Annotated in this window: 96 protein-coding genes and 5 pseudogenes (1 of these 101 running past the window's edge); 62 read left to right on the forward strand and 39 right to left on the reverse strand. The window is 70.7% G+C overall.

Annotated features, from left to right (window positions below; genetic code table 11):
- Positions 1 to 572: 572 nt before the first annotated feature.
- The 5 genes and pseudogenes from OG866_RS41515 to OG866_RS41535 all read right to left on the reverse strand — a co-directional run bounded on the left by OG866_RS41515 (position 573) and on the right by OG866_RS41535 (position 5,741).
- Entirely contained in the window at positions 573 to 1,775 is a 1,203-nt protein-coding gene (locus tag OG866_RS41515) for an RNA polymerase sigma factor (RefSeq protein ID WP_329342902.1), read from the reverse strand.
- Positions 1,772 to 2,191, reverse strand: coding sequence for a YciI family protein (locus OG866_RS41520; protein ID WP_329342903.1), 420 nt, complete (start codon positions 2,189 to 2,191; stop codon positions 1,772 to 1,774). The genes OG866_RS41515 and OG866_RS41520 overlap by 4 nt, the downstream gene beginning before the upstream one ends.
- 302 nt (positions 2,192 to 2,493) lie before the next feature.
- Entirely contained in the window at positions 2,494 to 3,690 is a 1,197-nt protein-coding gene (fahA, locus tag OG866_RS41525) for a fumarylacetoacetase (RefSeq protein ID WP_329342904.1), read from the reverse strand.
- A complete protein-coding gene (locus tag OG866_RS41530; RefSeq protein ID WP_329342905.1) occupies positions 3,687 to 4,565 on the reverse strand; it encodes a hypothetical protein in 879 nt (292 codons plus the stop codon). Before OG866_RS41530 ends, fahA begins: the two co-directional genes overlap by 4 nt.
- Positions 4,562 to 5,741, reverse strand: a pseudogene (locus tag OG866_RS41535) (homogentisate 1,2-dioxygenase). The gene OG866_RS41530 and the pseudogene OG866_RS41535 overlap by 4 nt, the downstream one beginning before the upstream one ends.
- A gap of 177 nt (positions 5,742 to 5,918) precedes the next feature.
- Here OG866_RS41535 and OG866_RS41540 point away from each other — a divergent pair.
- The 4 genes from OG866_RS41540 (at position 5,919) to OG866_RS41555 (ending at position 10,271) form a co-directional block, all read left to right on the forward strand.
- Positions 5,919 to 6,590 carry an IclR family transcriptional regulator gene (locus OG866_RS41540; protein ID WP_329342906.1) on the forward strand — a complete coding sequence of 224 codons (672 nt, stop codon included), beginning with the start codon at positions 5,919 to 5,921 and terminating at the stop codon, positions 6,588 to 6,590.
- Positions 6,591 to 6,752: 162 nt separating this feature from the next.
- Positions 6,753 to 7,958, forward strand: coding sequence for a 4-hydroxyphenylpyruvate dioxygenase (hppD, locus tag OG866_RS41545; RefSeq protein WP_329342907.1), 1,206 nt, complete (start codon positions 6,753 to 6,755; stop codon positions 7,956 to 7,958).
- 160 nt (positions 7,959 to 8,118) lie between these two features.
- Positions 8,119 to 9,147 (forward strand): LacI family DNA-binding transcriptional regulator, encoded by a 1,029-nt coding sequence (locus OG866_RS41550; protein ID WP_329342908.1) that lies wholly within the window; start codon positions 8,119 to 8,121, stop codon positions 9,145 to 9,147.
- Between the two features lie 152 nt (positions 9,148 to 9,299).
- Positions 9,300 to 10,271 carry an aldo/keto reductase gene (locus OG866_RS41555; RefSeq protein WP_329344534.1) on the forward strand — a complete coding sequence of 324 codons (972 nt, stop codon included), beginning with the start codon at positions 9,300 to 9,302 and terminating at the stop codon, positions 10,269 to 10,271.
- Here OG866_RS41555 and OG866_RS41560 read toward each other — a convergent pair.
- Positions 10,262 to 11,824, reverse strand: coding sequence for a glycoside hydrolase family 43 protein (locus OG866_RS41560; protein ID WP_329342909.1), 1,563 nt, complete (start codon positions 11,822 to 11,824; stop codon positions 10,262 to 10,264). The genes OG866_RS41555 and OG866_RS41560 overlap by 10 nt on opposite strands.
- Positions 11,825 to 11,942: 118 nt before the next feature.
- On the opposite strand from OG866_RS41560, the gene OG866_RS41565 reads away from it, so the two are divergent.
- Positions 11,943 to 13,361, forward strand: a complete 1,419-nt coding sequence (locus OG866_RS41565; RefSeq protein WP_329342911.1) for a GH1 family beta-glucosidase — start codon at positions 11,943 to 11,945, stop codon at positions 13,359 to 13,361.
- 30 nt (positions 13,362 to 13,391) lie between these two features.
- Here OG866_RS41565 and OG866_RS41570 read toward each other — a convergent pair whose 3' ends face one another.
- The 4 genes from OG866_RS41570 to OG866_RS41585 form a co-directional block, all read right to left on the reverse strand.
- Positions 13,392 to 14,195, reverse strand: a complete 804-nt coding sequence (locus OG866_RS41570) for a hypothetical protein (RefSeq protein ID WP_329342912.1) — start codon at positions 14,193 to 14,195, stop codon at positions 13,392 to 13,394.
- Between the two features lie 213 nt (positions 14,196 to 14,408).
- Positions 14,409 to 15,284: a geranyl diphosphate 2-C-methyltransferase gene (locus OG866_RS41575; RefSeq protein ID WP_329342913.1), complete on the reverse strand. Its 876-nt coding sequence runs from the start codon at positions 15,282 to 15,284 to the stop codon at positions 14,409 to 14,411.
- A gap of 15 nt (positions 15,285 to 15,299) precedes the next feature.
- Entirely contained in the window at positions 15,300 to 16,772 is a 1,473-nt protein-coding gene (locus OG866_RS41580; protein WP_329342914.1) for a family 2 encapsulin nanocompartment cargo protein terpene cyclase, read from the reverse strand.
- Between the two features lie 14 nt (positions 16,773 to 16,786).
- Entirely contained in the window at positions 16,787 to 18,202 is a 1,416-nt protein-coding gene (locus tag OG866_RS41585; protein WP_329342915.1) for a family 2B encapsulin nanocompartment shell protein, read from the reverse strand.
- A gap of 322 nt (positions 18,203 to 18,524) precedes the next feature.
- Here OG866_RS41585 and OG866_RS41590 point away from each other — a divergent pair, with 322 nt between their 5' ends.
- Complete coding sequence (locus tag OG866_RS41590) at positions 18,525 to 20,438, forward strand: ABC transporter ATP-binding protein (RefSeq protein WP_329342916.1); 1,914 nt, start codon at positions 18,525 to 18,527, stop codon at positions 20,436 to 20,438.
- Positions 20,439 to 20,495: 57 nt separating this feature from the next.
- Here OG866_RS41590 and OG866_RS41595 read toward each other — a convergent pair whose 3' ends face one another.
- A complete protein-coding gene (locus tag OG866_RS41595; protein WP_329342918.1) occupies positions 20,496 to 21,245 on the reverse strand; it encodes a M23 family metallopeptidase in 750 nt (249 codons plus the stop codon).
- Between the two features lie 201 nt (positions 21,246 to 21,446).
- Here OG866_RS41595 and OG866_RS41600 point away from each other — a divergent pair, with 201 nt between their 5' ends.
- On the forward strand, positions 21,447 to 22,526 hold the full coding sequence (locus OG866_RS41600) for a bile acid:sodium symporter family protein (protein WP_329342919.1): 1,080 nt from the start codon (positions 21,447 to 21,449) through the stop codon (positions 22,524 to 22,526).
- Positions 22,527 to 22,664: 138 nt separating this feature from the next.
- Here the strand turns inward: OG866_RS41600 and OG866_RS41605 are convergent, their stop codons facing one another.
- Positions 22,665 to 22,949 (reverse strand): hypothetical protein, encoded by a 285-nt coding sequence (locus OG866_RS41605; protein WP_329342920.1) that lies wholly within the window; start codon positions 22,947 to 22,949, stop codon positions 22,665 to 22,667.
- A gap of 135 nt (positions 22,950 to 23,084) precedes the next feature.
- Between OG866_RS41605 and rpmG the strand changes: the two are divergent.
- The 3 genes and pseudogenes from rpmG to ykgO form a co-directional block, all read left to right on the forward strand.
- Positions 23,085 to 23,183, forward strand: a pseudogene (gene rpmG, locus OG866_RS41610) (50S ribosomal protein L33); the annotation flags it as partial.
- Positions 23,184 to 23,229: 46 nt separating this feature from the next.
- Entirely contained in the window at positions 23,230 to 23,490 is a 261-nt protein-coding gene (locus tag OG866_RS41615) for a type B 50S ribosomal protein L31 (protein WP_329342922.1), read from the forward strand.
- Positions 23,491 to 23,529: 39 nt separating this feature from the next.
- A complete protein-coding gene (gene ykgO, locus OG866_RS41620; RefSeq protein ID WP_026084623.1) occupies positions 23,530 to 23,652 on the forward strand; it encodes a type B 50S ribosomal protein L36 in 123 nt (40 codons plus the stop codon).
- A gap of 76 nt (positions 23,653 to 23,728) precedes the next feature.
- Here ykgO and OG866_RS41625 read toward each other — a convergent pair whose 3' ends face one another.
- A complete protein-coding gene (locus OG866_RS41625; RefSeq protein WP_329342925.1) occupies positions 23,729 to 24,418 on the reverse strand; it encodes an MBL fold metallo-hydrolase in 690 nt (229 codons plus the stop codon).
- A 244-nt stretch (positions 24,419 to 24,662) separates the two neighbouring features.
- On the opposite strand from OG866_RS41625, the gene OG866_RS41630 reads away from it, so the two are divergent.
- From OG866_RS41630 to OG866_RS41655, 6 genes are all read left to right on the forward strand, one after another.
- Positions 24,663 to 26,201 carry a CYTH and CHAD domain-containing protein gene (locus OG866_RS41630; protein WP_329342927.1) on the forward strand — a complete coding sequence of 513 codons (1,539 nt, stop codon included), beginning with the start codon at positions 24,663 to 24,665 and terminating at the stop codon, positions 26,199 to 26,201.
- A 128-nt stretch (positions 26,202 to 26,329) separates the two neighbouring features.
- Entirely contained in the window at positions 26,330 to 27,112 is a 783-nt protein-coding gene (locus OG866_RS41635; protein WP_329342929.1) for a VOC family protein, read from the forward strand.
- 286 nt (positions 27,113 to 27,398) lie between these two features.
- Complete coding sequence (locus OG866_RS41640) at positions 27,399 to 27,836, forward strand: NfeD family protein (RefSeq protein WP_329342931.1); 438 nt, start codon at positions 27,399 to 27,401, stop codon at positions 27,834 to 27,836.
- 29 nt (positions 27,837 to 27,865) lie between these two features.
- Positions 27,866 to 28,960 carry an SPFH domain-containing protein gene (locus OG866_RS41645; protein ID WP_329342933.1) on the forward strand — a complete coding sequence of 365 codons (1,095 nt, stop codon included), beginning with the start codon at positions 27,866 to 27,868 and terminating at the stop codon, positions 28,958 to 28,960.
- A gap of 94 nt (positions 28,961 to 29,054) precedes the next feature.
- Positions 29,055 to 30,140, forward strand: coding sequence for a DUF4037 domain-containing protein (locus tag OG866_RS41650; protein ID WP_329342934.1), 1,086 nt, complete (start codon positions 29,055 to 29,057; stop codon positions 30,138 to 30,140).
- Positions 30,141 to 30,244: 104 nt separating this feature from the next.
- A complete protein-coding gene (locus OG866_RS41655) occupies positions 30,245 to 31,159 on the forward strand; it encodes a PfkB family carbohydrate kinase (RefSeq protein WP_329342935.1) in 915 nt (304 codons plus the stop codon).
- Positions 31,160 to 31,230: 71 nt separating this feature from the next.
- On the opposite strand, the gene OG866_RS41660 is transcribed toward OG866_RS41655, so the two are convergent.
- Together OG866_RS41660 and OG866_RS41665 are read right to left on the reverse strand one after the other, a co-directional pair.
- Positions 31,231 to 33,093, reverse strand: coding sequence for a rhamnogalacturonan lyase family protein (locus tag OG866_RS41660; protein WP_329342937.1), 1,863 nt, complete (start codon positions 33,091 to 33,093; stop codon positions 31,231 to 31,233).
- A gap of 280 nt (positions 33,094 to 33,373) precedes the next feature.
- Positions 33,374 to 34,414, reverse strand: a complete 1,041-nt coding sequence (locus OG866_RS41665) for a LacI family DNA-binding transcriptional regulator (protein WP_329342938.1) — start codon at positions 34,412 to 34,414, stop codon at positions 33,374 to 33,376.
- A gap of 334 nt (positions 34,415 to 34,748) precedes the next feature.
- On the opposite strand from OG866_RS41665, the gene OG866_RS41670 reads away from it, so the two are divergent.
- From OG866_RS41670 to OG866_RS41700, 7 genes and pseudogenes are all read left to right on the forward strand, one after another.
- Positions 34,749 to 35,696: a carbohydrate ABC transporter permease gene (locus tag OG866_RS41670; protein WP_329342939.1), complete on the forward strand. Its 948-nt coding sequence runs from the start codon at positions 34,749 to 34,751 to the stop codon at positions 35,694 to 35,696.
- Positions 35,693 to 36,514, forward strand: coding sequence for a carbohydrate ABC transporter permease (locus tag OG866_RS41675; RefSeq protein ID WP_329342940.1), 822 nt, complete (start codon positions 35,693 to 35,695; stop codon positions 36,512 to 36,514). Before OG866_RS41670 ends, OG866_RS41675 begins: the two co-directional genes overlap by 4 nt.
- 43 nt (positions 36,515 to 36,557) lie before the next feature.
- A complete protein-coding gene (locus tag OG866_RS41680) occupies positions 36,558 to 37,823 on the forward strand; it encodes an ABC transporter substrate-binding protein (RefSeq protein WP_329342942.1) in 1,266 nt (421 codons plus the stop codon).
- Between the two features lie 136 nt (positions 37,824 to 37,959).
- On the forward strand, positions 37,960 to 40,989 hold the full coding sequence (locus OG866_RS41685) for a family 78 glycoside hydrolase catalytic domain (protein ID WP_329344536.1): 3,030 nt from the start codon (positions 37,960 to 37,962) through the stop codon (positions 40,987 to 40,989).
- A gap of 82 nt (positions 40,990 to 41,071) precedes the next feature.
- Positions 41,072 to 44,266, forward strand: coding sequence for a family 78 glycoside hydrolase catalytic domain (locus OG866_RS41690; RefSeq protein WP_329342943.1), 3,195 nt, complete (start codon positions 41,072 to 41,074; stop codon positions 44,264 to 44,266).
- A 65-nt stretch (positions 44,267 to 44,331) separates the two neighbouring features.
- Positions 44,332 to 44,772: pseudogene (locus OG866_RS41695) on the forward strand (SDR family NAD(P)-dependent oxidoreductase); the annotation flags it as partial.
- 17 nt (positions 44,773 to 44,789) lie between these two features.
- On the forward strand, positions 44,790 to 45,341 hold the full coding sequence (locus OG866_RS41700; protein WP_329342944.1) for a cyclophilin-like fold protein: 552 nt from the start codon (positions 44,790 to 44,792) through the stop codon (positions 45,339 to 45,341).
- A 129-nt stretch (positions 45,342 to 45,470) separates the two neighbouring features.
- Here OG866_RS41700 and OG866_RS41705 read toward each other — a convergent pair whose 3' ends face one another.
- From OG866_RS41705 to OG866_RS41720, 4 genes are all read right to left on the reverse strand, one after another.
- Complete coding sequence (locus OG866_RS41705; protein WP_329342945.1) at positions 45,471 to 46,148, reverse strand: SDR family NAD(P)-dependent oxidoreductase; 678 nt, start codon at positions 46,146 to 46,148, stop codon at positions 45,471 to 45,473.
- A gap of 125 nt (positions 46,149 to 46,273) precedes the next feature.
- Positions 46,274 to 47,911, reverse strand: coding sequence for a carboxylesterase/lipase family protein (locus OG866_RS41710; RefSeq protein WP_329342946.1), 1,638 nt, complete (start codon positions 47,909 to 47,911; stop codon positions 46,274 to 46,276).
- Between the two features lie 277 nt (positions 47,912 to 48,188).
- Positions 48,189 to 49,055, reverse strand: coding sequence for a DUF3592 domain-containing protein (locus OG866_RS41715; RefSeq protein WP_329342947.1), 867 nt, complete (start codon positions 49,053 to 49,055; stop codon positions 48,189 to 48,191).
- 23 nt (positions 49,056 to 49,078) lie between these two features.
- Complete coding sequence (locus OG866_RS41720) at positions 49,079 to 50,164, reverse strand: hypothetical protein (RefSeq protein ID WP_329342948.1); 1,086 nt, start codon at positions 50,162 to 50,164, stop codon at positions 49,079 to 49,081.
- Positions 50,165 to 50,353: 189 nt separating this feature from the next.
- On the opposite strand from OG866_RS41720, the gene OG866_RS41725 reads away from it, so the two are divergent.
- The 15 genes from OG866_RS41725 (at position 50,354) to OG866_RS41795 (ending at position 68,769) form a co-directional block, all read left to right on the forward strand.
- Entirely contained in the window at positions 50,354 to 51,535 is a 1,182-nt protein-coding gene (locus OG866_RS41725) for an ROK family transcriptional regulator (protein WP_329342949.1), read from the forward strand.
- Positions 51,536 to 51,973: 438 nt separating this feature from the next.
- Positions 51,974 to 53,497, forward strand: coding sequence for a sugar ABC transporter ATP-binding protein (locus OG866_RS41730; protein WP_329342952.1), 1,524 nt, complete (start codon positions 51,974 to 51,976; stop codon positions 53,495 to 53,497).
- Entirely contained in the window at positions 53,494 to 54,522 is a 1,029-nt protein-coding gene (locus OG866_RS41735; protein WP_329342954.1) for an ABC transporter permease, read from the forward strand. Before OG866_RS41730 ends, OG866_RS41735 begins: the two co-directional genes overlap by 4 nt.
- Positions 54,523 to 54,608: 86 nt before the next feature.
- Positions 54,609 to 55,655 carry a substrate-binding domain-containing protein gene (locus OG866_RS41740; protein WP_329342956.1) on the forward strand — a complete coding sequence of 349 codons (1,047 nt, stop codon included), beginning with the start codon at positions 54,609 to 54,611 and terminating at the stop codon, positions 55,653 to 55,655.
- Positions 55,656 to 55,723: 68 nt separating this feature from the next.
- Positions 55,724 to 56,920 (forward strand): Gfo/Idh/MocA family protein, encoded by a 1,197-nt coding sequence (locus OG866_RS41745; protein WP_329342959.1) that lies wholly within the window; start codon positions 55,724 to 55,726, stop codon positions 56,918 to 56,920.
- 14 nt (positions 56,921 to 56,934) lie between these two features.
- Positions 56,935 to 57,942 (forward strand): sugar phosphate isomerase/epimerase family protein, encoded by a 1,008-nt coding sequence (locus OG866_RS41750; protein WP_329342960.1) that lies wholly within the window; start codon positions 56,935 to 56,937, stop codon positions 57,940 to 57,942.
- A gap of 436 nt (positions 57,943 to 58,378) precedes the next feature.
- Entirely contained in the window at positions 58,379 to 59,530 is a 1,152-nt protein-coding gene (locus OG866_RS41755) for an inositol-3-phosphate synthase (protein WP_329342961.1), read from the forward strand.
- Positions 59,527 to 60,492: an SCO3242 family prenyltransferase gene (locus tag OG866_RS41760; protein WP_443063619.1), complete on the forward strand. Its 966-nt coding sequence runs from the start codon at positions 59,527 to 59,529 to the stop codon at positions 60,490 to 60,492. The genes OG866_RS41755 and OG866_RS41760 overlap by 4 nt, the downstream gene beginning before the upstream one ends.
- Positions 60,489 to 61,367 (forward strand): sugar phosphate isomerase/epimerase family protein, encoded by an 879-nt coding sequence (locus OG866_RS41765; RefSeq protein ID WP_329342962.1) that lies wholly within the window; start codon positions 60,489 to 60,491, stop codon positions 61,365 to 61,367. The genes OG866_RS41760 and OG866_RS41765 overlap by 4 nt, the downstream gene beginning before the upstream one ends.
- A complete protein-coding gene (locus OG866_RS41770; RefSeq protein ID WP_329342963.1) occupies positions 61,364 to 61,990 on the forward strand; it encodes an EboA domain-containing protein in 627 nt (208 codons plus the stop codon). Before OG866_RS41765 ends, OG866_RS41770 begins: the two co-directional genes overlap by 4 nt.
- Positions 61,990 to 62,838, forward strand: coding sequence for a TatD family hydrolase (locus tag OG866_RS41775; RefSeq protein ID WP_329342964.1), 849 nt, complete (start codon positions 61,990 to 61,992; stop codon positions 62,836 to 62,838). The genes OG866_RS41770 and OG866_RS41775 overlap by 1 nt, the downstream gene beginning before the upstream one ends.
- A gap of 3 nt (positions 62,839 to 62,841) precedes the next feature.
- A complete protein-coding gene (gene eboE / locus OG866_RS41780) occupies positions 62,842 to 64,011 on the forward strand; it encodes a metabolite traffic protein EboE (protein WP_329342965.1) in 1,170 nt (389 codons plus the stop codon).
- Positions 64,008 to 65,390 carry a nucleotide pyrophosphatase/phosphodiesterase family protein gene (locus OG866_RS41785; protein ID WP_329342966.1) on the forward strand — a complete coding sequence of 461 codons (1,383 nt, stop codon included), beginning with the start codon at positions 64,008 to 64,010 and terminating at the stop codon, positions 65,388 to 65,390. Before eboE ends, OG866_RS41785 begins: the two co-directional genes overlap by 4 nt.
- 56 nt (positions 65,391 to 65,446) lie before the next feature.
- Positions 65,447 to 66,610: a sugar phosphate isomerase/epimerase family protein gene (locus OG866_RS41790; protein ID WP_329342967.1), complete on the forward strand. Its 1,164-nt coding sequence runs from the start codon at positions 65,447 to 65,449 to the stop codon at positions 66,608 to 66,610.
- A gap of 38 nt (positions 66,611 to 66,648) precedes the next feature.
- A complete protein-coding gene (locus OG866_RS41795; RefSeq protein ID WP_329342969.1) occupies positions 66,649 to 68,769 on the forward strand; it encodes a PQQ-dependent sugar dehydrogenase in 2,121 nt (706 codons plus the stop codon).
- A gap of 340 nt (positions 68,770 to 69,109) precedes the next feature.
- On the opposite strand, the gene OG866_RS41800 is transcribed toward OG866_RS41795, so the two are convergent.
- Entirely contained in the window at positions 69,110 to 71,416 is a 2,307-nt protein-coding gene (locus OG866_RS41800; RefSeq protein ID WP_329342971.1) for an FdhF/YdeP family oxidoreductase, read from the reverse strand.
- 156 nt (positions 71,417 to 71,572) lie between these two features.
- Between OG866_RS41800 and OG866_RS41805 the strand changes: the two genes are divergently transcribed.
- The gene (locus OG866_RS41805) at positions 71,573 to 72,493 is read left to right on the forward strand and encodes a LysR family transcriptional regulator (RefSeq protein ID WP_329344538.1); all 921 of its coding nucleotides are present in this window, start codon (positions 71,573 to 71,575) and stop codon (positions 72,491 to 72,493) included.
- Between the two features lie 226 nt (positions 72,494 to 72,719).
- A complete protein-coding gene (locus OG866_RS41810; RefSeq protein WP_329344539.1) occupies positions 72,720 to 73,082 on the forward strand; it encodes a hypothetical protein in 363 nt (120 codons plus the stop codon).
- A gap of 275 nt (positions 73,083 to 73,357) precedes the next feature.
- Here OG866_RS41810 and OG866_RS41815 read toward each other — a convergent pair whose 3' ends face one another.
- Entirely contained in the window at positions 73,358 to 74,359 is a 1,002-nt protein-coding gene (locus OG866_RS41815) for a helix-turn-helix transcriptional regulator (RefSeq protein ID WP_329342973.1), read from the reverse strand.
- 108 nt (positions 74,360 to 74,467) lie between these two features.
- Between OG866_RS41815 and OG866_RS41820 the strand changes: the two genes are divergently transcribed.
- The 4 genes from OG866_RS41820 to OG866_RS41835 all read left to right on the forward strand — a co-directional run bounded on the left by OG866_RS41820 (position 74,468) and on the right by OG866_RS41835 (position 77,130).
- Entirely contained in the window at positions 74,468 to 74,866 is a 399-nt protein-coding gene (locus OG866_RS41820; protein WP_329344540.1) for a VOC family protein, read from the forward strand.
- Between the two features lie 132 nt (positions 74,867 to 74,998).
- Complete coding sequence (locus OG866_RS41825) at positions 74,999 to 75,361, forward strand: hypothetical protein (protein ID WP_329342974.1); 363 nt, start codon at positions 74,999 to 75,001, stop codon at positions 75,359 to 75,361.
- Between the two features lie 256 nt (positions 75,362 to 75,617).
- Complete coding sequence (locus tag OG866_RS41830) at positions 75,618 to 76,277, forward strand: MSMEG_1061 family FMN-dependent PPOX-type flavoprotein (RefSeq protein WP_329342976.1); 660 nt, start codon at positions 75,618 to 75,620, stop codon at positions 76,275 to 76,277.
- Positions 76,278 to 76,380: 103 nt separating this feature from the next.
- A complete protein-coding gene (locus OG866_RS41835; RefSeq protein WP_329342977.1) occupies positions 76,381 to 77,130 on the forward strand; it encodes a DUF2625 family protein in 750 nt (249 codons plus the stop codon).
- 25 nt (positions 77,131 to 77,155) lie between these two features.
- Here OG866_RS41835 and OG866_RS41840 read toward each other — a convergent pair whose 3' ends face one another.
- Genes OG866_RS41840 through modA form a run of 3 tightly spaced genes read right to left on the reverse strand, consistent with a single transcriptional unit; the run spans position 77,156 to position 79,931 of the window.
- Complete coding sequence (locus OG866_RS41840) at positions 77,156 to 78,247, reverse strand: ABC transporter ATP-binding protein (protein ID WP_329342979.1); 1,092 nt, start codon at positions 78,245 to 78,247, stop codon at positions 77,156 to 77,158.
- Positions 78,244 to 79,110: a molybdate ABC transporter permease subunit gene (gene modB, locus OG866_RS41845; protein WP_329342981.1), complete on the reverse strand. Its 867-nt coding sequence runs from the start codon at positions 79,108 to 79,110 to the stop codon at positions 78,244 to 78,246. The genes OG866_RS41840 and modB overlap by 4 nt, the downstream gene beginning before the upstream one ends.
- Positions 79,107 to 79,931: a molybdate ABC transporter substrate-binding protein gene (gene modA, locus OG866_RS41850; protein WP_329342983.1), complete on the reverse strand. Its 825-nt coding sequence runs from the start codon at positions 79,929 to 79,931 to the stop codon at positions 79,107 to 79,109. Before modA ends, modB begins: the two co-directional genes overlap by 4 nt.
- 220 nt (positions 79,932 to 80,151) lie before the next feature.
- Between modA and OG866_RS41855 the strand changes: the two genes are divergently transcribed.
- A complete protein-coding gene (locus tag OG866_RS41855; protein WP_329342984.1) occupies positions 80,152 to 80,556 on the forward strand; it encodes a hypothetical protein in 405 nt (134 codons plus the stop codon).
- A gap of 102 nt (positions 80,557 to 80,658) precedes the next feature.
- Here OG866_RS41855 and OG866_RS41860 read toward each other — a convergent pair whose 3' ends face one another.
- On the reverse strand, positions 80,659 to 81,054 hold the full coding sequence (locus tag OG866_RS41860) for a TOBE domain-containing protein (protein ID WP_329342986.1): 396 nt from the start codon (positions 81,052 to 81,054) through the stop codon (positions 80,659 to 80,661).
- Positions 81,055 to 81,163: 109 nt separating this feature from the next.
- Entirely contained in the window at positions 81,164 to 82,813 is a 1,650-nt protein-coding gene (locus tag OG866_RS41865; RefSeq protein WP_329342988.1) for an allantoin permease, read from the reverse strand.
- Between the two features lie 794 nt (positions 82,814 to 83,607).
- Between OG866_RS41865 and OG866_RS41870 the strand changes: the two genes are divergently transcribed.
- Entirely contained in the window at positions 83,608 to 84,051 is a 444-nt protein-coding gene (locus OG866_RS41870; RefSeq protein WP_329342990.1) for an NUDIX hydrolase, read from the forward strand.
- Positions 84,052 to 84,153: 102 nt separating this feature from the next.
- On the opposite strand, the gene OG866_RS41875 is transcribed toward OG866_RS41870, so the two are convergent.
- Positions 84,154 to 84,909 (reverse strand): helix-turn-helix domain-containing protein, encoded by a 756-nt coding sequence (locus OG866_RS41875; protein WP_329344541.1) that lies wholly within the window; start codon positions 84,907 to 84,909, stop codon positions 84,154 to 84,156.
- 86 nt (positions 84,910 to 84,995) lie between these two features.
- On the opposite strand from OG866_RS41875, the gene OG866_RS41880 reads away from it, so the two are divergent.
- Both OG866_RS41880 and OG866_RS41885 read left to right on the forward strand, forming a co-directional pair.
- Entirely contained in the window at positions 84,996 to 85,991 is a 996-nt protein-coding gene (locus OG866_RS41880) for an LLM class flavin-dependent oxidoreductase (protein ID WP_329342992.1), read from the forward strand.
- Positions 85,984 to 86,892 carry an aminoglycoside phosphotransferase family protein gene (locus OG866_RS41885; RefSeq protein ID WP_329342993.1) on the forward strand — a complete coding sequence of 303 codons (909 nt, stop codon included), beginning with the start codon at positions 85,984 to 85,986 and terminating at the stop codon, positions 86,890 to 86,892. The genes OG866_RS41880 and OG866_RS41885 overlap by 8 nt, the downstream gene beginning before the upstream one ends.
- Before the next feature lie 138 nt (positions 86,893 to 87,030).
- On the opposite strand, the gene OG866_RS41890 is transcribed toward OG866_RS41885, so the two are convergent.
- The 9 genes from OG866_RS41890 to OG866_RS41930 all read right to left on the reverse strand — a co-directional run bounded on the left by OG866_RS41890 (position 87,031) and on the right by OG866_RS41930 (position 97,560).
- Positions 87,031 to 87,840, reverse strand: a complete 810-nt coding sequence (locus OG866_RS41890) for a hypothetical protein (RefSeq protein ID WP_329342994.1) — start codon at positions 87,838 to 87,840, stop codon at positions 87,031 to 87,033.
- An 86-nt stretch (positions 87,841 to 87,926) separates the two neighbouring features.
- On the reverse strand, positions 87,927 to 90,236 hold the full coding sequence (locus OG866_RS41895; protein ID WP_329342996.1) for a hypothetical protein: 2,310 nt from the start codon (positions 90,234 to 90,236) through the stop codon (positions 87,927 to 87,929).
- 470 nt (positions 90,237 to 90,706) lie between these two features.
- Complete coding sequence (locus OG866_RS41900) at positions 90,707 to 91,897, reverse strand: cytochrome P450 (RefSeq protein ID WP_329342998.1); 1,191 nt, start codon at positions 91,895 to 91,897, stop codon at positions 90,707 to 90,709.
- Between the two features lie 122 nt (positions 91,898 to 92,019).
- The gene (locus OG866_RS41905) at positions 92,020 to 93,243 is read right to left on the reverse strand and encodes a metallophosphoesterase (RefSeq protein WP_329342999.1); all 1,224 of its coding nucleotides are present in this window, start codon (positions 93,241 to 93,243) and stop codon (positions 92,020 to 92,022) included.
- A 200-nt stretch (positions 93,244 to 93,443) separates the two neighbouring features.
- Positions 93,444 to 95,105 carry an FAD-dependent oxidoreductase gene (locus tag OG866_RS41910; RefSeq protein ID WP_329343000.1) on the reverse strand — a complete coding sequence of 554 codons (1,662 nt, stop codon included), beginning with the start codon at positions 95,103 to 95,105 and terminating at the stop codon, positions 93,444 to 93,446.
- 37 nt (positions 95,106 to 95,142) lie between these two features.
- Positions 95,143 to 96,057, reverse strand: coding sequence for an AurF N-oxygenase family protein (locus OG866_RS41915; RefSeq protein WP_329343002.1), 915 nt, complete (start codon positions 96,055 to 96,057; stop codon positions 95,143 to 95,145).
- 205 nt (positions 96,058 to 96,262) lie between these two features.
- Positions 96,263 to 96,769: an SRPBCC family protein gene (locus OG866_RS41920; protein ID WP_329343003.1), complete on the reverse strand. Its 507-nt coding sequence runs from the start codon at positions 96,767 to 96,769 to the stop codon at positions 96,263 to 96,265.
- A 127-nt stretch (positions 96,770 to 96,896) separates the two neighbouring features.
- A complete protein-coding gene (locus OG866_RS41925) occupies positions 96,897 to 97,319 on the reverse strand; it encodes a DUF6003 family protein (protein ID WP_329343004.1) in 423 nt (140 codons plus the stop codon).
- A 64-nt stretch (positions 97,320 to 97,383) separates the two neighbouring features.
- The gene (locus OG866_RS41930; protein WP_329343006.1) at positions 97,384 to 97,560 is read right to left on the reverse strand and encodes a hypothetical protein; all 177 of its coding nucleotides are present in this window, start codon (positions 97,558 to 97,560) and stop codon (positions 97,384 to 97,386) included.
- Positions 97,561 to 98,112: 552 nt separating this feature from the next.
- On the opposite strand from OG866_RS41930, the gene OG866_RS41935 reads away from it, so the two are divergent.
- From OG866_RS41935 to OG866_RS41945, 3 genes are all read left to right on the forward strand, one after another.
- Positions 98,113 to 99,111 carry a mechanosensitive ion channel family protein gene (locus OG866_RS41935; protein WP_329343007.1) on the forward strand — a complete coding sequence of 333 codons (999 nt, stop codon included), beginning with the start codon at positions 98,113 to 98,115 and terminating at the stop codon, positions 99,109 to 99,111.
- A 59-nt stretch (positions 99,112 to 99,170) separates the two neighbouring features.
- A complete protein-coding gene (locus tag OG866_RS41940) occupies positions 99,171 to 99,392 on the forward strand; it encodes a hypothetical protein (protein ID WP_443063620.1) in 222 nt (73 codons plus the stop codon).
- 176 nt (positions 99,393 to 99,568) lie between these two features.
- Entirely contained in the window at positions 99,569 to 100,423 is an 855-nt protein-coding gene (locus tag OG866_RS41945) for a calcium-binding protein (protein ID WP_329343009.1), read from the forward strand.
- A 26-nt stretch (positions 100,424 to 100,449) separates the two neighbouring features.
- Here the strand turns inward: OG866_RS41945 and OG866_RS41950 are convergent, their stop codons facing one another.
- Entirely contained in the window at positions 100,450 to 100,977 is a 528-nt protein-coding gene (locus OG866_RS41950) for a MarR family winged helix-turn-helix transcriptional regulator (RefSeq protein WP_329343011.1), read from the reverse strand.
- Positions 100,978 to 101,144: 167 nt separating this feature from the next.
- Here OG866_RS41950 and OG866_RS41955 point away from each other — a divergent pair, with 167 nt between their 5' ends.
- The gene (locus OG866_RS41955; protein ID WP_329343012.1) at positions 101,145 to 102,575 is read left to right on the forward strand and encodes a DHA2 family efflux MFS transporter permease subunit; all 1,431 of its coding nucleotides are present in this window, start codon (positions 101,145 to 101,147) and stop codon (positions 102,573 to 102,575) included.
- Between the two features lie 131 nt (positions 102,576 to 102,706).
- On the opposite strand, the gene OG866_RS41960 is transcribed toward OG866_RS41955, so the two are convergent.
- Positions 102,707 to 103,165 carry a MarR family winged helix-turn-helix transcriptional regulator gene (locus OG866_RS41960; RefSeq protein WP_329343013.1) on the reverse strand — a complete coding sequence of 153 codons (459 nt, stop codon included), beginning with the start codon at positions 103,163 to 103,165 and terminating at the stop codon, positions 102,707 to 102,709.
- Between the two features lie 63 nt (positions 103,166 to 103,228).
- On the opposite strand from OG866_RS41960, the gene OG866_RS41965 reads away from it, so the two are divergent.
- The 3 genes from OG866_RS41965 to OG866_RS41975 are packed head-to-tail and all read left to right on the forward strand — an operon-like array spanning position 103,229 to position 107,792.
- Positions 103,229 to 103,597 carry a VOC family protein gene (locus tag OG866_RS41965; protein WP_329343014.1) on the forward strand — a complete coding sequence of 123 codons (369 nt, stop codon included), beginning with the start codon at positions 103,229 to 103,231 and terminating at the stop codon, positions 103,595 to 103,597.
- A 48-nt stretch (positions 103,598 to 103,645) separates the two neighbouring features.
- Complete coding sequence (locus OG866_RS41970) at positions 103,646 to 105,175, forward strand: toll/interleukin-1 receptor domain-containing protein (protein WP_329343016.1); 1,530 nt, start codon at positions 103,646 to 103,648, stop codon at positions 105,173 to 105,175.
- Positions 105,168 to 107,792: a hypothetical protein gene (locus OG866_RS41975; RefSeq protein ID WP_329343018.1), complete on the forward strand. Its 2,625-nt coding sequence runs from the start codon at positions 105,168 to 105,170 to the stop codon at positions 107,790 to 107,792. The genes OG866_RS41970 and OG866_RS41975 overlap by 8 nt, the downstream gene beginning before the upstream one ends.
- Before the next feature lie 76 nt (positions 107,793 to 107,868).
- Here OG866_RS41975 and OG866_RS41980 read toward each other — a convergent pair.
- A pseudogene (locus OG866_RS41980) lies at positions 107,869 to 108,713 on the reverse strand (helix-turn-helix transcriptional regulator).
- A gap of 62 nt (positions 108,714 to 108,775) precedes the next feature.
- On the opposite strand from OG866_RS41980, the pseudogene OG866_RS41985 reads away from it, so the two are divergent.
- From OG866_RS41985 to OG866_RS42015, 7 genes and pseudogenes are all read left to right on the forward strand, one after another.
- Positions 108,776 to 109,396: pseudogene (locus OG866_RS41985) on the forward strand (zinc-binding dehydrogenase); the annotation flags it as partial.
- A 487-nt stretch (positions 109,397 to 109,883) separates the two neighbouring features.
- Positions 109,884 to 110,168 carry an NAD(P)-dependent oxidoreductase gene (locus OG866_RS41990; protein ID WP_329344543.1) on the forward strand — a complete coding sequence of 95 codons (285 nt, stop codon included), beginning with the start codon at positions 109,884 to 109,886 and terminating at the stop codon, positions 110,166 to 110,168.
- 326 nt (positions 110,169 to 110,494) lie between these two features.
- The gene (locus tag OG866_RS41995; RefSeq protein WP_329343020.1) at positions 110,495 to 111,349 is read left to right on the forward strand and encodes an ABC transporter permease; all 855 of its coding nucleotides are present in this window, start codon (positions 110,495 to 110,497) and stop codon (positions 111,347 to 111,349) included.
- On the forward strand, positions 111,346 to 112,233 hold the full coding sequence (locus tag OG866_RS42000; RefSeq protein WP_329343022.1) for a carbohydrate ABC transporter permease: 888 nt from the start codon (positions 111,346 to 111,348) through the stop codon (positions 112,231 to 112,233). The genes OG866_RS41995 and OG866_RS42000 overlap by 4 nt, the downstream gene beginning before the upstream one ends.
- A gap of 98 nt (positions 112,234 to 112,331) precedes the next feature.
- Positions 112,332 to 113,981, forward strand: coding sequence for an extracellular solute-binding protein (locus tag OG866_RS42005; RefSeq protein WP_329343024.1), 1,650 nt, complete (start codon positions 112,332 to 112,334; stop codon positions 113,979 to 113,981).
- Between the two features lie 56 nt (positions 113,982 to 114,037).
- On the forward strand, positions 114,038 to 115,096 hold the full coding sequence (locus OG866_RS42010; RefSeq protein WP_329343026.1) for a LacI family DNA-binding transcriptional regulator: 1,059 nt from the start codon (positions 114,038 to 114,040) through the stop codon (positions 115,094 to 115,096).
- A protein-coding gene (locus tag OG866_RS42015; protein WP_329343027.1) for a DUF2264 domain-containing protein crosses the window boundary here: on the forward strand, positions 115,093 to 115,343 show its start. The gene runs 1,741 nt beyond the window's last position; 251 of the gene's 1,992 nt are visible here — the first part of the coding sequence; the start codon lies at positions 115,093 to 115,095; its stop codon lies off the right edge, out of view. Before OG866_RS42010 ends, OG866_RS42015 begins: the two co-directional genes overlap by 4 nt.

Here is a 115,343-nt window from a genome sequence, read left to right on the forward strand (position 1 = left end):
ACGCATCGCGTCCCGTTCTCCCACTCCCCGTGCGTCACGGCTGCCCAACGGGCTCGTCGTGCGCCAGGTCGCGCGCTGGGCCTGCGGATCACACCCTGGGCCGAGCCTTAGAACTCCCGTGCAAACAGGCCGCCCACGTATGCGTATCGCGGTCTGGGCATACCGATGGCCGTTCGCGAAGGTCCGGGAACGGCGTGTGGGAGAGCGGGAGACCGGGAGATCGGACGGGTCAGGGAGAGCGGGCGGGCGAACTGTGGATACGTATCTTGCGGCTGTACGTATGTCGCTGGCGGACGCCTCAGGGCATTCTCGATACGAAGAACCGGCAACAGCCGAGTCGCTGCCGCCGGTTGCGTGGAGAACCGCTCTCGCGGCGGCGGGTCCTCCCCCGGGCCCGCCGCCTCTTCGGGACGCGGTGCGAGTCGGTGCGCACCCGCAGCCCCCGCTTCGCCTGCCGGACACCGAGCCGGCAGGCGAAGCCCCAGGGCCTCGCGCCCGTCCGTCGTCACAGCGGGCGGCTGGCAGGGCCCGTGCCCCGGAGCCTCACACCGGGCCGTCGTCACGGACACCGGCTATCGAGGGCGTCCGTGGGGCGAGGACCGGTCGGTGCCCTCCACGTCATCCGTGGCTCGGCGACCCAGACAGGTGTTGAGGCGGGCCGCCTGGCGGGTGAGGTGGTCGCGTTCGGCGAGGCTGGGGGCCGTGTGGGCCGCCTGGGCGTACAGCCGGGCCGCCGTGGTCAGGTCACCGTCGCGTTCATGGAGGTAGGCCGCCACCGCGGTGTGACGCGGCAGTGCGGCGTCGAGTTCGGCGAGCGCGGCCAGACCGGCGCGCGGACCGTCGGCCTGGCCGACGGCGACGGCCCGGTTGAGCCGGACCACGGGACTGTCGGTCAGGCGGCTGAGCTCGTCGTACCACTCGACGATCTGCACCCAGTCCGTCTCCTCGGCGCGGGGCGCGTCCGCGTGGAGGGCGGCGATGGCGGCCTGGGCCTGGAACTCGCCCAGCCGGTCACGGGCGAGGGCCGCCTGGAGGATCCCGATGCCCTCGGCGATCAGTGCGGTGTCCCACCGGCCGCGGTCCTGCTCGGCGAGCGGGACGAGGCTGGCGTCGGGCGTGGTCCGCGCGGCGCGCCGGGCATGGTGGAGCAGCATGAGGGCGAGCAGCCCCGCCACCTCGGGATGGTCGATCGCGGCGGCGAGCTGCCGGGTGAGGCGGATGGCCTCGGCGGCGAGGTCGACGTCGCCGGAGTAGCCCTCGTTGAAGACGAGGTAGAGGACGCGCAGCACGGTGGCGACGTCACCGGGCTGGTCGAAGCGCACCCCGGACACCGTGCGCTTGGCCCGGCTGATGCGCTGCGCCATCGTCGCCTCGGGCACGAGGTAGGCCTGGGCGATCTGGCGGGTGGTCAGCCCGCCGACCGCACGCAGGGTGAGTGCGACCGCGGACGACGCACTCAGCGACGGGTGGGCGCACAGGAAGTAGAGCTGGAGGGTGTCGTCCACCGCGGGCGCGGGCCCGGGCGCCGGTTCCTCCTCGACCCGGTCCTCACGCCGGCGACGCGCGGTGTCGGCGCGGGTCGCGTCGAGGAACTTGCGCCAGGCCACCGTGACCAGCCAGCCCTTGGCGTCCCGCGGCGGATCGGCCGGCCAGACGCGCAGCGCCTCGATCAGCGCTTCCTGTACGGCGTCCTCGGCCGCCGCGAAGTCGGCTCCGCGGCGGACGAGAACGGTGAGCACGCCCGGGGTGAGGCTGCGCAGCAGGGCTTCGTTCATCGATGCGGGCAGTCCGTGACGGCGGGGTTCTCGGCCAGGAACGGGCGCAGCTCCAGCCACTCGTGGATCGGCCTCCCGCCCGCCCCCGGGGCCGCCGACAGCTCCCCGGCCAGCTCGACGGCCCGCTCGTGACTGTCGACGTCGATGATCATCCAGCCCGCGATGAGGTCCTTGGTCTCGGCGAACGGTCCGTCGGTGACCGGCGGGCGCCCCTCACCGTCGTAGCGGACCCACTCGCCCTCGGGGGCGAGCGCCTGACCGCCGACGAACTCGCCGCTCTCCTCCAGCCGGGCCGCGAAGTCGTTCATGTACCGCACATGCGCCGTGATCTCCTCGGGCGTCCACTTCTCCATCGGCACGTCGTTCACCGCGGCCGGGGCGCCGCGGTAGTGCTTCAGCAGCAGGTACTTGGCCATCGTGGTTCTCCTCGGTACGGGTGCGGCCCATTGTGGTCGCGTTCACCCCGGGGACGGAGCCGGACGCGGCTTCTCGACATCGGCGGCCGACCTTTTTCCGCGTGACCGTCGTGGGAAGGGCCCGGAGGCTCACCCGACCGGCCGGTCCTGGCCGAACGCGCTGATCAGACCATGGGCAGAGGTGTCGCCGAAGAGAAGCTCACGGAGCCGCGAGCCGTCGGCGGCGGCCTCGGCGCCGCGCGGCAACATGGCCCGCGGGCGTGCAGAACGCGGGGCTGCCGGAGCCGCCCGCCCGCAGCCGCTCACGCCTCCCGGCGCTTGCTGCCGATGATCCGGCCGCGGGCCTCGCCGAAACCGATCCGGGTTCCGTCGGCGCCGGGGGCCGTCGCGGTGAGGATGATCTCGTCACCGTCCTCCAGGAACGTGCGCTCCTGGCCGTTGACCGTGACGGGCTCCTTGCCGCCCCAGGTCAGTTCGATGAAGGCGCCGCGCTGCTCCTTCTCCGGGCCCGAGATCGTGCCCGACGCGAACAGGTCCCCGGTGCGCGAGGGGGCGCCGTTGACGGTCTGGTGGGCCAGCATCTGGGCGGGGGACCAGTACATCGCGGCGTACGGCGGCCGGGAGACGACCTGGCCGTTCCAGGCGACCGTGAGGTCGACGTCGAGGCCCCACGGCTGCCGCATCCGCAGATACGGCAGTACGGCGGGCTCCTGGACCGGGGCCGGGACCCGGGCCGCGTCCAGGGCGAGCAGCGGCACCACCCACGGGGAGATGGTGGAGGCGAACGACTTGCCCAGGTTGGGGCCGAGCGGGACGTACTCCCAGGCCTGGATGTCGCGTGCGGACCAGTCGTTGAAGAGCACGACCCCGAAGATGTGCCGCTCCGCGTCCTCGGCGCCGATGGACTCGCCCATGGCGCTTCCGGTGCCGAGGACGAAGCCGAGCTCGGCCTCGATGTCGAGGCGGGTCGACGGTCCGAAGACCGGCGCCGGGTCCTGGGGGCCCTTGCGCTGGCCGGAGGGGCGGATGATGTCCGTGCCGGAGACCACGACGGAGGCCGCCCGGCCGTGGTAGCCGACCGGAAGGTGCTTCCAGTTCGGCATCAGCGGGTCCGGGTTGTCGGGCCTGAAGAGCCTGCCCAGGTTCGAGGCGTGGTGCTCGCAGGCGTAGAAGTCGACGTAGTCGGCGACCTCGAAGGGCAGGTGCAGGGTCACCGAGCGCAGGTCGTGGACCGCCTCCGCGGGGACCTGGCCCTGGAGCCGCTCGGTGATCCCGGCCCGGACCTCGACCCAGCGGGCGTGGCCCTGCGCCATGAAGGCGTTGAGGCTCGGCCGGGCGAAGACATCGTCGTCCAGGAGCAGGGCGAGGTCGATGACGTGGTCGCCGTAGCGGACCGCGACGCGTGGCTCGGAGCCGGGCGTGGAGCAGACGCCGTAGGGCAGGTTGGTCAGGCCGAAGAGGGAGTCGGTCGGGACGGTCAGCTGGGTGGTGCTGGTCATGCGGACACCTCGGTCAGGTCGGCGACGGTCGCGGCGGGCAGGAGGCCGAGGTCGGCCGACTCGGTGGCGGGTTCGGCGACGGAGCAGGTGCCGAACGAGCGGAACAGGTCACGGACTTGGGGCGATTGGGCGCGCACCCGTTCGGTGACCCGTTCGCCGTCGCGGTCGGCGAGCAGCGCGACCAGCTCCGCCTCCCCGGCGCCCTTCAGGGCCGCGCCGGTGGCCACGAGCAGGTTGAGGAATCCGTGCTGCTCGAACCCGGTCTCCGGATCCGTGTTGCGCAGCGCGTGGTGCAGCCCCGCCGTCGCCTTGAACGCCACCCCGGCCCGCGTCGCGGCCAGCACGGCCGCCGCGAGCTCGTGCTCGTCGGGGTAGAGGTCGGCGCGTACGCCGCCGGTGCGGAACTTGGCCAGGTACGGCGTCCCGGCGAGCCCGGCGAGCAGCGCCTCGCGCCGGTCGTCGCGCGGTACCTCGACATAGACGGTGAGGTCGGTGTCGTCATGGAGCGCGGCGGCCAGAGCGGGTACGACGGTGTCGGCGGCGACCGCGTCCGGTACGGCGACCTCAAGACCGGTCAGCCGCACGGCCGGGATCCGGCGCGCCGCGGCGACAGCCTCGCAGACACCCGGCAGTGCGACGGTCACCGACAGGTCGAAGGAGCCCTTGGGGAGGCCGGCGGTCAACTCGGCGAGCCGGTCGACGTCCTTGGCGGCCAGCACGAACGCCCCCACCAGGTCGGCGTGGGCGCCGCGGGTGTGCGCCACGTGGGCCGGCACGGCCTGTTCGATCGGCAGGCTGCCGGGCGGGAAGACGGCCGCGTCGTCGAACAGGCCGACGAGTACCGCGGGGACTCGGGAGGTCTGCGGGGTGCTCATCGGTTCTGCTCCCAGGAATAGGCGTACGTCCCGTCGTCCGTCGCGCGGGCGGCCTCACCGAGCTGAAGGGGCCGGAAGGTGTCGACCATGACCGCGAGTTCGTCGAAGAACTCCGCCCCGATCGACCGCTCCATCGCGCCCGGCTGCGGGCCGTGGGGGTGGCCGCCCGGGTGCAGGGAGATCGAGCCCTGTCCGATCCCGGAGCCCTTACGGGCCTCGTAGTCGCCGCCGCAGTAGAACATCACCTCGTCGGAGTCGACGTTGGAGTGGTAGTACGGCACCGGGACGGCCAGCGGGTGGTAGTCCACCTTGCGAGGCACGAAGTTGCAGATCACGAAGTTGTGGCCCTCGAAGACCTGGTGCGCAGGCGGCGGCTGGTGGACCCGGCCCGTGATCGGCTCGAAGTCACGGATGTTGAACACATACGGGTAGAGACAGCCGTCCCAGCCGACGACGTCGAAGGGATGGTTCGGGAGGGTGTGGACGGTGCCCACCACACCGCCCGGCCCGGTGCTTGATGTACACCTCGACGTTCTCGCCCTCGGCGAGCCTGGGACCGACCGGGAGACGGAAGTCGCGCTCGCAGTACGGCGCGTGCTCCAGGAGCTGGCCGTGCCGGGAGAGGAAGCGCCGCGGGGGGCCGATGTGCGAGTTGGCCTCGATCGCGTAGATGCGTACGGCCCCGTCCGGGACGATCCGGTACGTGGTCGCCCGCGGGACGAGCACATAGTCGCCGTCGCCGACCTCAAGGTCACCGAAGACCGTCTCCACGCGGGCCCGGCCGTCCTCGACGTAGAGACACTCGTCGCCGATCGCGTTGCGGTAGTACGGGCTGACCGCGTCGGCCACCACATACGCCAGCCGTACGTCGTCGTTGCCCAGCAGCAGTCTGCGGCCGGTGACCGCGTCGACGCCCGACGCGCCGTCGGCGAACAGCTTGTGCGTGGAGAGGTGGCGGGGGACCAGGGGGTGATTGGGGGTCAGGGACTGGTCGCCCGGCTCCCACACCCGGTACTCCCGTACCGCCGACGGGATGTGCCGGTGGTAGAGCAGCGAGGAGTCCGAGGAGAAGCCCTCCTCACCCATGAGTTCCTCGTAGTAGAGGTTCCCGTCCGGGTCCCGGTGCTGGGTGTGGCGTTTCGGCGGGACCGCTCCCGCCCGGTGGTAGTACGGCACGTCACTCTCCCTTGTGCGCTCAGCGCACAGTAATGTGCGATGAAAGCGACAAGTGGACGGTAGGTCCGGGGCGCCGGCTCAGTCAAGGTCCCGCCCGTGCTCCCGGGCGCCGTCCGCGCGTGTGACGTGGCTTAACGTGACGCCCGAAGAAGCTCTGTCGTTCTCTCGGAGGTGCTGATGGCCACCCTGCAAGGTCTGGACCGTGGGCTTCGGGCTCTGGACCTGATCTCCCTGTCGGCCGACGGGCTGACGGTGGCGGACCTGGCGGCGCGGCTGGAGATCGACCGGGCCATCGCGTACCGGATCGTGCAGACGCTGGAGGAGCACGCGCTGGTGTCCCGGCAGGGCAAGCGGGTGCGGCTCGGCGCCGGTGCCGCCACGCTGGCCGGTCGGTTCCGGCAGCAGCTGGTGCTGGTGGCCCAGCCGGTGTTGCAGGAGCTCGCGGACGGCACCGGTGCCTCCGCCTTTCTGACCCTGGCGCACGGTGCGCGGGAGTGCGTGTCCGTCGCGGGTGCGCAGCCGACCGTCCAGCACGGTCCCGTGCAGGTGGGCTATCGCATCGGCGTCCGGCATCCGCTGGAGCGGGGGGCGAACGGCGTCGCGATCCTCGCGCTGCAACCGCCCCTGCCGGACGACTCCGAGGAGATCGCGCGGGCGCGGGAACTGGGCTACAGCGTCACCTCGGGGCAACTCCAGCAGGGTGCCACCGGGATCGCGGCGGGGTTCGAGGTGCCGGGCGCGGTGGGCGCGTCGGTCGGTGTGGTGGCCATGCACGAGTTCGACGTCGAGTCGGTCGCCGCGCGGGTACGGGAGTCGGCCTCACGACTGGCGTCGCTCAGCAAGGCCTGACGGCCATCGCGCTCGGCTGGGCATTTTGTATATGAGAACTGGCCTGGCTGGAGGCAAACTGAGCAGCTTGAACAGCTCAGAACGTCACTCTTGTGCAGGTGAGGTGACCCGGTGTGTTCTACCGCCACGCGTTGCGGACACGCACACCGAAAGGGATGACGTATGAGCATCGAACAGACCCTCACGAGCCAGGAGCGACTGGCGGAACTCGACCTTCAGCAGCTCAAGCAGCTGGTCGGGCTCGTCGAGTACGACGCCGAGGGCGACCCGTTCCCGGTGACCGGGTGGGACGCGGTGGTCTGGTCGGTGGGCAACGCGACGCAGGCCGCGCTGTACTTCCAGGTGGTCTTCGGTATGGAACTGGTCGCCTACTCCGGCCCGGAGACCGGAAACCGTGACCACCACGCGTACGTGCTGCGCTCCGGAGCGATCCGGTTCGTGCTCAAGGGCGGCGTCGACCCGGACAGCCCGCTGCTCGACCATCACCGCCGCCACGGTGACGGTGTCATCGACATCGCCCTTGAGGTGCCCGACGTCGACAGGTGCATCAAGCACGCCCGCGCCGAGGGCGCGACCGTCCTGGAGGAGCCGCACGACGTCACCGACGAGCACGGCACCGTGCGGATCGGGGCCATCGCCACGTACGGCGAGACCCGCCACACCCTGGTGGACCGCTCCCGCTACACCGGCCCCTACCTGCCCGGCTATGTCGCCCGGAGCTCCGGCTACGTGAAGCCCGAGGACGAGCCCAAGCGCGTCTTCCAGGCGCTCGACCACGTCGTGGGCAACGTGGAACTCGGCAACATGGACGAGTGGGTCGACTTCTACAACCGCGTCATGGGCTTCACCAACATGGCCGAGTTCGTCGGCGACGACATCGCCACCGAGTACTCCGCGCTGATGAGCAAGGTCGTCGCCAGCGGCAACCACCGCGTGAAGTTCCCGCTCAACGAGCCGGCGGTCGGCAGGAAGCGTTCGCAGATCGACGAGTACCTCGACTTCTACCGCAGCCCCGGCGCCCAGCACCTCGCCCTCGCCACCAACGACATCCTCAGGACCGTCGACATCCTGCGGTCCAAGGGCATCGAGTTCCTCGCCACGCCGGAGAGCTACTACACCGACCCGGCGCTGCGCGCCCGCATCGGCGAGGTCCGCGTGCCCATCGAGGAACTGGCCTCGCGCGGCATCCTCGTCGACCGTGACGAGGACGGCTACCTGCTACAGATCTTCACCAAGCCGATCGGCGACCGGCCCACCGTGTTCTTCGAGTTCATCGAGCGCCACGGCTCCCTGGGCTTCGGCAAGGGCAACTTCCAGGCCCTGTTCGAGGCGATCGAGCGCGAGCAGGAGAAGCGCGGCAACTTCTAGGGCCCGGAGGTGGCGAGCCCTCTGGCCGAGGGAAGCGGGCCCCGTGCGGCGGTCTGTGTGGCTGCCTGCCCGGTATCCACGAGATGCGGTGCGGGGCCTGCGACAATAGGGGCGGCGGGCTGGACGGCCGCCCGCTGAGGTCGAGGGCAGAGGACGTGACATGAACCGGCCGCCGGGCATGATGGACGTGGCCCGGGAGGCCGGTGTCTCGCACATCACCGTCTCCCGTGTCATCAACGGCCATCCGTCGGTACGGCCGGAGACCCGCACCCGGGTCGAGGCGGCGATCCAGAAGCTGGGCTACCGCCGTAACAGTGTCGCCAGGGCCCTCAAGAGCCGCCGTTCCTCGACGATCGGCGTGGTGATCGTCGGGTCGGACCTGTTCGAGCTGCCGCGCATCCTCCTGGGTGTGGAGACCGCCGCCAAAGAGGCCGGTTACTGGGTGAGCCTGGCCAGCCGGCAGGGCGAGAGCACCACCGGTGACCTCATGGAGACGCTACAGCGCCTCACCGACCAGTCGGTGGAGGCGATCGCGGTGGTCGCCGACCGGCCCGACGCCGTGGAGGCGCTGTCCCGCCTCGCGATCGGGGTGCCGGTCGCGGTGGTGATGTCCGGCAGCGTGGCCAACCCCGACCTCGGTTTCGTCGAGGTCGACCAGGAACTCGGCGCCCGTCTGGCCGTTCGTCACCTCCTCGACCTCGGACACCGCCACATCGCCCATCTCACGGGCGCGCTGCGCACCTTCGACGCCCGGGCCCGCGTCGACGGCTGGCAGGCCGAGCTCGCCGAAGCCGGAGCGGGAGCTGGAGCTGAAGGAGCCCTGCTGGAAGGCGACTTCAGCGCGGAGAGCGGATTCCGTCTCGCCCACGAACTCTGCGCGGGCGACACCCGCCTGCCCACCGCGGTCTTCGCCGGGAACGACCAGATGGCGATGGGCGCGCTGGCCGCCTTCGCCGAGCGGGGCGTGAAAGTGCCGCGGGACGTCTCGGTCGTCGGCTTCGACGACATGAAGGGCGCCGGATATCTGGTACCCGCCCTGACCACCGTCCGGCAGGACTTCACCCACCTCGGCAGCAGCGCCATCGAGCTGCTGGTGGACATGCTGGGCGGTGAGCCACCGCAGCGTCGCCGGCTCACCCCGCGGCTGGTCGTCCGGCGCAGCACCGCCGTACCGCGCACGGACTCCTGAAGCGCACCGGCGCGTCGAAAGTTTCGCTCTCCTGCCGAGCTGTCGCCGTGACCGCCACCGTCTGTACCGTCGGGCAGGCAACCGTGATGCCGTCGGGCAGCACGCAAGAGCCGCCCCTCACCAGGGGCATCACCCTGGAGCACGAACAGCGCATGCGTCATCGGGAACTCGGCCGTACCGGACTGACCGTGTCGGAGATCGGCTACGGAGCCTGGGGCCTCGGCCAGGGCGCCTGGGTCGGCGCCGACGACGACTCCGGCGTACGTGCCCTGCACCGCGCGATCGATCTGGGTGTCACCTTCATCGACACCGCCCGGGCCTACGACCGGAGCGAGCGTGTCGTCGGTCGCGCACTCAGGGAACTGCCGGGCGGCGGGGACGGCGTCGTCGTGGCGACGAAGTGCGGGCCCAAGGTACCCGTGTCCCTGGCGCCCAGTGGCCTCGACGTCATGGAGGCCTTCCCCGGCGCGCATCTGCGCGAGAGCCTGGAGACCAGCCTGCGCGAACTCGGCCGCGACCATGTCGACCTTCTCCAGTTGCACACCTGGGAGGACGGCTGGACCGGCCGCGGCGACTGGCTGGAGACCGTGGACGCCCTCAAACAGGAGGGCAGAATCCGGGCCTTCGGGATCTCCGTCAAGGACCACCAGCCCGAGAACGTGCTCACGGTGCTGCGCACCGGGGTCGTGGACACGGTCCAGGTCATCTACAACGTGTTCGAACAGACGCCGTCCGACGCGCTGTTGCCGGCCTGTGAGGAGTACGGCGTCGGCGTGATCGTCCGAGTCGCCCTCGACGAGGGCGCCCTCACCGGAGCGATCCGCGAGGGTGTCGTCTTCCCCGAGGGCGACTGGCGCAACTGGTACTTTCGCGACGACCGTCCCGCCCAGGTCGAGGAGCGCGTGGCGGCGATCCTCGCCGAGCTGCGGATCAGCGCCGACGAACTGCCCTCCGCAGCCCTGCGGTTCGCCCTCGCCGGGCAGGCGGTCTCCACCGTCATCGTCGGGATGCGCTCCCTGGCGCACGTGGAACGCAACGCGGCGATCTCCGACGCGCCACCGCTGACCGGCCAGGAGCTGGCACTGCTGTCCGCGCACCGCTGGGACAAGAACTTCTACGGCTGATCCGACACGCCGGGCGTGTACGTGAACCACCGCACGAGCGCCTCGCCGGTGTCGCCGATGCCGTGGAGGCCGAGGTGGACGCCGACGAACCCGCCCGCACGTTCCGTGCTGAAGAAGGGCCGTTCGACGCTGCCCACGGTGATCGAGGTGCCCGCGTCCTCGACGCGGAAGGTGTAGCCGGACTCGTCGCTGTCGACGGCGAGGACGACCTCGCTGTCCGAGACGGGCGTCGCGGCGAGGCGCGTGGTGACGCCCGCTTCGACGGCGGTGAGCACGACCTGCGGAGTTCCCGAGGCGTCGGCGGTGAGGGCGAGCGTGGCGTGCTGCCGGTGGTGCTGGAAGACGACCAGCCCCGCTGCCTGCGCGGGCGTGGCGGCGGCGCAGCGGATCCGGGTGGCGGCCCGCATCCGCACATGCTGCTGGCGGCGCGCGACGAACGCGGGGGTGCCGGTCGAGGTGAGGGGCTCGGGGGAGAGGCGGAGGGTCAGGCCGCCCGGTCCTGGGCGCGGTGAGACGCGGTCGTCGACGGGTCCGCGGAGGCTGCTCCAGTCCGGTCCGAGCGTCGGGCCGTCGAAGGTGTACCGCACCGGTGCGTCCGGACGCGGGCCGGCGTCGGTGCCCGCGTCGATGCCCGCGGGGAGCCGCTCCGACAGCCGCACGCGTCCGGCGTCCGGCGCGAACACGGGCCCCCGGGGCGTCCATTCGGCCGGGACGAGGAACACCTCCCGGCCGAGGGTGTGCGTGCCCTCGATCGGCCGGACCGCCAGGGCCACGGCCCAGGTCTCCCCGGCGGGTGTGTCGACGAGGTCGACATGGCCGACGTTGTGGATCGGCTCCGCCGCGCCGCGGTGGCGGTGGGTGAGCAGCGGGCTCCTCGGGTCGGTGGAGTAGGGGCCGGTGACGGTGTCGGCGCGGGCGGCGGTCACGGCGTGGTGGTGCTCGGTGCCGCCCTCCGCGCCGATCAGCCAGTACACGCCGTCCCGCTTGTACACGTGCGGTGCCTCCACCCAGGCGCCGCGCATCGCGCCGTACCACAGCGCGTGGGCCGGTCCGGTCAACGCCAGGGTGTCCAGGTCGAGTTCGCGCAGGTACAGCTCACCGGGGCCGGTCACCGCCGGTTCGGCGGCGTCGCGGCAGGCGGTGAACCAACAGCGGCCGTCGTCGTCGAAGAAGAGCGACGGGTCGATCCCCTCCGCGTCCAGGACGACCGGGTCGGACCAGGGCCCGGCGGGGTCCGACGCGGTGAAGAGGTAGGTGGTGCTGCCCTGGCGGCCTCTTGCCAGGGCCACGACCACATAGAACATCCCGTCGTGGTGGCGGATCGTGGCGGCCCAGAGGCCGTCGGAGACGTCGAGGCCGGTCAACGACACCTGCGTCGGGCGGTCCACGACATGTCCGAGCGGTCGCCAGTCCACCAGGTCCCGGCTGTGCAGGACGGGGAGCCCGGGGAAGTACGCGAACGACGACGTGACGAGGTAGTAGTCCGCCCCGACCCGGCAGACCGACGGGTCCGGGTGACTGCCGGCGAGAACGGGGTTGGCGAAGGTCGGCACGGGCGCACTCCGGGGCAGGCGGGTGGGAGCGGGATGCGTCCGGGGCATAGGCCCGAACGCCTTGTTAACGTTAACATCGGCTTGGTTCCCGGCCGATACCCAGCAGAGAGAAACCCGCATGCCGACAGCCCAGCCCCCGTCCTTCCCCACGCACTTCCTCCTCGGCTCCGCGACCGCCGCCTACCAGATCGAGGGCGCCGCCGACGAGGACGGGCGCGGCCCCTCGATCTGGGACACCTTCTCCCACACCCCGGGCAAGACATGGAACGGCGACACCGGTGACGTCGCCGCCGACCACTACCACCGCCTCGAAGCCGACCTCGACCTCATGGCGTCCCTGGGCCTGCGGGCCTACCGGTTCTCCCTCTCCTGGCCCCGCATCCAGCCCACCGGCCGGGGCCCGGCCAACCCCAAGGGCCTGGACTTCTACGGCCGCTTGGTCGACGGCCTGCTCGCCCGGGACATCACCCCGGTCGCGACCCTCTACCACTGGGACCTGCCCCAGGCCCTGGAGGACGAGGGCGGCTGGACGAACCGCGAGACCGCGTTCGCCTTCGCCGACTACGCGCGGATCGTCGGCGAGGCCCTCGGTGACCGGGTCGCGGTCTGGACGACCCTGAACGAACCCTGGTGCTCCGCCTACCTCGGCTACGGCTCCGGCGCCCACGCGCCCGGCCGCACCGACGGCGCCGCGGCACTGGCCGCGGTCCACCACCTCAACCTCGCCCACGGTCTGGCCGTGGAGCAGCTCAGGGCGGTCACCACCAACGATCCGCAGTACTCGATCACCCTCAACTTCCATGTCCTGCGGGGGAAGGGCGAGGGCGCCGCCGAGGCCGTACGCCGTATCGACGCGCTGGCCAACCGGGCCTTCACGGAGCCCCTGCTGCGCGGCCACTACCCGCAGGACCTCATCGAGGACACCGCGGCCGTCACCGACTGGGCGTTCGTCGAGGACGGCGACCTGGCACGGATCCACCAGCCCCTGGACCTGCTCGGCGTCAACTACTACGCCACCACCACGGTCGGCCTCTGGGACGGCGGGACGCCCCGTCAGAACAACGACGGCCACAAGGACATGGGCGGCTCGCCCTGGCCCGGCTCGCCCCAGGTCGAGTTCCACGCCACGGACGGTCCGCACACCGCCATGGGCTGGAACATCGACCCCGACGGCCTGGAGGAACTCCTCCTCGACCTGCACACCAGATTCCCCGGCCAGCCCCTGGTCATCACCGAGAACGGAGCGGCCTTCGAGGATCACGTCACGGTCGGCCCCGACGGCACCCACACCGTGCACGACCCCGAGCGCGTCGACTACATCCGCCGCCATCTGGCCGCGGCCGGGCGGGCCCTAGCCGCGGGGGTGGACCTGCGGGGGTACTTCGTGTGGTCGCTGATGGACAACTTCGAGTGGGGCTACGGCTACTCCAAGCGCTTCGGCATCGTCCACGTCGACTACGAGACCCAGCGCCGCACGCTCAAGGACAGCGCGCTGTGGTACCGGGAACTGGTGGAAAGGCACAACGCCGGCGGCTGAGAGTGGATGGCGACACCGGCGGGCGAGTGGTCAGAAGCGTGGTGCGTGCTCGACGTTGATGACGTCGCCGCGTGGACCGTACGTCAGCACCGTGCCCTCCCACTGGCCGAAGTCCAGCCCGGAGCCGGCCGATCCGAGTGTGTAGAACTGGGTCGCGGTCGAGGCGCGGACGGACGTGTTGAGGAGCTGGGCCAGGCGGGAGCAGAACACGTTGCCGTCGCCGGCGCCGGGGGCGATGAACGCCGCGGAACAGGAGAAGAGGTCGACGCCGGCACGGAAGGAATCCCTCAGCACGCCCAGGGTGGGAAGGTTGGCGAGGGCCAGGTTCTCGCGGCAGAACTGGACGAACGCGGGGGCCCCATGGGCCATGATCTTGAGCCGGACCGGGTCCGCGGTGTGCGCGGCGGTGTCCCTGGAGCTGTCCAGAAACCACTGCAAGGGCGTGTCGAAGTTGACCTCGATCACGGTGTCGCCCGCCGGGCGGTTGCCGAGCAGCCGCACGTCCCGGTAGACGAGCCGATGGGAACGGACGGCGCCGGGGCCCGCGACGGCCTCGTCCGGGAACTCGGACGGCGAGGTGAAGAAGCCCTTGAGCGTCCTGAAGGTGACCTGACCGGGTTCGACCAGCCCGTCCTGGAAGCCGAGTCGGGTCTGCTGGAAACCGCGGATCGCCCCGTTGGTCTTGGGGCCCACGAGGCCGTCCACCTGGAGCGGCGGGTTCGGTCCGCCGGCTCCGGGGCCGACCTGGTTGAGGAGCATCTGGACGGTGAACACGTCATCGCCCGCGTTCACGCCACCTTCCCCCACGCTTCCGGAGAGCTCTCGGACGGCCATGGCACTCCTCCGCTGCGTCGCTGCAACAAGGGGCGGACGACCATGGGAAGAGCTGTTCGTCGGCCACCCAACCACAGCGGACCACGGCGACACAGGCTCCGCAACCCGGCTCCTCGGTGCGTTCGCGCCCCTGTCAGGCACCCGTCCGAACGCCGGACGTGGCGGCCCTCACCGGACCGCCACGCCTCCTTCCTGACCGAACGGTCCGCTCGGTCAGACGCGGTCGGCCGCGATCAGCACGTACTGGAAGGAGCCGTCCCGGTACGACTCGATGAACGCCTCCTCGATCCCGGTGACCAGTGAGGACGTGGCCCGCAGCTCCCAGTAGGGCAGGGTGTCGGGGGTCAGGTCGATCACCGTCTGGGGCACGAGCCGGTTGTCGGCCATGGCCCGCAGATACTCACGCCGGGAGTGGATGTTGCACTCGAAGTGCGCGTTGATCTGGGAGACCCACTTCGACGGCTGGCCGTAGCGGGGATTCCAGCAGCCGGTGATCGTCACGTACCGGCCGCCCACCTTCAGGAAGCGCGAGTGCTCGGCGAACAGGTCGTGCAGGTCGACGTACATGCTCGACTCGTTGTTCCACGAGGCGGTGACGCTGCCCTTCTCGAAGGGAGTGTCGAGCATGTTGCACACGCGCGAGCGCACATGGTCCGCGATCCGCAGGTCCCGGGCCCGTCCGTTGCCGAAGTCGGCCTGGGTGGCGGACAGGGTGACGCCCTCGACCTTGCAGCCGAAGCGCTGATGGGCCATGACCATGGACCCGCCGCGCCCGCAGCCCGCGTCGACGAGTGTGTCGCCGGGCCCGACGGGACCGAGGTGGTTCAGGAGGAACTCGGCCTGGGCGGACTCGAGCCGGTGCAGCTCCGCGATCAGCTTCTTCTCGTACTCGCTGTGTTCCGGGTCGCCGAGCGCGTCGTGGTTGACGGCGCCGATGCCGTAGTGGTGGTGGTAGAGACCGTCCACGTCACCGAGGCGCAGGTTCACCGGCCTCGCCTCGTTGTTCCAGTACCGGGCGATGTCCCCCTGGTAGGGGGTCGCCGGGGCCGGGATCGTCGCGGAGACGGTGGGGGTGATTTCTGTGGTCACTAAGGTGTCCGTTCCTTACCAGAAGGCGGGCAGGCTGTAGCGGAAGGTGTTGGTGCGGTGCCAGTCGTGGTTGCCGTCGACCCACGCGGCCACGCCCTTGAGGAAGCGCACCACGGGGGGCAGGGGGCAGGCCGCGGCCAGGTCGGCCGCCGCCGCCTCGAAGGCGTGCATGAGCTCGTTGTGGACCTCGACCGCCTTGAGATAGGCGTCGCGCTCCGAGAGCTGCTCGCGTTCGGCGATCACCACGGGCAGGTTCAGATGTCTGCCGGGGCTGGCGAGTTCCTTGGTGTAGGAGTACAGGTCGTTGACGATGGTGGTCGCGTTGCCGGCCAGGGCGATGACCCGTTGCATCTCCGGCCGGGCGTGCAGGTCCGCTGGGAGCTCGTAGCCTCCGATGGTGTCGGTGATGGTGGGGCAGGGGCGGAAGTTGTTGAACTGGCGCATCGCCAGGTACTCCCACACCTCGGGGACATGATCGGTTTCGGCCCAGGCCGCCTCGGCCAGGTAGCCCAGGTGCAGCCGGGCCATGTCGTGGCGGTAGCGGTCGGTCTGGGAGGGCGAGGCCATGCGGACGAAGTGGTCCATCGCGCTGCGGTAGGCGCGCCGCGGCGGGTCCGAGCCGAGCGACTCCTGCCACGCGGGCCCGTATTCAGGGGTCGTGTGGAGAGGGTCGAGCGCGGTGTGCGCGAGGAGGAGACGTCCGCCGAGACCCACGGGCGAGCCGCCGTGGTCCTCGCAGTAGCAGTCGTCGACGGCGTTCTCGGCGACCATCAGCCGGGTGGCGATCATCAGGTGATCGACCGTGGGGGCGTCGGGGTGGCAGCCGACCATGTACCGCCCCACGGAGAAGCCGTCGAACTGGCCTTCCCATTCCTCGGGGTAGAGCTGGACCTCGTCCTCCGCCCAGCGTTTGATCCGACGGCTCACCTCCTCGACTCGCTCCGGGTCGGGCTCCGGGACGGGGTGGTGGTACAGGCCCGGTACGGCCTGGCCTTCGGCGGGTGGTGCCGGGGCCGGGAGCGCGGCGACGGGTTCCGCGGGCAGGCGAAGCGGCGGGTGGGCCAGGGACAGGGAGGCTGTGCCAAGCCCGGTCGGTCCGCCCAGGACCACTCGCTGGAGGTCCGACTCGGTCGGGGTCGCGGTCGCGGGAGGTTCGGCCGCCCTGACCGAAGTGGCCGGTGGAGGCGGTGACGGTGTGTCGGTCGGTGGCGGACTGGCGGCCAGGGACAGCGAGGTCGTGCCAAGGCCGGTCGGTCCGCCCAGGACCCGCTGAAACGCCGGTACGGGAGGCGTGGCGGACAGCGTGCCGGTGGCCGGCGGTGAGGGCGGCGGGGGAGCGACCGGCGGATGCACCACCCCCGAGAGGCCGAAGGCGGCCTCGGTGATGGGAAGATTGGGGACCGCCGGCGCGGGGACGTCCGGTACGGCGGCGCCCGGCCTTGGTCGTTGGGCAGGCAGGGAGGGTCCGGGGGACCCGGGATCGGACATGTTCGTTCTGCTCCTCAGTCGCGTCCGCGGGCGATCTGCACGTTCTCCATCACGCCGAGCGCGTCGGGTACGAGCACCGCGGCGGAGTAGTACGTGCTGACGAGGTAGGACATGACCGCCTGCTCGTTGATGCCCATGAACCGCGCCGAGAGCCCCGGCTCGACCTCGTCCGGCAGACCTGTCTGCCACAGGCCGATGACACCTTGGTTCTTCTCGCCCGTGCGCATCGCGATGATGGAGCTGGTCTGCTCCTTGCTGATCGGGATCTTGTTGCAGGGCAGGATCGGGACGCCGCGCCAGGCGGGGACGGACTGTCCGCCGACGTCGACGTGGTCCGGGTAGAGCCCGCAGGCGTTGAAACCGCGTCCGATCGCGGCGATGGTCCTCGGATGGGCCAGGAAGAACTTGGTGCCGCGGCGACGACAGAGCAGATCGTCCATGTCGTCCGGGGTCGGCGGGCCGGAGTGGGTCTGGATGCGCTGCTTGAAGTCGGCGTTGTGCAGCAGCCCGAACTCGGGGTTGTTGACCAGCTCGTGCTCCTGGCGCTCGCGCAACGCCTCGATGGTCAGCCGGAGTTGTTCCTCGGTCTGGTTCATCGGCCCGTTGTAGAGGTCGGCGACCCGGGTGTGGATCCGCAGCACGGTCTGCGCGACGGAGAGTTCGTACTCCCGTGGCTTCAGCTCGTAGTCGACGAAGGCGTTCGGCACGTCGACCTCGCCGACATGACCGGCCGACATGGCGATCTCGGCCTCGCCGTGCTTGTTCTGCCGACGCCGGGTGGCGGAGACGAACTCGCTGACGTGGGCCTGAAGACCGGGCGCGGAGTCCTTCACGGCGGTGAAGTCGGCGCGGGAGAGGGTCAGCAGCGTGCCCGACGTCTCGGCGGTGGCCGTGTACGTGTAGCGGGCCTCGGAGTTGAGGAGGGCGTCCTCACCGAAGCGGTCGCCGTCCGCGAGCACCGCGAGGGAGATCTCCCCGCCGTACTTGCCCTCCCCGGACTGACTGACGCGCCCGTGGGCGATCAGATGGATCCGGTCCGCCGGGCTGCCGCGCTCGACGATGACCTCGCCGACGGCGAAGTCCCGTTGGGTGCAGCGCTCGGCGAGGGCGGTGAGGGCGTCCAGGTCCTCGAAGCCTCGCAGCACGGCCAGTTCACCCAGTTCGCGCGGGATCACACGGACGGTGGAACCCTCCTGTACGAACTCGATGCGCCCGTCGCCGACGGTGTGCCGCAACCGGCGGTTGACCCGGTAGGCGCCTCCCTTGGTCTCGACCCAGGGCAGCATCCGCAGCAACCAGCGGGAGGTGATCTCCTGCATCTGCGGGGCGGACTTCGTGGTATGGGTGAGGTTGCGTGCGGCGGCGGTGCTCAGGGACTGCTGCGGCACTGCTGGTGCGGCCTGGGTTTCCGGGCTGCTGTCCACGGTCATCGCGGTGGGCTACTCCTTGCTTGGCCGGCGTCGGTGATCCATCCACCCGCAGGACCGTAATCGCCGGTCGAGCCGCCTCGCCCGGAGAACCCGGATGCTTCCTTCGAAGCAGTGACAATCCTTCGATTACGGTTTATCGGACCATTGGGCGACATCACGCCACCCCTGCGCATGATCAAGCCATCGTGAGGTGCCCGCGGCCGTGGGGTGAATCGACGGCAGCCGTCCCCTGGTGTCCGGTTCTCGCCACTGCGCGGTAAATGCCTGGACCGAAGGCCGCAGATGACGGGACACTTCCGACTTCCAAACCTCCGGGAGTGTGATGGGGACAACAGACATGCGAGCACCGGCGCCGGGCAGGAGCGCGGTCGTTCTGGCACTGCGCCGCTACGGCCAAGAACTGCTGAGACTTCGACGACTGGCCCTGCCCGCGCTGCTGTTGCCGGCCCTCGGCAACATCGGCACCCGTTACGTCGCGCCCCTGCTCATCGCCAAACTGGCGGGACAGGCCGTCGACGGCGGTCTCACCCTCCGCGCGGCGCTGCCGTACGTGCTGGGCTTCGGCGTGACGCTGCTGCTCGCCGAGGCCGTGTGGCGGGTCGGACAGCACTGTCTGAACCGCGTGGACGCCCTCGGCATGGAGCACCTGTACGTGAGCGGCATGGACGAACTCCTCGCCAAGGACGCGGCGTTCTTCCACGACAACTTCGCCGGCTCTCTGACCAAACGGGTGCTGAGCTACGGCAAGCGCTTCGAGGACTTCGTCGACACGCTGACGTACCGGATCGTGGGCAGCCTGGTCCCCCTCCTGTTCGGCGCCGTGGTGCTGTGGAGCTACGAACCGATGCTCGTCGTCGGCCTCTTGGCGATGATCGCGCTGACCGTGGCGGCCGCGACACCGCTGATCCGGCGCAGGCAACGGCTCGTCAACGACCGTGAGGCAGCGCTCGCGCGGGTCTCCGGCCATGTCTCCGACAGTCTCATGAACATGGAGACCATCCGGGCGTTCGCGGCCGAACGCCGGGAGGCCGAGGAGCACCGCAGCCGGGTCGCGGACTCCCGGCGCCTGACGCTGAGGTCGTGGGACTACGGCAATCTGCGCGTCGACACCCTCATCGCCCCGCTGTCCGTGCTGACCAACGTGCTCGGCCTGCTCCTCGCCATCGCCCTCGGCGGCCCGGGCCAGGGGGTCGAGGAGGTCGTCGTCGCCTTCACGTACTACTCCAACGCGACCCAGATCATGTTCGAGTTCAACCAGATCTACCGACGGCTGGAGAGCTCGATGACCGAGGCCGCGCAGTTCACCGAGCTGGTGCTGCATCCGCCCACGGTGCTCGACCCGGCGGAACCCGAACCGCTCGCACCGCGCGACACCGGTGTCCGGTTCGAGACGGTGACCTTCGCCCACGCGGGCGCGAAGCCGATCTTCGAAGGACTCGACCTGGACGTGCCCGCGGGCGCCCGGATCGGCCTGGTCGGCAGGTCCGGTGGTGGCAAGACCACACTCACCCGGCTCCTGCTGCGGATGTCGGACATCGACGACGGACGCATCCTGATCGGCGGGCAGGACATCACCCGGCTGCGCCAGACCGACCTTCGCTCACTGATCGCGTACGTCCCGCAGGAACCCGCCATGTTCCACCGCAGCCTGCGGGACAACATCGCCTTCGCCCGGCCCGGCGCCACCGACGACGAGATCCGCGCCGCGGCCGAGGCCGCGCACGTCACGGAGTTCGCCGACCAACTCCCCGACGGCTTCGCGACCTTGGTGGGAGAGCGCGGAGTGAAACTCTCCGGCGGCCAGCGCCAGCGCGTCGCCCTCGCCCGGGCCATCCTCCGTGACGCCCCCGTCCTGCTGCTCGACGAGGCGACCAGCGCACTGGACTCCGAGAGCGAGATCCTCGTCCAGGACGCCCTGTGGCGGCTGATGGACGGACGCACGGCCCTCGTGGTCGCCCACCGACTGAGCACCGTCGCCGGCATGGACCGCCTGGTCGTCCTCGACCGGGGAAGCGTCGTCGAACAGGGCTCCCACGAGGAACTGCTCGCGGCGCACGGCGCCTACGCCAAGCTCTGGCAGCACCAGTCGGGCGGCTTCCTCGGCGAGAGCGCGGAGTCGGACCCCGAGGACACGGTCCCCGGGGCGGGCCTCGGCGGTATGCCGGGACAGCCCGGCCCGACGCCGGCCGGGGACGGCAGAACGCCGACGCCCGCTCGTACGAGCACCGGGTCCTGACCGGTGGTCTCGGCCCAGAGCACCGCGTGATCGCGGCCGACACCGAGGGCGCGCCCGTCATGTGATGCGGATCCCGCGCCCCGCCATGTACCGCACGGGGTCGATGTCCGTGCCGTAGTGGCGGCGGGCGCGTACCTCGAAGTGGAGGTGCGGGCCCGTCGCGCGGCCCGTGGCGCCGGTGAGTCCGATGCGCTGGCCGGGGGTGACGCGCTGGCCCTCGCGCACCTGGATGCGGGAGAGGTGGGCGTACAGGGCGTAACTGCCGTCCGGCAGCCGCATGGTGACGGCCTTGCCGTACGCCCCCGAGCGGCGGGCGAGGACGACGACGCCGGAACCGACGGCGTAGGCGGGGGTGCCTTGGGGAGCGGCGAGGTCGATGCCGGTGTGGTGGCCGGCGAGCCAGGGACCGCGGAGACGGTAGCGGGCGGTGACCTTGTAACTGCGGCGCAGGGGCCGGGCCCAGCGGGGCCGGGACAGCGCGTCGGTCTCGGCCAGGTCGCGGTCCTCCTGGCGTTGGTCGGGGCCCGGTTCGAGGATTTCGGCGAGCGCGGCCTCGTAGTCCCAGTCGACGAACTCCGCACAGGCGCCGTCTGTTTCCTGGCCGGTCCCGGGGGCGAGTACGTCCTCGGGGCCGAGGGCGTCCTCGCGGGCGGGAGGTGCGTCGGGAGCGGGAGGCTCGTCGGGTATTCGGCCGGCGATCGTGCCGCCGGCGAGCAGTGCCGCCGTCAGGCCGAGGGCCCGGCGACGGGTCGTTCCGGATTCGTGGTCCATGTCCACGAGCACATCGCCGTGGCGCGTGACTCGCATGCTTCCGTACGCCGATCGGGCAGGAGTGAGGCGACCGCAGTAGCGTGCATCCCTCGATCGGGTGGTCCGGACCGCATGCCTCTTGACTCCGTTCACCTGTGATGCCAGACGTGCTGATGCCGCCGCAGCCGGCCGCCTGACACACCGCCGTAGACCTCCCTGCGAATGGGGTAACCCTGTGCGACCAATAGACTCCGCTGGGTGAAGATCGTGCAGCGCGGGCTGCTGTGGCTGATGCTCGCCTGCTACCTGTTGGCCGGCGTGTTCCCGGCGCCCGGGGAGAGGGTGCGCGGGCTGACGCTGCCGATCTCTGTGGGCGGTAAGGCGCTGACGGTGTCGATGGTGTTGTTGGCGGTGATGCTGTTCAACGCCGGGCTGGGGGTGCGGGTCGCCGATCTGCGGGGTGTGGTGTCACGGCCGGTGCGGCTGATGCTCGGCGTCGCCGCCAACGCTCTGCTTCCCCTGCTGGTGGTTCCGGTCGTCGCGCTCGGCCTGCGTGCTTGGCCCGACGCGGCGGAGGCGGAGGGCCTGGTGGTCGGGCTGATGCTGGTGCTGGCGATGCCGATCGCGGGCGGTGCCGCTTCCTGGGGGCAGAACGCGGGCGCCAACGTCCCCTTGGCCGTGGCCATGGTGATCGGCTCCACGCTGCTGAGCCCGCTCACCATCCCGCTGGGGATGCGGGTGACCGGCCTTCTGGTCGGTCCCGACGGTGCCGGTGCCCTGAACGACACGAACACGGTCGACCTCATCGCCCGGACCGGGGCCGGATTCTTCGCCCTGGTGTCGGTGGTGCTGCCGTGCCTCGTCGGCATCGCCATACGGGCCGCGCTCGGCGAGGACCGTGCGCGCCGTGTCCTGCCGGCGGTCAAAGCCGCCAACGTGCTGAACATCCTGCTGCTCTGCTACCTCAACGCGGCCGGTGCCCTCGGGCAGGCCCTCGCGCACCCTGACCCGGACCTGCTGGTGCTCGCCCTCGGGCTGTCCGGCGCGGTGTGCTGCCTGGCCTTCGCCTGCGGCCGGTGGATGTCCCGCTGGACGGGCGGCGACCGGCCCGACCAGATCTCCCTCACCTTCGCGACCGGCATGAACAACAGCAGCGCCGCGGCCGTGCTGGCCGCCGGGTGGTTCTCCCACCGCCCCGAGGTACTGCTGCCGATCCTCTCCTACAGCCTGTTGCAGAAGGTCGTCGCAGGGGCGGCGGGGAAGCCGCCCCGCCCCGGGGGGAGGTTCTCCCTCGGCAGGCCCGGCGCCCGGTCCCGCCGCGCCGCACATCAGCACTGAGGGACGTACGAGCCATTTCGCGGCCGGGGCCGGCATCCCGCCCGAGACCCTGACCGCGTTGCCCGCCCCCGGCCCTGACATGAGGCGAGGGCTCGGGGCGGGCGTCGGGCGTGGGGCAGCCGTGGAAGAGCGGGCGGGTCAGGGGGTGTCGGCGCCGGCCTCGGCGGGTTCGACTCCGGCCTCCCGGGCCATGGTCAGGAACCGGTGGATGGCCTCGATGGGCATGTCCAGTCCTTCGGACGCGGACTGCTCGTCGCCGAAGACGCGCACGGCTTCGGTGACGGCGACGGCCAGCTCGGACTCTGCCTTGTGGACCTTGATCTCGGCCTTGTCCACGATGTCGACCGCCAGCAGTTGGCGGCGCTGTTTTTCCTGGAGCCGCTGCTTGCGGGAAGGAGCCTTGTCGGGGGTCTGCACTGTCATGATCAAGATCATAGTGAGTCGCGGCGGGGCCGTGGCCCGGGAGCGCGAGGCTCCGTCCGAGGTGCCGGCCCGCCCGGGAATGCACGGGAGGGGAGCCGCGTTACACCTCTCGAATGACATGGCCGGGTCAAATAACTCACCCGTAGGAGTCGGCTGAACGACCCCGACCGGCTCGTCCTGCGCAAGTACGACCCGGTGGCCGGCCGGCACCTGCTGTTCCGCGAAGAACGATGACCACCGCCTCGGCCGTCGGCCGAGGCACATGAAGGAGGCACCACCCATGAGGACCGGAATCCACCCGATCTCCCGCCCGGTCGTCTTCCGCGACCGCGCGGCAGGGTTCCGTATGCTCACCCGCTCCACCCTCGACGCCCAGGACACCGTCGAGTGGGAGGACGGCGTCACCTACCCGGTGGTCGACGTGGACGTCTCGTCCGCGAGCCACCCGTTCTACACCGGCACCACGCGGATCATGGACACCGCGGGCCGGGTGGAGCGTTTCGAGCGGCGCTACGGCCGTAGCGCCGCCGCCCGCCCCTGACGGCGACCTCGCCGTCCCCCCTCCCGGAAGGAGTCCGCTGTGAAGGTGCGCAAGTCCCTCCGCTCGCTGAAGGCCAGGCCCGGAGCGCAGGTGGTCCGCCGGCGCGGCGTGACCTTCGTGATCAACAAGAAGGACCCCCGCTTCAAGGCCCGCCAGGGCTGACACCCCGTCACGCCGTGGCAACACGGCGGCCCGGCACCGTACTTGCGGTGCCGGGCTGAACCACGAGTGCATCCGCTCATACGGAGTCGGAAGGGCTGGTCGCCGCCGCCGCCGCTCCGCGCAGGGCGGTCGCCGCGCCGTGGACGATCGGGTCGCCGTGGCCGAAGACCGCTGTGTCGACGTCCAGTTCGGCCAGCCTGCGCAGTGATGCGACGGCGCGGACGCGGTCGGTGTTGAAGACGCCCAGCATGGTACGGCCGACGTTGGCCACCGCGTCACCGGTGAACAGCACGCCCGGTCCGGGCAGATGGAGTGCGATCGACCCGTCCGTGTGCCCGGGCACCGCGACGACCACCGCGCCGCCGCCGAACTCCAGCACGTCACCGTCCTCCACCTCCCGGTCCACCCGACACGGCGGTGCCGGTGGCAGGGGCGGAAGCGACGCCCGGATCGGCACCTCGAACGCTTCCAGTACGGGGGGCGGCCCGGCGACCTCCCCTTGGATCACGGGCGCGTCCGAGCGATGCGCCAGCACCTCCGCCCCGTGCCGGGCGGCGAGTGCGGCGGCGGAGCCCGTATGGTCCTCGTGCCAGTGCGTCAGCACGATGCGCCGCAACTCGCCGTCGAGCACCCCCTCGATCCGCGCGGCACAATCCGCCGTCCCGGTGTCGATCAGCGTCAACTCGTCGCCGTCCCGCCACAGATAGGCCGCCCCCACCGGGAAGCGGAGCATGCGCAGGCCCGGCCGTACCTCGATCGCATCCATGTCCCCAGCTTGCGGGCCCTTCCGTCACCGCCGTGCGGTCGTTCGCTGACGGCTCACCCTCACGGCGCGGTGTCCACGCCCCGTGTGCGCGGCGCCGCGCACACGGGGCCGCCCGCTTTTCTCGGGGCGCAAGGCGGTCATCGCCATCGCGGGCTCGACCTGGCCCAGCCCTGTCGCTGTCCGGCCCCCCCCCCGGGCGGCGCCACACGTGTTTGAGCTGTGCGCAGGCGTGTACGCGAGAGACATGACCTCCTCGCAGCGTGAGACAGAGCGAAAGTACGAGGCTCCTTCGGCCGACGACACCTCGTGGCTCCCGGACCTCGCCGGCGTGGCCGCCATCGAGTCGGTCGTGGAACAGGGCATCGACGAGCTGGACGCCGTGTACTTCGACACGCAGGACCTGCGCCTGGCGGGCGCCTCGGCCACCTTGCGGCGCAGGACGGGCGGTGTCGATGCCGGATGGCACCTGAAGCTGCCCCTGTCGGGCGACAGCCGGGAAGAGGTGCGGGCCCCCCTGTCCGACACCCTTCCGGACACGCTGAGTGACCTGGCTCTGTCCCGCACCCGAGGGGCGGAGCTGACGCCGGTCGTGCGGATCCGCTCCACCCGGGACACCCGCGGCCTCGTCGACGGCGACGGCACGGTCCTGGCCGAGTTGACCGTCGACAGGGTCCGGGCCGAGTCCCTGCGCGGTCTGACCACGCTGGCCGTGTGGACCGAGATGGAGGTCGAGCTCGCACAGGACACGGATCCCTCGCTGCTCGACGCCGTGGACAAGACGCTGCACAAGAAGGGCATCGACCGCGCGGGCAGTCCGTCCAAGCTGGCCCGTGCCCTGGAGGAGACGGGAGTGGGCGCGCCGCGCCTGCCGGACGACCGTGTCGAGACCGTCGTGCCCGGCTCGGCCGGTGACGAGGTGCTCCGGTACCTGGACGAGCAGGTGAACGCCCTGGTGAGCCTCGACCCCGCGGTCCGCCGCGACCTGCCCGACTCGGTGCACAAGATGCGGGTCACCTGCCGCCGGCTGCGCAGCACCCTGCGTTCCTACCGCTCGGTACTGGACCGTGAGGTCACCGACCCGATCCGCGACGACCTCAAGTGGCTGGGCGGCGAGCTGGGAGCGGAGCGTGACCAGGAGGTCCTCATGGAACGGCTCGCTTCCCGCATCGGGGCCGCGCCGCGCGAGCTGGTCCTCGGCCCCGTCGCCGCCCACCTGCAAGCGTGGAACGTCGCCAACACCTCCGCGGCGCGCCAACGCACCCTCGATGCCCTGCGCACCTCCCGCTACCTGGCCCTGCTGAACGCGCTGGCGGCGCTCACGGAGCATCCGCCCCTGCGTCGCAAGGCCGCCCGCAAGCCCGAGAAGGTACTGGTCAAGGCGATCCTCAAGGAGTACGAGCGGCTGGCGGGCCGAGTGACACACGCGCTGGAACTCTCCCCGGGAACGGAACGTGACACGGCCCTGCACGAAGCCCGTAAGGCGGCCAAGAAGACGCGCTACGCCACCGAACCGGCACGTGCCGCGCTCGGCAAGCCCGCCAAGCGGCTCGGGAAGCGTGTGAAGGCCGTACAGAAGGTGCTCGGTGATCACCAGGACAGCGTCGTGGCACGGGACGCCTTGCGGGGTCTGGCCGTGACGGCGCACACCGCGGGTGAGGCCGGCTTCACCTGGGGGCTGCTGTACGGCCAGGAGCAGGCCGTGGCCGCGGAGCGGGAACGGGAGCTGCCGGCGGCATGGGCCGATGCGTCGAAGCCGGGCCTGCGCAAGGCGCTCGGCCACTGACACCTGCCCGTACGGGCACCCCCGCCCGGGTGAAACAGCCTCGCAGGCCCGGGTCGGTGCGATGAGCCCCGTAGCGGAGGGCGGCATCGTTGCGGAGTCCTGACACCGGATTTCGCAGGAGGAAACGCATGCTCGGCACCGACTTCCGCACCGGATCACCCAACTGGATCGACCTCGGCAGCCCTGACATCGACACGGCCGCCGCCTTCTACGGGGCCGTCTTCGAGTGGCGGTTCATTTCCGCCGGGCCGGAGGCGGGCGGGTACGGGTTCTTCCAGAAGGGCGCGAAGATCGTCGGCGCCCTCGGCCCGCTGATGGAGGAGGGCGCCAAGTCGGCCTGGACGACGTACTTCCAGAGCGACGACATCCAGACCACCGCTCGCGATGTGCTCGCAGGCGGCGGCACGGTGCGTGCCGAGCCCGTGGACGTCATGGGCGAGGGCTGGATGGGCCAGTTCACCGACCCGCAGGGCGCGGAATTCGCCGCATGGCAGCCGGCGCGGACGAAGGGCCTGGAGACGGCTTCGGAGGACAACACCCTTGTGTGGGTGGAACTGCACGTCGGCGACCCGGAGGCGGCGATCCGCTTCTATCAGGGGCTGTTCGGCTGGCGTTCGCAGGAGATGCAGGCTCCCGGGATGACGTACCGGGTGCTCAGCATCAAGGACGGCGACCAGCAGGAGGGCTCCTTCGGCGGTGTGGCCCAACTCCAGGACGGCGGGGAGGACACGCGCTGGATCCCGTACTTCGCCGTGGCCGACGCCGACGCCATCGAGACGAAGGCGCGGGAGAACGGCGGTTCGGTGCTGATGTCGGCCACGGACGTGCCGGACGTCGGGCGGATCGCCTGGCTGGCCGACCCGGGCCAGGCGGTGTTCGCCGTACTGAAGCCGAATCCGCGCCAGGCATGACAGCCGCGCTCTCCGGACGAGCCGAAGTCGCGTCCGGAGGGCGCGCCGCGTTGCGCACATCCCGGCCGAGATGAAGGCGCGGATGCGATCACCGCGCTCCTGACGACGATGTTGATCGTCATCAGGGACGTCGACCGGCCCTTCCGGGGCCGACGTGCGGGAGACAGGGGGCTCACGGCGGGCCCCGCCGCCGTCATGGAACGAAGAACGGCGGGCGCAGGGCTCGTCCCGCCCGGGGTTCTGGGAGGTAGCTTGGTGGAGGATGCCCGCGAAGGAGGGCGATGGGATGCCATGGTTCGTATGGCTGCTCCTTGGCGCGGCGCTGGGCGTCGCGGAGTTCTTCACCCTGACATTGGTCCTCGGCCTGTTCGCGGGCGCGGCGTTGGTCGCCGCCGTGGTCGCCGGTGTGGGCGTCGGGACCCTCGGACAAATCGTTGCGCTCGGCGTGACCGCGGCGGCGGGCCTGCTCATCGCCCGTCCTGTCGCACTGCGGTACATGGCGGAGCCACCGCTGATGCGCGACGGCAGCGACGCGCTGATCGGCAGACGTGCCGAGGTCGTGCAGGAGGTCACCGCGACCCGCGGCCTGGTCAAACTCGGCGGCGAGGAGTGGACCGCCCGGGCCCTCGACGAGAGCCATGTGATCCCGGTGGGTGCCCTGGTGGACGTCATGGAGATCCAGGGCGCCACCGCCATCGTCTATCCCCGCGAGCTTCTTCCCTGAGCGGCTGATCGCACAGCTATGGAGGCACTGTGGAACCAGTTGTCATCGCCATTGTCGTGGCGGCCATCGTCATCGTCTTCCTTGTCGCCTCCACGGTGCGCATCGTTCCGCAGGCGCGCCGCTACAACATCGAGCGGTTCGGACGATACCGCCGCACGCTGCAACCGGGTCTCAACCTGGTGCTGCCGGTCGCGGACCGCATCAACACCAAACTCGACGTGCGGGAGCAGGTCTATTCGTCCGACCCCCGACCGGTGATCACCGAGGACAACCTCGTGGTGAACATCGACACGGTGCTCTACTACCAGATCACGGATCCGCGGGCGGCGGCCTACGAGGTCGCCGACTACTTGCAGGCCATCGATCAGCTCACCGTGACCACGCTGCGGAACGTCATCGGCAGCATGGACCTGGAGGAGACGCTCACCTCGCGTGAGGAGATCAACTCCCGGCTCCGGGCCGTCCTCGACGACGCCACCGGCAAGTGGGGCATCCGGGTCAACCGCGTGGAGATCAAGGCCATCGATCCACCGCACACCATCAAGGAGGCGATGGAGAAGCAGATGAGGGCCGAGCGTGACAAGCGCGCGGCCATCCTGCACGCCGAAGGGGAGCGGCAGGCCAAGATCCTCACCGCGGAGGGCACGAAACAGAAGGACATCCTGGAGGCGCAGGGCGCCCAACAGGCCATGATCCTGCGGGCGGACGGCGAGGCGAAGGCGGTGGAGCTCGTCTTCCAGGCTGTCCACCGTAACAACGCCGATCCGAAGGTCCTGGCCTACAAGTACCTGGAGACACTGCCGCACTTGGCGAGCAGCGACAACAACACGTTCTGGGTGATCCCGGGAGAGCTGACCGAGGCGGTCCGGACCGTCACCCGTGCCTTCGGTGACGAGTCGACGGCGGCTCCGGTTCCCGCCGCGCAACCTGAGACGGCGGCCTCCGGCGGCGCCGGGGAGACATCGGACGAGGCCCGAAGCCCCGCACTCGAGGCGGGTTCGACGGTTCTGCTCGACGCCGCCGCGGCTGCCGACGAGGCCGAGAAGCAGGCCGCCGCGGCGGTGAGTGACGCCAAGGCGGAGGCGGAGGCCGCGCAGTCGACGCAGGTGTCGCGTCGGGCGTAGGCATATGAGGGGAGGAGCCCATCCAGCAGCGGAGCGCGAAGCCCCGCGAAAAAGTCTTCGACCGCTCCCGCCCCCGTCCGGCACTCTGCCCGGCATGACCACACCGTCTTTCCTGCCCGGGCTGGAGCTGTCCCGTCGTTTCTATGTCGAGGCGGTGCGGCCTCTGTTGGATGAGGCCGCGCCGGGGATCGCACACTCGGGCGCTCGCCTGGGCAGTGGTTCGGAGGTCCTGGGGTTCGACACCTCCCGGTCCGCTGACCACGAGTGGGGTCCTCGGGTGCAGATCTTCCTGCACCCGAGGGACGTCGAGCGCAGTGCCGCAAGGATCAGGACCGTGCTCGCCGAGAGGCTGCCGAAGACCTTCTACGGCTGTCCGACGCACTTCGCGTCCACGGGCGAGCCAGGCATCGGAGTCATGCAGGTGACCGACGGACCGGTCCATCACCGCGTCGACGTCGTCGCCCCGGCCGCCTGGTTCACCGAGCAACTGGGCTTCGACCCGGGCGAGCGGGTAAGCCTGGCCGACTGGCTGGCCGCACCCACCCAACGTCTCGCCGAGGTCACCGCGGGCGCCGTCTTCCACGACGGGCTCGGCCAACTCGCCCCGGCACGCGCCCGCCTCGCCTGGTACCCCCGCGATCTCTGGCTCCACGTGCTCGCCTGTCAGTGGCAGCGGGTCTCCCAGGAAGAGGCCTTCGTCGGGCGCTGCGGCGAAGTGGGCGACGAACTCGGTTCCGCCGTCGTGGCGGCCCGCCTGGTACGCGATCTGATGCGGCTGTGCCTGCTGATGAACCGCCGCTATCCGCCGTACAGCAAATGGCTCGGCAGCGCGTTCGCCGGTATCCCCGAGGCGCCGTCGCTCACCCCGCACCTCACGGCGACGCTCGCGGCGACCGACTGGCACACTCGCGAGGAACACCTCGCCCGCGCCTACGAGGCCATCGCGGCCCTGCACAACCGACTCGGCCTCACCGAGCCCGTCGACCCGGCCACGCGCCCGTACCACAGCAGGCCGTTCCGGGTCCTGCACGCCGAACGGTTCAGCGCGGCGCTGAGAACCCGCATCACGGATCCGGCCGTTCGCGACCTGCCGTCGACCGGCTCCGTCGACCAGTTCGTCGACAGCACCGAGGTCCTCACCGATCCGGAGCGGACACGCGCGTTCATCGCGACACGGTGACCGTGGGGGTACTGGCGCCGTCGGTCCGCTCGCCCTGGGTATGGTGCCGCGTGGAACGACGCGTACAACGAGCGGCTCCCCACACATCTGGACGGTCGACTGACGTGCCAAGACGCCCCGAGGGACTGTTCGTCGGCCTGTGTACGTTCGACGTCGTGCAGCTCGTCGACCAGGTGCCGGGCGCGGACGAGAAGGTGACGGCGCTTCGGCAGACGGTGGCCGCGGGCGGCCCGGCGGCCAACGCGGCCGTGGCCTTCGCGCACCTCGGTGGTGCGGCCACGCTGCTCACCTCGATCGGCGGTCACCCGCTGGGCGTCGTGGCCGCGGCGGAGCTGCGAGGGCAAGGTGTGGTGGTGCGGGATCTGTCGGCCGGCTCGGACGCGCCGCCCGCCGTGTCCTCGATCCTGGTGACCGCGGCCAGCGGTGAGCGGGCCGTCGCGTCGACCAACGCGGCGGGACGCCGGATCGCGGTGCCCGATGACCTGGCGGCGCTGGTGGCGGGGTACGACGTCGTCGAGTTCGACGGACATCACATGGAGCTGGCGGTGGCCGTCGCGAGCGCCGCACGTGCCGCCGGACGCCTGACCGTGCTTGACGGCGGTAGTTGGAAAGCGGGCACGGAGCAGCTGCTGGCCTCGATCGACGTGGCCGTCTGCTCGGACGCCTTCCACCCGCCCGGCACCGCGTGTCCCGAGGACGTCCTGCGGTTCCTGCGGGAACGCGGGGTGGCCTGGACGGCGGTGAGCCGGGGCGGGCGGCCCCTCGTGTGGGAGGGGCCGCGCGGCGGCGGCACGGTGGAGGTGCCGGAGGTGCGGGTCGTGGACACGCTGGGCGCGGGTGACGTGCTGCACGGAACTCTCGCTCACCGGCTCGCGGCACAGGGGGAGTTGACCACGCGAGGATTCGCCGGGGCGCTGCGTGAGGCGGCGGGGTGGGCCTCACGGGCGTGCACGTCGTTCGGCACACGGGAGTGGATGCGGGAGGGGCCTTCGCCGTCCGGGACCTCGTCGTCGACATGAGGGTTCCGGATGCCCGCGCTCACGTCATGGAACACGCGCACCCGGAGCCTGGCCGAGGAGCGGAGCAGCTGTCACGGGGCGTAGGTGATGTTGGGGCGGGGCGGGGTGGACATGCCGGATCCGAGGAAGTAGTCGACGTGGTGGGACTGCATGTAGCCCTTGAAGGTCATGGCGTTCCGGTAGGCCGGGTTGTGCGCGAGGGTGTAGAGCCGGGTGCTCGTGGGCTGGTTCGTGGTGAAGATGATCAGCTCGTCGTAGGTGGCGTTGGTGTACATCGCCTCCTCGCGCCAGTCGCCGAGGATGTCGCCCACGAAGAGGGGGTTGATGCCCTGGGAGGCGTCGACGGCACCGTAGTTCCAGGTGCTCACCAGTCGCGGCAGGCTGCCGGTCGACGTCGGGTTCAGCGGGTTCCACTTCTCGATCTTGCCGTCGTTGAGCAGTTCCGCGGTGAGGTCGCCGTCCCACCACAGGCCCAGCTGCGGCCAGGGGCGCTTGGCCGTGTCGGGTTCGGTGAGGGCGTTGGTGCGCGCGTTGTACAGGCCGGAGAACGACCAGACCTCCATGCCCGGGTAGCGGGAGTCGATGTCGGCGGCCATGCCGCGTCCGACGTCGGCGGGGCCGCCGTAGTGCTGCCAGATCAGGGCGCCGGTGGAGGCGTCGTAGTAGTACTCCAGCAGTCCGCTCGGGTTGTCCTGCTGGACGCCGTAACCCTCCAGGCCGGGGCGGCTCGGGTCCATGTCGGCGATGTGGAAGCGGTCGCCGTGGACGATGCCCTTGGGACCCATCGAGTAGCGCAGGGTGCCGTCGCCGTTGAGGACGAACCCGATCTCGGCGATCTCGTCGGTGCCGTCGCCGTTGACGTCGATGGCGCGGGTGTTGTGCCCGTCGGGTGCGTCCTGGGTGCCGCGCTGCCAGGTCCACTGGCGGTCCAGGGAGCCGCCGTCGTACTTCCAGGCGCCGATCATCAGGTTGAACGCCCCGCCGTCCTGCCGGTTCTTCATGAAGGCGACCAGGCTGGGGGTGGTGCCGTTGAGGTAGGCCACGCCGAGGCGGGCGGCGAGCGGGCCGTCGGACAGATAGGTCGTCGGGATCGACGAGTACCGGCTGAGCGCGCCGGTGCGGCCGTCGAGGACCGCCATCCACTGCCGTGAGTCGTCGGCGTGCGTCCAGGTGGCCCCGTCGCCGAAGGTCACCCCGTCGGCGATTTTCAGGGCGACCTCGGCGTCGCCGTCGCTGTCGAAGTCATAGACCGTGACGCCGTCCCAGTTGCCGACGTCGACGGTCGACGACCCCGGCTCGATGTTGTCCTGGTTCTGGCTGTTGGGCCCCAGGTTCACCTGCCAGAGGAAGGTCCCGTCACTTCGGTACGCCTCCAGCGTCTGGGGAGAGGTCTGGCGGTCGATCACGTAGTCGTACGCGCCGTCACCGTCGAGGTCGCCGACCCAGGCGAACTTCACCGGGCCGCCGGAGCGCAACGGCACGCGGACCACGGGTTCGGTGGCGTGGTTGGCCGTCAACGTGAAGGCTCCGCTGGGGGTTTGCTCCTGGCCGCCGACGACCGGGGTCACGCGGTAGCTGTTGGACTTGGTCAAGTCGGCGCTCGCGTCGGTGTAGTTGGTGCCCGCTGTCAGCGCGGTGGCGTTGAGCCTGGTGTACGCGCCGCCCGCGGTGGAGCGGTACACGTTGAACCCGATGCCCTCCGGGTCCAGGCCCAACAACCGCCAGGAGACGAGCACTTGGGTGGAGCTGTTGCGCACCGCGACGACCCCGCGACCGAGGTTCTCCATCACCCGCGCGGATTGCGCGGATTGCGCGGACTGCGCGGTCGTGTCGGCGGACGCGGGGTCGGTGGGGCCGACGGCCCAGAGGGAGGCGAGGGCGAGTAACGCGGCGGCGGTGGCGGCGCGCCCGCGAGTCGTTAGTGACATATGCATGACAACCTCTTTGATGCGGAAGGGGGTGCCGAGGTGGTTAAGCGCTTTCAGTCGAGATGGAAGCACCGGTGTGTGAGGGCGTCAAGGAGCATGTCAATGTTGGCGTCTCTATCACTGAAAACGTTTGCATTACTCACGCCGGGAGGACACGCACGACGTTCGCCCCCATGGCCTCCGCCGAGTGCGGTGAGGAGCCGGCCGGATGTTCGACTACGAACCCCTCGACGGGTGAGGCGGCGGCCCGGTCACCCGGGGGAGGCTCCGCCCGGTCGGCGTCGCCCTACCCGCTCACGGCCGCGGTGGTCCGGCGGGCGACCAGCGTGGGGGAGAGCTTGATCTGTACGGAGGTCTTGGTGCGGTCGGCGATCCGCTCCAGCAGCAGGCGCACGGCGTTGCCGCCGATCTCGTGCCCCGCCTGGTCGACGCTGGTCAGGGAGATGGGGCTGAAGGAGGCGAACGTCGTGTTGTCGTAGCCGGCGACCGAGATGTCGCCGGGAACGGCCAGCCCGGCCTCGGCGAGGGCTTCGAGCGCGCCCATGGCGACGATGTCCGCGCCGGCGAAGACGGCCGTGGGCCGTCGCCCTCGGGCGAGCAGCTGCCGGGCGCCTTCGTATCCGCCCTGTTGGGTGTAGGTGGTGGAGACGATGTCGATCTCGTCGGCGAGACCGTGGGCCCGCATGGCGCGCCGGTAGCCGTCCGCGCGCTGGGCGTTGGGCATCTCCGCGATGCGGGTCGGGTCGGTCTCGTGGTGCTCGATATGGGCGATGCGGCGGTGGCCGAGGCCGACGAGGTGGTCGACGACCAGGGACGCGCCCGCCATGTCGTCGTCCGTGACGGTGTCGTAGACGGGGGAATGCCCGTGCCGGCCGACCACGACGGTCGGCACGGCGGAGGCGACGTGCTCCAGGCGGGCGCGCGAGGAGACGGGAGCGATCAGGATGATGCCGTCCATCCCCCGGTCGATCATGGCCTCCGTGACGCGTGCCTCGCTCTGCTCGTCGTTGCAGCCGCCGGGTCCCAGGAAGACCTGGTAGTCGGTGTCGGCGAGGCGGCCGGTGACGCCGTCGACGATCTCGGGGAAGAAGGGGTTGCGGATGTCCGGGAGCATCACGCCGATCGTGTAGGTCTGTCCGCGCAGACCTCGCGCGGCCGCCAGGGGCCGGTAGCCGAGCTCGTCGATGGCGCGCCGCACCTTGGCCCGCATCTCGGGGCTCGCTCCGTAGGCGTTGCGCAGCACTTTGGACACCGCGGTGGTGGACACCCGCGCATGACGGGCCACGTCGACGATCGTCACGCGACGTGCGGGCTTGGGCGGCTCCATGCGGGTTCCTTCGGTGCCGTGGGCAACGTTGGCGGAAAGTGTACGGAGAAAGTCCTCCCCGGGTAAGTGCGATCACCGGGGCGCGATCGGCCGACTGGGCCCGGCGCCGTAACAATCGTGCAGCATGCACGGCATCTTGACGTCATGCGAGGGGCTCTCTAGGGTCTGGCACCACCCGATGGGAAACGTTACCCGTCAGCCTCCAGCCAGTGCGCGTTCCGACTGTCGTCCGCAGCCCACAACACAACATTCCCGGCGGGTGCCCGCACTCCGCCGAGCCGCTCCAGCCCGCAACGGGCAGGCTTTGAATCGTTTCAAGGAGGCAGGTCCGCCCGTGACCCTCGCCCCGAACGCCCAACTCCCGGACCGAGACCACTCCCCGGACCCCGCCCCGGGCGCCCCGGTCCGCCGCGCGCGCACCACACCGCCCTGGTGGTTCATGGCACCGGCCCTGCTGCTGTTCGCCTTCGTCGTCCTCGTCCCCAGCGCCCGCGGGCTGTACTACGCGTTCACCGACTGGGACGGCCTGGACCCCGACTTCACCTTCGTCGGCCTGGACAACTTCGCCGACATGACCCGGGACGCCGACGCGGTCCAGGCCATCTGGCACACCCTGCTCATCGCCGTGTCCATCACGGTCGCGCAGAACGCGGTGGGCCTGCTGCTGGCCCTCGGCGTCAACTCGGCCATCAGGTCCCGCAATCTGCTCAGGGTCCTGCTGTTCGCGCCCGCGGTGGTCACCCCGATCGTGACCGCCTACCTGTGGCGGAACCTGCTAGGCCCGGACGGCGCGGTCAACAGCCTCTTGGGTGCCGTAGGGCTCGACGGCCGGCAGCAGGACTGGCTGGGCAGCCCGGACCTGGCCCTGTGGACGATCGTCGCGGTGATCGTCTGGCAGTACGCGGGCTATTCGATGGTCATCTTCCTGGCCGGACTTCAGTCGGTGCCCCCGGAGATCCACGAGGCCGCGTCACTCGACGGCGCCGGCCCCGTGCGGCGCTTCTGGTCGGTGACCCGGCCGCTGCTCGCCCCGGCCTTCACGATCAACCTGCTGCTGTCGAGCATCGGCGGGCTCAAACTCTTCGACCAGGTCTACGCGTTGACCGGCGGCGGCCCCGGGCACGCGACCGACACCCTGTCCACGCTCATCTACAAGGACGCCTTCACGCTCGGCGAGTTCGGCTACAGCATCGCCCTCGCCGTGGTCCTGACGATCGTCGTCGCCATCGCCTCCACCGGTCAGTACGCCATGCTGTCCCGCAGCGAGAGGGCCGCCTCGTGAACCGCTACCGCCCCCGCACCCTCGCCCTCGAACTGTCGATGATCGCCATCGCGCTGACCGTCGGCTTCCCGGTCTACGTCCTGGTCAACCTCGCGGTGAGACCGGCCTCGGACACCTCGTCCCCCATCAGCCCGACCAGCTCGCCGACCCTGGACAACTTCACCACCGCCTGGCAACAGGGCGCCCTCGGCGGGGCGTTGGCTAACAGCCTGCTGGTGACGGCGTGCAGCGTCGTGATCGTGCTGGCCGTCTCCTCCCTGGCCGCCTACCCGCTGGCCCGCATCACGGCCCGCTGGTCGCGAGGCACCTACCTGCTGGTCCTCCTCGGCCTGGTACTGCCCTTCCAGCTCGCCTCCCTCCCGCTGTACCAGACCATGCGCGACCTGGGCCTCCTCGGCACCCCATGGGCCCTGGTGCTCTTCTACTCCGGCCTCCAGGTCCCGTTCACCGTCTTCCTGTACGCGGGATTCCTGCGCGCCCTGCCCCGTGACTTCGAGGACGCGGCCCTGATCGACGGCTGCTCCCCGCTCCAGGGCTTTTGGTACGTCGTCCTGCCCACGCTCAAGCCCATCACCGTGACCGCGCTGGTGCTCAACACGGTCTCCATCTGGAACGACTTCTTCACCCCGCTGCTGTATCTCAGCGGCAGCGCCCAGCAGACCATGCCCGTCGCGATCGCCGGTTTCGTCGGCCAGTACGTCACCGACTGGAACCTCATCTTCGCCGCCCTGGTGATCAGCATCCTGCCGGTCCTGCTCATCTACTTCCTCCTGCAACGCAGCATCATCAACGGCTTTGCCGGAGGGCTGCGGGGATGACGCCTCGCCATCACCCCGCCTTCCGCTCCGCAAGGGAGACACCATGAAGACACGCATGCTCACGGCCCTCGTCGCCACGGCAACGGCCACCGCCCTGCTGGCCGCATGCAGCGGCGGCACCAAGTCCGCGTCCGGGGGCGGCGGTTCCAAGACCCTGACGCTGGCCTCGGTCGACCAGGGCTCGATCGAGGACGTCGTCAAGGCGTTCGAGAAGGCCAATCCGGGCGTCAAGGTCCGCTACACCACCAGCGGCGCCGACCAGTACCAGCAGCAGATCCGCACCCAACTCGCCTCGGGCACCGCACCCGACGTGATGTCGGTGTGGCCCGGCAACGGCAATCCCAGCGCCACCCACGTCCTCGCCAAGCCCGGCTATCTGCGCGACCTCTCCGACCAGCCGTGGGCCGCGAAGATGCCGGCGGCGATCAAGTCCGTCGCCCAGTACGAGGGCAAGACGTACAACGCGATCTTCGGCCAGAACGGCATCGGCGCGGTCTACAACGAACAGGCCCTGCGAAAAGCCGGCCTCACCCCGCCGGACACCTGGACGAAACTGCTCGCCTTCTGCCGCGACGCCAAGGCCGAGGGAACCCCCGCCTTCGCGCTGGGCAACCAGGACAACTGGGTGACCCAACTGGTGCTGTACGCGCTGGTCGCCACCACCGTCTACGGCCCCGACCGGAACTTCGACCAGAAGATGCAGACGGGCCGGGCCACCTTCGCGAAGTCGCAGTGGGCAACGGCCCTGGACAAGTACCTGACGATGGAGAAGACCGGCTGCTTCCAGAAGAACCCGCTGGGCACCAACTACGAGGCCAGCCAGCAGCTCGCCGCCACCGGCAAGACCCTCGGCATCGTCCAGGGCAACTGGGTCATCGCCCTGCTCAAGGGCAAGAACCCCGAGGGCACGTTCACGCTCAAGGCGCTCCCGGCGACCGACACTCCGTCCCAGACCCTCATCCCGGCCGCGGCCGGCGCCGGATACGGCGTCAACGCCAAGGCGAAGAACCCCGAACTGGCCCTGAAGTTCGTGCAGTTCGTGATGTCACCCCAGGGCATGAACCTGTTCGACAAGAAGCAGGGCGGCCTGCCCTCCCTGCCGGACACGGGCTACGAGGCCGACGCCTCGCTCACCGAGCTGTCGACGTTCATCACCGGCAACCGGACCGTGCCGTTCATGGACCAGCTCTGGCCCAACGCCAAGGTGCAGCAGACCATGCTCAGCGGCCTCCAGGAGATCTTCAGCGGCCAGAGCACGCCGGAACAGCTCCTCAAGGACATGGACACCGACTACCAGGCCGGCTCCTGACCGCCGGACCTGCGCCCGAAGGGACGACGGAGTGACCGATGAAGCACCTGAGAACCGAAGGAGTGGCGATGCCGAAGGACCGACGGGACCCGGCCGGCGCACCGTGCTCGCGGCGACCGCGGGCGCGGTGCCGCTGATGGCCGGCACGACGGGCGCGACGCCCGCCGGGGCCGCGCCGTGGCGCCCCGTGGAGGGCGGCGAAGTGTACGGACTGACCGTGGAACACCGCACCGACCCGCTCGGCACGGACGCCGCACACCCCCGCTTCGGCTGGCGCATGCGGTCCGCCGGACGCGGGCGGAGCCAGGGCGCCTACGAGATCCTCGTGGCGAGCTCGCCGGGCAAGCTGTCCGGTGACCGCGCCGACGTCTGGAGCAGCGGGCGCGTCCCGTCCGCCGACTCGGTGGCCGTGCGCTACCAGGGGAAGCCGTTGCGGGCCGCCACCCGCTACCACTGGACCGTCAACGTCTGGGACTCCGAGGGCCGTTGGACCGGCAGCGGCCCCGTGGCCTGGTTCGAGACGGGCCTGATGAGCACCGACGGCGTCACCGGCTGGGACGACGCCGAGTGGATCGGGATGAAGGGCAAGAGGCCCCACTCGCCCGGCGCTCCGATGCTGCGCACGCAGGCCCGCCTCAAGGGCCGGGTCCGTGCGGCGCGGCTGTACGTCTCCGCCCTCGGCGTCTACGACGCCTACGTCAGCGGACACCGGGTGACTGTCCCCCAGGACGGCGGCACCACCCTCGAACTGCTGCCGTCCGGCTGGACGAACTACGACGTCCGCGCCAACTACCTCACCTACGACGTCACCCACCTCGTCGCCCGGGAACCCGTCGTCACCCTGGCGGCCGTCCTCGGCAACGGCTGGTACAACGGCCGCATATCCGAGGGCAGTACGTACTGGTCCGAGAACGGCAACGCCCTCGCCCTGAAGGCCAAACTGCTGATCCGCTACGCCGACGGCACCACCGAGTCCGTCGTCACCCGGCCGGATGGCACCTGGAAGGCCACCGACACCGGCCCCTGGCGCGCCGACGACATCTACGACGGCGAGACCTACGACGCCCGCGAGGAACTGCCGGGCTGGACGTCCTCCGGCTACGACGACTCCGCATGGTCCGACACCGAACGCGTCCCCTATACGACCAAGTACCCGGACGCCCAACTCCTCGCCTACCCGGCCGAGTCCGCCCGGCTGATGGACCGGTGGGACCGCCGCCCACAGTCGATCACCGTGTACACGGGCGTGACCGGTGAGGGCCGGGGCCGCGTGGTCGTCGATCCCGACCGGACGGTGACCGACCCGCTCAGGGCGGCCTCCGCCCCTGTCGTGATCGGCGCGGGCGACACCGCGGTCTTCGACCTGGGCCAGAACATGGTCGGCGTACCCCGCTACAGCGTGCGCGGCCCCGCCGGTGCCCAAGTCGCCTTCCGGTTCGGGGAGATGCTCAACGATGACAGCGCCGGTGCGGACGGCCCCGAGGGCTCCGTCTACCGGGCCAACCTCCGCAGCGCCAAGGCCACCAGCACCTACGTCCTCAAGGGCGACCGGGGCGGCGAGACCCACCAGGACTCGCTCACCTTCTACGGCTTCCGCTACGCGTCCGTCACCGCGACCGAGACGGTCACGATCACCCGTCTGACAGGCAAGGTCGCCACCTCCGCGGTGCACGAGACGGGGACGGTCAGCACCGACGACCCGGACACCAACCAACTGATCAGCAACATCCGTTGGGGCCAGCGCGGCAACTATCTGTGGGTGCCCACCGACTGCCCCCAGCGCGACGAGCGCCTCGGCTGGACCGGCGACACCCAGGTCTTCGCCACCACCGGTCTCTACAACGCGGACGCCGCCCCCTTCCTCGCCCATTTCCAGGACACGGTCGTCGACTCCGCGACGCTCTACGGCATGGACAAGGCCCAGTTCACCGGAGTCGCCCCCGGCGGACGCTACAACTGGCCCGGCGGCGGCAGCGGTTGGGCCGACTGCGGAGTCGTGCTGCCCTGGACCCTGTGGCAGATGACGGGCGATCCTCAGGTCATCGAGCGCACCTGGCCCGCGATGACCCGCTACCTCGACTGGATCCGGCAGCAGACCGGCGACACCTACGCCGGCCAGGGCTCCCTCACCGGCGACTGGCTCGCTCCGCAGCAGACCAGCGCCCAGCTGATGAGCGACGTCTACTACGGCTACACCGCCCACCTGATGGCCCGGATGGCCCGCGCCATCGACCGCCCGACGGAGGCGGCCGCCTACGAGGAGCTCTTCGCGGCCATCAAGCGGGCCTTCATCGCCAAGTACCTCAGCACGGAGGACGGCACGGCCACCGTCAGGTCCAGCCTCGGCGAAGCCTCCCCGATCGAACCGGGCGCCGACCCGGACCAGAGGACGGAGGACAACACCCAGTCCGCCCTGCTGTGGGTGCTCAAACTCGGCTTCTACGACACCGAGGCCCAACGCCGGTCCCTCGTCGGCCACTTGGCGGACAACATCGGCAACGACGCGGCCTACAAGGCGGCCCACCCGGACAGCAGCCGGGTCAAGTACGCCGAGAACACACTGTCCGTGGGCTTCCTCGGCGTCAACATCCTCGCCCCGGTCCTCAGCGACGAGGGCCGCACCGACCTGGCGTACCAGCTCCTCCACCAGGACGCGATGCCGTCCTGGCTGTACTCGGTACGGAACGGCGCCACCACGGTCTGGGAGCGCTGGAACTCCTACTCCAGGGACGACGGCTTCGGCCCGGTCAGCATGAACTCCTTCAACCACTACGCCTACGGCGCCGTCATGGAGTGGATGTACGCCTACATGGCCGGCATCGCCCGCGATCCCGACCACCCCGGCTTCAAGCACTTCGTCCTCCAGCCCCACCTCGACCCCACGGGGCGGATCACCCAGGTCTCGGCGGCGTACGAGTCGCCCTACGGCCGGATCAAGAGCGAGTGGACGCTCGACGAGGGAGGCGCGGCCCTCTCGTACGACGTCCAGGTGCCCGCCAACAGCGAGGCCACCCTGCGCCTTCCGGCCGCCTCCGCCGACGCCGTCCGCGAGGCACGGACGCCGCTGGCCCAGGTCACCGGGGTGCGTTTCCTCGGACATGCCGACGGTGTGGCCTCGTACCGGCTGCCCTCGGGCTCGTACCGCCTCACCAGCAGGCTTCGCTGACCATCGCGTGGGTGTGCGGCAGTGCCGTACACCCACGCTTGAAACGTTCCAAACACATCGCTTCCGACGAGGGAGACTTCGCATGGCAGAGGTATCGAACGGCACGCCGAGCCGCAGACGGGTCGTCGGCACGATGGCGGCATCCGCCGCGGGACTGGCTCTTCCCCTGGCGCCCGGGCTCGCCGCGCCGAACGCGTACGCCCAGCCGCAGGACAGCGGCGGCGGGACCCGGGTCGTGGGGCTCGCGATCGACGGCCGGGAGGACCGGCCGCTCGGCGTCGACGACCCGGCGCCGCGCCTGAGTTGGCGGGTCGTCCACGCGGGCGACGGGTGGATGCAGAGCGCCTACCAGATCCGGGCGGCGCGCACGGAAGGGGACCTCGACGCGGGACGGCTGCTGTGGGACAGCGGCAAGGTCCGCTCCGCCGCACAGACCGACGTCGCGTGGCGGGGGCCCGCGCTCGGCTCACGGGACCGTGTCGTGTGGCGCGTGCGGGTATGGGGCGCGCAGGGCGGCCCGACCCCGTGGAGCGGCTCGGCCTCCTGGGAGATGGGGCTGCTACGGCGAGCCGACTGGGGTGCGGCACGCTGGATCGAGCACGCCGGACGCACTGTCGACCAGCCGCTGCCCGTGTTCGCCCGCGCCTTCCGCGTCGACGGCCGCGGAGGCGGCGTCAGCAGGGCCCGGCTGTATCTGTCCGGTGTCGGACTCCAGGTGGCCCGGCTCAACGACCGGCCTGTCACGGACGAGGTGCTCGCCCCGGGCAACTCCAACTACCAACTGTCCGTCGAGTACCGGGCGTACGACGTCACGCACCTCATCAGGATCGGCGACAACACCCTCGGCGTCGAACTGGGCCACGGCACCGCACTGGTGACCCGGTCCGTGACCAACAGCGCGACCGGGCGGGGCGCCCCGTACAGCTGGTGGCAGAGCCAGTTCAAGGGCACCGGCAGCCTGGTCGAGGCCGCCCCGCGGGGCGCCACCGCCGTCAAGGTGAGCAGCGTGGCCAACTACCACGTCGGCGGCACCGTCAACATCGACACCGGTGACGGGGGCGCGCGGCTGGAGTCACGGACGATCACGGCGATCGACACCGCGGGCACCGCCCTCACCTTCCAGCCGGCCCTCTCCTGCGACCACGCCACCGGCGCCGCGGTCTCCGCCTCGGGCAACTCGCTCGCGAGCACCGACCCCAGCGCCGGCGCAGCGGTCACCCCCCGCCTCATCGCCCGCCTTGAGGTCACCAAGGCCGACGGAACCGTCCAGACCATCGTCAGCGACCGCTCCTGGAAGACGGCCCTCGGCCCTACGACCACCGCCAACTGGTACTCCGGCTCCGACTACGACGCCCGACGCGAACAGCCCGCCTGGACCGCCCCCGGCGCCGACCTGAGCGCGACCGCCGAGCGCCGCGACGGCACGGCCATGGAATGGGCCGACGCCGGCCTCGCCCCGCCCCCCAACCTCACCACCGAGCTGGTGTGGCGGGCGGCCGAGCCCCTCAAGGTCGTCGACAGGCTGCGGCCGGTGAACGTCACCCAGCCCCAACCGGGCGTCTGGGTCTTCGACTTCGGACAGAACTTCGCCGGCTGGCCACAGCTGAACCTCGACGGCCCGGTACCCGCCGGAACCACCGTGAAGCTACGCCCCGCCGAGTCCCTGAGCGCGGACGGCACCGTCGACCAGGCATCCGTCCGAGGCGGCGGCGCGGCCCGCGGAACCGACATCTTCGCCGCCTACACCGCCCACGGCGCGGCCCGCGACGAGACCTGGCACCCGCTGTTCCACTACTTCGGCATGCAGTGGATCCAGGTCACCGGCCTGCCCGAGGGCTACACACCCACCCGTGACACGATCACCGGTCTTCAGATCCACGCCGACGTCCCGACCGCCGGCGACGTGCGCACCTCGGACGAGCGGATCAACCGCATCCACCGCATGTCCCGTCACTCGATCATGAGCAACGTCATGTCGACGTTCACCGACTGTCCGGGCCGCGAGAAGCTCGCCTACCCGGCCGACTACCTCCAGCCCTTCGCCTCACTGCACCGCACCTTCGGATACGCCGCCTATCTGCGCACCATGGAACGGCACTTGGCGGAGGGCCAGTCCAAGGCGGGCGACAACATCGGCAATGTCGCGCTCAAGGCGCCGGTCTACGACTGGGGTTACACGGGCCGCTTCGGTGACGAGATCAACTGGGGCGACGGCATCGTCCTGACGCCCTGGTTCCTGTACGAGACGTACGGCGACACGCAGACGATGGCCCGCCACTACCCCCAGATGCAGGCCTTCCTGACCTACGTCCGCACCAAGAAGGCGGGCACCGGCCAGGACGCCTACCTCGTGGACGCCGCCCTGGCCGACTGGATCGCGAGCGAGCAGACCTCCGGCCGTATCACCGGCACCTGGGGCTACCACCAGGTCGCCGACCGGATGGCCCGCATGGCCGACCTCCTCGGCCGCACGGCCGACGCCGCCGAGTACCGCAGCCTCGCCGCCAACATCAAGAAGGCCTTCAACGACGCCTTCTACAACAGCTCCCTCGGCCGCTACACCGCCCAGGGCGCCCAGGGCGGCACCGGAGCGACCCAAGCCGCACAGGCGCTGGCACTGGACGAGGGGCTGGTGCCGGAGGGCGAGCGGGAGAAGGTCCTGGACGCGCTGGTCGAGCTGGTCCGCGCCCATCAACCGTACGGCGGGGGACCGCACTTCAGTGGCGGCACCATCGGCCTGGCGCCCATCGTCAGAGCCCTCCACGAAGGCGGCCGTGACGACGTCCTGTGGGACGTACTCCAGGAGGACACCCGCCCGAGCTACGGCTACTTCATGCAGCCCACGACGGCCAACCCGGGCGGGCTGACGACCGTTCCCGAACAGTGGGACATGGGCAACTCCAAGAACCACATGATCCTCCTCCAGATCGAGGAGTGGTTCCACAGCGGCCTCGCCGGAATCCGCCGGCCCCGCGGGGGCGTGGGCTACCGCGAACTCCTCATCGACCCGCGGCCGGTGGGCACACTGACGCACGTCGCGGGCCACTACCGCACTCCCTACGGCGAGGTGTCGTCGGAGTGGACGCGCACGGACGGCGTCTTCCGCCTGCGGGTCGAGGTACCGCCCAACACGACGGCGGAGATCCGGGTACCGACGCGAGGAGGCAAACCCGAGCCGACGCCGGACGGGGCGAGGTTCGAACGCGTCGACGGCGACCGGGCCGTGTACCGGGTCGGTTCCGGCACGTACGTGTTCATCGCCCGCGAGCAGCGGTAACCGACACGGCAGTTGGGCGAGCGGGAGGGACATGACCTGACGTCCCTCCCGCTCGCCCAGCTGCCCTGGGGCCCATCGAGATCATGCAGTACAGCCCCGTCCCTCGTGCCGACTTCATGCGGCCGGTCCTCGACACGGGTGCCGACGACCTCGACGCGCCCCTCGCCTTCTCCGTGAAGGGCCCGGTCACCGCGGTGAACGCCGTTCTGCCCGGCATGCGGCAACTCGGCCGCGGCACCCTGCTGTTCGTCAACGGCGGCAGCGCGGTGCGCCCCCACCCCGACCTGGCCGGCACCTCGATCGCCTTCGCCGCCGAGAGCGCCTACGCCCGCATGCTCCACGACGCCCTCGCGCCGGAGAACATCCACACCGCCCAGCTGATCATCCCCGGAGCCATCCGGCCCGACGCCGAGCACAGCAGCCCCGAGGCGTTGGCCCGGCGCCTCTACGACATCCACCTCGCGCGAGAGGGCTTCCGCCACTACGCCGAGCCGCTGCCCGACTGACGCCTCTGGAAGACACCGTGCGCCTGACCACCCGTTCCAGCCTCGCCCGCGCCGTTCCCGCCGCCGTACTGCTCGCAGTGACCGCGTGCACCGACGAGGCGGTCCCGTCGCGGTCGTCACCCTCCGCGTCGTCCGTCTCCGCGTCGTCCGCCTTCGCGTCACCGGGAACGTCGGCGGCCACGGCACCAGCCTCACCGTCCGAAGACAGGGACACCACCATGGACATCCGGCTCACCGTCGACGGCCACCCGATCGAGGCCACTCTCAACGGCAGTGCCACGGCGCGCGACTTCGCCGCCCTGCTCCCGCTCACGCTGGCCTTCAGCGACTTCCACGAGACGGAGAAGACGGCTGACCTGCCGCGCCGGCTGTCCACCTCCGGCGCCCCGGAGGCCGCCGAAGCGAAACCCGGTGACCTGGCGTACTACGCGCCCTGGGGCAACCTCGCCGTCTTCTACCGCGGCAGCGGCTCCAGTGACGCCGGCCTGATCATCCTCGGCCACGTGAACGGCGACACCGAACGCCTGGCCACCGCCACCGAGGCCACCATCGAGACAAGTGGTCGATAGTCGGTTGGTCGTGTCGGTGGCGGTCGCCGCCGTCGTGCCGCGCCGTCAGCGAGAAGGGGCACCGCAACCTCCCCGAACCGCCCACCCGGCACGCCGTCCGCCACGCGACGGACGGCGTCCTGTGCGGTGTCAGCCGCTGAAGACCAGTTCGGCCTGGTCCCGCTTGGTGGTGTGCAGGTCCCAGTAGACCGGGGCGATCTCCTCCGGCTGGGCGGTGGGGAAGCCGGGGACGGCCGCCACGCCGATGGACACGTCGATGCCGACGTGGGCGGCCTGGACACCGGTGCCGTGCAGTTCCTTGTGCAGGTTGAGGACCCAGTTGCGCAGGGCGGCCGCCGCGGCGTTGACGTTGCCGACCTGCGGCACGGGGTCGATGGACCCGGCGCCCGTGGTGAACAGCAGAGTGCCGGCGCCGGCCTCGCGCATGGCGGGCAGCACCGCCCGGGTGGCGGCGATCGCGCCGTAGAGCTGGAACTCCATCTCGTGCTGCACATGGCCGGGTTCGGTCTGGGTCGGGGTGGTGAGGGAGGTGGAGCCGAGCGTCCCGACGGGGGAGTACTCGAGGACGTCGATACCGTCGAAGCGCGCTGCGGCGTCCTTGAGCGCCTGGGTGAGCGCGTCGCGGTCGAGGACGTCCGCGGGGAACGCGGCGGCCGTGATGCCTTCGGCGGTGAGGGTGTCGACGAGCCGGCCGAGCTTGTCGCGGTCGCGGGAGACGAGCGCGACGTCGAAGCCGCGGGAGCCGAAGGTGCGCGCGATGGCGAGGCCCAGCTGAGGGCTGGCGCCGATGATGGCGATGGTGGTCACGGGTGATCCTTCCGGAGCAATTAATGGATAGCCCTATCCGTTTTGCGATCCGGATAGGGCCGTCCGCTTAGCTGTCGTCCACCATAACACCGAAAATGGATAGGTCATTCCGATTGTGAGTACCCTCAAGCGCGCTGCCAGTACAACCGCTCCGCCCTGTCCGGATCGTCGACGATCCGGCACTCGGCGTCGAGCCACATGGTGGCGCGCCGCTGCGGCGTATAGGCCGGCCAGGCCGGCACCCCGTCCGCGACGGGACGTCCCCGGTGAGCGAAGCCCGCCCACAGTCCGCTCATGTGCCGCGCGGTCGCGAGGCGGCCCGGCGACTGATCCGCGTTGAGGAGGGAGTCGAGGTTCTTGTCGGTGTTGGCGAACTTGAGGTTGATGTCCGACGCGTGCGGCGAGCCGAGGGGGAAGTCCGTGCCGGGCACCAGGGTCGGGTTCTTGTAGGCGAGCTGGTACATGAACACCGGAGCCGCCTGCTGCGCCGCCTTGGCCTCGGCGATCCTGATCGAGTCGCGCCAGATCGGCGAGGTGGTGATGGCGAAGTAGAGCTGCGCGGGTGTCGCGTCGGGCCGTGATCTGTGGAAGACGTCGATGACGCGGTCGAGTTCGGCGCCCTGATACGTGCGGCCCAGTTCCCTGCGCAGCCCGGCCTCGTCGATCCGGAAGATGTCGGGCGGCCCGAAGAGGCTGAAGAACACCGTCTCGTCGCGGCATGTGCCGCACATCAGCGGCTTGCCCGCCGAGAAGGGGGCGGCACCGTCGGCGAAGGGATGGCGCGGGATGACGGTGCCGTCGACGAAGGCGCCGAAGCCCGGGAGTGAACCGGGGTCGCCCCAGGGCGGAGCACCGTTCGCGGCCTCGGACTGCTGGATCGCGAGCAGCCTCTCGGCGGGTGTCGTGTGCAGCTCGGGGATGTCCGCCACGGTCAGTCCCAGGAGCTCCAGCGTGCGCTCGGCCCGCGCCGTGGCGCCCGCGCGAGTGGGGAAGCGCAGCGGCGCGGCGCTCTCGATCGAGGCCTTGTGGAAGAGCGGCGCGGCGTCCGGCATGGTGTGGATCGCCGCGGTCTTGGCCCCGCCACCGCTCTCGCCCCAGACCATCACGTTGTCGGGGTCGCCCCCGAAGTTCTCGATGTTCTCCCCGGTCCAGCGGAGCGCCGCGAGGATGTCCAGCATTCCTTGGTTGGCGGCGTACCGGTCGTCCTCGGCGAGATCTCCCAGGAACAGGTAGCCCAGCAGACCGAGCCGGTGGTTGGACTCGACCACCACCACGTCGTAGAGCTGCGCCAGATGGGTGCCGTCCTGCCCTGTGGCGGAGCCGGAGCCGATCATGTAGCCGCCGCCGTGGTTGTAGAACATCACCGGTCGCCGCCCGCGGTCCGCGGCGGGCGTCCAGATGTTGAGGTAGAGGCAGTCCTCGGAAGGCGCGGGCATCCGGCCGTTGCCGTTCGGGCCCATTTCGCCGCCCGCCACCTGGAAGGCCGGGTTGGGGAAGTCCACCGCGTCGCGTACACCGCGCCAACTCCGGGGCGGCTTCGGGGCCTTGAACCTCAGTTCCCCGAGCGGGGGCGTGGCATAGGGCACGCCGAGGAACTTCACGATGCCGTCCTCACGCCGTCCGCGCACCCTGCCGTAACGGGTGGCCGCCTCGTCCGTCCGGTGCGCACCGCGCGCGAGGGCCGGCGTCGGCACGCTCGTCGCGGCCACGACGGACAGGGCTCCGCCGATCATCGTCCTGCGGGTCATCTTCGAGCCTGGCATCGGACCTCCTCGGGTGGAGAGCACGCGCAGCGGAAACCGTTGCCCTCGGCAGTGGTTCACCGGGTCAGATGAGTGAAACGATTCGGTACAGGCTTGCGGCGGTCCCGACGTGCGCTTTCATGAAACGTACCCAGCCGTACAGGTGAGGCGCGTCAGTGCGCGGTGGCGGTCCTTCAGCGCCCCGACTGGGAAACGTTATCCATGGGGTCCTGGGCGGCACAAGGAGTCCGACCGGTCATCGTCCACGAGAAGAGAACTCGTCTCCGTCAGAAGAGAATCAGAAGAGAAGGAGCACCCCTGCCACGCCCGTCGCCGCCAGTACCGCGAGTGTCAGGACGTTGAACGTCACGTCCTGATTCCGCGAGCGGTGTTCGGCGGCGCGGTCGAGTGTGAAGTCGGCCGGGTCGGCGCGGGTGTAGTGGACGGTGACCTCCCGGCCGTACGCACCGGCCGGGTCGGGGAGATGGGACGTGCAGTGGGCCGTCACGGCTGTGCCCTCGGCGGTGGTGAAGGCCACGACCGGGGTGATGGTGGTGTAGGTGTGGCCGTCGTCCTGGTCGACGCTGACGTCCCTGAGGACGGCGACGACGCGGCCCTCGGTGTGCTCCATCGAGGCCAGCTTGGCCGTGTGGTCGTTCCTTGCGCGGATCGTCGCGGGCAGGTGTGCGGCGGCGAAGAGCGCCAAGGGGCCGCCGAAGCCGATCAGGGCCCACGGCCATGCCCAGTGGACAGCGGAGAGGACCACCAGACCGACGTACACCAGGAAGAGGGCGAACGTCGGCCAGCCCAGTCCCCGGCTGGGCTCCTCGGGGCGGTTGGCGAACCGGTAGGCGTGAGGTCTGCCGCGCGGGTGGCTGATCCCGACCTCCCGGCCCTCCCACGCCGCGGTGATCATCTCGCCGCGTTCACCGTCGTTCGTCACGGTGGCCTGCTGCCCGGTGGCCGGGTCGGAGTAGGTGACGACCACCGATATCCCGCCCTTGCGGGATCCGCCGTGCCGGGGCTCGCGCACCTGGTCGATGCGCCCCGTCAGCCGGACCGTCCGCTGTGCCTTGGTCACCCCGGCCAGCGACATCCCGAACCCGACCAGCGCCACCACACCCCACAGCGCGCACCACAGCTCCAGAAACCCGGCCCACTCCACGTGTCCTCCTCCTGCCGATCCGGTCAACTGCCGCTGCGCCGCAGCACCTTGCCCCGCGCGTCCGCTTCCAGCGTCCCCGCACTTCCGTCGCCGGTCACCGTGATCCTGAGCATGAGCCGGCCGGTCGCTCCGTCCGCGGTCAGCTGCCAGCTGTGCGGGGAGTCGACGCCCGTGCCGGCTTTGTCGACCAGTGCGGGGATGCGGTCGTAGGGAAGGGACCGCGGGTCGAATCCGCTCCTGTCGCCGGGCGAGAAGACGACCGTGAGCAGGCGCTCCTGTACGACCAGGGTGAGCGCCCGGCGCTTGTCCGGTCCCTGCGTCAACGACTCGACGGCCTTGCGCAGTTCACCCTCGTCGAGCATCGACTGCCCCGGACCGAGGGCGACCGTGCCGGTCACGGATGTCACTGTGGTCGTGGTTGTGGTCGTGGACGACGACGAGGAGGAGACGGACGGTCCGGGGGAGGGGCTTGTGGTCTCGTCGCGGTCGAAGAGGTCGGCGCGGAAAAGGACGAGCACGGCGGCCACGCCGAGCAGCAGCCCGATCAGGGTGAGGAGACCGCCGGCGCAGCCCTCGGGGGAGTCGCTCTTCATGGCCGGACCGGGTGCCGAGTCGACGCGCGCACCGGCCGCCCGTTCCTCCCACTGTGGCGTCGGCCGCCGCAGGATCCGTACCTTCCATGGCCGGTCCGGCGGATACTCCACCACCACGATGCCGCGCGGCCGGTAGTCGGCAAGCTCGACAAGGTTGACGTCCTGACGGATCTCGACACGGAAGCCGGGAGCGTCGTCCGGTGCGACGGACAGCTCGAAGCGCACCGGAACGTCGCTGGCCTCACCCCCGACAGCCTCCAGGCTCTCGATCACCGCGAGTGCCGTACGCGGTACGACGGCCGCCTCCCGGGCGCGGCGAGGCAACGTGGCGAGGAAGAGGACAAGCCCGTAGACCGCGGGCAGCGCCAACCCCGAGACGATCAGTGACGCCTCCTCGACGACGCAGCCGCTGATGAAGGCGGTGAGCGAAGCGCCGATCACGCCGCCCGTCAGGAACCCCAGGGCGAGGTCGGCGGGCCTGCCTCGGGTGGGCGGCGCGCTCACGGTGATCGTCATGCGGCCGATTCTGCACGTCGTGCGTGACGGGCGACAGACCGGTGGATGACCTTGGCACCCGGACTTTGTCCTGAGTGTGGAAAAAGAAGTGCCCTACTCATGCGTAAGTACTTCCACGTCTGGAAAATCGTTGTTACGTTCCTCTCCGACAGCCTGACGGGTCAGGGGAGAGGAGGGATCGTGCGGCGGATGACTGCTCGACCTGAGAACGCGCATCAGGCACGACTGCTTCGTCTGCTGCGGGACAAAGGGTCCAACTCTCGCGCCCAGCTGGGCGATCAGGTCGATCTGTCGCGGTCCAAACTGGCCGTGGAGGTGGACCGGCTCCTGGAGACCGGGCTGGTGGTCGCGGACGGACTGGCCCCCTCCCGGGGCGGCCGGCGCTCGCACAACATCCGGCTCGCGCCGACACTGCGCTTCCTCGGCGTCGACATCGGCGCCACGTCGATCGATGTCGCCGTCACCAACGCGGAGTTGGAGGTCCTTGGGCATCTGAACCAGCCGATGGACGTGCGTGAGGGGCCGGTCGCGGTCTTCGAGCAGGTGCTGGCGATGGCCGCCAAGTTGCGGGCGACGGGGCTCGCGGAGGGTTTCGACGGTGCCGGGATCGGTGTTCCGGGTCCGGTCCGTTTCCCCGAGGGTGTTCCGGTGGCGCCGCCGATCATGCCGGGCTGGGACGGTTTTCCGGTGCGGGAGGCGCTCAGTCAGGAACTCGGCTGTCCGGTGATGGTCGACAACGACGTGAACCTGATGGCGATGGGGGAGCAGCACGCGGGCGTCGCCCGTTCCGTGGGCGACTTCCTCTGCGTCAAGATCGGCACCGGTATCGGCTGCGGCATCGTCGTCGGCGGCAATGTCCACCGCGGTGTCACCGGCAGCGCCGGCGACATCGGGCACATCCAGGTGGAGCCGGGGGGCCGCGCCTGTGTGTGCGGCAACCGGGGCTGTCTGGAAGCCCACTTCAGCGGTGCCGCGCTGGCCGCCGACGCCGAACAGGCCGCCCGTGAGGGCCGGTCGGCGGAGCTCGCCTCCCGGCTGGAGACAGCGGGACGCCTGAGCGCCGCGGATGTCTCGGCTGCCGCGGCAGCGGGCGACGCCGTGGCCCTGGAACTCATCCGGGAGGGCGGGAAGCGTCTGGGGCAGGTCATCGCCGGACTCGTCAGCTTCTTCAATCCGGGTCTGGTGGTGATCGGCGGAGGTGTGACCGGGCTCGGACACACCCTGCTGGCCAGTGTCAGGACCCAGGTCTACCGGCAGTCCCTGCCGCTGGCCACGGGCAACCTGCCCATCGTGCTGGGCGAGTTGGGACCCGCCGCCGGAGCCATCGGCGCAGCCCGCCTCATCAGCGACCACGTCTTCTCACCCGCCTGACCGCCGCCCGACCCCGACGGCGGACACGGTCCACGACTCGTACCGTGGCAACCCCACGGCGCGCCCTCGCGGCACCTCCAGCACCACACTCACCAACACTTCCAGCAACACACCCAGTAATACTTCGAGCAACACGCTAAGCAACACTTCGGGCAACACACCCAGTAACACTTCGAGCAACACGGTCGGCTACACACCCAGCACTTCCGGCAACATCTCCAGGAACATCTCCCGTGCCGCCGTAGCCGCCGCATGTCGTCGGCGGCCGGCCGCCACCGCTACCTGGTCGCCAGGCCGTCAGGCCTGCCCTGCCCTGCCACGCCCCGGCACCCACGCATCCGCGTACCACGCCCCCGGGCTCCCCAGAGCTGCCCCTGTACCCGAACCCCCCTGTCCAGCCTGCCCGTTCACGGAGCACACCCGCCGAGGGGATCCTTCATGGCACCACAACCACCCCTGCTCACCATGGCCGGCATCACCAAGTCGTTCCCGGGCGTCCGCGCCCTGGACGGTGTGGACCTGGAGGTCCAGCCCGGGGAAGTCCACTGCCTCCTCGGCCAGAACGGCGCCGGCAAGTCCACGCTGATCAAGGTGATCGCCGGCGCCCACCAGCCCGACGGCGGTGAGATCACCTGGCAGGGCGAGCCGGTGACCCTCAGGTCACCGATCGCCGCCATGCGTCTCGGCATCGCCACCATCTACCAGGAACTCGACCTGATCGAGGGCCTGTCCGTCGCCGAGAACGTCTACCTGGGCCACGAACCCACCGCCGCCGGGTTCGTCGTGCGCGGCTCCGCCGCCCGTACGGCGACCGCCCGGTTGCTGCGACGGCTGGGCCACTCGGAGATCGACCCGACCCGGCTCGTCGGTGAACTGTCCGCGGCACAGCAGCAGATCGTCTCCATGGCCCGCGCGCTCTCCCACGAGGTCCGCCTGATCGTGATGGACGAACCGTCGGCGGCACTCGACCCCGAAGAGGTGGACAACCTGTTCAGGATCGTGGGCGATCTGACCGCCGAGGGCGTCGCCGTCATCTACATCTCCCACCGCCTTGAGGAGATCCGCCGCATCGGCGACCGGGTCACGGTCCTCAAGGAGGGCCGGTCGGTCGCGGGCGGGCTGCCCGCCAAGTCGACACCGACCACCGAGGTCGTGGCCCTGATGACCGGACGCAACGTGGAGTACGTCTTCCCCGAGCGCCCCGCCGCCGGATTCGCCGAGGAGAGGCAGCCGGTGCTGACGGTCGAAGGGCTCACCCGGCGAGGGGAGTTCGCGCCCGTCGACCTGGAACTGCGGCCCGGGGAGATCGTGGGCCTGGCCGGGCTCGTCGGGTCAGGACGCAGCGAGATCCTGGAGACGATCTACGGGGCTCGCAAGCCCGACGGCGGCCGAGTCCTCGTCGACGGCACCCCCTTGCGCCCCGGAAGCGTACGGGCCGCCGTCCGCGCCGGCATCGGCCTCGCCCCCGAGGAACGCAAGGCACAGGGCCTGCTGATGCTGGAGTCCGTCAGCAGCAACGTGTCGGTCTCCACCCTGTCCCGGTTCGCCCGCGCGGGCTGGATCGACCGCCGCGGCGAACGCGCCGCCGCACACCGGGCGGTACGGGAACTGTCCCTGCGGCCGGACAACCCCGACGCCGCGATCAGGACCCTGTCCGGCGGCAACCAGCAGAAGGCCGTACTCGCCCGCTGGCTGTTGCGGGGCTGCAAGGTGCTGCTTCTGGACGAGCCGACCAGGGGCGTCGACATCGGTGCCCGGGCGGAGCTCTATGCCGTGATCCGCCGGCTGGCCGACGAGGGCCTCGCCGTACTTCTCGTGTCCAGCGAGGTGCCCGAGGTCCTGGGACTCGCCGACCGGGTGCTGGTGCTCCGTGAAGGCAGCGTCGTGCACACGGCGGACGCCTGGGAGCTCGACGAGCACCGCGTACTCGATCTTGTGATGGAAGGGAGCCTGACGCCATGACGCAGCCGGCCACTCGGGCACAGCAGGAAGCGCCCACACCCGCCGCCAAGTCCGCGGGAGAGCGGGATAGTTCGCGCCGACCGTGGCTGCGGTGGGACGTGCGCACGCTGTCCCTGCTCGGTGTCCTCGCCGTCCTCGTCGCCGTCGGTGGGATCACCGCACCGGACGAGTTCCTGGCGACGAGCAACCTCCAACTCGTCCTCACCCAGGCGTCCGTGATCGGAGTCGTCACCGTCGGCATGACGTTCGTCATCACCAGCGGCGGGATCGACCTGTCGGTCGGCGCGATGGTGGCGCTCGCCTCGGTGTGGGCGACGACCGTGGCCACGCAGGAGTTCGGCTTCGCGGGCATCCTCTTCACCGCCGTGATCGTCGGCGTGGGCTGCGGTCTGGTGAACGGGCTGCTGATCGCCTACGGCAGGATGGTGCCGTTCATCGCCACGCTGGCCATGCTCGCCTCCGCCCGGGGTCTGGCCTTGCAGATCACGGACGGCAGCACCCAGGTCGTCTCGGTCAAGTCCGTGCTCGACCTCGGCTCCCGTGACTCCTACGTCCTCGGCGTCCCGCCCCTGGTGCTGATCTTCGCCGCGGTCACCGTCATCGGCTGGCTGCTGCTCAACCGCACCACCTTCGGCCGCCGCACGGTCGCGGTCGGCGGCAACGCGGAGGCCGCCCGCCTCGCCGGGATCGACGTGCGCCGCCAACGCCTGTATCTGTACCTGCTGTCCGGGCTGTGCTGCGGCATCGCCGCCTTCATGCTGATCGTGCTCGCCGGCTCGGGCCAGAACACCAACGGCAACCTCTACGAGCTGGACGCGATCGCCGCCGCGATCATCGGCGGCACGCTCCTCAGCGGCGGCCGCGGCACCATCGTCGGCTCCGTCCTCGGGGTGCTGGTCTTCACCACGATCACCAACATCTTCGCCCTGAACAACCTCGAGACCGCTGTCCAGCAGATCGCCAAGGGCGCCATCATCGTCGCCGCCGTGCTGGTCCAGCGCCGCTCGCCGCACGGCGACTCCTGACGCCGGACGGCGGCCCCTGACACCGCCGTCCGGCCCCCTGTCTGCCTCACCCACCGCACACCGCCCAGTCGAAGGGTCGATCCGCCATGGCCAGAACCCCCAACACCAGCCGCAGAGCACTCCTGTTCGGCACCGCGGCCGTCTCCGCCGGTGCCCTGCTGACGGCCTGCACCAGCAACGAGACCAAGGACCAGGAACCGGCCGCGGAGAACGCCCCGGTCGCCGACGACAAGCCCGGCAAGCAGGTCACCATCGGCTTCGCCGGCCCGCAGGCCGACCACGGCTGGCTCAACGCCATCAACGACAACGCCAAGAGCCGGGCGAAGAAGTATTCCGACGTCACCCTGGAGATCACCGAGGGCTCCAACGACACCGCCCAGCAGATCGGCCAGATCCAGACGCTGATCAACAAGAAGGTCGACGTCCTGGTGATCCTCCCGGCCGACGGCAAGGCCCTCACCCAGGTCGGCCTCCAGGCCATGAGGGCCGGCATCCCCGTCGTCAACCTGGACCGCGTCTTCGCCTCTCCGCAGGCCTACCGCTGCTGGATCGGCGGCGACAACTACGGCATGGGCCTCAACGCCGGGCACTACATCGGCGAACAGCTCAAGGACAAGAAGAACGCCAAGGTCGTCGAACTCGCCGGCCTCGACAACCTCGAACTCACCCAGCAGCGCACCAAGGGCTTCGACGACGCCCTGAAGAACTACCCCAACATCAAGAAGGTCGCCCGGCAGGCCGCCGACTTCACGGTCGAGTCCGGGCAGGCCAAGATGGCCCAACTCCTCCAGGCGCAGTCGAAGTTCGACGCGCTGTGGAACCATGACGACGACCAGGGCGTGGGCGCGCTCAGGGCCATCGACCAGGCGGGGCGCGACGACTTCCTGATGGTCGGCGGCGCGGGCGCCAAGTCCGCGATGGACGCCATCAAGGCCGGCGACAGCGTGCTCAAGGCGACTGTCCTGTACCCGCCGACGATGGCCGCCTCCGCCATCGACCTCGCCCGGGCGCTCGGACAGGGCAAGGGCGTGGGCGGTCTCGCCGAGTTCGAGATCCCGTCCTCGCTGACCCTCTACTCGGCCGTGGTCACCAAGGACAACGTCGACCAGTACCTGCCGACCGGCTTCATCTGACCGGGCCGGGCCCAGCGCCCCGCGAAGACAGCGATGAGTCAGTGACACTCCTACGAGGAGGAATCCGGATGGAACAGAGGGACGGTCGGACCGCAGCGCCGGCACTCGGCGTGGGCATGGTCGGCTACGCGTTCATGGGCGCCGCGCACTCACAGGGGTGGCGCACCGTCGGGCACGTGTTCGACCTGCCGTTGCGGCCGGTGCTGGCCGCGATCGCCGGCCGTGACGCGCACGCCGTGCGGGCGGCGGCGGACAAGCACGGCTGGGCCGCGACGGAGACCGACTGGCGCGCCCTCATAGCCCGCGACGACGTACAGCTCGTCGACATCTGCACCCCGGGCGACAGCCATGCCGAGATCGCGATCGCCGCGCTGGAGGCCGGCAAGCATGTGCTGTGCGAGAAGCCGTTGGCCAATTCGGTCGCCGAGGCGGAGGCCATGGTCGCGGCAGCCGAAGCCGCGCGTGCGCGGGGCCAGTTGGCCATGGTGGGCTTCAACTACCGGCGCGTGCCCGCCCTCACCTTCGCCCGTCGGCTGATCGGCGAGGGCCGGCTCGGCGCCTTGCGTCACGTTCGGGTCAGTTACCTCCAGGACTGGCTGGTCGACCCGGACTTCCCGCTGACGTGGCGGCTCCAGCGGGAGCACGCGGGGTCGGGGGCGCTCGGCGACCTCGGCGCGCACATCGTGGACCTCGCCCAGTTCCTGACGGGTGAGGCGCTGGTCGGCGTCTCCGCCCAGCTGGAGACCTTCGTCAGGGAGCGCCCCCGCCTCGACGGCGCCTCCTCGGGTCTGACCGCGTCGGGCGGTGCCCGGCGCGGGCCGGTGACCGTGGACGACGCGGCGGTGTTCACGGGTCGGTTCTCCTCGGGGGCGCTCGCCGTGTTCGAGGCGAGCCGGATGGCGACGGGGCGCAAGAACGGCCTGCGGCTGGAGGTCAACGGCGAGTTCGGCTCGCTCGCCTTCGACCTGGAGCGGCTCAACGAGCTGTCCTTCCACGACCATCGGGAGCCCGCCGCCATGGCCGGCTTCCGCAGGATCCTCGTGACCGAGCCCGAGCACCCGTATCTGGAGGGCTGGTGGCCGCCCGGACACGGCCTCGGCTACGAGCACACCTTCGTCCACCAGGCCCGTGACCTGGTCGAGGCCATCGCGACGGGCACCGATCCGATGCCGTCGTTCGCGGACGGGTTGCAGGTTCAGCGGGTGCTGGCCGCGGTGGAGGAGAGCGCCGAGAAGAACTCCGTCTACACGCCCGTCGTCGTCTGAGGAGGGTCTCCGAGATGTCACGTCAGTTCACGCTCTTCACCGGCCAGTGGGCGGACCTCCCCCTGGAGGAGGTCTGCCGCCTGGCCCGGGACTTCGGCTACGACGGTCTCGAACTCGCCTGCTGGGGCGACCACTTCGAGGTCGACAAGGCCCTCGCCGATCCCGGCTATGTGCCCTCCCGTCATCAACTCCTGGAAAAATACGGCCTGAAGTGCTGGGCGATCTCCAACCATCTCGTCGGCCAGGCCGTCTGCGACGCCATCATCGACGAACGCCACCAGGCGATCCTGCCGGGCGAGGTATGGGGCGACGGCGACCCGGAAGGGGTACGGCAGCGGGCGGCGGCCCGGATGAAGGACACCGCGCGCGCCGCGTCCGCCCTCGGCGTCGACACCGTCATCGGCTTCACCGGCTCCGCCATCTGGCACCTGGTCGCCATGTTCCCGCCCGCCCCCGAGGCGATGATCGAGCGCGGTTACGAGGACTTCGCCACCCGCTGGAACCCGATCCTCGACGTCTTCGACGCCCAGGGCGTCCGCTTCGCGCACGAGGTCCACCCCAGCGAGATCGCCTACGACTACTGGACAACCCAGCGCGCGCTGGCGGCCGTTGACCACCGGCCCGCCTTCGGCCTCAACTTCGACCCCTCCCACTTCGTGTGGCAGGACCTGGACCCGGTCGGTTTCCTCTACGACTTCCGTGACCGCGTCTACCACGTCGACTGCAAGGAAGCCCGCAAGCGCCTCGACGGCCGCAACGGCCGCCTCGGCTCCCATCTGCCCTGGGGCGACCCACGCCGCGGCTGGGACTTCGTCTCCGCCGGTCACGGCGACGTCCCCTGGGAAGACGTCTTCCGCATGCTCCGCTCCATCGGCTACGACGGCCCGATCTCCGTCGAGTGGGAGGACGCCGGCATGGACCGGCTCCAAGGCGCCCCCGAGGCACTCGCCCATCTGAAGCGGTTCGACTTCGAGCCCCCGTCGACCTCGTTCGACGCCGCGTTCGGCGGGGGCGACAACTAGCCACCGCCGTCCTGCGATTGACCTTCCCTACCCCCTTCGGAGCCGACCAGGTCCGTGCCCGGCAGCGGTGAGCCGCCGGGCCGGTCCGGGCTGCCCTGATCCTCCTTTGTCCTGGTCCGGGAAGAAGTTCGCCTTCTTCGTGCACAAGGGGTTCCGGCCAAAGACGAACGGGGCTACGGTCCCTTCGTGCACAGGAACCACACAGTGGTCCGAGACTGACCCGCACCGCGCAGGGCCAAGTGCCCCCAGGTATCCCGCAGTTCTCATCGGCGGCCCTCTGCCGCCCCCTCGCACGCCGTAACCGCGCCCACCACGGAGAAGCACTCCCAGGCCGCGGCCAAAGCCGCCCCAATGCCGGCGGTGGGCGACAGGCCCCGAGCCTCGCCCACCGTCCTCCACACCACATCGGCACATCGACATGGCAGGGAGGCAGCCCGTGAACAACGACGGGAACGCAGCGCAGCCCCAGAACGGGGAGCCGACCGCACGCACCGGCGTCTGGTTCGTCGGGGCCCGCGGATCGGTGGCCACCACCGCCGTCGCCGGATGCGCGGCCGTCACCGCCGGGCTGCACCCGCCGACCGGCATGGTCACCGAGACCCCGCCCTTCGACGGCGCCGGCCTGCCGCCCCTGTCCTCGCTCGTCTTCGGCGGCCACGACACCGCCCACGCCCCGCTGCCCAAGCGGGCCGAACACCTCACCGACGCGGGCGTCCTGCCCCACGGCCTCGCCCCCGCCGTACGCGCCGAACTCCAGGCCGCGGACGAGGAGATACGGCTCGGCGGCCCCCTCCCGGACGACGCGCGCGACGACGACGAACTCATCACGGACTTCGCCGCCGACCTCACCTCGTTCCGCGCCCGTAACGCACTGGAGCGGGTGGTCGTCGTCAACGTCTCCTCCACGGAGGCACTGCCCGCGCCCGACGCCGTACGCCTGCCGCCCAGCTCCCTCTACGCGGCCGCCGCCGTGCGAGCCGGCTGCCCCTACGTCAACTTCACACCGTCCACCGGCCTGCGCACCCCGGCCCTCACGGCCGCCGCCGCTCGTGCCGGACTTCCCCACGCGGGCCGGGACGGCAAGACCGGCCAGACGCTGCTGCGCGCCGTGCTCGCCCCGATGTTCGTCCAGCGCGCCCTGCACGTACGCGCCTGGTCGGGCACCAATCTGCTGGGCGGAGGCGACGGCGCCGCGCTCGCCGACCCCGGCGCGGCAGCGGCGAAGAACGCCGGCAAGGAACGCGTCCTGGCCGACACCCTCGGGCACACCCCGCAGGGCGAGGTGCACATCGACGACGTACCGGTGCTCGGCGACTGGAAGACCGCCTGGGACCACATCGCCTTCGACGGCTTCCTCGGCTCGCGCATGATCCTCCAGACCATCTGGCAGGGCTGCGACTCGGCCCTGGCCGCACCCCTGGTCCTGGACCTGGCCCGGCTGGCCGCACGCGCCCACGAGGCGGGCCTGTCCGGCCCCCTCCCGGACCTCGGCTTCTACTTCAAGGACCCCGATGCCGGCCCGTCCGGCCTCGCGGAGCAGTTCGCCGCGCTGCTGTCGTTCGCCGACCGACTGCGGGAGGCCCGGTGATCCGCCGCCTGCGGAACCGCCTCGTGCCGGTGCGCCCCACAGAGCCCGCCGGACCGGGTCGCGGACGCCGCCCGCGCCTGCGGGACTGGGCCGAACTGCTGCGTGTCTCCGCGCTGTTCACCGTCCCCGGCGACGCCCTGGCCGGCGCCGCGGCCACCGCTGCGCGGCCCAACCGGGGCACGGCGTACGCCATGGGCGCCTCACTCTGCCTCTACGAGGCGGGCATGGCGCTCAACGACTGGGCCGACCGCGACGAGGACGCCCTCGACCGCCCGCAACGACCCATCCCTTCCGGCCGTATCGCCCCGACGGCCGCACTGGGCGCGGCCGGACTCCTGACCGTGGCGGGCCTGACACTCGCCGCCCGCGCGGGCCGCCCCGCACTCGCGACGGCGACGGCCCTCACCGCCACGGTCTGGGCGTACGACCTCCGGCTCAAGCACACCGCGGCGGCCCCGGCGGCGATGGCCGCGGCCCGCGCCCTGGACCTGCTGCTCGGCGCGACGGCCACCCTGACGTCCCCTCAAGGGCACGGCGCCTCCTCCGCATCCGACGCCGCCCGCCGCAGCGCGGCCCCCTCCCTCGCCCTGGCCGCCCACACCTACGCCGTCACCGCCGTCTCCCGGCACGAGACGCACGGCGGCTCCTCACGCACCCCCCTCGCCGCCCTCGGCGCGCTGACCACGCTCGGCGCGCTGCTGGCCCGCACCCACCCGACGGCCGGGCACCTCCCGACGCTGACGACCGCCGCATACGTCCGCACCGGCGCCCTCCTCAACCTGCACGCCGCCCTCAACCCGTCCCCGCCCCTCACCCAGCGCGCCGTGGGCGGCGGGATCCGCGCCCTGATCCCGCTCCAGGCCGCGCTCGCCGCCCGGTCCGGGGCGAACGGCACCGCCCTCGCCCTCCTGGGGCTCGTCCCCGTGGCCCGCACGCTGGCACGGAAAGTGAGCGTCACATGAGCCGCCACCAGCGCCTCCGCCTCGGTTACGGCACCAACGGCCTCACCGATCTCCGTCTCGACGACGCCCTCGGCCTCCTCGCCGACCTCGGCTACGACGGCGTCGGACTGACCCTCGACCACATGCACCTCGACCCGCTCGCCCCCGATCTCGTCGCCCGTACCGCCCACGTCGCCCGTCGGCTCGCCGCGCTCGGCCTCACCGCGACCGTCGAGACCGGCGCCCGCTACGTCCTGGACCCGCGCCGCAAACACGGCCCGTCGCTGCTCGACGCGGACCCCGAAGGGCGTGCCGCCCGCACCCGGCTGCTGCTCACCGCGGTCAGGGTCGCGGCGGACCTCGGAGCCCACGCCGTGCACTGCTTCAGCGGCATCACGCCTCCCGGCACCGACGCCGACACCGCGTGGCAGCGCCTTCAGACGGCGCTCACACCCGTGCTCGACACCGCGTCAGCCGCCGGCGTACCGCTGGCCATCGAACCCGAACCGGGCCACCTTCTCGCCACCCTCGACGACTTCCACCGACTTCGCCGCATGCTCGACGACCCGGAGCCGCTCGGTCTGACCCTCGACATCGGCCACTGCCAGTGCCTGGAGGCGGAGCCGCCCGCCGACTGCGTCCGGGCGGCCGGGCCCTGGCTGCGGCATGTGCAGATCGAGGACATGCGGCGCGGGGTGCACGAGCATCTGCCGTTCGGCGACGGCGAGATCGACTTCCCGCCCGTCCTGGACGCCCTCGCCGCCACCGGCTACCAGGGCCTGACCGTCGTGGAACTGCCCCGCCACTCCCACGCCGGACCCGAACTGGCCCGCTCCTCCGTGGAGTTCCTCCGCACCGTCGAAGCCACCACCACGAAGGGGGTGCCGGCAGCATGACGCGACCCCTGCCCTGGACCCGCGACACCGTCACCGCGGCGTTGCCCACCGACGGCGCCCGCAGCTGGTTCGCCGAAGCCTTGGCGGACGCGGCACAGGTATCACCGACCGTCACCTCCTGGGAGCTGCGGTTCGCCGCCGCCGGGCGGCACTGCGGCAACGACCAAGCCGACGCCGTCCGGACACTGCTGCTGGTCGAGGCCAGGGCGGGGGCCAAGACCCTGAGCCGGCTCTACCGGCACGGCAGCGCCGCCGAACGCCGCGCCGTACTGCGGGCGTTGCCCGCCCTGGTCGAAGGGCCGCACGCCGTGCACCTCGTCGAGGACGCGCTGCGCAGCAACGACACCCGGCTGATCGCCGCCGCCGTCGGCCCGTACGCCGCAACCCATCTCGATCCGCACGCCTGGCGGCACGCCGTCCTGAAGTGCCTGTTCACCGGAGTCTCCCTCGACGCGGTCGCGAACCTCGCGCAACGGGCTGCCGGTGACGGCGAACTGGCCCGCATGCTCACCGACTACGCCGCCGAGCGGACGGCAGCCGGCCGCGACGTCCCCGACGACCTCGGCCGCGTGCTGACGCTGACGGACGAAGAGCCCACGGACGAAGAGCCCAAGGAGCTGTGATGCGCATCTTCGACCCGCACATCCATATGACGTCCCGCACCACCGACGACTACCGGGCGATGTACGCCGCAGGCGTCCGCGCCGTCGTCGAACCCTCCTTCTGGCTCGGCCAGCCCCGCACCTCGCCCGCCTCCTTCCTCGACTACTTCGACGCCCTCCTCGGCTGGGAGCCCTTCCGCGCCGCCCAGTACGGCATCGCCCACCACTGCACCCTCGCCCTCAACCCGAAGGAGGCCAACGACCCGCGCTGCGTACCCGTCCTGGACGAACTGCCCCGCTATCTCGTCAAGGACGGCGTCGTCGCCGTGGGCGAGATCGGCTACGACTCCATGACACCGGCCGAGGACACCGCGCTGGCCGCCCAGCTCCAACTCGCCGCCGACCACGGCCTGCCCGCCCTCGTGCACACCCCGCACCGCGACAAGCTCGCCGGTCTGCGCCGCACCCTCGACGTCGTCCGGGAGTCCTCGCTCACCCCGGACCACGTCCTGGTCGACCACCTCAACGAGACCACCGTCAAAGAGGCCAAGGACAGCGGCTGCTGGCTCGGCTTCTCCGTCTACCCGGACACCAAGATGGACGAGGACCGCATGGTGGACATCCTGCGGGGCTACGGAACGGAGAAGGTCCTCGTCAACTCGGCGGCCGATTGGGGGAGAAGCGATCCCCTCAAGACCCGCAAGGTCGCCGACGCCATGCGCGCGGTCGGATTCACCGAGGACGACGTCGACCAGGTGCTGTGGCGCAACCCCGTCGCCTTCTACGGACTCAGCGGACGGCTGAGCCTCGACGTCCCCGAAGCCGAGGGCTCGCACGAGGGCAACTCCATTCTGCGCGGGGGCGAATAGCCCATGCGCTTCCGCCACCCCGACGGCTCCGTCGTCCACCTCGCCTACTGCACCAACGTCCATCCCGCCGAGACCCTCGACGGCGTCCTCGCCCAACTGCGCGACCACTGCGAGCCGGTCCGCAGATGCCTGGGCCGCGACCGCCTCGGCATCGGCCTGTGGCTGGCCAAGGGCGCGGCACACACGCTGATCACCGACCCGGTGGCCCTGCGGGGCCTGCGCGCCGAACTGGACCGGCGCGGGCTGGAAGTGGTGACGCTGAACGGCTTCCCCTACGACGGGTTCGGCGCCGAACAGGTCAAGTACCGCGTCTACACACCGGACTGGGCCGACCCCGAACGCCTCGCGTACACCGCCGACCTGGCCCGGCTGCTGACCGCGCTGCTGCCGGACGACGTCACCGAAGGGACCATCTCCACCCTTCCGCTCGGCTGGCGCACCGGCTTCGACGCGCACGCCGCCGCCACCGCCCGCGCGGCGCTGACCACGCTGTCGGGCCAGCTCGACGCGCTGGAGGAGCTGACCGGCAACTCGATCCGTATCGCGCTCGAACCGGAGCCCGGGTGCACGGTGGAGACCACCGCGGACGCGATCGGACCGCTCACGGCGCTGCCCGGCGACCGCATCGGCGTCTGTGTCGACACGTGCCACCTCGCCACGTCCTTCGAGGACCCGGCCACGGCCCTGACCGCGCTCGGGGCGGCCGGCGTCGGCATCCCCAAGGCACAGCTGTCGGCGGCCCTGCACGCCGAGGAACCCGGCAGGCCGGAGGTCCGTGACGCCCTCGCCGCCTTCGCCGAACCCCGCTTCCTGCACCAGACCCGCACCCTCACACCCGGCGGCCTGCGCGGCACCGACGACCTCGGCGAGGCACTCGCCGGCGAGTCCCTGCCCGACACCACACCCTGGCGCGCCCACTTCCACGTCCCCCTGCACGCCCCGCCCGCCCCACCGCTGACCTCCACCCTGCCGGTCCTCCAGGAGGCCCTGGCCCTGCTGGTGGGAGGCGTGGAGCCACGCACCCGTCACCTCGAAGTGGAGACCTACACCTGGCAGGCCCTGCCGCCCGAGCTGCGCCCCCGCACCAGAACCCAGCTCGTCGACGGCATCGCCGCCGAACTCACCCTCGCCCGCGACCTGTTGACCGACCTCGGCCTGAAGGAACTCCCATGAGCAGCCGCCCGACTCCGCTCCTGGTCCTCGACGTGGTCGGCCTCACCCCCCGTCTCCTCGACCACATGCCCCGGCTCAAGGCGCTGGCCGGCTCCGGCTCGCAGGCCCATCTGTCCACGGTCCTCCCGGCCGTGACCTGTACCGCCCAGTCCACCTTCCTCACCGGCGCGCTGCCCGCCGAGCACGGCATCGTCGGCAACGGCTGGTACTTCCGCGAGCTCGGCGACGTACTGCTGTGGCGTCAGCACAACGGACTGGTCGCCGGCGACAAGCTCTGGGACGCCGCCCGCCGCGCCCACCCCGGCTACACGGTCGCCAACATCTGCTGGTGGTACGCCATGGGCGCCGACACCGACTTCACCGTCACCCCCCGGCCGGTCTACTACGCCGACGGCCGCAAGGAACCCGACTGCTACACCCGCCCACCGTCCCTGCACGACGAACTCACCGAGAAACTCGGCACCTTCCCCCTCTTCCACTTCTGGGGACCGGGCGCGGACATCGTCTCCAGCCAGTGGATCGCCGACGCCACCCGCCACATCATGGCCACCCGTCGGCCGGACCTGACCCTCTGCTACCTTCCGCATCTCGACTACGACCTGCAACGCTTCGGCCCCGACGACCCCCGCTCGCATCGGGCCGCCGCCGAACTCGACGCCGTCATCGGCCCCTTGCTCGACGACGCCCATGCCGAGGGCCGCACGGTCGTGGCCCTGTCCGAGTACGGCATCACCCGCGTCAGCCGCCCGGTCGACATCAACCGCGCCCTGCGCCGCGCCGGCCTCCTTGAGGTGCACACCCAGGACGGCATGGAGTACCTCGACCCGATGGCCTCGCGCGCCTTCGCGGTCGCCGACCACCAGCTGGCGCACGTGTACGTCCGGCGGCCCGAGGATCTGGCGGCCACCCGCGAAGTGCTGGCGGACCTGCCGGGCATCGAGGAGATCCTCGACGACGAGGGCAAGAAGGCCAACGGGCTCGATCACCCGCGCTCCGGGGAGCTGGTCGCGGTCGCCGCGCCGGACGCCTGGTTCACGTACTACTACTGGCTCGACGACGCCCGCGCCCCCGACTTCGCCCGGCTCGTCGAGATCCACCGCAAACCCGGCTACGACCCCGTCGAGCTGTTCCTCGATCCCGAGGATCCCTACGTCCGCCTCAAGGCGGCCAAGGCGGTGGCCCGCAAGAAGCTCGGCATGCGCTACCGCATGGCGGTCGTCCCCCTTGATCCCGCACCCCTTCGCGGCAGCCACGGCCGCCGCCCCACGAGCGACGACGAAAGTCCGCTCGTCCTGGTCTCCACCCCCCGCGCAGTGTCCGGCCGCGTCGCGGCCACCGAAGTGAAATCCCTGCTGCTGCGGCTCGCCGGCCTCTCCTGAGGCGGGCGACCCGCCAGGCATCCGCAGCACTCGCGACAACGAAAGAGAGAACCACTGTGACCGCGTTCAACGACGAAGCCGTCACCGGCGACGCCCTGCGCCGCACCCTCGGCGTCAGCCGCCGCCGTTTCCTCAGCACCTGCACGGCCGTCTCCGCCGCCGCGATCGCCGCCCCGGTCTTCGGCGCCGCTCCCGCCCTGGCGCAGGACAGAGCCGAGGCCGCCGCCGCTGACCGGGGCCGTTCCGCGCTGGTCCCGCCGGACAAGCGGGGCATCATCCTCTACACCGTCCGTGACGCGGTCGGCCGTGACCCGCTCGCCTCCGACCTGCCCTCCGGGTTCCGTGAGGTGTTCCGGCAGCTGTCGCGGTTCGGCTACCGCCAGGTGGAGTTCGCCGGGTACGGCCAGCACGCCAACGCGCCCGGCGGCGCCGACCTGGGCACCGTCCAGGGCGCGAAGCTCCTGCGCTCCTGGCTCGACGAGTACGGCCTGCGGGCACAGGGCAGCCACGGCTACATCCCGCCGTCCTGGCCGCTGACCACCTCCGACCTGGACACCTTCAAGCGCTTCCTGGAGGTGTCCAACATCCTCGGCATGGAACACATGGGGACCGGCGCCGACCCCACCAACACCCCCTACCGGGCCGACTGGGACGTCGCCGCGGAGAAGTGGAACACCCTGGGCGGCATCGCCCGCCGTGAGGGCATCAAGCTGTACACACACAACCACGACGCGGCCTACGACTTCCTGCTCGACGGCGGCCCGCTCGACGACCAGGGCAAGCCCACCCGCAGCTCCGGCATCCGGAAGCTGGAGTACTTCCTGAAGGTGACGGACCGCAAGAACGTCTATCTGGAGCTGGACGTCTTCTGGGCACACGTGGCCCAGTACAAGTTCCACACGTACACCGCCCACGACGGCTCGCGACGCGAGGACGTCTTCGACCCGGCCGCCCTCGTGGTCCGCAACACCAACCGCTTCCCGCTCTTCCACGCGAAGGACGGCGTGATCAACCTCCAGAGCGGCCTGGGCTACGACATGGTGCCGTTCGGCACAGGCGACATCGACTACCGGAAGTTCTTCACCCGGGTGGGCGCGAAGAACTACCACAACCCGATGGTCGAGCAGGACAACGCACCGAGCACGACCGCCCCCGGCCAGTCCCTGGAGTTCGCCAAGGTCGGCTACGACAACCTCGCGGCCCTGCGCGCCTGCAACTGACGCCTTGTCACCCGCCAGTCAGATCAAAGGAGTTCTGCGTGCGTAACAGACGGATCGTCAGCCTCGTAGGGGCGGCCGCGCTGGCCGGAGCCGTCGGGCTGCTGCCCCTTCCCGCAGCCCAGGCCCACCCATCGGACCCCGTACCGCCGACATCGTCGGACTTCCAGAAGGTCACCCTCAACGACCGCCCGGGTGAGCCCATGGCCCTGGCCGTCCTGCCCGACCGGCGCGTGCTGCACACCGCCCGCACCGGAGAGGTCCGCATCCACGACCCCAAGAGCGGCGTGAACTTCCTCGCCGCCGACATGAAGAAGAGCCCCGCCGGGCTCTACCAGCACGACGAGGAGGGCGTGCAGGGCATCGCCGTCGACCCGGCCTTCGCCAAGAACCACTGGGTCTACCTCTACTACTCGCCCCGCCTCGACACCCCCATGGACGACCCGGCCACCGCGGGTGTCAACGAAGGCGACGCGCCGCAGTTCGGCACGGCCGCGGACTTCGCCAAGTACAAGGGCGTCACCCGGCTTTCGCGGTTCAAGCTGGTGGGCAACAAGCTCGACTACGGCACCGAGCAGAAGATCCTCGACGTGCCGGCCGACCGCGGCATCTGCTGCCACGTCGGCGGCAAGATCGACTTCGATCACAAGGGCAACCTGTTCCTGTCGACCGGCGACGACTCCAACCCGTTCTCCTCCGACGGCTACGCCCCGCTCGACGACCGCGCCGACCGCAACCCCGCCTACGACGCGCGGCGCACCGCGGGCAACACCAACGACCTGCGCGGCAAGGTCCTGCGCATCAAGGTCAAGCAACGGGGCGGCTACGCGATACCCGACGGCAACCTGTTCGCCCCGGGCACGGCGAAGACCCGCCCCGAGATCTACGCCATGGGCCTGCGCAACCCGTTCCGCTTCGGCGTGGACGAGAAGACCGGCGAGGTCTACGTCGGCGACTACTCGCCCGACGCCAACACCGCCAACCCGAACCGCGGTCCCGCCGGCCAGGGCCGCTGGATGGTCATCGACCGCCCCGCCAACTACGGCTGGCCGTTCTGCGTGACCCAGGACATGCCGTACCAGGACTACGACTTCGCCACCCAGACCTCCAACGGCGCCTTCAACTGCGCCAAGCCGGTCAACGACTCGCGCCACAACACCGGCCGCAGCGAGCTGCCCCCGGTCGAGGACGCGGAGATCGTCTACGGCTACGGCGCCACCCCGGACTTCCCCGAGCTGGGCACGGGCGGCATCGGCCCCATGGGCGGCCCGGTGTACAGCTATGACAAGCACAACAAGGCCGCCAACCGCTGGCCCCAGTACTTCGACGGCAAGCCGCTCTTCTACGAGTGGACCCGCGACCAGATGAAGGCCATCACCCTCGGCAAGAACAACGAGGTCCAGAAGATCGAGGACGCGATCCCCGGGATCGTCACGGACGGCCCGATCGACGCCGAATTCGGCCCCGACGGCGCGCTGTACGTCCTCGAATACGGCACCGGGTACTTTGCGGAACTGCCCGAGGCCCAGCTCTCCCGCATCGACTTCACCCGGGGCAACCGCACCCCGGAGCCCAAGGTCGCGGCCGACGTGGTCAACGGCACCAGCCCGCTGACGGTCCAGTTCTCCAGCACCGGCACCAAGGACGCCGACGGTGACGCCCTGCGCTACGCCTGGGACTTCGACGCCGACGGCACCGTGGACTCCAGGGAGGCGAACCCGACACACACCTTCGACAAGAACGGCGTCTACGACGCCACGCTGAAGGTCACCGACAGCACCGGCCGCTCGGCCTCCGCCTCGGTTCCCGTCGTGGTCGGCAACAAGGCGCCGGTCGTCTCCCTCACCACCGACCCCGCCCCGCACGGCGGCACGCCGTTCCACTGGGGTGACACGGTCACCTGGCAGGTCACCGTCACCGACGACCAGCCGGTGGACTGCGCCAAGGTCAGCGTCTCGTTCATCCTCGGCCATGACTCGCACGGCCACCCGCTGTCCACGAGCAACGGGTGCTCCGGCTCGTTCAAGACCTTCGTGGACGGCGGCCACTCCGGTTCGGACAACCTCAAGGCGGTCTTCAACGCCAGCTACACGGACACGCCCCCGGCCGGCCTGCCGTCCCTCACGGGCAGCGCCGAGGTCGCCCTGACACCGGCCGACTGACCCCCACCGCCCACACCGTGGCGGGGCGCCACCCTCTGGGGCGCCCCGCCACGCACGCGCGCGGGGACCACGCCGTGCGGCCGAAGAGCGAAGCGATGTCCGACTGTGGACTCGGTCCGGACGGCCCGGACGGTGCACACGTGCCGCGGTGTCCCTCGTACGGTGGGCATGCGGCTCGCGGTCATCACCACCGTCCACCTCAAGGCGGGGGCCTGTCGCAGAGCCTGGCCCTCGGGCACCGTTCGGTGGACATCCGCCGGCAGGTCGACTCCCGCCGCGCGCGACTACGTCCTGCGGCGTAGTCGAACACCGGGCGGCCGGCGATCACCGCTCGCCCACCCTATGCCGATGTCGGCACCGCGACGGCCTCCAGGCGGACGATGACGCTCTTCGACGTGGGTGTGTTGCTGATGTCGGCGACGCTGTCGAGCGGCACGAGGACATTGGTCTCCGGGTAGTAGGCGGCGGCCGAACCCGGGGGAGTGGGATAGCCGACGACTCGGAAGGCGTCCGCGCGGCGTTCCGAGCCGTCGGACCAGATGCTGACCAGGTCGACGAGGCTGCCGTCGGTGAGGCCGAGGCCGGCGAGGTCGGCCGGGTTGACGAGGACCACGCGTCGTCCGCCCTTGATGCCCCGGTAGCGGTCGTCCATGGCGTAGGGAATGGTGTTCCACTGGTCGTGCGAGCGCAGGGTCTGGAGGACCAGGTGGCCCTGGGGCGCCTGGAGTTGGGTGAAGTCGTTCACGCTGAAGACGGCCTTGCCGGTGGGCGTGCGGAACACACGGGAGTTCACCGGGTTGGGCAGACGGAAGCCGCCCGGGCGGCGGACCCGCTCGTTGAAGTCCTCGAAGCCGTCGACCACCCGGGCGATGCGGTCCCGGATGCGGTCGTAGTCGGCCTCGAAGTCGGCCCAGGGGATGTCCGGCGCGGAGCCCAGCACCTTGCGGGCGAGGCGGGTGATGATGGACACCTCGCTCAGCAGCTGCGGGGACGCGGGGGCCAGGCGGCCGCGGGTGGCGTGGACCTCGCTCATGGAGTCCTCGACCGTCATGAACTGCTCCCCGCCCGCCTGCGTGTCGCGATCGCTGCGGCCCAGCGTGGGCAGGATGAGGGCGGTGCGTCCGCACACCGCGTGGGAGCGGTTGAGCTTGGTCGAGATGTGCGCGGTCAGCCGGCAGTTGCGCAGGGCGCGCTCGGTGACGTCGCTGTCGGGCGAGGCCCGCACGAAGTTGCCCGCGACTCCGACGAACACCTTGGCGTGTCCGTCGCGCATGGCCCGGATCGAGTCCACGGAGTCCAGGCCGTGCCGGGTGGGCGGCGCGAAGCCGAACTCGCGTTCCAGGGAGTTCAGGAAGACCTGCGGCATGCGCTCCCAGATGCCCATGGTGCGGTCGCCCTGCACGTTGGAGTGCCCGCGCACCGGGCACACGCCCGCGCCCGGGCGGCCGATGTTGCCGCGCAGCAGAAGGAAGTTGACGACCTCGCGGATGGTGGGCACGCCGTGCTTGTGCTGGGTCAGGCCCATCGCCCAGCAGACGATGACGCTACGGCTGGCCAGCACCCGCTCGTGGACCTGCTCGATCTCGTCCCGGCTCAGCCCGGTGGCCTCCAGCACGGCGTCCCACGACGTCTCCCGGATGTGCTCGGCGAAGGCGTCGTAGCCGGTGGTGTGCGCGTCGATGAACGCGCGGTCCAGGACGGTGCCCGGCTCCTTGTCCTCGGCCTCGACCAGCATCAGGTTCAGCGCCTGGAACAGGGCGAGGTCGCCACCGGGCCGTATCTGGAGGAACTGGTCGGCGATGTCGGTGCCGCGGCCGATGATGCCGCGCGCCTTCTGCGGGTGCTTGAAGCGCAACAGCCCGGCCTCGGGGAGCGGGTTGACGGCGATGACCTCGCCGCCGCGGCGCTTGGTCTCCTCCAGGGCGGAGAGCATGCGCGGGTGGTTGGTGCCCGGGTTCTGGCCCACGACGAAGACGAGGTCCGAGTCGTACAGGTCGTCGAGGCTGACGCTGCCCTTGCCGATGCCGAGGGTCTCGCCCAGGGCCGAACCGCTGGACTCGTGGCACATGTTGGAGCAGTCCGGCAGGTTGTTGGTGCCGAAGGCCCGGGCGAACAACTGGAGCAGGAAGGCGGGTTCGTTGGCGAGGCGGCCGGAGGTGTAGAACAGGGCCTCGTCCGGGTGGTCCAGGGCGCGCAGTTCACCGGCGAGGAGGTCCAGGGCCTCGTCCCAGCCGATCGGCTCGTAGTGGGTCGCGCCCTCGCGCAGCACCATCGGCTCGGTCAGACGGCCCTGCTGGTTGAGCCAGTGGTCGGACTTCCGGCTCAGCTCGTCGACGGAGTGCTGCCGGAAGAAGTCGGCGCTCACCCGGCGGGAGGTGGCCTCGTCGGCGATGTGCTTGGCGCCGTTCTCGCAGTACTCGTTGCGATGCCGCTTGCCGGGAGCGGGCTCCGGCCAGGCGCAGCCCGGGCAGTCGAAGCCCTTGGTCTGGTTGATGTTGAGCAGGGTCAGCGCGGTGCGCCTCGGCGACGTCTGGCCGAGCGCGTACTGGAGCGCGTGCACGACGGCGGGGGCGCCGGTGGCCCAGGTCTTGGGGGCCGACACCGACAGTTCGCCCTCGTCCGGTCCGTCTTCGCCGAGATCCCGCATCACGCCCACGCCCTTTCCGCCCTGTCCTGTCGCCCACTCTTCGCCCGTACGTCGGGCCAGGTCAAAGCGGTAGTTCCGATCACCTGAGAGGCGTCACCGATCACCGCCGCCGCCGAGGAGACCGGCGCCGGGGGCGGGAACGTGGATCATTGGAGGGTGCTGCTGCGCCAACTCGAATACCTCGTCGCCCTCGCCCGCGCCCGCCACTTCGCGAGGGCGGCCCAGGCCTGCTACGTCTCCCAGCCGACCCTGTCCGAGGGCATCCGGAAACTGGAGGACGAACTCGGCGTCCCCCTGGTCCAACGGGGCCGCCGTTTCGAGGGGTTCACCCCGGAAGGCGAACGGGTCGTCATGTGGGCGCGGCGCATCCTCGCCGACCGGGACGCGATGCGGGGCGAGCTCCAGGCCCTGCGGGCCGGTCTTAGCGGGCGGCTGCGCATCGGCACCGTGCCCACCGCCGCCACGGCGGTCGCGCTGCTGACCCAGCCGTTCTGCGCCGCCAACCCCCTCGCCACGGTGCAGGTCTTCGCCGACCTGCGGTCCGAGGACATCGTCAACCGGCTCAGGGCCTACGAACTCGACGCCGCCGTGACCTACCACAGCACCGTCGTCGACCATGGCTTCACATTCGTCCCGCTGTACCAGGAGCGGTACGTCCTGCTGATCCAGCGCTCCGCTCCCGAGTCGGGGCCCGCGGAGATCGCATGGGAGGAGGCGGCGCACTACCCGCTCTGTCTGTTGCACCCCGGAATGCAGGGGCGTCAGGTCATCGATGCGGCCTTCGAGTCGGTGGGCGTCTCGGTGACCCCGCGAGTGGAGACCGACTCGATCGCCTCCCTGTTCGCGCAGGTCAGGGCCGGTCAGTGGGCGAGCGTCGTCCCGCACGCCTGGCTGCATGTCTTCGGCGTCCCGCCCGGCATGCACGCCGTCCCGCTCGTCGACCCGGTACGCACCGAGCAGATGGGCCTGGTCCTGCCCGCCCGCGAGCCGCTCTCCCCGCTCGGCCAGGCCCTCCTCGACGTCACGGACCGCACGGTCGTCGCAACGACGCTGGAAGGCCTCCCCGGCGCCCACTGAGCGGGAGCGCCGCCGGCGGCCATCCGAGGGCCCGGAAAACGGCGACCGCCGTCCTTGATCGTGAACACGGACACGAAGGGTTTGCCGTAGGAGTGTCCGGCGTGCCCGTGCACGGCGCACTCCAGGACGACCACCGACCTGTCGGTGTCGTGATGGAGCGCCTCGTTGGGCGGCTACTCGAAGCGGTCGTACGGATCTCCGGGCGGCCGGTGGTGCGGGCCCGCGCCTGGTATCTCGCCGCGCTCGACACCGGCGCGGTGGCGGGCGGCCCCGAGGAGCGGCTCACCCCGCCCGAGTCACTCGCCTCATGGCCCATGGCGGAGGTCTGGCCCGGCGGCTATATCGCGTCCCTCGATGTCCCCCCATCGCCCCGCCTCGTCCGGGTCGTACGGCCGCCTGGATGTTCCCCAACGTCGACCTGACCGTCCACCTGCACCGGCAGCAGCGCGGCGCCTGGACCGGTCTGGACACCACGGTCACGTTCGGTCCGTCCGGGCAGGGCCTGACCAGCAGCGTCCTGCATGACCTCGACGGCTCGGTCGGCCGGGCGGAGCAGATCCTTACCGTCCGACCCTTGCCGGGCGGGTGAGGGCTGGAGTTCCTGGGGCGGGTCGGGACCGTCGCGTGTTCCGGTTCTGGCCCGCCACTTGGTGGGGAAGTCCCGCGGAACGGCGGCTTCGGAAACCGGGCCGGCGTTTCGCGCATGGTCGTACGCGCGTTCCGACACCACGACCGCCTCCACCGCGCGGAGACCCTGCTGGGCCGGCCGCTGAGCACCACCGAGGGCCGCCCGCGACGGCACTCCGCCCTGACCACCCGGCGCCTGGCACGTGGCTGAGGCCGGGACGTCCGCCGCTCTCGCGGTCAGGCTCGGCGGGCGTTCGACGTCAGGCGGTCGGCGAGCGCGATGACGAGGTCGCGCAGTTCGGCGGGGCGCTCGATGACGAAGGGCCGGTCGAGTGCGGCGAGTACCGGGGGCAGCCAGTCGAGTCGCTCGGCCCGCAGCTCGACCCGCAACCAGCGCTCGGCCTCCGGGTCCTGGCCGGGCTCGTGCTCCGGCTCCGTCTCGTACGCTTCCAGGCTCGCGACGCTTGCGGGAAGGCGGGCGCGGATCTGCTCGACCGTCCCGTGGATCCGCACGGTCACCTCGTGCCGGTACTCGGCGGTGGCGAAGCCTGACAGCACGCGCTCTGTCGGAGCGGGACCCTCGGGCGCCTCGAACGAGCCGGGCAGGGTCCTCGCGTCGGCGATGCGATCGAGCCGGAACGTCCGGTCCTCGCCGACCTGGGCGTCCTTGCCCGTGACGTACCAACGGCCCCCATGGGCGACGATCCCGTACGCGTGCAGCGTGCGTTCACTGCGCCGTCCCTCGCGGTCGGTGTAGCGGATCGAGACCGGCCTGCGATGGCGTACCGCATCGGCGAGGGTGAGCAGCAGCTCGGCGTCCGGGTGATCCGGCTCGCCGGGCTGCTCCGTGAAGGCGAGCGCCTCCAGGAGCGAGTCGAGCCGGCGGGCGATGCGCTGGGGCAGCACGCGCCGGATCTTCGCCGACGCCGTCTCGTTCGCCGTGCGCTCCGTCGTCGTCAGTTCTGCCCGGCGGCCGGTGACCAGGCCGAGCAGCACGGCCAGCGCCTCGTCGTCACTGAGCATGAGCGGCGGCAGCCGGTAACCGGGAGCCAGCCGGTACCCGCCGTAGCGGCCGCGCACCGACTCCACGGGAACGTCCAGGTCGACCAGCTGCTCCACGTACCGCCGCACGGTGCGCCCTTCGACCCCGAGACGGTCGGCCAGCTCGGCCACGGTTCGGATGCCGCCCGACTGCAACAGCTCCAGGAGTGTCAGCACGCGGCCGGTGGGACGAGGCATGTTCGCAGCCTAACGCCGATACAGGACCGATTCTGTCCTGTATCTCTCCTAGCCTGCGACGTGCACGCCCTCACACCTCCAGAACAGCCAAGGAGATCTCCCATGGACATGGACTTCGTGTCGATCCGCATCATCACCGGCGACGTCGCACGCCTCGTCGACTTCTACGAGCGAGCCACGGGGGTGCGGGCGACGTGGGCCACCGAGGACTTCGCCGAACTCAGGACCGCGGGCGCGACCCTCGCGATCGCCGGCACCCGCACCGTCCCGCTGTTCGCCCCCGGCTCCGCCCGCCCGGCGGACAACCACAGCGTGATCACCGAGTTCCGCGTCGAGGACGTGGACCGCGTCCACGAGAACCTGACCGGCTTCGTCACCGACTTCGTCGCCGGGCCCACCACGATGCCCTGGGGCAACCGTTCGCTGCTGTTCCGCGATCCCGACGGCAACCTCGTCAACTTCTTCACGCCCGTGACCCCGGCGGCCGTCAAGAAGTTCGCACACTGACGCGAAGCACAGGAGCGGGAGTTCCCGGATCGTCAGGACAGGTCGGGGATGCCTGGACGGGGACGGGCGTTGCGAGGGCAGGATGTACCTGCACGGTACCCGGATCTGACGATCAGTGAGGAGCAGGCCACGATGACCGCCGCCTTCGCCCCCGACGGCACCGAGGTCCAACTGGCCCCCGTCGGCCAGGAGATCGTCTTCGAGAACGAGCATGTACGGGTCTGGGAGATCACCCTGGAGCCCGGCGCCCACCAGCCCTGGCACCAGCATCTCAACCCGTACCTCGTCATCGCCCTCGAAGCCGCCGACAACCGCATCGACGCCCTGGCCGGCGGCGCACCCCGGCTGGTCCACGAGGAGACCGGCGGGGTCGTCTACCGCGAACCGGGTGAGATCCACATGCTCACCAACCGCGGCACCACGCGCTACCGCAGCCGCCTGGTCGAACTGAAGGACCTCGGTGAGAACGCCACGCAGGACCGCACCTGTGGCTGACTCCGAAGAACTCCCGCGAACCCGCCGACTACGACGGTGCGGACATGTGCCCACGGCTCATCGATGTCGAACAGGCGTAGCGACGGACGATCGGGAGCCACAGGTGCAGATCCCCCATGGTCGCCTCTTCCATACCGGCGCTCACCCTGCGGAAAGGGCCAACCGGTGCGACTCCGATGCCGACAGACGCGGCTGCCGCCAGAACCCGGGCAGCAGTCCCGCAGGGCTCGTGAACCACACCGATTAGTGTCGAGGTATGACGACATCCCTTGCCGGCAGTGCCTTTGACCTCCTCCGCCTCGACGCCGTGGCCGACCAGGAGGCGCTGCGCCAGGTCTACGAGCTTCCCAACGCTGCGGCCGTGCGCAAGCAGATGACCGAACTCACCGATCAGACCAGGCGGTTGATCGGCTGCTCATCGCTGGTCCTGGTCGCCAGCGTGGACGCCGAGGGCAACTGTGACGTCTCCCCGCGCGGTGGCCCCGCCGGCTTCGTCGCCGTCCTGGACTCCCGGACGGTGGCGATACCGGACGCGACCGGCAACAAGCGTCTGGACACCCTCCAGAACGTCATCAACACCGGGCGGGCCGGGCTGCTGTTCGTCATCCCGGGACGTACGACGACGCTCAGAGTGAACGGCCGGGCCTGCGTCTCCACCCGCCCGGAACTGCTCTCGCAGCTGACCGCCGTGGGCAAGCCGCCTGCCACCGCGCTGGTGGTGGGGATCGAGGAGGTCTACCCGCACTGCCCCAAGTCCCTGTTGCGCAGCGGGGCTTGGAAGCCGGAGCAGTGGCTGCCGGCGGACGCCCAGCCGACCTCGGCCGAGGTGACGCTGGCCCAGCTGCGGATGCCGGAGCTGACGATCGCCGACATCGAACAGACGGAGGCGGACTCGCTGAAGTACCGGTACGAGTAGGAGGTCACCTCGATCGCCGGATCGAGACGCCGACGACTCGGTCCCCCGGTCACCCGGTGACCCTGCGGAGTGAGCCACTGGGTGCGGGTGCGACGATGCGGGGATGCGCGAGATCAACGAGCTGATGGACGTCGACGATCCGGCCTGGCCGCACCTCCTTGAGGAGCTGTCCGGCACCGACGTACCGGTAGAGGTGTTGCCCGGCGACGCCGAGTTGGGCCGCGCCTCGCTGCTGCAACTCCAGATCTCCGCCCGGTCGAATCTGGGCGGCCTGGTGCTGAACTGCGGTGGTCTGCTCGTGGACGGCGGATGGTTGCGGATCTTCGGGAGCCCGAGTGGAGCCGGCGGCGGCGACGGCCTGCCCGGCCTGGCCGCCCTGCCCGGCTTGGCCGAGATCAATGCGATGCCCACGACCTTCGATCCCGCATGGCAGCCGGGCGTGGGACTCGTGATCGCGCACGATGTGCTGGGCGGGGTCTTCACGCTCAACGGGGGCAACCCCCGTGAGGGAGGCCGACCCGGCGAGCCGGGCGAGATCCTCTACTTCGCCCCGGACGCCCTTCACTGGGAGGCTCTGGGCGCCGGCCACTCGGCATGGCTGTCCTGGATCCTCTCCGGAGGGCTCCAGGAGTTCTATGCGGGCCTGCGGTGGGACGGCTGGCGCGACGAGGCCTCGGTGCTGAATGGCCGTCAGGGACTGTCGCTCTACCCGCCGTTGTGGTCGGCCGAGGCGCGCAAGGACCTACTGGCGACCAGCCGCCGAGCCGTGCCCATGGCCGAACTCCTGAGCCTGAACCGCGACGCGTGCCGTCAGTTCGACGGCACCGATCCGGGGTTTCTCGGAGCCAGTTGAGAATCCTCTGGCCACCCAGGCCTCACTACGCCGGGTAGGCGTGGGTCTGTGCCGCCTTCACCGTCGCCCAGACCGTGGCTCCCGCGTGGAGGTCGAGTTCGGCCGCGGCGACGGTGGTGAGGTCGGCGGCCAACGGCAGTTCGCCGCCGAGGGCGACGCGGATCTGGTCACCGTGGGTCTCCAGACCTGCCACCTCGCAGCGCCAGAAGTTGCGGGCGCTGGACCCGGTCGGCCGGTCGCGGTACAGGGTGACCGCGCTGGGCGGGAAGGCGACGAAGACCGGGCCGGTGAGGTGCTCCGTGGTCGTGACCGTGGAGCCGCCGTCGACATGCACGGTGTGCCCCTCGGCCTGTCCCCGGTAGAGGTTGAGGCCGACCAGGTGGGCGATGTAGTCGGTCCGCGGGTGACGGGCGATGTCGGCGGGCGTGCCCTGCTGGACGACCCGGCCCTCCTCGACCACGACGAGATGATCCGCCAGCACCATCGCGTCCAGCGGATCGTGTGTGACGAGTACGGCGACCGCCTCGAAGTCGGCCAGATGGCGGCGGAGTTGGGCCCGGACGTCGAGCCGGGTGCGGGCGTCGAGAGCGGCGAGCGGCTCGTCGAGCAGGAGCAGGCGCGGACGGGTGGCCAGGGCGCGGGCGAGCGCGACACGCTGCGCCTGGCCTCCCGAGAGCCGCCGAGGTTTCGCGGACGCGTGCGCCGTCAGGCCCATGCGGTCCAGCCATACGGCGGCCTGGGCGCGGGCCTCCGCCTTGGTGGCGCCGTGGCAGCGAGGTCCGAAGGCCACGTTGTCGAGCGCGGTGAGGTGCGGGAAGAGAAGGTAGTCCTGGAAGACGACTCCGACCGGGCGGGACTCGGGCGGCGTACGGTCCAACTCCGTGCCGTCGAGCCGCAGATGGCCGTCGGTGAGCGGGACGAGACCGGCGAGGGCGCGCAGGGCGGTGGTCTTGCCGGCGCCGTTGGGGCCGAGGAGGGCGACGACGTCGCCGGGCTTCGCCGTGAGGGCCACGTCGAGGCGGAAAGAGCCGCGTTCGACCACGAGACGGGCGTCGAGGCCGTCACCTGACGGCGCCTCGGCGTCGTAGCGGATCGTCTTCTTCTCGGTGTCGGTCATGAGGCGGTCATCCATCGGTCGCGCAGGCCCGCGAGGACCGCGATCGACACGGCGAGCAGCACCAGGCTGAGGGCGATGGCCGCCTCCGGGTCGTTCTGGAGGGCGAGGTACACGGCGAGCGGCATGGTCTGGGTACGGCCGGGGAAGTTGCCGGCGAACGTGATCGTCGCCCCGAACTCGCCGAGCGCCCGCGCCCAGGCCAGGACGGCGCCCGCCGCGACTCCGGGCGCGATGAGCGGCAGCGTGACCCGGCGGAACGCGGTGAAACGGGAGGCGCCGAGTGTCGTCGCGGCCTCCTCGTAGCGCGGGTCGGCCGCCCGCAGGGTGCCCTCGACGCTGATCACGAGGAACGGCATCGCGACGAACGCCTCCGCGATCACGACGCCGGTGGTGGTGAAGGGGAGCGTCAGACCGAACCAGGAGTCCAGCCACTTCCCGACCACCCCGTTGCGGCCCAGCGCCATCAGCAGCGCCACACCACCGACGACCGGCGGCAGGACGAGCGGAAGGGTGACGAGAGCCCGTACGAGACCACGACCCGGGAACTCCACCCGGGCCAGCAGCCAGGCCAGCGGCACCCCGATCACCAGGCTCACCGCGGTCGCCGCCGTCGCGCAGACCAGGGACAGCTGGAGCGCCTGCCACACCTCGGTGCTGGTCAGCAGGTCGGGCATGCTGCTCCAGGGGGCCCGGATCAGCAGGGCGACGAGCGGCAGGACGAGGAACGCCAGACCGATCAGCGCAGGCACGAGCAAGGGCAGCGGAGCGCCACCCCCGCGTCGGCCCACGCGGACGCGGCGGCGCGGCGGACCACCGGTGAGGCTGTCCGCGGCGTCGGCCTTGTCCGGGGAGGGGAACGTCACGGCTGGAGGAACCCTGCCGCGGTCAGCACCTTCTGGCCCTCGGCGGACTGCACCAGTGCGATGAACGCCTTCGCGGTGCCGGTGTTCTTCGACTCCTTGAGGAGGGTGATCGGGTAGTCGTTGATGGCGTCGGCGGACTCGGGGAACTCCACGCCCTCCACCTTGTCACCCGCGGCCTTCACATCGGTCTTGTAGACGACCGCGGCGTCTGCTTCCTTGAGGACAACCTTGTTGAGGGCGGACTTCACGTCCTCCTCGTAGGAGACCGGGGTGAGCTTCAGCTTGCTCGCCGTCAGGGCCTTCTCCGCGGCGGCACCGCACGGCACCGTCTTGTCGCACAGCACGACCTTGAGGTCCGAGTCGGTCAGGTCCTTCAGGGAGCCGACCTTGTCGGGGTTGCGCGGCAGGGTGGCGATCTCCAGCTGGTTGCGGACGAAGGTGGCCGGATCGGTGGCGTTGTCGCCCGCGTCCGTCACGATCTTCATCGTCTTGGGGCTGGCGGAGGCGAACACGTCCGCCGGGGCGCCCCCGGTGATGCTCGCCGCCAGCGCGTCACTGCCGCCGAAGCTGAAGGTGACCTTGGTGCCGGGGTGGGCCTTCTCGAACTGCCTGCCCAGCGTCTCGAAGCTCTCCTTCAGCGAGGCCGCGGCGAACACGGTCACCTCGCCGGACAGCTTCGACGAGGAGGCCGACGCGGAGGCGTCCGACCCCGCGGAGGCGTCGTCGTCGGAGGAGGAGCAGGCGCTCAGGGCCAGCAGGGCGGCGGCGCCGACGCCGGTCACCTGCATCATCCGACGGGTCCGGCGCACGGAACGGGTCATCACGGGTCCAACTCCCTCTGGTCCTCACGGACACAATCGCACCGACCCCTGACGGACCGGCCACGGTCTCTCGACCTTGCCTGCGCTGATGATAATGCCGCAGGTGCCAGGTGAAAGTCTCTTGTCACATCGCATGAGCCGGGTCATCCATCTGAATGCATCGCATGTGCGTTTGTACGGGGTCGGTCCCCGGGTACGGTCGGACGGGAGGTGGTAGCCCGTGAGTCAGCCCCTCGCAGCTGCCCGTACGACCGCCGGACCGGCGGCGGAGCTCGTTCTCGCCGGTGATCTGACCCGGCCGTCCCGATTGACGGTGCCCGATCTGCCGGCCTGGCCGCAGCACCGGACGGAGGCCGCTTTGGAGTGCGCCACCAGCGGCATCCAGCACCACACCTTCACCGGCCCACTTCTGTACGACGTCCTCACCGACGCCGGCCCGGTCTTCGACCCCGCCCGCCGCAAGGACCGCCTCCGCTTCCTGATCGCCGTACGCGGCGCCACCCCGCTCGACCGCGCCGGTCCCCAACTGGTCCTGCCCCAGGACCGCTGCGGCGCCCGCTACATCAGCGGCATCGAGGCGGTACACGTGGACGGCGGATACACCGCGTGGAGCGGACGACGGTGAGAGGAGCCGGGTGAAGAAGCAGACTCGGGTAGCGGGCGGACGCGTCACCAACTGCCGAGCCGTGCGACGAACCTGTGGCGGCCACCGCCGGGCCCGCCCTGGTCAGACGCGGTCGATATGTACGTTCGTCGACTTCACGCGGGCGGTGGCCTCCATGCCGACCTCCAGGCCGAGTTCCTCCACCGCCTCCCGGGTGAGCAGGGAGACCAGCCGGTGCGGACCGGCCTGGATCTCCACCTGAGCCGCCACATCACCGAGTTTGATCGCGGTGACGATGCCGGGGAACGCGTTGCGGACCGAGGTGGTGGAGACCTCCTCCTCGCCGGTACCGCCCTTGGCCAGCTCCACGGAGAACGCGGCCAGGTCGGCGCCGTCGATGAGCCGCTTGCCGCCCTCGTCGCGGTGGGTGGGTACCCGGCCGGCGTCCGCCCATCTGCGTGCGGTGTCCGGACTCACGCCGAGAAGACGGGCCGCCTGGCCGATTGTGTATGACTGCATGGGCGCCAAGATAGGTCAGGGACCGCGGTGCGCCGTCGTAGGGCTCGGTGGTGAGCGGGAAACCTGCCGACAGCCCCGGTGAGCATCGGCTCGCACGCCATGGACCCGGTCACGGCGTGGCCGGCAGCACGTGGTCGCCGACGTCGTCCGTGCTCAGGCACAGCGAGCAGACGACCGCGTCGTGGGTGAGGCAGGCGGTCAGGTCGGGGCGCTCGTACGGCTGGTGGCAGACGTGGCAGTCGTACGTCGTCGCACTCGGGTTGCCCTCCGCGTCGAGCAGCGGCTCGGCGATGCCGTCGTCGGCGCGGCGCAGGTAGTACCTGCCCTTGGTGGCGACCGCCATGAGCGGCGTGAGCACGAAGGCGATGACGGCCGCGGCGACGGGAGAGTAGGGCTGGAGGGTGTCGCCGAGGGCGTGGAAGTACAGGGCGATGGACAGCCCGGAGGCGGCGACGAAGGAGACGACGCCGACCGGGTTGACGGCGTGGAGCATGCCGCGCCGGAACTCCGGCTGGAGCGGCGAGATCTTCAGCAGGTACTTGTTGATGCCGATGTCCGTCGCCACGGTCACCACCCAGGCGATCGCGCAGTTGGAGTAGAAGCCCAGGATGCTGTTGAGGAAGCTGAACATGTCGGCCTCCATCAACGCGAGCGCGAAGCCGAGGTTCACGAGGACGAAGACCATGCGGCCGGGGTAGCGCTTCGTGACGCGGGTGAAGGAGTTCGTCCAGGCCAGCGAGCCGGAGTACGCGTTGGTCACATTGATCTTGATCTGGCTGATGACGACGAGGGCCACGGCCAGCGGCAGCACCATCCAGGACGGCATCATCGCGTCGAAGGCGCTGCGGAACTGCTGGATCGGCTCGGTCGCGGCGGCCGGGCCGACCTCGGAGAGGATGTACACGGCGAGGAAGACACCGATGGCCTGCTTCAGCGCACCGAGCACCACCCAGCCGGGGCCGGCCATGATCACGGCCGTCCACCAACTCCGCTTGTTGGCCTCGGTCTTGGGCGGCATGAACCGCAGGTAGTCGATCTGCTCGCCGATCTGCGCGATGAGCGAGAGGCAGACGCCCGCGCCGAGCAGTACGGAGGCGGTGTTGACGCCGCCGTCGCCGTCGGTGCCGGCATAGGCGAGGAAGCGGTCGACGGTACCGGGGTCGGTGGCGACGAGGTAGACCAACGGGCCGACCATCAGCAGCAGCCAGACCGGCGTCGTCCACACCTGGAGCTTGCTGAGCGCCTTCATGCCGTAGATCACCAGGGGGATCACCATGAACGTGGACACCAAGTAGCCCAGCCAGAGCGGCAGTCCGAGGCCCAGTTTCAGCCCCTGCGCCATGATCGAGCCTTCGAGGGCGAAGAAGATGAAGGTGAAGCTCGCGAAGATGACGCTGGTGAGGACCGATCCGTAGTAGCCGAAGCCGGAGCCGCGGGTGATCAGGTCGAGGTCGATGTTGTAGCGGGCGCCGTAGTACGCGAGCGGAAAACCGGTGACGAAGATGACGACCGCGGCGACCGCGATTGCTACCAGTGCGTTGCCGGTTCCGTGGGCGAGGCCGATGCCGGCGCCGATGGAGAAGTCGGCCATGTAGGCGATGCCGCCCAGTGCCGTGGTGGCCACGACCATCGGGGTCCAGCGGCGGTAACTGCGGGGCGCGAAACGGAGGGTGTAGTCCTCCAGCGTCTCCTTGACCGCCTGGTCGGCGGCGGTCCTCGTCGGCTCAGGCGTCGTCTGTCGCGAATCGGTGGTACTCATGCCACGTCTCCCGGTGGGGCTGGGTGCGGGTGCGGTGCTGCGGGTGCGGTGCTGCGGTGGGGGGACCCCGCGTGGCGTCATTGACAGTCGGGGGCGGTCAGGACGGGGCGTCAGGAGTCGTTGCAGCGGCTCTGTATACGACTTCGACCCACGGCCGGTCACGCTAGAAAGCGGTTGTTACCGCGGCTTCCCGTTGACGTGAACGCGATGTTTCCGAGGGGCAGGGTTCCTCAAAGGGGAAGGGGGCGAGGCCGCAGGCCGGGTGGCGGCGGCTGAGGAACACGACGATCCCGCGTGCCCTCAGGGCCCGGGCGGGTGGCCTGACTCCAGCCCTGGCGGCGGTAGAAGGAGACGGCGCCACTACCGCCCCGCACCGGCTCATCTCGGCAACCATGCTCAATCGCCTGCGCGCTCATCTCGCTGTCGCGCTGACGAGGCTCGCGGCACAACCCGCTGTCCGCTGAGCGCTGCGTCGGCGAACGGCGCCGGATCGGGGCGAGGGGGAGCAACCGGCGGTGCTCCAGCCGGAATGCGGACTTGGGCCGGGCGCACCCCGCATGCCGTGTACTGGTGCGCGCTGTCAGGCGGTGGTGAACCGCAACTCCGGCCGCTTCCAGTCGACCTTCGGCCCTCGGCTCTCGGCCCTCGGCCCTCGGCCCTCGGCGGTGAGGGGACGACTGTCCCCACGCGAGAGCGACGAAGACCCGATGGCGGAGTATGTAGCCGGCGGTGACCCGGTAACCGTGTCCGGGGAGGCTGACGTCCAGCGCGTCATCTGGGAGAGGATGGAGTCCATGACGCAACATGCCGCAGCGCCTGTCCCGGACGCGGCCGGTGGGGGAGAGCCGCTGGTCGTCGTGGCGGCCGCCGTCGTGCGGGCCGGGCGGCTCCTGGTCGTGAGCAAGCAGCAAGCCCCGGAGATCTTCTACCTGCCCGGCGGTAAACCCGACCCGGGCGAGCAGCCGTTGGAGGCCCTGTGCCGCGAGCTGGACGAGGAACTCGGCGTCCGGCCCGTCCAGCCACGCCTGTTGGCCGAGGTCGAGGCCATCGCGGCTCTCGAAGCGGTGCCGATGAGAATGACGGTCTACGAGGCCGGCATCAGCGGGGTGCCCCGGCCCGCCGCCGAACTGGCGGACCTGCGCTGGATCTCCGGCGCCGGGGACGGCGTCGACCTGGCTCCTGCGGTCAGGGAACAGGTCCTGCCATTGCTGGTCGAACGGGGCCTGTTGGGGCACTGAGCAGGCGGGGCCGAACGGGCCATCGCGTAACCACGGGAGTCGGCCATGAAAGCCACGCTCCAGCTCGTCGCGGTCCCGCTGGGCGGGACTCCGCCGAGCTCCTCATGAATCGGCGGGCCATTCCGCTGCCGCTGCCGCGAGAGCCTCCGTCGTCGCCGCGTCGGCCGGCAGGAACGCCTCCAGTTTGAGTTCGGCGAGGGTCACGTCGACGGCGGTGGCGAAGGTGGTCACCGTCGTCATCAGGCGCAACTCGCCGTAGGAGGACCGCAGATGGAGCGGCACCGCGAAACCGAGTGGCCCCGCGGCCGGTTCCGGTTCGGGAACGTACCCGGTGAGCTCGGCGTGCAACTCCTCCAGGTGGCCGAGGCGCACCAGGATGTGGCGCGCCCACTCGGCGAGGTTGAGGATACGGGGGGCCAGGCCGTCGGGGTGGAGCGCGAGGCGGTACATGTTTCTGCCCGGGCCCACGAGTTCGGGGGCCGCGCCTTCGGTGATCAGGTCGAACGCGGTGTTCGCGGCGATCAGACGTCCGCCGCGGTCCAGGACCAGTGCCGGGTACGGCAGATGCCCTCGGAGGATGTGGTCGATCGCCGTGCGCACGGGGGCCAGCACCGGATCGTCCAGTGAGCTCTCCGGGTAGGCGGGCGCGTACCCGGCGGCCAGCAGCAGCTCGTTGCGCTCGCGCAGCGGCAGCTCCAGCGACTCGGCCAGGCGCACCACCATGTTCCGGCCCGGAACGGACCTGCCGGATTCGATGAAGCTGAGATGGCGTTGGGTGGTGCCCGCGCGCAGGGCCAGGTCGAGCTGGCTGACATGACGGCGGGTACGACGTTCACGAAGCGCGCTGGGGAAGTCCACCAGCATGTTGTAACCGTGCCGGAGGGGATCAGGCCATTCCTCGCAGGGAATTGTCGGCACGCGTACCGGTCGGGAACCTTGCCGGCATGGACATCGGTGTACTGCTTCCGACCGGAACCGCCCAGTGGGGCGCCTACGACGACGCCGGCGAGCTGATCGCCTTCGGCCGGCATGCCGAACGCGCGGGCTTCACCTCGCTGTTCGTCAACGATTCCCTCGTCAGCCCGCGCATCGAGGCGCTCACGATGCTGGCCGCACTCGCCCCGGTGACCGACACCGTGACACTGGGCACCGCTGCCCTGATGCCGTTTCTGCGCCGGCCGATCCAGGCCGCGCAGTCCCTCGCGTCGATCGACCTGCTGTCGGGCGGCAGGCTCACCGTGACCGTCGGCGCCGGTTTCCCGGGCAGATTCGGGCGGCCCCTCTACACACTGTCCGAGTTGCCCTGGGAAAGGCGCTTCGCCCGCCTGGACGAGACGGTCGCGCTGTGGCGGGCCCTGTGGGACGGCGCCGGCGCCTTCCAGGGCGAGATCCTCCGGTTCACTGACATCCCGCCCACGACCAGGCCGTTCCGAGCCGGCGGCCCACCTGTTTGGCTCGGCGGCGCGACACCGGCGGCGCTGGCCCGCGCCGGCCGACTGTACGACGGATGGCTGCCCTACCCGCCCGACCCCGCCGACTACGCGTCCGGCCTCCACGCCATCCACAAGGCAGCGGCTGACGCCGGACGGACGACCGAGGCCATCACCCCCGCGCTGTTCGTCTCGGTACGGATCGACGACGACATCGACTCCGGCCGCCGGGCACTGGACGACTACGCACGGGCCACCTACGGAATGCCACTGCCGGAACTGGAGAAGATCCAGGCCGTCGTCAGCGGCTCCGAAAACCAAGTGCTCGAGCGTCTGGAAGCGTACGTCGCCGCCGGCGCCCGGCACATCGTCGTACGCCTCGGCTGTCTGGGTATGCATGCCCAGCGCGACCAACTCGAAAGGCTCGCCGACCTCATTCCCGCCGTCCGCAGGGCCTGCGGACCCGCGTCCACGTCGGCGGGCTTGGGTACTGTGACGTCGCATGACTGACACCAACACCGTCACCGACACCGAGATCACCGCGGACCTGGTACGTGACCTGCTGAAGGAGCAACATCCTGACCTCGCGGGGCTGACCATCCGTGAGGTGGCGGGCGGCTGGGGCAATCAAATGTGGCGCCTCGGGGACGAGTTGGCCGTACGCATGCAACGTATGGACCCCACCCCGGAACTCCAGCTCAAGGAGCGCCAGTGGCTCCCCGTGCTGGCCCCGCGCCTGCCGCTCCCGGTGCCGACGCCGGTGCGGTTCGGCGAACCGTCCGAGCGCTTCCCCAAGCACTGGACCGTGATGACATGGGTTCCCGGCGAGCCCCTGGACCACGGCTCGATCACCCGCGACACCCATGCCGCCGACACACTCGCCGGCTTCCTCCGGGCGCTCCATGTGCCGGCGCCCGCCGAGGCGCCCGTCGCCAGAGACCGCGGCGCCCATCCCAAGCACTGCATCGACGGCTTCGAGAACTTCCTCCAGTCGGTCGCCGTCGACGACATCGCTGCCGAGGTCCGGGCCGTCTGGGACGACGCCGTCGCCGCCCCCGAGTGGGAAGGCCCGCCGGTGTGGGTGCACGGCGACCTCCACCCCGCGAACGTCGTCGTCTCCGACGGCACACTCTCCGGCATCGTCGACTTCGGCGACATGTTCGCCGGCGACCCGGCATGGGACCTCGCCGCCGCTTGGGTGCTGCTCCCCGCGGGCACGGCGACACGGTTCTTCGACACCTATGCGCACGCGGACGACGCGGCGATCCGGCGGGCCCGCGGCCTGGCCGCGATGAAGAGCCTCTTCCTGATACTCATGGGGCAGAACGGAGACAGGGGCCTTCCCGGCGGCAAGCCGCACTGGGGACCTGCGGGCCGGACGACACTGGAGCGCGCGTTGCAGGGAATGTGACGTCCGCGGAGCGCGTGTGGTGCGGTGAGGACGACCGCTGCACCAGGATCCGCATGCTGGTCGCTGTGCCAGGGCGACCTCGCCGTCGTGGTCAGCTCCTGCCGACGCCGCTCTCGAAGAGGCGATCTCTGGCGGCCTTCAGGAGTTCTGAGGCGGCGAGTTGAAGGGGGCGGACAGGTCCTGGCAGGCGTGTTCATCGGGGAGCAGGGGGCGGAAGGACACCGCGTAGAGGGTGTCGCCGCTCGTCCAGCGTGTGTCCTGCCGGGCGGTGCGGGCCAGGCGCAGGGCCTGGGACAGGGCGTCGCCGGTCAAGATCGTGCACCTGCCCTGCGGGGTCAGGGTTCCTTCGGCCAGCGGACGCAGGGGCCAGGTGACAGCCGGGGTCGATCCCGCGCTCACTCCGCTCGTGGCGAGCACCGCAAGCGCCGTGGGCCGGAACTCGCGTGCTCCTCGGGGAGGTTGCGGCAGGTGCTCGACGTATGACAGGGCCTTCGCGCGGGAGCCGTCGCCGCCGGCCTCCGGGGCGGTGATCCGTGTGGTCCGCAGGCCCTTCGACGTGCGCAGAGCCACCCGTAGCTGCGAGGCGTCGGTGCCGCTGGAGTCCTCGTAGGTACGGTTCCGGTCGAAGCCCGCCGCCGCGGCGTCCGCGAGGCGGCGCCCGTACTCCCGGTCGGTGAGCCGGAACTCACGGGCTGTCTGGAGCGCTCCCGCCGGCTCACCCGGGACGACGACGCGGCCCCCTCCGTAGAGCGAGAAGTCGGGCAGCCGTCCCCGTTCCCAGGGGGCTGGACCGCTGCGCGATTCCTGGGTGCGCAGCACCAGTACGTCCGGGGCCGCGGAGACCACCGGCGGTGCCGCCTGCGGAGCCGCCGAGTCCGCGCCGCATGCCACGGCTGCCGCGGCGAGGAGTACGGCGGTCGCGGCAGCGGTCACGGTGGGGGCGCGCATATGGCTCCGACGGGTGGGGGTGGGGGAAGGTTCCCGCCGGGACCGGAGGCCGTCCGGTCCCGGCGGGCGCCTGTCCTGACCGGGTGTCAGGACACGCTGAGGGTGTAGGTGCCGGAACCGGCACGGTTGACCAGGACGACGCCGTAGCAGTTGCCCTGGGGGGTGAAGGTGAACGATTCGGGCTGCCCCGGACCGCCGGCCGTGGACGACGCCGCGGCTCCGGCGCGTCCGACCACACCGCTGGCGGGGGTCGCCGGATCGGAGTCCATCAGGAACAGCTCGGCGTCCTGGGACGGATCGGAGGGCGTCGCCGTGACGGTGACGTCGTTGCCCGGCGTACCCGGGCAGTAGTCCCAGACCGAGACGATGTCGTCGGCGCCGTTCATCGCCTGGGTGGCGGGGCTGACCAACAGCCGGGTGGGGTTGGACAGTTCGATGCGGTACTCACCGCCGCCGGTCTCCAGTCCGGGCCGCCGGACGGCCGGATAGTAGTCGCCCATGCCGTGGACCGCCGAGTCCACCGCGACGAAGTCGATCGTGTCCCCTGTGCCGAGGCTCAGCCCGAGGAGTTGCTGCTGGGCGAAGTCGTCGTACATGTAGAGGTCGTAGTCGACGTTCGTGGGCGGCCGGATCGCCGTGACCGACCAGTACGCGGTCGAGGTGTCGTAGCGGTAGTTGTGCTGTTGCTCGGGGGTGGGGCGGGTCAGTGCCGCGCCGTCGGCGAGCGGGTTGCGGAATCCGTAGTCGAGTCCGTTCTGGAACAGTGCGCCGAGCGGCCCCGGACCGACATCGTGGCCCTCCTGGCCGCGGTGGGTCCAGAACTCGCGGAACGTACCCGAGCGCCGGTCGAGCAGGGTGTCCCAGATCGCGCCCGCCGCGTTCTCCTGGTAGTCGTCCCAATAGCGTTCGCCCGGCGGGTCGATCAGGTCCCACAGGGAGCCGGTCACCCGGCCCTCGGTGGCGTCGCCCGGGGCGTAGTCGGCGGTGTTCTCCACGTTCCAGCCGCGGTACAGCGGCTCGTTGTAGATGGCCATCGGGTAGAAGTTCGCGAACCCCTCGGACCAGGCGCAGCCGACGGAGCTGGCCGTGTTCATGGCGTGCGGACTGCAATTCGCGGTGTTGGGCCAGAAGTCGTCGTCGTACACGTCGTCCATGACGGCGTGTCCGTACTCGTGCACGGTGTCCGTGCGGTCGTCGGGCGTGGCCGGCTCCAGCCGCACGGTGTCGTCGTCGCGTGTGTATCGGCTGTTGTCGTTGTCGTCGTCGTCCGGGTACACGATCTCCATGCGACGGCAGTCACCGGTGTCGCGCGCGTCCCAGCACTCTCCGGGTGTCCAGGCCTGGGCGTCGTCGGCGAGCGCGAAGGCGTGCAGGACGCGGTTGAGTGCCTGGTCGCCGGGGGCGAGCCGGCCGAAGTCCACGGTGCGGCCGTCCGCGATGTCGTCCCGCTGCCCGGACTGGAAGGTGTAGAGGTCCCGGCCCAGGAACCATTCGTCGACCACGCGCGCCAGGCCGTTCTCGGCGAGGACGCGGATGTACACGTCCTGTCCGCCCGGGTCGTTGCCGTTCTCGAAGCACAGCCGGAAGCCGCCGTTGCCGTCGGTGAGCGCCACGTCGAGCAGGTCGTCGCCGATGGCGTCGTCGTCCCACGCCTGCACCTGGATGTTGCGCGAAGGGTGCGCGACACCGGCCTGGTCCTGGTAGCCGACCGTGCCGGTCGCGCAGGAGAGGGCCTGGAGGGACGGGTCGGCGCTCGGCGGGTCGTCGCTGTGCGGTTCGGGCAGGCCCTCGGTCGAGACCGGCCGGTACTTCACCTTCGGCTCGGCCGGGACGAGCGGTACGTCGCCGCGGAGCGGGGTGAGGGCCGTCGAGTTGCGGCGCTGGTGGAGGCCCAGGTAGGAGTCGGCGCGGCTCGCGCCGACGGACAGCAACTGCATGTGCTCGTCGAGGTCCAGGGGCTGGTCCGAGGGGCCGTCGACCTGGGCGCGCACGGAGGTGGAGGCCGCGCTGACGGCGCGTACGGTCGCTGTGTAGCGCAGGGTCCGGCCCTTGTGGAGGTCGACGGTCCGCGAGGCGCGTCGGATTCCGTTGCCGTCCTCGGGCAGCAGCGGAGCCAGTTCCCGCGTCTTCCAGCCGGCGGGGGCGGTCTGCCAGTCCAGGGCGTCGGGCAGGTCGGCCCGGACCCGCGCGTCGGACACGTCGATGCGGGAGGCGACCTCGATGGTCAGCCGGGCGTTCTCGCCCACGGCGGGCGCGCGGTCGAGCTTGGTGGTGATGTGGACGCAGCTCGACCAGTCCTGCGGGATGTCGCAGCTGATGCCGGGCTGCTGCGCGGCATGTGCCGGCGCGGGCAGGGACTGCGGCAGCGCGAGCGCGAAGGCACCGAGCGCGGTCACGGCCATGCCTCTGCGCCGACGTTTTCTGTTTCCTGGCGGCGCGCCTAATCGAGCGTCACTTCTCTTGTGGATCATGCCAGTTCCCCCTTTTTCTGCGGTGATCAGCCGCTTGGGTGGTGAAGCGGCGTATTCCACACAACAAGAGGGAGCTGTATTGAACCAGTGCATGACAAGACAGTCGGGTTACCCGGTGGGGCGGTTGGTGCGAGGGGGCAGGTTCGCATGCCTGGACAGGGTTCAAGAGTCTGCGGGGTGCCGTGATCCCGTCCGCCGCCGTGCCCTCGGTCCGCGATGTGGTCGGCCGGATCCGGAACGCCGTACCGCACGCCGCGCGAACGCGCCCATCACCCGGGTCCCGCTGTTCCCACCCGGGTAGTGGATGGTCATCGGGAGCGGTTGGTCCTACGCCCTTGGGACGGGGGCCGGCTGGCTGATTCCGATCGCTTTCCGAGCGCAGCCCCCGCGGGGGATCACCGAGGGCCGACGGCCACGCGCAGTCCGCGGAGCACATAGCCGCCTATCTCGTCCTGGAACGCGACGCGGGGCGGCGTGAGCATGCGGATGCCGTCAAGGGCGAAAAGCTGACCGAGGAAGACGTTGGCCTCCATCAGCGCGATGTCGCCGCCGGGGCAGCGGTGCGGTCCGTCGCCGAAGGACAGGGCCGCCGCGTAACGGCCGGTTGTCGCCGGTCTGCCGGGGCAGGCCGCCGTGGGATCGTCGCCCATGGCCTCCGGGTCGGTGTTCGTCTCGTCCACGAAGATCTCGACGAGCGCGTCGCCGGGCACGGTGACCGGCCCGTCCGCGCCCGGTACCTCCACAGCGCCGGTGGTCCGCCGCTTCAGTCGGGCGACCGCGGGCTCCAGGCGCAGGAGTTCGTGCACCACCGCCAGGCGTTCGCTCTCGCTCCCGGCCAGATAGCGCTCGCGCAGCGCCTCGTCGGTGAACAGATGCCATGCGGCGACGCTGATGAACTCGCGCGTGGTGACCATGCCGGCCGCGGCGTAGGTGAGGCATTCACCGAGGATCTCGGCACGGGAACACCCCTCGGCGATCAGGTGTGAGATCAGGTTGTCCGCGGGCTGTTCACGGTGGGCCCGGACGGCCGGGCGGACGTCGGCGAGGTAGATCCGCAGCCACTGGCTGTTCTGCCGGAACAGCCAGTAGATCCCGTGCCAACTGGTCAGCCCGGGCCTGCCGAACTTCTCGGGGAAGAAACGCTCCAGGCGGCGCTGGATGCCGGGCCTGCTGTACGTCAGGCCGATCACCTCGCACGCCACGTCGATCGAGACGCCGAAGGTGAGGTCCTCCAGCCACGCCTCGCCCTCGCTCCGCAGGGTGTCGAGGTGCCGGCGTGCGATGCGTTCGGCCAGGTCCCGGTAATGCTCTGCCACGCGGCGCGGTGTGAAGTAGCGGGCGGTCTGCCGGCGGTGTTCACGGTGCTGGGGCCCGTCGCGGTACAGCACGGGCCGCCGGATCCGGGCCGGCAGTTTCTCCACCGTCTCGATCCCGAGGCCCGCCTGCACGGTCTCGGTGCTGCGCAGAACGGCGCGCGCCGCCTCATAGCCGCGTATCCGCCAAGTGCCGTCCTCCCCGCGGTCGATCGGGCAGACGGGGGTGGGGTGATCCCTGCGAATCTTGCGTACGTCGTCGGCCCGATCCATCGACTGCTGCCTCCGTCGTCGTGTGGACACCCCGGTGGGAGGAGCCCACTGCCCGGCACGTGCGGCCAGAATCCAGGAGGACAGGGCCCGGCCGCCAGTGCCTCGTCGGCCGGTGGCCTTGCCTAGTGAGGAGCGGGGGGCTGCTGCGGCGAGCGGAGCACGAGCAGGGTGATCTCGCTGGGGGCGAAGACGCGGAAGGGCGGGCCCCAGAAACCGGTGCCGCGGCTGGTGTAGAGGAGGGTGCGGGCACCGTGGTGGGTGAGGCCGGCGAGGGCGGGCTGGTCGATCCGGACCAGATGGTGGAAGGGCCAGATCTGGCCGCCGTGGGTGTGGCCGGAGAGCTGGAGGTCGATGCCCGCTGCGGCGGCCCGGTCGATGAACTTGGGCTGATGGGCCAGGAGCAGAACGGGGAGATCGGGGTCGGCGCCGTCCAGGGCACCGGCGAGGTGGGCGCGGTGGCCGGCCAGGCCGGAGGATTCCGCGGTGACGTCGTCCACGCCCGCGACCACGAGGGTGTCTCCGCCGCGTTCGAGCAGCAGGTGGCGGTTGCGCAGCGGTTCCCAGCCCAGCTCGTCCATCAGGTCGACCCAGCCCTGGGCCTCGCTGTAGTACTCGTGGTTGCCGGTGACGTAGACCCGGGCCCGTTCGGCCTTCACGGTGCCGAGCGGGGCGGCCTGGGCGCGGCGGCGTTCTGCCGTGCCGTCCGCGATGTCGCCGGTGTGGCAGACCAGGTCGGCCTCCAGGGTGTTGACCACCTCGCAGACCCGGGCCGACCAGCGGGCGCGGTCGAGGGGCCCGTAGTGCGTGTCGGTGATGAGGGCGACCCGGGTGCCGTCGAGCCCGGCCCCCAGGCGCGGGAGCGTCACGTCCAGTTGGCGTACGCGGGGTACGCGACGGGCCTCGTAGGACCCCCAGGCGAGCAGTACGGCGGTCACGCCGAGGACGGCCCACGTCACGATGCGGGCCCGGTCCTGTCCGTCCCCGACGCCGGCCACCGCCAGGGCCGGCCGGAGCAGGACGCCGAGCAGCACGGACCAGGTGAACAGGACCCAGCTGCCGCCCAGCAGGGAGTCACCTGTGATCGCCGCCCGGTCCTGCTGGCGCCGGCCGTGGCCGCGCACCATCGCGAGCGGCATGACGACCAGACCGACGGCGAACAGGGTGGTGCCGGCGAGGGTGACGGGCAGCGGCCAGTCCTGACCGCCGTACAGCAGCACCCAGCAGGGCACGGCCCACAGCAGAACGGGGGCGATCAGGGGGAGGTAGCGCATCAGGCGGAGCAGTGGGCTCGGTCGAGCCGCCTGCGCTGAACCGTCTGCGGGTCGGGTGTCGCTGGTGTCGGTCACGCTGCTCCTCCTGCTGTCCTGTCCGCCACATGATGCCTGTTGGGGTGTCGGAGGGTGGACGGCGGAGTCGTCGGAGCGATGATCCCCCAAGGGGAACCGGGGCACCATACGGCCGGGCGTCGGGCGCCGGGCGGTACGCCGGGCCGGGAGTTCGTGGTGGGTGGAGCGAACCGGGCCCGCCACGAACTCCCGTACCGAGGTCAGCGCGTCGCGCGGCGGCGGGACGCGGTGATGAGTTCGCCGACGGTCGCGAGTTTGGTACGGGGCCTGCCGTCGCCGTCACCGAGGGTGCGTTCCGCCCGGTCGATGGCCGCCATGCCGCGGGCGTCCACTACATGCGGTGCCCGACGTCGGGCCAGCCGTGCGAACGCCTTGGCCGGAGGCGTCGGCCGGGGCAGCGCGCCCTCGATGGCGTCGGCGATCAGCGTGCCCACCGTCTCGGCGGCGCAGGTGCGGTTGGCGCCGATGCCGCCCGACGAACCGCGCTTGATCCACCCCACGACGTAGGTGCCGGGCAGGCCGGTCACCCGGCCCCCGTCGTGCGGGACGGTCCCGGTCGCCTCGTCGAACGGCAGCCCCGGCACCGGAGTTCCCCGGTAGCCGATGGCCCGCAGGACCGTCGAGGCGGGGAGCAGGACCTCGCCGCCGGTACCGCTGACCCGGACAGCGCGCACGGACGAGGCGGGGCCTTCGCCCTCGTCCCCGACGATCTCCCGCGGCTCGGAGTGGAAGCGCAGCACAATGCGCCTGCCCTCGCCGGGAGTTCGTGACCAGTCGACCTTCTCGCGCGGCACCTCCCGCAGCAGGGCCGCGAGTTCGCCCGGTGCGGCCGAGTCGATCGCGGCGCCCACGCGTGGGTCGTGGTCGTCGACGACCAGTGATACTCCCGGGAGTTGGGTGAGCGCGAGGAGTTCGGGCCGGGTGCAGGCCGCGTCCTCGGGTCCCCGGCGGCCCAGAAGCACGACCTCGCGGACGGCGGAGTCGCGCAGGGCACGCAGGGCGTGGCCGGCGATGTCGGTGGCGGCGAGCCGGTCGGGGTCGCCGGTGAGGATGCGGGCCACGTCGAGGGCGACGTTGCCGTTGCCGACCACGACGACACGCTCGGCCGACAGATCGATCGCGTCGGGCGCCACATCGGGGTGGGCGTTGTACCAGGCGACGAAGGCGGTCGCGGAGACACTGCCGGTGCGGTCCTCGCCGGGGATGCCGAGGCGCCGGTCGGCGGAGGCGCCGACCGCGTACACCACCGCGTCGTGGTGGGCGGAGAGTTCCTCGGCGGTCACCTGTTCCCCGACCCGCAGGCCCAGCAGCATCCGCACCCGGGGGTGGTCGTGGAAGCGGGCGAAGGTGTCGCCGATCTTCTTGGTCGTCGGATGGTCGGGAGCGACGCCGTACCGCACCAGTCCGCCGGCCACCGGCAGCCGGTCGATGAGCGTGACCTCCGCGTTGGTATGCAGGAGCAGATCCTGGGCGGTGTACATGCCCGCCGGTCCCGTGCCGACGATCGCGACCCGCAGCGGTCGGAAGTCGGCGGGCAGGGCACGCTCGAACGAAGGCCGGTCCCACACATGGAAGTTCGGGCTGCCCGTGGCCGGTACGGGCGCCGGGGTGCCGTCGAAGTACGCGGCGTTGATCTCGGCGTACGCCTGCTGCGGACCGGTCAGTTGGTCCACGGGGAAGATCGCGTCCACCGGGCAGGCGTCCGCGCAGGCGCCGCAGTCGATACAGGCCCTGGGGTCGACATGGAGCATCTCGGTGCTGCCGAACTCCCGTTCCTGCGGCGTGGGGTGGATGCAGTTGACCGGGCAGACGGCGACGCAGGTGGCGTCGGCGCAGCAGGTCTGGGTGATCGCGTAGGTCATGGTGTCCGCTCTGCTCGGCAACGCTGCCGGGGGTCGGTCAGATCAGGTGGGCACGCTTGTAGAAGGCCAGGGCGGGCCTGGTCAGCAGGCCGGCCGAGGCGAGGAACTCCATCAGCCCGGCGCAGCTGGAACGCAGCATCGCCTTGTGGTGCTCGTTGGCGCGGGCCTCGGCGATCGCCCGCTTCGCGTCCAGTCCGGCATTGGCGTACACGGCCTTGTTCACCATGCTCGTGACGATGACGTACGCCGCCACGGCGATCACGAACGCGTGGATCCGCCGGCGCACGCGGCCCGCCTTCGCCAGATGGCGGCGGGTCTCCTCACGCGCGAACTTCATGTGGCGGGACTCCTCGACCACATGGATGTTGTTGATGGTGCGCACGAACGGCACGACCCGCTCGTCCCGCATCCAGTCGCGCTGCATGACGTCCAGGACCTCCTCGGCGACGAGGATCGCCGCGTAGGCGGCCTCGCCGAACGCCAGGGTCTTGAAGGCCCTGCCCAGTTCGACCGCCACCCGGCGCGGCCGGTAGGCCGGGGCCCGGAGCTTCTTGGCGCCGCGGGCGAACATGATCGAGTGCCGGCACTCGTCCGCGATCTCGGTGAGCGCCCACTGGACCGTTTCGTCGGTCGGGTCCTTGGCGTACACGTCCCGCAGGATGAGCTGCTGGAGGATCATCTCGAACCAGATGCCGGTGCTGGCCACCGAGGCGGCTTCCTGCCTGGTCAGTTCCTTGCGCTGCGCCTCGGTGAGTTCGGCCCAGTACGAGGTCCCGTACAGGGTGCTCCACTCGGGGCTCGTACCGTGGAAGTCCTCGTCCAGGGGTGTCTCCCAGTCGACCTCGCTCAAGGGGTCGTAGGAGAGCTGCTGGGCCGAGTCGAGCAGTCGACCGGCGATCTCAGCGGCCTGGGCATCCTGCTCGGCTTCCGGCCGGACCGTGCTGCTTGCCATGCTCCCAACTCCTCGGTGTCGAGTGACGTAACGGCTCCGTCGTACGGGCACGGGTGTCGCCGGCCCGTTGTTAGACGGAACGTATAACAAGCACTCGCGCTGAGCCTACCCCTGAGTAAGTAAGAAGCGTCGGGATGTTCCGTGCGGGGGGTGTTGTCAGGGGCGGGGGCGACGCTGGTCCGCACTCCGTGGGCGCGGGGCGCGTTCAGGCGCCCTTCGACTCCAGTTCGCGCTTGAGGTTGCGCAGTGTCGTCTCGATGTTGCGGGCCTGGAAGGCGGCGAACGTCCGGCCCGAAGTGGCCACCCGGTCGAAGGCGTTCGCCACGAACGTCGGCCACCGGCGCCGGTCGTCGGTCCAGATCTCCGTCACCCGGGTGCCCGCGTCGACCGGCTCGAAGCGGTACTCCCAGGTGGCGATCGGTCCGCGCAGCCACGGTGTGCGCAGCCCGATCGCGTGGACGCGGAAGGCGAACCGGCGGGCGGGCTCGGCCGCGGTGACGGTGCACCGTGTCACCCACCTGAACCGTCCGCGCTTGTTGCGTCCCGTGAAGACGCCGCCCACGGCCGCCGGGCCGCCCGCCGGCGCCGCGGTCGTCCCCAGGTTCTCCGGGCTCCAACGGCCCATGTCCTCGGGGCGGCTCACCGCCTCGTAGGCGACCTCGGGCGCGACGTCGATGACGATGCTGCTGCTGACGGTGAACACTCGGGCCACTGCGCTGCCTTCCACCGAGGACCAGGAAACCTGTTCGGAGCGGCCGCCTCACCTGGAAGCTACCGCTCGGTAGTGAGCATGCCATGTGAGTACGGGCGGGCGCCGGGCCCTCCGGCCGAGTGGACGGTCAGCGGGCCATTCCCTTGACGACGGACAGATCCTCTCCCGTCAACTCCGCGACACGATGCGCCGGTACGCCCGCCGCCAGGGCCCGGGTGAGCAGCGCGTCGCGGCCGTCGACCCGGGAGCGGTAGGCGAGCAGTTCCTCCTCCAGCCGAGCGAGGTTCTCGGGCGCGAGGTGATGGCGGACCCGGATCAGCTCCTCCTCGCCGAGCGGTACGGGGATGCGCTCGGCGTCCTCGGGGATGGCCGCCGTCTCCTCCGGCGGCACCAGGCGCAGATGCGGCGACGTCACGGAAACTCCCTGAGCCTGTAGCCACGCCCGTACGGCCGGGGTCTCCATACAGGCCGGTTCACCGGCGGCGGCGGGCGGTACGCCGAGATCCGGGGCCGCGTCGGTGATCAGGACGAGGTAGGCGTCGTCGGTCATCCTCGGGTTCCTCACACGTGAAGGGTGGTGTTGACGGCGGCACAGATACCCGCGGACGGGCGTCTTACGTCTGATCCGGCGGGAGTGCTCGACACCGCGCGAGCACGGGCTCGACCGGCGTCGCCTCGACCGGCACGGGCTCGACCGGCGTCGCCTCGACCGGCACGGGCTCGACCGGCGTCGCCTCGACCGGCACGGGCTCGATCGGTGTTGCCTCGATCGGCACCGCCTCGATCGGCACCGGCTAGATCGGTGTCGCCTCGATCGGCGTTGCCTCGATCGATGTCGCTTCGACCGGCGTTGCCCCGACCGGAGACGGCCTGCTTGGCGCCGGCCCGACCGGCGGCGGCCTGGTTGGCGTCCGGTGCGTCTCCGTCCCGGCCGGTGTCGGTCCGCCGGGCACCCGCCCGCCTCCGGTCCGTCTCCGGCCCGTCGCCGTCCCGGCCGGTGTCGGTCCGCCGGGCACCCGCCCGCCTCCGGTCCGTCTCCGGCCCGTCGCCGTACCGGCCGGTGTCGGTCCGCCGGGCACCCGCCCGCCTCCGGTCCGTCTCCCGCCCGTCGCCGTACCGGCCGGTGTCGGCCCACTCGGCAGCGTCCCGCCGGTGAGCGGCCGACCGCCCCGCCCTGCACCCCCGGCCCTGCACCTTGCCCCGCGCTCCGCCCCCTCCCGCCCCGCGCTGCCCCACGTCCCACTCACCCACCCCATCCGCCGTCCCGCCGCCAAGGACCATGCTTTCGTGCGGCCTGGGTAGGCGCGGCCGACGACATTCCGCAGCCGAGGAACGGAGACACCGTGCCGACGACACCCTCACCCGCCGGCCCAGCCCCGCACACCGACCCCCAGCTCGCCGCCGGCTGGACGCACTGGTTCGGCGACCACACCGCCGCGTTGATCGAGATACCCCTGCGCATCGGGCTGATCATCGTGGTGCTGGCCGTGGTCCGCTGGGTTGCCGGGCGGGCCATCACCCGGATCGTGCGCCATGTGCTGGAGCCCTCGTCGGGGGAGGGCGAGCCCAGGACGCCGAGGCGCCACGGGCGCGGGCTCGCCGTGCTGCATCGGGACCGCTCCCGGGCCCGTCAGCGCCGCGAGCAGCGGGCACGCACCATCGGCACGGTCCTCGGCAGCAGCGTGACCATCATGCTGTCGCTGGTCGGCGTGGCCATGGTGCTCGACCAGGTCGGCATCGCGCTGGGGCCGCTGCTGGCCAGTGCGGGCGTGGTCGGGCTGGCGATCGGCTTCGGCGCGCAGAGCCTGGTCGCCGACTACCTCTCCGGGCTGCTGATCATGATCGAGGACCAGTACGGCGTCGGCGACTCCGTGGACCTCGGCGAGGCCGTGGGAGAGGTCGAGCACGTAGGCCTGCGGCTGACACATGTGCGCGACCTCAACGGCGGTCTGTGGCACATCCGCAACGGCGAGATCCTGCGGGTCCGCAACGACAGCCAGGACTGGGCGCGGGCCGTCCTGGACATCCCCGTCTCCCACGCCGCCGACCTGGACACGGTGCAGCGGGTGCTGGAGGAGACCGGCCAGGAGCTGCGCCAGGACGCGGAGTTCACGGACCTGCTGCTCGAGGACCCGTCCGTGTGGGGAGTGCAGTCCCTGGACGCGGACGGCATCGTCGTACGTCTGGCCGTCAAGACGGTTCCCCAGCAGCAGTGGGGCGTTACGCGGGAGTTGCGCCGCCGGGTCAAGGGCGCCCTCGACGAGGCCGGTATCGACATCCCGTTCCCGCAGCACACCGTCTGGCTGCGCACGGAGGACTCGGCCCGCGTCCCGTCGAATTGAACGTTTCAATCCGACCCCCACCCCGAACCGCGATCAGCTGACCGGCTTACAGTGCGCGCGTGGAGATCAAGTGCACCCAGTGCCAGACGCCGGACCTTCAGCCGGCATTCATCGAGGACGGCGGTGACCACGCGAGCGGATTCTCGCGCTGGATACCCGGGCCGCTGGAGCGCGGCCTCTTCGGCGGAGCCAAACGCTGGGGGCGTCCCCGGTACCAGATCGACGCCTACCGGTGCGAGGTCTGCGGGCACCTCGAACTGTTCGCCCCGCACGAGGTCTGAGGACCCTTCCGCGGGAGCCCGGCGCCGACACGGCGGAGTGCGGTGGGGAAACAGGGCAACGATCCGGCCGGTTCGGTGGTCGTAGGAGGCGACAGCGACCCGTTCTTCCGTGCTTGCCGCCAACTGCCGTCGACCGGGCAGTGGTTGAGGGCACGGCTATCTCCCGTGGAGGACCGATGAGCCGATACGTCACGCCGAGAGGCGACAGGCAGACCGCGAGAGTCGACAGAGAGACCGGCGGGCAGATCTCCTCGCCCGCCCGCAGCACGGCAAGGCGTGGTGCGGTGGTGGGAGCCGTCGCCGTCGTGCTGGTGGGGGTGGGGGCTTCGGCCGATGCCGCGTCGCAGACCCCGACCAGCGAGCCGGTGGTCAGTGGTGCGGTGGTCAACTCCGGGCATGACGTCATCGTGGGCATCACACGCGACGTGGCGTTCCCGGTCACGGTCACCGGCTCGGACGACTCCGGGCTGTCCTTCGCCGATGTGGACCTGAAGGGACCCCACGGCGGCTTCTACACCACTGACGCGTTCTGCGAGACCGCGACGTCCTGTACGACGGGATTCACCGTCAACGCCCATCCTGCTCCCGGCAGCGACGATCCGGTGGACCTGTCCAACGCGAACGCGGGAACCTGGTCGGTGGACGCCTTGGTCGACACGGCCGACGGCGATTCCGTCTTCGCGCCCGGCGCAGGGACGTTCGCCCTCAAGCGCGCCGCGCGGCTCACCGTCGACGCGGCCCCGGAACCGGTGGCGAAGGGTGCCCGTATCACCGTCACCGGCAAGCTGGTGCGGGCCAACTGGGACACCTACAGGTACGCGGGGTACGCGGGCCGGACGGTGAAATTGCAGTTCCGCCCCAAGAACAGCAGCACGTACACCACGGTGGCCACCGTGAACACGAGCAGCACGGGCACACTGCGCACCACCGTCAAGGCGGTCAAGGACGGCTACTGGCGTTGGAACTTCACCGGCTCCACCACCACCGGGCCCGCCAAGGCCGCCGGCGACTACGTCGACGTACGCCCCTGAACCGGCGGCCAAGACGGACCAGTGGCTCAGGCAGGAGACGTATTTCCCCTCACCCCTGCCTCTGTTTCGGCTGTGTCACGTGACTGGCGACCATCTGCGGGCCTGGGGTGTTTCGGGGCGGTCTCGACCGTGTCGCGGATCCGGCCGAGCAGGGTGCGCAGGGTAGCGCGGTCCTCGGCGGTGAGGGCGCCGGTGGCCGTGCTCAGGGCCTCTCGGTCCAGGTCCTCGGCCTCCTGGTGCCGGGATCGGCCCGCGTCGGTGAGGGCGAGCAGATGGGCGCGCCGGTCGGTGGGGTGGGGCAGCCGTGCCACCAGGCCGTCCCGCTCCAGGGCGTCCACCAGACTGGTCGCGGTGCGGGCGGCGATGCCCAGCATGTCGCTGAGGTCGCGCATCCGCATCGGCTCGGCGGTGTGGGCGAGGAAGCGCAGGGCGCGCAGCCGTGCCACGGAGGTGCCCTTCTCGGCCAGCCGTCCGTCGACGTAGGAGCGCAGCCGCTGGGTGGTGGCGAACATCTCGTCGATCAGTGGATCGCTGCTGCCCGGTACGTCCCTCACCGTGGCTCCTGTCCTCGTCGGCATGACTTCACGGGCCGCAACTGCTGTGCCCCGCGTGTCCGTTCCTATCGCATGCGGGCGGCGGACCATCGGGCGACCGGCCGTCGCCGGTGCTGGGGAGGGATCCAGGAAACATTGAGGTTACTCATACTGAGTATGCTCAGTATGTGTCCGTACGTCTCAACCAGCGCATCGTCGTCCCCATCGTCTGTGTGGTCACCGCGTTCATGTCCATCGTGGACGGAGCCGGAACCACTGTCGCCCTGCCCTCCATCGGACGGGACTTCGGGCTCGCCACCGCGGGCCTGGACGCCGTCGTCGTGGTCTACCCGGTCTGTGTCGGCCTGGCCGTCCCCGTGTCGGCGTGGCTCGGTGACCGCTTCGGCGGCCGGAGCACGGTACTCGTCTCGTTCGCCGTCTTCACCCTCGCCTCCGGACTCTGCGGCGCGGCCGGCTCGCTCGGCGAACTCGTCGCCTGGCGCGCCCTCCAGGGCCTGGCGGCCGGCATTCTGCTCCCGGTCACCGCCGCCCTGCTCTACCGCACCTTCAGCCTGTCCGAGCAGGTCAAGGTCTCCCGCTACATGATCATCCCGCAGCAGGTGGCACCCGCCCTGGCCCCGATGGGCGCCGGCTGGCTCGTCGACCACATGTCCTGGCGCTGGGTGTTCTACGCCAACCTCCCGATCGGCGCCGCGGTCCTGGTCTTCGGGCTGCTCTTCCTCGACCGGCACCGGGACCATGTCCCCGGGCGCCTGGACGTGCCGGGCCTGGTGCTCACCGCGTTCGGCACCGCGGGGCTGATGTTCGGTGTCAGCGAGGGTGCCGAGATGGGCTGGGGGAGTCCGCTGGTGCTGGCCGCACTGATCGGCGGCGCGGCCCTGCTGGGGGCGGCCGTAGCGGTCGAGCTGCGAGTGCCCGAACCCGCCCTGCGCGTCCGCCTCTTCGCCGACCGGCTCTTCCGTGACACCAACATCACGGCCTTCATCGGCTTCATCGGCTTCATGGGGGCGATGTTCCTCGGCCCGCTCTTCCTCCAGGAGGGCCTGGGGCTGAGCGCCTGGGAGTCCGGTTCCGCCACCTTCGCCGAGGCCCTCGGTGTGCTGCTCACCGTCCAGCTCGTCGGTCCGCTCTACGCGCGGGTCGGTCCGCGCCGTATCGCGGGCTGCGGACTGCTCGGGGTGGCGCTGGTGCTGGTCGCCTTCTCCCGGCTGGACGCCGAGTCCTCGCTGTGGGCGTTCCGGGGGTTGATGTTCCTGCTCGGCGCGGCCATGGGCGGGGTGTTCATGCCCACCACGGTCGCCTCGTTCACCGCCATCGCGAAGGCCGACGTCTCGCACGCCTCCACCCTCAACACGGTCGTACGGCAGGCCGCCAACGCCGCCGCCCCTGCCGTGGTCACCGTCGTACTGGCCTCGGCCACCGCGGTCGGCACCGGTGCCGACGCCCATCCGCCCGTCTCCGCCTTCCAGCACGCCTACCTCGTGCTCGCGGCCGTCTCCGCCGTCGCCGCGTTCTTCGCCTTCACCATGCCGGACCGCGCGGCCCGCATTGCCGCGTCGGCCCAGCCGGCCTCCCGGCGCGAGGCCGTCGACGCCTGACCGCGTCCGGGTGTATCGCGAGCGCGCCCCCTTCTCCGTGGAAGGCGCGACTCGCGGTGCCCCCGGGCTCCCGACTCGCAGTGCCCCCGGGCTCCTGCCCGGGCGGGGCGGGACGCGTGCCGTGGAGCGAGCTATGCGCCCTCGCCGTCACCGCGCAGGGAACGGACCATGCCGTGCAGGATCCGGAACGCCTGTGACTGCTCGGCCTCGGTCAGGTCGGCCAGCATCCTGGCCTCGACGGACCGGACGGCCGCGCTCGCCTGCTCAAGGCTTCGTCGGCCGCGCGGGGTGAGCCGCGTGGGAAGCGCCTTCCCGACGGGCGCCTCCGAGGGCCTGCTGACGTAACCGTCTCGTTCCAGGGCCTGGAGCAGCACGTTCATCGTCTGCCGCGTCACGAACGCGCCCCGCGCGAGCTCGGAGTTCGACAGGCCCGGCCGTTGCGCCAGCAGTTCCAGGCAGGAGTAGTGCGTCACGCTCATCCCGAGCGGCCGCAGCACTTCCTCCATGGCCGCGCGCAGGGCGCTCGACGCTTCCTTGAGCAGGTAGCCCAGTGACGTCTCCAGGTCGACGCCGACACCTTCTTGACTCATGTCAGTATTCTGACATAGCTTGCCGCGTGTCAGAAAACTGACATGACACAGAGGAGCGCCCCCATGCCCGTCACCGGCCCCGACTTCATCTCGCTCCAAGTGCGCGACCTCGACGCCTCACAGGCGTTCTACGAGCAGTACCTGGGCGTCGTCCGCTCGCAGGCCGGGCCGCCGCACGCCGTCGTCTTCGAGACGAAGCCGATCGCGTTCGCACTCCGCGACATCATCCCCGGCACCGACCTCGCATCCGTCGCCCATCCCGGCATCGGCGCCGCGATCTGGCTCCACGCCACCGACGTCCAGGCCATCCACGACGCACTCGCCGCCGACGGCCACACCATCGTCTCCGCACCGATCGACGGACCCTTCGGCCGCACCTTCACCTTCGCCGATCCCGACGGCTACCAGGTCACGCTCCACGACCGCACCTGACACCCTCGGTGATCCCCCTCAACTCGCAATCATCAGTACCGTGTTGCTATGGCTCAGTCTCCGGTGGTCTTCGTCTCGCACACGGTCCGGGATCACCGGGATCACGATCTCGCCCACCGCCTGGCCGAGGGACTCACGCAGCGGGGCATCAGGGCATGGATCGCGCCGGACGACGTGTCGATCGGCGCGGACTGGCAGGAACAGCTGGTCTCGGCCCTGCTCGAGCAGTGCACGCACTTCCTGGTCATTCTCTCCGCGGCGAGCGCGGACGCGGAGTGGGTCCGGGCCGAGATCGACCTGGCCAGACGACGACGCGAGAGCGATCCGTCGTTCACGATCCTGCCTCTGGTGGTCGGCGACCAGCGGCATGAGTTCCTCGACCGTTTCCAGCGGATCCCCTATCAGCCGGATGTTCCCGCGCAGTTGGCGCTCATCCTCGACGCCCTGGACCTTCCGGCGGAACCGCCCGCGAGGGTGGCGGAGCTGACCGAACACTTCGTCGGCCGGGAGAACGTGTTCGCCGCCTTCGACGCGTTCCGGGCCCGCCACGACCGGGGGCTCTTCACGGTCGTCGGCGACCCGGGGGAGGGCAAGAGCGCGATCTGCGCGGAGTTCAGCCGGCGCACCGGCTGTGTCACCCACTTCAACCTCCGGGCCGAGGGCGCCCATCGCGCCCTGGGCTGCGCGGTCAACGTCCGCGCGCAACTGGCCAGGCGGCTCGCTGTGACGCTGCCCGGGCCCCCGGCCGGCACCGCCGAACTCCCCGGGTACTGGACGCGGTTGCTGGAGGCCGCGGCTCGGGCGGGCGAGCCGCTCGTCATCGCTGTGGACGCGTTGGACGAAGTGGACCTGTCCGACCACCCGGACGGCACGAACGTGCTGTTCCTGCCCGAGTCGTTGCCACAGGGCGTGTACCTCCTGCTGACGCGTCGGCGCAGCGCGGTGCCGTTGGTCAACCGGGCGCCACAGGACACCTACGACCTGGGAGCGCACCGGGGCGAGAGTCGGGCCGACGTCGTGGAGTACCTGCGGAACGCGGTGACACGGCTGGACCTCACACCGTGGATCGTCGAGCGGCACGGTCTCGACAAGGAGGGATTCGTCGAGACCCTCGCGGACAAGAGCCAGTGCAACTTCATGTACCTGCACTACGTCCTTCCGCAGATCGCCGACGGCACGTACCGCGCGGTGGACGTCACGGAATTGCCCGAGGGCCTACAGGGGTACTACCAGGACCACTGGCGGCGGATGGGCATGCAGCAGCAGCCCCTGCCCCGCAGGAAGATCCACATCGTGTACGTCATGTCGGAGCTGTCGCGGCCCGTGTCGGGGACGTTCCTCGCCGATCTCCTGCGCGAGGACCCCACCGAGGTCCAGTCGGTCCTTGAGGAGTGGAAACAGTTCCTGCACGTGGGCCACGCCCACGGTGGGCGTGTCTACAGCATCTATCACGCGAGCTTCCTGGACTTCCTGCACGACAAGGAGATCGTGCGGGCCGCCGGCGAGTCGATCACCCGGATCAACGAGGAGATCGCCGACCGGCTCTACGCCGACCTGTTCGGGGCCGACGATGCGTGAGAGCCGGCCACGCCTGGATCTGATGTCCCCGGAGAAACGGGCCTTCATCTGTGCGGAGCTGTGCAACTACCTGGCCGCCGCGGGCCGGTTCGAGCGACTGGACTCCCTGCTCACGGACATCGACTTCCTCGCCCAGCGTTGCCGGTACGACGGGGTGGACGGAGTACTGCGCGACCTGGAGAACGCCCGTACGGCCCGGCCGCACCCCTGGCCGGACGACGCACCACAGACCCAGTTCACCCGCTTCCTGGCACGTTCGTCGCACCTGCTGCGCCGGCAGCCGGCACTCATCTGGCAAGAGGCCCTCAACTGCGCGGAACCCGCGGTGGCGGACGCCGCCGAGGCACACCGTGAGCTGATGCCGGCCGAACCCAGGCTGCGCCGCGGGAGCCCACCGGTGGCGGACCACCACACCGGGCAGATCGTGTCCCTCGCCTTCTGGGGATCCGACCTCCTCGTGTCCACCACCGGACTGGAGGTCTGGGCGTGGGACGTCGCCGGCGCACGGGTACGCGCCCGCTTCGACACCCCGCCGGCACCGGCGAAGTCACTCTCGGTCTCACCCGACCGACGCCACCTGGCCGCGGGCTACGGTTCGCCCGACCCCTCGCCGCACTTGTCCGGGGTCCGTGTCTGGACGCGCGACGGCGCGGTGCGAGCCACGCACGAACTCCAGGACTGGGTCTACACCGTGCGGTGGCGCTCCGCCGACCAACTGCTCGCGGGCGGCGGGATGCCCCAGGGATCGGAGGCGAACGGGACCATCTGGCGCATCGACCTCACCCAGCGGAGCAGCGAGCCGGTCGACCACTGGCTCGCGGACCGCCCGGTCGTTCTGACCTGGGACCCCGAACCGGGCGACGCCGGCCAGATGATGGCCCTGAGCATGGACGGCTTCGTCCTGCACCTGAGTCCCGACTACCGCCCCATCACCCAGCAGGAGGCCGTCGAGCTCTCCCTCCGCCTGATGGAGGACGGCGACTACGCCGCACACGACGAACGGATGCTGGCCCGCAGACCCGTCGTCCTGCACCTCGCCGCGCCCGCCACCGACACCGCCGGCTTCCTGCGCGCCGCCGACGCCTTCCGCCACGCGAACCGGATCTGCCTGCTGGGGCACCGGCCCGTGCCGCCCGAAATGGCGGCCTGGCACAGTGCCGTGGCCGACGGCGTGTACCTCCTGGACCTGGCCGACGGAGAGCACCTGCACTCCGGGTTCCACCGGCAACTGCTGGACGCCGGGTTCCGCGCCCTGTGCCTCGCCGTGTCACCGGTGGACGAGCAGTTCGCCTACGGCGCCGGACACGGCCGGGCGTACGTGGGCACGATGAACGAGACGCGTGTGATCCACCAGGGAGACGCCCCCGTCACCGCTGTCTGTTTCGACGACGCCGCCCACCTCGTGGCCGTCGGGGACGCGGCGTCGGGTGTCTCGGTCTACGACGTCCGGTCCGGCGAGCCCCGGATGCGGACCCGCCGCCCCGCTCCGGTGGTCGCCGCGATCGTCGATCCCGACGTCGACCTGGTGCTCTTCGCGGACCGCGTCGAGGTCGGCGCCACGACGGTGGCCCTGCCCGAGGGGATGACCGGCATCGCCGTCGCGCGCTGCGCCCGACTCGCCGTAGTCCTTTGTCATGCCGCAGAAGCCCCAGCGGACGAGGCCGACTGGCTCGTGATCGTCGACCTGCGCACCCCGGCCGTCCTGGTGCCCGTTCCGGTCACCGTGCCGCACCGCGACCGGGCGGCCGACGCCGCGGCCCCGGGGTTCCGCCAGGTGGGGGTGACCGTGGAGCCGGACGGATGCCGGGTACACCTCGCGTCAGCCGAGGGCGTGACCTCCTGCCTGCTGCTGGCACCCGAGACACACACCGGCTTCGCATTGCCGGCCGAGGTACGTGACCGCGAACGGTCCATGACGGCGCTCCGCATCGGACAGCGGGAGCCCGACCTCGCCTGCACTCTGCTCGCCGTACTGCCCGAAGGAGTCCTGGCCGCCTACGTCGACAACAGGGCCTTCCCGATCGTGACCGGGGAGCTGCACATGTGGACGCCCGAACACAGCGAAGTCATACGGTGCGACAGTGCCGTCAGCGCACTGCGGGCGTCGTCGGACCTCATGGTCGTGGGCACGGAACACGGTGAGGCCATCGCGCTGCGCCTCGACGACGCCGTCTGGCACCGGCTTTCCACCGTCCACCATCAGGTCACCGTCACCTCGGTGGCCCTGGCCGAGGACCTGGCCTGCTCGGCATCTCAGGACGGCCTGATCCAGGTGTGGCGCGTACGTGACGGCGCGAACGTCCTCACGACCTCGCTCGACGCCGAGCCCCTCTCCATCTGCCTGAACGGTTCGTCGCTGTCCGTCGTGGACACCGTCGGCCGCACCCACCGATGGCACATCGAGAACCTCACCCTCGCGCAACCCGCACCACCCCAGCCGTCGACCGTCGAGGAACTCCATCTCCAGGCGGCCGGCTGTATCGCGCGGGCGGTCGCCATGGCCTCAACGGGCAAGGTACGTCAAGCCGTTCGGCTTCTCGATGAACTGCCCGAGCTTCCCCGACGCCCTGTCGTCAAGAAGTACTGGACCAGGCTGCTGCGGCGCGGCCGGTTGTGAGGTGCCGTCGGCGGGCACGCAGCCTCAGCCGGCCAGTTCGCCAAGGCGCCGCCAGATGCGCTCGCGATGTCACGCGTCAGGGGCGACGGGGTCGAGCGCGGGCGCCCTCGGTGTCTGCCGTTCGCGGCTTCTTCTGCGTCTCGGCCCAGGTCGCCGGCAGGGTGAGGCCGTCCGCGCTGGGCGTTCCGGGAACCGCGGTGTAGGTGGTGATCGAGACGTGCGGGTCGCCGGGCAGGGCGAAGTCGTCGTACGCGAGGTCCATCCTGCCGATGGCCGGGTGGTGGACGACCTTGCGTCCCGCGAGTGGCGGCGCAAATCGTGCCTGGCCCACCGGGCGCTGAAATCGGAGCTGCGCGTGGAGAGCTCGCCGATGAGTTCGGTCACCTGCCGGTCCGCCTCGTCGAGGTCGGTGTAGTGGGCCTGCGCGCGGGGGTCGAGGACCACGTATCCGGCGAGGTTCGGTGGCTGCCGGCCGGTGGTGAACAGGTCGACGTACCGGGCGCGGCCCAGGTTGTTGGCCGCGAGGAGATCGAGGCGGCCGTTCTGGATGACGGCGGGCACGCTCATGGAGTCGAGGACCTGCTGCACGGACGCGGTGATGGGGGAGGTGCGCTGGGGGCGTTTGCGGCGTGCGCCGGGTGCGACGTTGCGGGCCAGGTCATACAGGTGGGCACGCTCGTCGTCATCCAGTTGCAGCGCACCGGCGACCGCGTCGAGGACACTCTCGGACGCGCCACCGATCCGGCCGCGCTCCATACGGGTGTAGTACTCGACGCTGAGGCCCGCGAGCATCGCGACCTCCTCGCGCCGCAGCCCTTGGACGCGGCGGTGCCCTGCGACGTAGGGGAGCCCGGCCTGCTCGGGTGTGATCCTCGCCCGGCGGCTCATGAGGAAGCCCCTGATCTCCTGCCGGAACTCCATGCCTTCCAGGCTAGGGCGCCTGTTCCGGGTGTGGGGGTCCCTGAGAGTGCCTGGCACATGGAGGCATCAACGACGTGGCCCAACCGACCCCGACGGGGCACGAATACGTCGGCGTGGTCACCGGGATCGGCGACGAGGTGAAGAACATCGAAGTGGGTGACTTCGTCGTCGGTTCGTTCATGGCCTCGGACAACACCTGTGAGATCTGTGCGGCCGGCTACCAGTCCCGGTGCGCGCATGTCGAGTTCGTCGGTGCCGGCGGGGCGCAGGCGGAGTACCTGCGGGTGCCGCTGGCCGACGGCACGGTCGTCGCCACTCCCGCCGTGCCGGACGACGACCTGATCCCCTCGCTGCTGGCCGCCTCCGACGTGCTCGGGAGCGGCTGGTTCGGCGCGGTGGCCGCCGAGGCCGGGCCGGGCAAGACCGTGGCCGTGGTCGGCGACGGAGCCGTGGGCCTGCTCGCTGTCCTGGCCGCGAAGCAGCTGGGCGCGGATCGGATCATCGCGATGTCTCGGCACGCCTCGCGGCAGAAGCTCGCGATCGAGTTCGGCGCGACCGAAGTCGTCGAGGAGCGTGGCGGCGCGGGCGTGGCCAAGGTCAAGGAGCTCACCGGCGGATACGGCGCCCACAGCGTGATCGAGGCCGTCGGCACCCAGGAATCGACGGTGGCGTCGACTAAAACGTTTTCAAGACGACATCCTCAGCCGCGGCATCAGCGGCCATCGCACCGCAGACCTGCGCACCCGCCGGGAACGCGACGTCGTCGACCTCGAACCAGACCTGCTGTCCGTGCTGCCTGGACCGGCCTGGTCCACGTTGGCCAGCGCCCAGCGCCCAGCGCCCAGCGCCCAGCGCCCCGCGCCCACCGCCCGCCGCGGTGGTGCTCTCGCCCCCTCTCCAGGACGAGGTCTTCGGCCCGGCCGCGTGGGCCGAACCGGCCGGCCTCGTCGACCTGGTGGCCACCTGCCCCCGCGGCGCTGACCTCGCCGTGCACCATCCTCGGCGCGACGAGGTCGAAGCGCTCGTCACCTCTGGCGCGCGCCCCCGCTGTCGGCGATCAACGCCAACAACAAGTCCGGTCGCAGAGTAGGTGTACCCCCAGCCCTTCCTCGCCCTGAAGGACGCGCACCGCCGCTCCCGACGTATCGTCACCGACCGGGTGCTGCCCCGCTGGAGACCGGCCCCGGCACCCGTGAACACACCGTCAGGCTGGTCTCGTTCGGCGCCGTGGCCCGCCGCAAGACCGCGCGGCGGCTGCACCGGCTCGACGTGGAGATCCTGGCCTGGCACCCGTACCTGGACGTGGACGCGTTCCGGGCGGAGGGCGTGACCAAGGCGGCCGAGCTGTCCGAACTGGCCGCGCGATTCCGGGTGTTGAGCACTCACCCACCGCTCATCGAGGGCCGCACAGAGAAAGTCGTCGGCGCTGACCTGCTGCGGCTGCCGCCCCGGTGAGCGCCCCTCATCAACACCGCGCGCGGAGCCGCGATCCACGAACTCCGGTGCCTGGCCGCGCGGTTGACGCCGCCGCACGCCGTGCCGGCGGCCTCCGCCCACCTGATGGCCTGGCTTCACGCATCTCGTCCGAAGCATTGACCCCGCCTCTGAAAACGTTTTAACTTCCCTTCACTCCCTACCTCCCCCAAGGAGGCTCCGTGGCAGCGTTGCTGCGTGAGCGCCCTGCCAAATCGACGGATAAGCGTTCATTCCGTCGCCCGGCAGGCGCCAAGACCGAGCGAATACGTTTTCGCGACCGCCGGAACGCGGCACTGTTCTGGCTGATGGTGCCCGGCCTGGCCTACTTCCTGCTCTTCCACTACGGCGCGCTGGTCGGCAACGTCATCGCGTTCAAGGAGTACATCCCGTTCGAGGGACTGTGGGGCAGCCCCTGGACCGGCGTCGGCAACTTCCAGCGCATGCTGGAGGACAAGGCGTTCTGGGACGCGGTGTTCAACACCGTCTGGATCGCCCTGCTCCAGCTCGTGTTCTACTTCCCCGTGCCGCTGGGCCTGGCGCTGCTGCTGCACAGCCTGACCTGGAGCAGCGTCCGCCGCTTCGTGCAGTCCGTCGCCTACCTGCCCCACTTCATCTCATGGGTCATCGTCGTCGCCCTGTTCCAGCAGGTCCTCGGCGACACCGGGATGCTCAACAGCTATCTCGGCGACGCCGGACTGCACAGCGCGGACATCATCGGCAACCCCGACGCGTTCAAGCCGCTCGTCGTCGCCCAGGTCATCTGGAAGGACGCCGGCTGGGGCACGATCATCTTCCTCGCCGCGCTCTCCCAGGTCGACGAGCAGCAGTACGAGGCCGCCGCCATCGACGGCGCGGGCCCCTGGCGCCGCTTCTGGCACGTCACCCTGCCCGCCATCCGCCCGGTCGTCATCCTGCTGCTGATCATGCGGCTCGGAGACATCCTCTCCGTCGGCTTCGAGCAGATGCTGCTCCAGCGTGACGCCGTCGGCCCGCAGGCCGCCGAGATCATCGACACCTTCGTCTACTACCAGGGCATCGTCGGCGGCGACTACGGATACGCCGCCGCGGCAGGCCTGTTCAAGGGCGTCATCGGCGCCGTCCTCGTCTACGCGGCGAACAAGGTCGCGCACCGCCTCGGCGAGCAGGGGGTCTACAAGTGAGTGCCACTGTCCGGCCCGGCTGGATGGAGAAGCCGAAGCCGCTGACCCAGGCCGCGAAGGTGCTGGCGCTGCTCACCGTCGTCCTGCTGGTGTGCGTGCCCTTCCTCGTCATCGTCTCCACCTCCCTCGCCTCGCAGAAGGAGGTCGTCGCCAACGGCGGCTGGGTGCTGTGGCCGACGGAGCCCACCGTGCAGGCCTACCGGGACATCCTGGAAGGCGGCATCGTCACCCACGCCCTCGGCGTCAGCGCCGGCGTCACGATCATCGGCACCCTGCTCAGCCTGGCGTGCACCGTCACCCTCGCCTACGCGCTCGCCCGCCCCGGCGTCTTCGGCGGCCGGCCCGTGCTGCTGCTGATCCTGTTCACGTTCCTCTTCCCGCCCGGCATGATCCCCAACTTCCTGCTGGTCAAGGAGCTCGGGCTGCTGGACAGTTACGCCTCGCTGATCCTCCCGGTGCTGATCAACGTCTTCAACCTGGTGGTCCTGCGCGGCTTCTTCCAGGGCATCCCCGAGGAGTTGTACGAGGCCGCCCGCCTCGACGGTGCCGGGGACCTGCGGGTGCTGTGGACCGTCGTGCTGCCCCTGTCCAAGGCTGCCCTCGCCGTCGTAGGACTCTTCTACGCGGTGGCGTACTGGAACTCCTGGTTCTACGCCTCCCTGTACCTGGAGAGCGACCACTGGCCCCTCCAGCAGGTGCTGCGCACCTACGTCATCTCCGGCGTCAGCATGACCGACACCACCCTCGGCGACGGGGCGGTCAACGCCCCGCAGACCATCCAGATGGCCGTTCTGGTCATCGCCACCGTACCGATCCTGCTGGTCTACCCCTTCCTGCAGAAGTACTTCACCAAGGGCGTGCTCACGGGAGCCATCAAGAGCTGAGCACGCCTTCCCCCCGGCGGCGCCCGGGCAGCGGTGCTCGCACCCGCGCCGACGTCCGCTCACCCCGTCACGAGCCGTACGACGAAAGGCACTTCGCCATGTCCCAGGTCTCCCGGCGCACCGTCCTGCGTTCCGCCGCCATGGCCGGCGCCGCCCTGTCCGTGCCCGGTCTGCTCACCGCCTGCTCCACCGACTCCGGCGGCGAGGGCGTCTCCAACACCGGCAAGAAGCTCGCCCCGTGGCCGACGTACAAGCCCGCCGCCGCGGCCAAGGCGGACCTCGCCGGCACCGCCGAGGGCGTGCAGCCCGGCTACACCTCCTACCCGGCGTCCCTCACCGCCTCCGTCGCCCGCACCCCCGGCGACGGCTCCACCATCAAGGTCATGTCGGTCAGCTTCGGCACCCCGCCCAAGGCGGAGGCGCAGAACCAGTACTGGAAGGCGGTCGAGAAGGCGCTCGGCGTCAAGATCGAGTACACGGTCGTCCCGCAGACCGACTACCAGAAGAAGATGGCCACGGTGATGGCCGGCGACCCCGACGCACTGCCCGACATCATCAACATGTTCGCCGGCTACACCCTGCCCCGCGAAGCCCAGTTCGTGCAGAAGCTCGGCGAGGACCTCACCCCGCACCTGTCCGGCGACGCGGTCGCCGACTACCCCAACCTCGCCAACCTCCCCACCCACGCCTGGCACGACATGGGCCGTATCGGCGGCCGTATCTACGGCATCCCCCTGGAACGCCCCGTCCCCGGCTCCACCCTCTATCTGAACCAGACCATGTTCGCCGGCGCCGGCATGAAGGAGGGCTGGACCTCCGAGGACTTCGCCGCCGTGGCGAAGAAGGCCACCTCCGGCAAGACGTACGCGCTGGGCGCGGCGACCGGCTCCCTGTTCGGCAACGCCGTGCACAACGCCGCCCACAACGCCCCCAACGGCTGGTCCGTCGACTCCAAGGGCGCCTTCCACGCCGCGTGCACCGACGACCGCTGGAGGGCGGCCGTCGCCTTCCAGGCCCAGTTGCGCAAGAACGGCTCCTACCACCCCGACGCCACCTCCCTGTCCACCCCCGACCTCCAGACCCTGTTCCTCAACGGCACGGTCGGCTCCCTTCAGAACGGCTTCGGCGCCTACACGAGCCTGTTCGCCGACGCCGAGGGTCTGATCACGCCGGCGCTCGCGCTGCCGTACAGCGTCGACGGCACCCCGGGCGGCGTCGTCGGGGCCCGCCGCTCCTTCGGCTACACCATCCTCAAGAAGGCCAAGAAGGAACGCGTCCAGCTGCTGCTGCGCGTCCTCGACTACCTCGCGGCCCCCTTCGGCACCAAGGAGTACGAACTCCTCCACTACGGCGTGGAGGGCGTCCACTTCACCCGCGGCAAGGACGGCTCCCCGCAGACGACCAAGCTGGGCGAGGTGGAGAACATCACCAACCTGCCGTTCCGCTATCTCGCCGAAGGCCCCCAAGTGCTGTTCGTGCCCGGCATGCCCGACGTGGTGCGAGCCCTGCACGCCTGGCAGCGGAAGGTCGTACGGCTCGCCATCCGCAACCCCGCCTTCGGCCTACAGTCGCCGACCAACACCGCGCAGGGCGCCACGCTCGACGCCCTGCTCAACGACACGGTCACCGCGGTCGTCGCCGGCCGCTCCCCACTGTCCGAACTCGATTCCGTGGTCAAGAGCTGGCGCTCGCGCGGCGGCGACAAGATGGCGGAGGAATACGCCGCGGAGTACGCCCAGAACGCCTGACCCACGCGGGCGCACCGCACCGGCGTATCGCACTCGTGTGAAGAAAGGCGGACCTGATGGGACGCGTCACGATCCGGGACGTGGCCGAGCGGGCCGGTGTGTCCGCGGCCACGGTCTCACGGGTGCTCACCGGCAACTACCCGGTGCCGCACACCACCCGGGCCAAAGTCCTGCGGGCCGCCCGCGCGCTCGACTACGTCGCCAACCCGCACGCCCGCGCCCTGGTCGGGGCCGGCCGCAAGACGGTCGCCGTCGTCCTGCGCCAGGTGACCAGCCCGTTCTACGCCCAAGTCGCCGAGGGCGTCGAGGCGGAGGCGTCGGCCAACGGCTGGCTCTGCATGGTCGGCACCACCGGTGGCGACCCCCAGCGGGAACTGGACTTCGTGCAGCTCATGCGGGAAGAGGGCACCCGGGTGGTGATTCTGGTGGGCGGCGTCGTGGAGGACGACGACTACCGCGAGCGGATCGCCCGCTACGCCCACGCCCTCGACTCGGCCGGCGCCCGCCTCGTGCTGTGCGGCCGCCCCTCGCCGGACCCCGAACTCCCGGTGCAGGTCGTGATGTTCGACAACGAGGCCGGAGCGTATGCCATCACCGGCCATCTGCTGTCCGCCGGGCACCGGCGCATCGTCTTCCTCGGCGGCCTGCCCGGCAACACCGCCCTGGACGCCCGGGTCCGCGGCTACCGTGCCGCCCTCGCCGAACACGGACTGCCCCCGGAGGCGGGGCACGTCGTCGACTGCGGACTGGGCCGCGCCGCCGGCCGGCGCGCCATGGCCGAACTCCTCAGCCGGCGACGGGACTTCACCGCCGTCTTCGCCGGCGACGACATGGTCGCCGCCGGAGCGCTGCGCGCCATCGCCGAGGCCGGACTGCGCGTGCCCGACGACATCTCCGTCGTCGGACACGACGACATCCCCCTCGCCGAGGACTTCCACCCGCCCCTGACCACGGTCCGTACCCCCGCCGAGGAACTCGGCCGCGCCAGCATGCGCCTGGCGCTCCGCGACCCCGAGGACACCGGCGGCGCCCCTCTCGTCCTGGGCTCCCACATCGTCGTACGCGACAGCGTGGGGGCACCAGCACCGACCAACGGAGGAAACACCCCCGTATGACCGCGCTTTCGGTCACCACGCCCGGCCCGCTGCCCGCGGACCACCGCCTCTCGCCCCTCACCGGCTACACCCGGGCCCACTGGGAAGCCGCCGCCGACCGCCTCCTCGACGCTCTTCGTCCCTACGCCACCCCCGGCCTGGCCCAGTACCGGCTGCCCGGCCGCACCGGCTACTCCGGGGAACAGGCCGACGGCCTCGAGGGCTACGCCCGTTCCTTCCTGCTCGCCGCGTTCCGCGTCGCCGGGGC

This window comes from Streptomyces sp. NBC_00663 (assembly GCF_036226885.1).
In the GTDB taxonomy this organism is placed as follows: Bacteria; Actinomycetota; Actinomycetes; order Streptomycetales; family Streptomycetaceae; genus Streptomyces.

Coding starts and splice junctions, on each gene's coding strand:
- OG866_RS41515 (WP_329342902.1), bottom strand. CDS start 1,775: ATGAACGAAGCCCTGCTGCGCAGCCTCACCCCGGGCGTGCTCACCGTT.
- OG866_RS41520 (WP_329342903.1), bottom strand. CDS start 2,191: ATGGCCAAGTACCTGCTGCTGAAGCACTACCGCGGCGCCCCGGCCGCG.
- fahA (WP_329342904.1), bottom strand. CDS start 3,690: ATGACCAGCACCACCCAGCTGACCGTCCCGACCGACTCCCTCTTCGGC.
- OG866_RS41530 (WP_329342905.1), bottom strand. CDS start 4,565: ATGAGCACCCCGCAGACCTCCCGAGTCCCCGCGGTACTCGTCGGCCTG.
- OG866_RS41540 (WP_329342906.1), top strand. CDS start 5,919: ATGGCCACCCTGCAAGGTCTGGACCGTGGGCTTCGGGCTCTGGACCTG.
- hppD (WP_329342907.1), top strand. CDS start 6,753: ATGAGCATCGAACAGACCCTCACGAGCCAGGAGCGACTGGCGGAACTC.
- OG866_RS41550 (WP_329342908.1), top strand. CDS start 8,119: ATGAACCGGCCGCCGGGCATGATGGACGTGGCCCGGGAGGCCGGTGTC.
- OG866_RS41555 (WP_329344534.1), top strand. CDS start 9,300: ATGCGTCATCGGGAACTCGGCCGTACCGGACTGACCGTGTCGGAGATC.
- OG866_RS41565 (WP_329342911.1), top strand. CDS start 11,943: ATGCCGACAGCCCAGCCCCCGTCCTTCCCCACGCACTTCCTCCTCGGC.
- OG866_RS41570 (WP_329342912.1), bottom strand. CDS start 14,195: ATGGCCGTCCGAGAGCTCTCCGGAAGCGTGGGGGAAGGTGGCGTGAAC.
- OG866_RS41580 (WP_329342914.1), bottom strand. CDS start 16,772: ATGTCCGATCCCGGGTCCCCCGGACCCTCCCTGCCTGCCCAACGACCA.
- OG866_RS41585 (WP_329342915.1), bottom strand. CDS start 18,202: ATGACCGTGGACAGCAGCCCGGAAACCCAGGCCGCACCAGCAGTGCCG.
- OG866_RS41590 (WP_329342916.1), top strand. CDS start 18,525: ATGGGGACAACAGACATGCGAGCACCGGCGCCGGGCAGGAGCGCGGTC.
- OG866_RS41595 (WP_329342918.1), bottom strand. CDS start 21,245: ATGCGAGTCACGCGCCACGGCGATGTGCTCGTGGACATGGACCACGAA.
- OG866_RS41605 (WP_329342920.1), bottom strand. CDS start 22,949: ATGACAGTGCAGACCCCCGACAAGGCTCCTTCCCGCAAGCAGCGGCTC.
- OG866_RS41615 (WP_329342922.1), top strand. CDS start 23,230: ATGAGGACCGGAATCCACCCGATCTCCCGCCCGGTCGTCTTCCGCGAC.
- OG866_RS41625 (WP_329342925.1), bottom strand. CDS start 24,418: ATGGATGCGATCGAGGTACGGCCGGGCCTGCGCATGCTCCGCTTCCCG.
- OG866_RS41630 (WP_329342927.1), top strand. CDS start 24,663: ATGACCTCCTCGCAGCGTGAGACAGAGCGAAAGTACGAGGCTCCTTCG.
- OG866_RS41635 (WP_329342929.1), top strand. CDS start 26,330: ATGCTCGGCACCGACTTCCGCACCGGATCACCCAACTGGATCGACCTC.
- OG866_RS41640 (WP_329342931.1), top strand. CDS start 27,399: ATGCCATGGTTCGTATGGCTGCTCCTTGGCGCGGCGCTGGGCGTCGCG.
- OG866_RS41650 (WP_329342934.1), top strand. CDS start 29,055: ATGACCACACCGTCTTTCCTGCCCGGGCTGGAGCTGTCCCGTCGTTTC.
- OG866_RS41660 (WP_329342937.1), bottom strand. CDS start 33,093: ATGCATATGTCACTAACGACTCGCGGGCGCGCCGCCACCGCCGCCGCG.
- OG866_RS41665 (WP_329342938.1), bottom strand. CDS start 34,414: ATGGAGCCGCCCAAGCCCGCACGTCGCGTGACGATCGTCGACGTGGCC.
- OG866_RS41680 (WP_329342942.1), top strand. CDS start 36,558: ATGAAGACACGCATGCTCACGGCCCTCGTCGCCACGGCAACGGCCACC.
- OG866_RS41685 (WP_329344536.1), top strand. CDS start 37,960: ATGGCCGGCACGACGGGCGCGACGCCCGCCGGGGCCGCGCCGTGGCGC.
- OG866_RS41690 (WP_329342943.1), top strand. CDS start 41,072: ATGGCAGAGGTATCGAACGGCACGCCGAGCCGCAGACGGGTCGTCGGC.
- OG866_RS41710 (WP_329342946.1), bottom strand. CDS start 47,911: ATGCCAGGCTCGAAGATGACCCGCAGGACGATGATCGGCGGAGCCCTG.
- OG866_RS41720 (WP_329342948.1), bottom strand. CDS start 50,164: ATGACGATCACCGTGAGCGCGCCGCCCACCCGAGGCAGGCCCGCCGAC.
- OG866_RS41725 (WP_329342949.1), top strand. CDS start 50,354: ATGACTGCTCGACCTGAGAACGCGCATCAGGCACGACTGCTTCGTCTG.
- OG866_RS41730 (WP_329342952.1), top strand. CDS start 51,974: ATGGCACCACAACCACCCCTGCTCACCATGGCCGGCATCACCAAGTCG.
- OG866_RS41735 (WP_329342954.1), top strand. CDS start 53,494: ATGACGCAGCCGGCCACTCGGGCACAGCAGGAAGCGCCCACACCCGCC.
- OG866_RS41740 (WP_329342956.1), top strand. CDS start 54,609: ATGGCCAGAACCCCCAACACCAGCCGCAGAGCACTCCTGTTCGGCACC.
- OG866_RS41745 (WP_329342959.1), top strand. CDS start 55,724: ATGGAACAGAGGGACGGTCGGACCGCAGCGCCGGCACTCGGCGTGGGC.
- OG866_RS41750 (WP_329342960.1), top strand. CDS start 56,935: ATGTCACGTCAGTTCACGCTCTTCACCGGCCAGTGGGCGGACCTCCCC.
- OG866_RS41765 (WP_329342962.1), top strand. CDS start 60,489: ATGAGCCGCCACCAGCGCCTCCGCCTCGGTTACGGCACCAACGGCCTC.
- OG866_RS41770 (WP_329342963.1), top strand. CDS start 61,364: ATGACGCGACCCCTGCCCTGGACCCGCGACACCGTCACCGCGGCGTTG.
- OG866_RS41775 (WP_329342964.1), top strand. CDS start 61,990: ATGCGCATCTTCGACCCGCACATCCATATGACGTCCCGCACCACCGAC.
- eboE (WP_329342965.1), top strand. CDS start 62,842: ATGCGCTTCCGCCACCCCGACGGCTCCGTCGTCCACCTCGCCTACTGC.
- OG866_RS41785 (WP_329342966.1), top strand. CDS start 64,008: ATGAGCAGCCGCCCGACTCCGCTCCTGGTCCTCGACGTGGTCGGCCTC.
- OG866_RS41800 (WP_329342971.1), bottom strand. CDS start 71,416: ATGCGGGATCTCGGCGAAGACGGACCGGACGAGGGCGAACTGTCGGTG.
- OG866_RS41815 (WP_329342973.1), bottom strand. CDS start 74,359: ATGCCTCGTCCCACCGGCCGCGTGCTGACACTCCTGGAGCTGTTGCAG.
- OG866_RS41820 (WP_329344540.1), top strand. CDS start 74,468: ATGGACTTCGTGTCGATCCGCATCATCACCGGCGACGTCGCACGCCTC.
- OG866_RS41825 (WP_329342974.1), top strand. CDS start 74,999: ATGACCGCCGCCTTCGCCCCCGACGGCACCGAGGTCCAACTGGCCCCC.
- OG866_RS41830 (WP_329342976.1), top strand. CDS start 75,618: ATGACGACATCCCTTGCCGGCAGTGCCTTTGACCTCCTCCGCCTCGAC.
- OG866_RS41835 (WP_329342977.1), top strand. CDS start 76,381: ATGCGCGAGATCAACGAGCTGATGGACGTCGACGATCCGGCCTGGCCG.
- OG866_RS41840 (WP_329342979.1), bottom strand. CDS start 78,247: ATGACCGACACCGAGAAGAAGACGATCCGCTACGACGCCGAGGCGCCG.
- modA (WP_329342983.1), bottom strand. CDS start 79,931: ATGACCCGTTCCGTGCGCCGGACCCGTCGGATGATGCAGGTGACCGGC.
- OG866_RS41860 (WP_329342986.1), bottom strand. CDS start 81,054: ATGCAGTCATACACAATCGGCCAGGCGGCCCGTCTTCTCGGCGTGAGT.
- OG866_RS41865 (WP_329342988.1), bottom strand. CDS start 82,813: ATGAGTACCACCGATTCGCGACAGACGACGCCTGAGCCGACGAGGACC.
- OG866_RS41870 (WP_329342990.1), top strand. CDS start 83,608: ATGACGCAACATGCCGCAGCGCCTGTCCCGGACGCGGCCGGTGGGGGA.
- OG866_RS41880 (WP_329342992.1), top strand. CDS start 84,996: ATGGACATCGGTGTACTGCTTCCGACCGGAACCGCCCAGTGGGGCGCC.
- OG866_RS41885 (WP_329342993.1), top strand. CDS start 85,984: ATGACTGACACCAACACCGTCACCGACACCGAGATCACCGCGGACCTG.
- OG866_RS41890 (WP_329342994.1), bottom strand. CDS start 87,840: ATGCGCGCCCCCACCGTGACCGCTGCCGCGACCGCCGTACTCCTCGCC.
- OG866_RS41900 (WP_329342998.1), bottom strand. CDS start 91,897: ATGGATCGGGCCGACGACGTACGCAAGATTCGCAGGGATCACCCCACC.
- OG866_RS41910 (WP_329343000.1), bottom strand. CDS start 95,105: ATGACCTACGCGATCACCCAGACCTGCTGCGCCGACGCCACCTGCGTC.
- OG866_RS41915 (WP_329343002.1), bottom strand. CDS start 96,057: ATGGCAAGCAGCACGGTCCGGCCGGAAGCCGAGCAGGATGCCCAGGCC.
- OG866_RS41925 (WP_329343004.1), bottom strand. CDS start 97,319: ATGACCGACGACGCCTACCTCGTCCTGATCACCGACGCGGCCCCGGAT.
- OG866_RS41945 (WP_329343009.1), top strand. CDS start 99,569: ATGAGCCGATACGTCACGCCGAGAGGCGACAGGCAGACCGCGAGAGTC.
- OG866_RS41960 (WP_329343013.1), bottom strand. CDS start 103,165: ATGAGTCAAGAAGGTGTCGGCGTCGACCTGGAGACGTCACTGGGCTAC.
- OG866_RS41965 (WP_329343014.1), top strand. CDS start 103,229: ATGCCCGTCACCGGCCCCGACTTCATCTCGCTCCAAGTGCGCGACCTC.
- OG866_RS41970 (WP_329343016.1), top strand. CDS start 103,646: ATGGCTCAGTCTCCGGTGGTCTTCGTCTCGCACACGGTCCGGGATCAC.
- OG866_RS41975 (WP_329343018.1), top strand. CDS start 105,168: ATGCGTGAGAGCCGGCCACGCCTGGATCTGATGTCCCCGGAGAAACGG.
- OG866_RS41995 (WP_329343020.1), top strand. CDS start 110,495: ATGGTGCCCGGCCTGGCCTACTTCCTGCTCTTCCACTACGGCGCGCTG.
- OG866_RS42005 (WP_329343024.1), top strand. CDS start 112,332: ATGTCCCAGGTCTCCCGGCGCACCGTCCTGCGTTCCGCCGCCATGGCC.
- OG866_RS42010 (WP_329343026.1), top strand. CDS start 114,038: ATGGGACGCGTCACGATCCGGGACGTGGCCGAGCGGGCCGGTGTGTCC.